The organism is Rhodospira trueperi, assembly GCF_900101965.1.
GTDB lineage: Bacteria > Pseudomonadota > Alphaproteobacteria > Rhodospirillales > Rhodospirillaceae > Rhodospira > Rhodospira trueperi.
Genome location: NZ_FNAP01000002.1, coordinates 171,524 through 286,866, shown reverse-complemented (window position 1 = coordinate 286,866; position 115,343 = coordinate 171,524). Strand labels below are relative to the sequence as shown.

Genomic DNA, 115,343 nt, shown 5'->3' with positions numbered 1-115,343 from the left:
GTCGGCCATGCGATCGGCGCCGGCCCACAGGCCGCGATGGGGCGCCCGGCCGAAGCCGCGTTGATCCGGCGCCCAGACGATCAGGCCGCGATTGGCGAGGAATGGCCCGACCTCGCGGAACGCCCCGGCGTGGTCGTTGAAGCCGTGCAGGGCGATCAGGACGGCCGCCGGGTCGTCGGTGCGTCGCCAGCGGGTCAGCGGCAGCCGCGCGCCGTCGGAGGCGACGACCCCGTCGTCTCCGTCCAGGCGCGGCCCCACCACCCCGCCCGGCCCCGCCGGCGCCAGCGTCGGCGCGCAGCCGGTCATGGCCACGGCACCGACCGCGCCCAGCCCCAGGGTGAGGGTGTGGCGGCGGGTGAGGGAAAACCCGTTCTGCTGCATGCGCGCCATGCCGTCCTCAATGCGCCTCGGCCCAGGTGCCGGCCGTCCCCGTGTCCACCACCAGCGGCACGGACAGGGACGCCGCGCCCTCCATGACCTTGCGCACCAGCGCGGCGGTTTGGTCGGCCTCGGCCTCCGGCACCTCCAGGATCAGTTCGTCGTGGACCTGGAGCAGCAGGCGCGCGCCCAGCCCCGCCTCGGTCAGGGCGTCCGGCAGCTTCACCATGGCGCGCTTGATGATGTCGGCCGCCCCGCCCTGGATCGGCGCGTTGATGGCCGCGCGTTCGGCCAGGCCGCGCGCGTTGGGGTTCTTGTCGTTGATGCCGGGCGCCCAGCATTTGCGGCCGAACAGGGTGCGGACGAAGCCGTGTTTGCGCGCCTCGTCCTTGGTGCGCTCCATGTAGTCCAGGATTTCCGGGAACTCCTGGAAGTAGGCGTCGATGAACCGCTGTGCCTCGCCGCGCGGGATGGACAGCTGCCGCGATAGCCCGAAAGCGGAAATGCCGTAGATGATGCCGAAGTTGATGGCCTTGGCGCGGCGGCGCAGCATCGGGTCCATGCCCTCGACGGGTTCCCCGAACATGCGGCTGGCGGTGATGGCGTGAATGTCGGCGCCGTGGTGGAAGGCTTCCTTCAGCGCCTTGATGTCGGCGACATGGGCCACCAGCCGCAACTCGATCTGCGAGTAGTCCGCCGACAGCAGCACATGCCCGGGCTCGGCGACGAACGCCTCGCGGATGCGCCGGCCCTCTTCGGTGCGGATGGGGATGTTCTGCAGGTTGGGGTCGTTGGACGACAGCCGCCCGGTGGACGTGCCGGTCAGCCCGAACGTGGTGTGGACCCGGCCGGTGTCCGGGTTGATGTCCTCGACCAGGGCGTCGGTGTAGGTGCTCTTGAGCTTGGAGAACTGGCGCCAGTCCAGCACCCGCGCCGGCAGGTCGTGGCCCTGCGCGGCCAGGTCCTCCAGCACGTCGGCGCCGGTGGATTTCGCGCCCGTCTTGCTGCTCTTGCGGCCGGATTGCAGGCTCATCTCGTCGAACAGCACCTCGCCCAGTTGCTTGGGCGAGCCGATGTTGAACGGATGGCCGGCGAGGCGGTGGACCTCGTCCTCCAGGTCGCCGATGCGGGCGGCGAAGGTTTTCGACAGGTCTTTCAGCACCGCCGGGTCCACCTTGATCCCGGCGCGTTCCATGGTGGCCAGCAGCGGCACCATGGGCCGGTCCAGGGTCTCGTAAACCGTCACCATACGCTCCTCGATCAGCCGGGGCTTGAGCAGCCGGTGCAGGCGGAGGGTGTAGTCGGCGTCCTCGGCGGCGTACTCGACGGCCTTGTCCAGCGGCACCCGATCGAACGTGATTTGCGTCTTGCCGGAGCCGCAGACGTCCTTGAAGGCGATCATGGCATGGCCGAAATGGCGCTCGGCGAGGTCGTCGAGGCCGTGCGTGCCCTGCCCCAGCCGCGTGCCGTCCAGCACGTACGACAGCACCATGGTGTCATCGACGGGGGCGACCTCCAGGCCGACGCGAGCCAGCACGTGCAGGTCGTACTTGATGTTGTGGCCAACCTTGAGCACACCGGGGTTGAGCAGCAGGTCCTTGAGTTCGGCCACGCAGGCGTCCAGCGGGATCTGGCGTGGGGCTTCCGTACCACCGCCCCCCAGGTCGAGTTGCCCCTCCCCGCCCCCCTTGTGGGCCAACGGGATGTAGCAGGCCCGCCCCGGGGCCGTGGCCATGGAAATCCCCACCAGCCCGCCGCGCATGGCCGAGAGCGCATCGGTCTCGGTGTCGATGGCCACCACGTCGGCGTCGCGGGCCTCGGCCACCCAGCGGCGCAGGGCCTCGATGTCCTGGACCAACGCATAGGCCGCTGCGGCCGACGTCGCCTCGGCCACGGGGTCGGCCGCCGCGCCGCCGCCGTCACCCGGCTTGGGGATCAGGTCGCCCTCCACCTTGGCCAGCACCGACTTGAAGCCGTTCTCCACCAGAAAGGCGCGTAGGGCGTCCGGATCGGGCTGGCGGACGTCGAAGCCCTCCAGGGGCTCCGGCACGTCCACGTCGTCGCGCAACAGCACGAGGTCGCGCGACATGCGGGCCTGATCGGCGAATTCGGTCAGGTTCTGGCGCCGCTTGGGTTGCTTGATCTCTCCGGCGCGGGCGAGCAGGGACTCCAGGTCGCCATACTCCTCGATCAACTGCGCCGCCGTCTTGACGCCGATGCCCGGCACCCCCGGCACGTTGTCGGAGGAATCGCCGGCCAGCGCCTGCACATCGACCACCCGGTCGGGACCGACGCCGAACTTCTCGCGCACCTGATCGGGGCCGATGGGGCGGTTCTTCATCGGATCGAACAGCGCCACCCCGTCGCGCACCAGCTGCATCAGGTCCTTGTCCGACGACACGACGGTGACGTCGATGCCCCTGGCGCGCGCCTGTTTGGCATAGGTGGCGATCAGGTCGTCGGCCTCGAAGCCCTCCATCTCGACGCAGGCAACGTTGAAGGCGCGCACGGCGTCGCGAATGATGGGGAACTGCGGCACCAGATCCTCGGGCGCGTCCGGGCGGTGGCCCTTGTAGTCCGGGTGGATCTCGTTGCGGAAGGTCTTGCGACCCTTGTCGAAAATCACGGCCACCCGTTCGGCGTCCATGTCGGCGAGCAGCTTCATCAGCATGGTGGTGAAGCCGTAGACGGCATTCACCGGCGTGCCGTCCGGCCGCGTCATGGGCGGCAGGCTGTGATAGGCGCGGAAGATATAGCCCGAGCCGTCCACCAGAAACAGGCGGTCGGGGGCGGTGGCGGCGGCGGTGCTGTCGGGTTCGGTCATGGAGCCTCCAGAGGTGGACGCGGGCGGAAGCATGATGGTCGCGGCGGCGCCCGCCGGGATCAAGCGCCGTGTTGCCGATGATCGACCCTCTGGGTAGTCTGCCCCTCGACCGGGCCAACGGCCTGTTCGCTGAGCGCATCCTGTTCCGGCGAGGGCTGGGACGACTTGACGGCGCCTTGACCGCCTGGATCGCGCGCGCTGGCTGCGGAACGGCCGAGCGCCGCACTACTATAGGGGGAGTGCGATGCGACGGGATTTCGCGACGACGCGGCGGGTGCTGGTCACGGGCGGCGCCGGCTTTCTCGGCTCACATCTGTGCGACGCGCTGCTGGATGCGGGGCACGACGTTCTGTGCGCCGACAACTTTTTCACCGGCACACGCGACAACATCGTGCACCTGAAGGACCACCCCCGGTTCGAGTTCATGCGCCACGACGTGACGTTCCCCCTATATGTCGAGGTTGACGAGATCTACAACCTCGCCTGCCCGGCGTCGCCGATCCACTATCAGCATGATCCGGTGCAGACGACCAAGACATCGGTTCACGGAGCCATCAACGTGCTCGGGCTGGCGAAGCGCCTGCGGGCGCGCATCTTCCAGGCCTCCACGTCGGAGGTGTACGGCGATCCGACCGTGCATCCGCAGCCCGAATCGTACTGGGGCAACGTCAATCCGATCGGTCAGCGGGCCTGTTACGACGAGGGCAAGCGCTGCGCGGAAACGCTGTTCTTCGACTACCACCGGCAGCACGGACTGGAGATCAAGGTCGCGCGCATCTTCAACACCTACGGGCCGCGCATGCACCCGAAGGACGGCCGGGTGATCTCCAACTTCATCGTCCGGGCGCTGTGCGGCGAGCCGTTGCCGATCCATGGGGATGGCTCGCAGACCCGCTCCTTCTGCTATGTGGACGACCTGATCCCCGCCTTCCTGCGGTTCATGGAGACACCGGCGGAGGAGCCCGGGCCGCTCAATCTCGGCAATCCGGTGGAATACACGATCCTTGACCTGGCCGAGACCGTGGTGCGCCTGACCGGATCGTCGTCGCGCATCGAGCACAGGCCCCGCCCCGCCGATGACCCCGCCCAGCGGCGCCCCGAGATCGGCAAAGCCCGCGCCCTCATCGGGTTCGAGCCATCGGTTCCGCTGGAGGAAGGACTGGCGCGAACCGTGCACGATCTCCGGGCGCGGCTCAGGATGTGATGGGCCGGAGACGCCTCCGCGCTGGAGCGCCTTAAGGGCTATCCCCTCAACAGGCCCGCGCCGATCTCCGGTGATCCCGCCCACCCGAAAGCGGTGCATCGTCGCCACCTGCCGGGATCATGTCCCCGGCCGTGGCGAGACGAGAGCGGAAACGGCCTGTCCCCCGCCAAGGCCTACGCCGGTGGCGCGGCCGGGTGATGAGCGCTCTGTGTCCTCCGTGCCTCTGTGATGGTTCTGCCCGGACGATGGGGGGAGCATTTTCACCACAGAGACACAAAGAGCACAGAGCGGCTTGCGTCCAGCCGACGCACATAACCCGGCCAAACGGCCGGTTATTTGCGGTGCCCTTTAGTCCAGGGGCGTCAGTCGTCTCAGCCATTCGCTCGCGTCGACGTCGATGCCGGGCGCAGACCCTTCCTTCCCCTTTTCGGCGAACGGATCGCCGCGCAGCAGCGAGACGAGCCCCGGCGTCGCCAGAAGTGTCGCAAGCGCGGCGTGGCTGGCTTTGTCGTCCTCGGAGGCATCGTCGGGAAGCGCGGGCGGGACAATGTCGTCCCCTGGCTTGGATCCTTTGATCTCGTTCAGAAGACGGGTCGTCAGGTCCGGATCGGTCACGAGCGTTTTCCAGACCTGTGGATATTCCGACATGATCACGACCCAGATCACCAGTTGCTTCCATTGGTCCGACCCCAACGCGACCCCTTCCGTCGCCTGGGCGCTGGCCTGATAGGCGCTCACCATATTGACGATCCGCTTGATTCGGCGCGGATTGGCGGGAAGAAAATCCTTCAACGGCCGGAGACCATGCTGGCGGACGACCGTTTCCGTTGACCGCGCGGTGGCCGCCCTCAGCATCCGCTCGCGGTCGAGGATGCGGTTCGCCGCCTTTTCAAAAGCGGCGCGAGTCTCGGGCGTCGCCTGTGCGCTGGCCTCGTCGATCAGGTCTTCGGTCCTCTGCGCCGCCGCGTCCTGGTCTTCCGTCCGGTCGGTTCCGGCCAAGTCCGCGCGCGCTTGCTCTTCGACCTTCTGCAACGCCTCTTTGGTTTCCTCGTCCTCAGGCGTCGCGTTCTGGTCTGTGGCCAGAATGTCGGTCAGGTAGGCACCCCGGGCGTCCGGATCGGGTGCGGGCAGCAGGAACGAAAGCTGGATCGCCTTTTCGGCGAACCGCCCGCCGAAGGTGATCTGGGAGCCGGTGTGGACGTCGGCCATCTCCTTGTGGACCTTGGCGAAGGCGGTCTCGATCCAGTCCTTGTCGCCAAGCAGCATGAACACCACCCGTGGTGAGCGAAAGATGGTCAGCAGGCCCCGCACCAGTTCGACCACGTATTTCGCCGAGCATCGGTCCAGGTCATCCACGATCACCAGAACAGGCTGGTGGAGCTGGCCGACGAACCAGGAAAAATGCCGGCGGAATCGGTCAACCGGATCCGCTTCACCGAGCTTGGAGGCGTCCACCGACGACGAGATACTGTTGACGAAACGATTGAGCCCCTGACGGATACTGCCAAATATGAAAACGGCGATGCCGCCGGACGCAAACGTTGCGAGAATAGATGTGAGTTCGACACCCTCGATATCGAGGTCATGAAGCCACTGAAGCAGGCCAATTTTGTAGACGACGAACGTCGTCACGATGAGAAGGACTGTGGTCACGAGCGCACGCCGGGTCGCGGGCGTGACCAATCGCCAGATCGCTTCGCGCATCCAAAACCAAAACCAAGTTCCTACGGCCTTCGACCAGTGCTTGGACCTCGGGGCTCCAAAGCGCCCCGGCTCCCACAGGATCGCGCGCAGGCACCGACGGCGGATCGTCTCGTAGAAATTCCACCAGGGCGGGCTGACATGCTCGTTCTGCCAGGCATTGAACTCGACCACGAACCAGCGTCGCGTCGAAAACTCCCGGGGCCAGTAGCTGGACTCGTTCAGGGGCAGATCCCCCAGCAGCGTGCCCTTGAGCGTCTTCGCGTCGCTCGTGTCGTAGCCATGGGCGGCGGGGTTCAGGATCCGCGCGATGAAATTGGCGAAGGTGGTCTTGCCGCCGCCCCACGGCGCATCAAGGTGCAGGATGAAGGCCGCCTCGTCCGGCTCTCGCGTCCGCCGGGTGAGCCGTTCGCAATGCAGCCCATCGAGTGTCTTCCGGCCCCAGTCCTTCGTTTCGTCGGCGGCCGTCTGGGCGGTCCAGATTTTGTTGATGTTGTGCGCCAGCGCGAAGGCGAGCGAGGCCCGATCCAGCAGATCCCGGTCGGCTTCCGGTCGGTCGGACACGTAGTCCGTCTCGTGGGTTTCGACAGCCCGACGGGGTGGCTCCACCCCTGCTTCGCTTGGATCGTCCGTGTTTTCTTCACCAGGATTGGACGGACCTTCGGCGTCTGAACCGGGGGCTTCGGGGGCTTCCTCAGACAGGGGCGATGATGGTGCGGATGGTTCGACTTTGCTCTTCGGATATTTCCTCCGATAGCGCGTCATCTGGGCCCGGACGGCTTTCGGGCCGTCTTTTTCATGACGGTCGATCAACGTCCGGATTGCCGGGTTGATCACTTTGGCCCCTTTTTCCCACATCGGCTCGGGCAGGGTGACGCGGGCCACCGCCAGTGCCTCCGGCTCCGGCGGCGCGCCGGTCAGCCGGGCGTCGTACCAGTCGGTCCAGACGTCCCAGTGTTCGTTTCGGGAGAGAAGGGTGGTCTTGAGGCTGCCCCAGGCGTCGGCGAGGGGCTCCGGAACGTCCCCATCAGGCCACACGGGCATGCGGGCCAGATCTTCGACGGCCCCTCCTTTGTCAATCTGGCGCCGGTCAGAGACAAGGGCGGCGTTGGCGGCGGCGTCGGCGGCGGCGAAGGCGGCGAAGGCGGCGCGGGCGGCGGCGTCGGCGGCGGCGTCGGCGGCGAAGGCGGCGTTGGCGGCGGCGTTGGCGGCGGCGTCGGCGGCGGCGAAGGCGGCGCGGGCGGCGGCGTCGGCGGCGGCGGCGGCGAAGGCGGCGAAGGCGGCGGCGTCGGCGGCGGCGGCGGCGGCGGCGGCGGCGGCGGCGGCGGCGGCGGCGGCGTTGCCTAGACTTTCTCTGGCGTTTTCTGAAACACCTAATATAGAAAACGCCAGAGAATTCGCACGAAATGTTGGCAAAATGATGGCCGTCGGCGTGCCATCGTCGAAGGGAGCGGCGTCAAGCAGGGGCAAGACCCGCAGCGCGCAGCGCGCGGCGATCGCCACCGAAACCTCTTTCGGCTGCGTCCGCAGCCAGGCCTCGAGCTCTTTTCTGTCGAAGTGTTCCGGCTTCGATGCCACGCCCCTGCCTCCCCACTCTCTTCGTATGCGGGAGACCCTGTCCCGTCAATATGCTCGGGTGCATCGGCCGGGACCATCGGCCGGGACCATCGGGTGAATGGGCTTCAATCTCCATCGTCATGACTCGGCGCGCGGCGACGACGCGATCCAGGGCGAAAACCGGGGCCCTCGGGCCCCGCGCATCAAGGATATGAAGCTGCAGGGACGACATGCCAGACCCCTCGTCGAATGCCGGACCCACGGAAATCCCAGGAGCGGGTGAGGATGGGCGTCTCCCCCCTCAGCCGCCCGCCAGCCGCGCGGCTTCGGCCACGGCGCGGTCGAATTGGGGGTCGGCGCCGGCCGCGAACGCCGGGTCGAAGGGCACCGCGATGTCCGGCGCGACACCGACGCCTTCCAGCCGCACGCCGTCCACCCGAACGTCCACCACGGCGACATAGAGCAGGCTGCCGTCCGACAGCACGTTGAGCCGCCCGCCGACGACCGCCCCGGCCGTGGTCTCGCCGACGATGGGGCCGAGGCCGAGCGCGCGGAAACCGTGGGCCATCAGTTCCTTGCCCGAGCGCGTGCCCTCGTCGACCAGGAGCACCACCGGCTTCGTCCAGCCCGAGGCGAAGGTGAAGGCGGTCCCGTCGCGGCCGATGCTGGTCATCGTGATGGCCTTGTCGGTGAACAAGGTCAAATACTCGGGGCTGGCGCCGCCCCAGCCGCCGCGCAGGTCGAGCACCAGGGCGTCGGCGTCCTTGAGGGATCCGTACAGCACCTCACCGGCCAGGATGTCCTGGTATTTGCGGCCGGCATAGGACCAGGGGCGGATGGACCCGACGCGCGCGCCATTGTGCTCGATCACACGGGCGCTGGCCCGCATGGCATCCTCGAACATCGTCACGCCGTCGAGCATCACGGGAGTCACCGTCAGGTCGCGGCGGTCGCCGGGGGACCGTTCGACGGTGAGCGTGGTGTCCGTGCCGGCCCGTCCGGCGAAGGAGCGGATCGGGTGGTACGGGTCCCCGTTCACGGCGTCCAGCCGGTCGCCGACCCGCACACCCGCCGCCTCGGCCGGGAAGCCCGGGAGCACGCCCGTGACGAAGAAACCGTCGTCCCGCGCGTCAACCATCGCGCCGATCCCGGCATACCGGGGGGCGCCGTCCGTGAGGAAGGGCGCGAGCGCGGCGGCGATCTCGTCGCTGCCGTGCAGGAAGACGCCCGCGAGCTGATACCAGGCGGGATCGTCCCGGGTGTAGAGCCGGGTGTGGGAGGTCCCCAGGCGCGCGAGCAGCGCGTTGACCTCCGCCGCGACCGCCTCGCGGTCCATCTCCGGCATGATGCGGGCGCGGTGCGCGGCCACCGCCGCGTCCCAGTCGACCCCAGCCATGCCGGGATCGTAGAACTGCTCGGCGGTGACCTTGGTCGCCTCGTCGAACACGGCCAGCCGGTCGGCGGCGACGGCCGCGCTGGCCTGGACGAGCATGAGAACACCGGTGAGCACGGCACGCATGGGTCGGTTTCCTCCTGCCCGGCCGCCGTGGCCGGAAGATGTCCCGGTGGCTCGTGCCAGTCCCGTCAGGAAAGCCATGCCGGGACGCGCCGCTCACCCTGCGGACTGAACCGGACGACACGCGACGACAGCACGCGTCGCGTGCCTCGACACTGGTCTGGAGCCGACTGCTCGGGAGGGCCGTCCGTCCGAAGCCAACGGCCCCCTACTCCGCCGCGACCCAATCGGCGCCGGGGGCGGTGTGGAAGAAGCCGTTGGAGACCTCGCGGTCTTCCAGCAGGTCGAGCAGGCGGTCCTCGGCCTCCTCGACGCCGACACGGCCGTTGATCAGGTCGTCATAGACGCGGCCGACGGCCCCCATGTCCAGGTCCAGCGGCGAGACGCGGACCTGGGTCACCCCGGCCTCGATCATCTCCGGGATCTCGCGCACCAGCAGGGTGACGGTGTGGGCCTGGGTCTGCAGGCCGTTGACCACCATGAACGGATCGCCGTCGATGGTCTCCACCTCCATGCCCTCGGGGTCCTGGTCGCAGATCAGGCGGCAGGTGGCCTTGGTCAGGCCGTGGGCGCGGGCGTGGTAGCAGCGCGCCGAGATGGCCAGCGGGGCGCGGCCGAACACGGTCACGCCGCATTCGATGCCGAGATCGCGGGCGGTCTTGGCCAGAGTCAGCACGTTCTCGCGCGGCAGTTCCCACGGCAGGGTGACGCAGGTGGCGCCGCGCTCGGCCAGGGCGGTCAGCGTGGCCGGGTTGTAGACGTTGACCATGGGGCCGATGTGGTGCGGCTGATGCGACAGCAGCGCCAGCGCGCCGACGTCGTTGGCCTCGATCAGGGCGCCGGCGTTGGCGGTGCGGGCCACGGCCTCCAGCGCCTCCACCTCCTCCTGGGCCACAGCCAAGCCGATGGTCGGGTGGATCACCTGCCGTCCGGCGGCCTTCAGCATCACCTCGGCCTCGGCCATGGCCTCGATCACCGGGGCGGTCTCGCGCTTGGAGCAGATGGTCTCGCCCAGCACCACCACCTGATAGGGGCTGTCCTCGGCGATGCTTTTGTAGAAGGCGCGGCGCCGCTCCGGCGTCCAGTGGTACAGCAGCGGGCCAAGGGTCAGGCGAACGGAGGGTTGGGTCATGGTCGATCAATCACTTCATCTGATCCGTCATTGCGAGGAGCGTAGCGACGAAGCAATCCAGGGCGAAACGTTGCGCTCCCTGCCCTGGATTGCTTCACGTCCATCTGGCGATGGACGCTCGCAATGACGGTGGGTCCCGTTGATGCGGATGCGGTTTCTGCCCTCAATGCCACGATCCGGCGTACACGCCCGTGGTACCGGCGGCCCCCTCCATGAACGGGCGCGAGGCCGCCGCGTCGGTGGCTTCTCCGGCGATGGCGGCTTTCAGATTTTTCACCACCTGGGCGACGTAGGCCTTGCCGCGCTGGCGGCCCTCGACCTTCAGCGCGGTCACCCCGGCCTTGGCGAACTCGGGCAGCAGCGGGGTCGCGTCCAGGCTGCACGGGTCCTCGAACAGGTGCATCTCGCGGCCCATCACCCGGTAGCGGCCCTTGCACGGCGTGGGGTAGCCGGCCTGCTCGCCGGCACCGAAGCGGTTCAGGGTGAAATTCCCCAGGCGAGAGGTCATGATCTCGCCGTGCTCTTCATAGCGCACATGGCTGGCGGGCGAGCACGCGCCGTCCTTGTTGGGCGAAATGCCGGTGGCATAGCCGGACATGGAACAGCGCCCCTCGGCCATCACGCACAGGCCGCCGAAGACGAAGACCTCGGTCTCCATGCCCGGCACGGCGGCGATCAGGGCGGCGATCTGCTCCACGGTCAGCACGCGCGGCAATACGACACGGCGGATGTTGAAGGCGTCGCGGTAGAACTTCACCGACGGCGCGTTGGACGCCGACGCCTGCACCGACAGATGCAGCCGCAGGTCCGGGTGACGCTTGGCGGCATAGCCGGCCAGACCCATGTCGCACAGGATCACCGCGCCCGCGCCGGCCTCGGCGCAGATGTCGACGTTGCGCCGCCACAGCGAGTCGTCGCCGGCATCCGGGTAGGTGTTGATGGCGATCATCGGCCGCGCACCCTTGGCCTTGCAGGTCTGGATGCCCTCGGCCAGTTCCTTGGGCGAGAAATTCAGGCCCGGGAAGTTGCGCGCGTTGGTGCGGTCGCGGAAGCCGAAGTAAACGGCATCGGCGCCGGCGTCGATGGCGGCGGCCAAGGCGGCCGGCGTGCCGGCGGGACAGACCAGTTCCATGGGAACAGCATTCATCGCGGGACCTCTCCGACTCCGAACTCAAGTGCGCTGGGTTGCCGTGGACTCACCCAGACCTATGGACTCACCCGGCGCGCGGCCCATTTCCATTCGCGGCAAATCGTCGTCGCGACCCGTTCCGGATCGCCCGGGATTCGCCCTAACTGGCCCGGCGGCGCTGGGTGCGCTGCATCTGGCTTTCCATGCGCGACATGCGGGCCTCCTGCCGCGCCAACTCGGTGCGCACCGGGGCGAGGATGGCGTCCTGCACCGTGGCCAGATCGCGGCTGGCGGCGGCGTGGACGCGCTGGCCAAGGTGCATCACGCGCGGCAGGGCGGGGCCGATCGGCCAGGGGAAGGCGCGGGCGACGTCGTCGACACCGGCGCCGGCGTCCTCCAGCGCATAGCGCAGGGCCATCACCAGACTGGTGTCGCCCTCGATGGTCAGGGCGCGGGTGAAGAACGAGGCATCGCCGTCCATGCCCTCGGTGTCCAGCATGGCCGTCAGGGTTTCCAGCGGCGCGCGCACGGCGGCGACCGCGCCCATGGCCTCGCGCGTGTCGGCCTCGATCAGGTCCATGGTGACGGCGCCGTTCTCGATATCCAGCGCCACGGCCACGGGGTGCCCGGTCGGCACGATGGCCAGACGGCCGCTCAGCTCCGACAGCCGGTCCTCCAGGCGCGGCCCCATGTCGCGGACCAGACCGTCCAGCACCGGACGGGCCAGGGCGCGCATCACCGACAGCGGGATGGGGCGGAGCAGAATGCCGACCAGAAGGCCGGGCGAGAACGTGCGGACGGATGAGGACATGACACACCTGGATCACCGGGAACGGGCACGCACGCGGCGCCACCCTTCCCGGCGCCACGCGGCTCCCGAATATCTTATATACGTCGGGTCTTGAAAATGACTTTTTTGACCGGCTGGGGTACGACACGGAAACCGTACCCTGAACCGGAGCCCCTCATGTCCCTCGATTCCCTCATTGCGTTTGTTGTGTTGTCCGCCGCCAGCTTCGGCGCCGCGTCCACCGGCGCCATCTTCCGTCCCGGCGAGTGGTACGCCGCCCTGCGCAAACCGTCCTGGGTCCCGCCCAACTGGCTGTTCGCCCCGGCCTGGACCGTCATGTATGTGCTGATGGCGGTGGCCGCCTTCCTGGTCTGGACGTTCGGTGAGGGGCCGGCCGTCCTGTCGGCGCTGGCGGTGTACGCCGTCCAGCTTGTGCTCAACGCCCTGTGGTCGCCGGTGTTCTTCGGTCGGCGCAGCCTTGGCGGCGGAGTCGTGGTCGTTCTGGCGCTATGGCTGGCGGTGCTGTCCACCACGCTGCTGTTTCTGCAGGTCAACGACTGGGCCGGGCTGCTGTTCCTGCCCTATCTGGCCTGGGTGACCTTCGCCAGCGCCCTGACGGTGACGGTATGGCGCCTGAATCGAACCGGGGACTGACCGGCGCCGTCCGGACTCTTTCCATTGTTGCGGTTGAGAATTGTTATGTCGCCCCGCGGTGCGACGCGCTAGACCCGCGATCTCTCGTTGGTATCGTAAGGGCCCTCATCATGCGCATCGGCTTCACCAGTCTGAATTTCAAGACCATCACCGGCCACGCTGGCCGCACCAACCGGTTTTTGGTGTTCGATCTGGCCGAGGACGGCACGGCGACCGAATTGGACCGCCTCGATTTGCCGCCCGAGATGTCCATGCACGAGTTCCACCAGGCGGGACCGCACCCTCTGGACGCCCTGGACGTGCTGGTGACCAAGGAGTGCGGCGCCGAGTTCATCACCCGCATGGCCGGGCGCGGCGTGCGTGTGGTCATGAGCCCCGAGGACACCGACCCGGCCAGCGTGCTCAAGGGCATCGCCGAGGGCCGGGTGAACGTCTCCGGCGCCGGGGCGCACGACTGCGCGTGCGGACACGACCATCATGACCACGATCACGACCATCATCATGGCCACGAGCACGGTCATGGCGGATGCTGCGGTCAACATGGGCACGGGCACGGGCACGGCCGTCGGCACGGGTCTCCGGCGGCCGGCGCGGGGGGGGCCTGACGGCCGGGAAAGCCGCCCGGTCGAGCCGTTTCAAACCGCCAGAAGCCGTTGCCGGGAGCCCGTGTTCGGGATGACGGAACCGTCCTGTTTTGACATTGAGCCGTGTTCAAAAACACATGGAGACGTCATCCCGAACCGACCCAAGGCCGGGAGGGCTCGGCTGCCTCGGTAGTCCGCCGTCACGGCTGCATGGGTCAGGTCAAATGCCGGACAACCCTCACATATTCCGCGGCAGGATCAGCGCCACGTCGGGCCACCACACCAAGCCGACGATGGCCAGGCACATGATCAGGAACATCGGCACGCTGGCCTTGGAGATGAAGCCCATGTCGTGCCCGGTCATACCCTGCAGGACGAACAGATTGAACCCGATGGGCGGCGTGATCTGCGCCATCTCCACCACGACCATCAAATAGACGCCGAACCACACCATGTCAAAGCCGGCCTGTCGCACCAAGGGCTCGATGACCGCCATGGTCAGCACGATGGACGAAATGCCGTCCAGGAACATGCCCAGGATGATGTAGAACACCGTCAGCATGGCGATGAGCTGCAACGGCGTCAGGTCCAGCCCGCCGATTCCCTCGGCCAGGGCACGGGGAATGCCGGTGAAGCCCATGGCCAGCGACAGGAAGGTCGAGCCGGCCAGGATGAAGGCGATCATCGACGAGGTGCGCACCGCCCCGAACAATGACTCGCGGAACGTCGTCCAGGTCAGGCTGCCCTGGAGCGCCGACAGCCCCAGCGAGCCGACCACGCCCAGCACGGCGGCCTCGGTGGCGGTGGCGACGCCGGTGTAGATCGAGCCGATCACGCCCAGGATCAGGATCATCACCGGCGCCAGATCGCGCAGGCCGCGCAGCCGCTGGCGCAGCGAATAGACCACCATTTCAGCGCTTTGGTGCTTCGACAGAATCCCCCACAGCGCCACGTAGGTCATGAACATCACCGCCAGACAGATGCCGGGCAGAATGCCGGCGATGAACAGCTTGGCGATGCTCTCGTTGACCGAGACCCCGTAGATGATGAGCGAGATCGACGGCGGGATCAGCAGGCCCAGGGTGCCCGCCCCGGCCAGGGTGCCGACGATCATGCGCTCCGGATACTGGCGTTGGCGCAGTTCGGGGATGGACATCTTGCCCACCGTGGCCACGGTGGCGGCCGACGATCCCGAAATGGCGGCGAAGATGGCGCAGCCGGCCACGTTGGTATGCAACAGCCCCCCGGGCAATCGGGCCAGCCACGGCGTCAAGCCCTGGAACAGCACCTCCGACAGGCGCGAGCGGAACAGGATCTCGCCCATCCAGATGAACATCGGCAGCGCGGTCAGCGTCCACGACGATTGCGCGCTCCACAGGATCATGGCCATGGAATCGCCGGTCGGCCGGTTGGTGAACAATTCCATGCCGATCCAGGCGCACACCAGAAGGCTGGCGCCCACCCACACGCCCGAGCCGAGCAGCAGGAACAGCGACAGCACGAAAATGACGATCAGGACCCCCTCGCCCATCACTCGCGCCCTCCCTCGGCCTCGGGCGCGGTCAGGCTGTACTCGCCCTCGACAATCGCGCGGAGGAACGAATCCAGGGTGGAGACGGCGAAGCAGACTGCGCCGGCCGCCATCGGCACCTGTGGGATCCACAGCGGAATGGCGTCACCGCCCTCGCTGACGTCGCCGAAGATGTAGGAATAATAGACAAGGCGGCAGAGGTAGAAGGCCAGATACCCGGTGGCGGCGGCGATCACGCCGCGCGCCCACAGTTCGAACGCCCAGCGCGCCCGGCCCGACAGGTTGGAGATCAACAGGCTGACCCGGATGTGCCCGCCGGAGCGGAAGGCGTACGGCATGCCGAAGAACGCCCCGGCAGCCATGGCGTAGCCGGCGAACTCCGTCACCCCGCCTAGATAAACCCCGGCGATGCGCGAGACGATGCTGGCCAGGATCAACAGCGTCAGCGTCACCAGAAGAGCGGCGGAGATCAGGCCGCAGACCTGATAGAAGCGATCCAGCGCCCGGGCCAGGGCGGTGAAGACTGGGACCATGCGGGGGGGGTCCTCGCGGCGGGTCCGCGACAGCCGGACGCGGTCGTGGCCGGGCGGATGAACAACGGCTGAGCGATCCTAGCATCAGGACGGCGCCCATCCGCAAGAGGCCAGCGGACACCGCCGTGGGCGGTCGGCGCTCCTTGCATCACCCAGCGTCTCCTCCCGAATCGCAAGACCGGGCGGGAGTGGCCCTCCCGCCCGGTCCTGACGTTCGTTTCTTGCGGCCCTGGATCCGGCCCGCCCCGCCGTCCGATCAGTGGACGCCGACGGCCTCCGGCGCGGACTCCCCGATCGTCCGGCGCTTCGTGCCTTTCGAGGAGGACGCGGCGGCCTTTCCGCGCGTGCCATCGCCCTTTCCAGTGGCTGCCTTTCCATTGACCGCCGTCGCGGCGGCCGGGGCCACCTCCATCTGACCCAGGCCACGGGCCTCCGCGAGGGTCGTGATCTCGGAGCCGAACACCTGGGACCGTGCCTTGGGACCGAAGCCACGCTGGGCGCGCTGGGCCCGGATGAACGTGGCGACCCGCGGCAGGATCATCTCGCGCCAACGCCGGCCGTTGAAGATGCCGTAGTGGCCGACGCCCGGGCAGACCATGTGCTCGCGATGCTTGGCCGACAGGCCGGTCAGCATGCCGTGCGCGGCCTCCGTCTGACCCAGGCCGGTGATGTCGTCCTTCTCGCCCTCGACGGTCATCAGGCCGACGTCGGTGATGGCCTCCGGCTTCACCAGACGGTCGCCGATCATCATGCGGCCCTCGGGCAGGTGGTGTTCCTTGAACACCCTTTCGATGGTCTCCAGGTAGAACGCCGCCGGCATGTCCATGACGGACAGGTACTCATCATAGAACTTGCGGTGCGCCGCCGCCGAATCGCCGTCACCCTCGACCAGATGATTGAAGTAGTCGCGGTGGGCATCCATGTGCCGCTCGACGTTCATGGCCATGAAGCCGCCAAGCTGCAGGAACCCCGGATAGACCGAGCGGCCCGCGCCCATGTACGGCGCCGGCACGGTTTGGATGAAGCGTCGGCGGAACCAGGACATGTCCTTGCTCTCGGCGAACAGGTTCACGGCGGTCTTGCCCATGCGGGTGTCGATGGGGCTGCCCATCAGCACCATGGCATTGGGCCGGTTGGGGTTGTCGTCCTCGGACATCAGCGCGTTGGCGCACAACACCGGCACGCCGGGCTGGCACACCGCCAGCATGCTGGTGTCCGGACCAAGCACTTCCATGAACTCGATCAGGTAGTTGACGTAGGACGCCATGTCGAACTCGCCGTGCCACAGCGCCACGTCGCGGGCGTTGAGCCAGTCGGTGATGTAGACCTCGTGCTCCGGCAGCAGCGCCTGGACGGTGCCGCGCATCAGCGTGGCATAGTGCCCGGACAGCGCGGCGACCACCAGAACGGCGGGGTCATCGCGCTCCTCGGGCAGGTCACGCTCGAAATGGATCAGGTTGCAGAACGGCTTGTGCTCCACGATCCGCTCGCGAACGCCCACCAATTGGCCATCCACCACCGTTTCGGCGAGGCCGAAGTCCGGCTTCGGATACTTGCGGGTGATGCGCTCGAACACGTCGGTGCCGGCGGCCACGGTGCGCCCCAGCCCGGTATGGCTGGTCGGCAGCAGCGGGTTCGTCGCCAGCATGTTGACGGCCTGGGCCATCATCCGCATGGGCGTCATCGCATGATGATTGAATTCGTGGATATGGTAGAGCACGGCGCGCGTCCTCCCTCATAATTGGCCCTGGGGCCAGGGGGCGTATCCCGGCGGGACATCCCGGTGCATGTGGTCCCGAGACGGCCCCGGCGCACTCTCACCGAACGCGTTGACCGAGCGGCGGCGACGGCTTTGCGACAGGATCATGTGCCCCAAGCAGGTCTGTTGGGTAATTTCGTAACTGAATGGACTGCTGTTCCGCAACAAAAATTTCCGCGCATGCGAACCATGCATGCCCAACATGCGAAGGATTCATGACGATTCTGCATCGATGGGCGCAGGCCGACCCCTCCGAAAGAAGGAGATCGAGCGGAGTCCCGCACAGTCTGTAAACCCTTCCCGGGAGGTCGGGGATCCCGCGCGCCGACAGCCGCCTGTCGATCACACGGCTTCCGTCGGAGGAGCGATTGCCGTAGGGTCGGGGCCGCTGTTTCTCATCCTCTGATCCGTTCACCCGCGCCCCGCCGAGACCGCCCATGATCCGCGCCTTTGTCCAGGCCATCGAACAGCTTGGAGACCCTCGCATCCGGGACTCCATCCTGCTCAGCCTCGCCCTGACCATTGCAACCTACGTCGGTCTTGTGGCGGCGCTGTGGTATGGTCTGGGCGCCATCGAGGTGGTCGACCCGCCCTGGCTCGACACGGTGATCGATGTGGCCGGCGGCATGGCGGCGCTGGTGGTGGCGCTGATCTTTTTCCCGGCCGTGGTCACCATCTTCGTCGGCCTGTTCCTGGAACGCATCGCCGACGCCGTGGAACGGCGGCACTACCCCGCCCTGCCGGCCGCGCGGGAGATCCCGGTCGGCGAAAGCATCGTCGGCGCGATTTCCTTCGCGGCGGTGTCGGTGGGACTGAACCTTCTGGCGCTGCCTCTCTATATCTTCCTGCCGGCGCTCAACCTCGGGATCTATCTGGCCCTGAACGGCTATCTGCTGGGGCGGGAGTATCACGAACTGGTCGCGGCACGGCGCCTGGACCGGAGCCGGTTGCGGCGCGAACGCCGGGGACACCGCACCCGCCTGATGCTGGCCGGCGTGGCGATCGCGGGGCTAATGCTGGTGCCGGTCGCCAACCTGCTCGCACCGGTCGTCGCCACCGCCTTCATGGTGCATGTCGTCCAGGCGTTGCGGGGTGACCCTGGAACCGCTTAATCTGGCCGAGGCGGCGGCCCGCGCCCGACCCATGCGCCCGCCTGTTTCGTCTCGGCCGAGCCCGCTCGGCACACCTAGGATGAAGGACTTCCCGCATGGCAATTTTCGGCAACTCCCCGCACGGCCGTCATTCGGACGGCGGCCCGAGCGACACGGACCGGATTGAGGCCGGCGACGGCAGAGGCGGCAAGGCCGGACCGGGCGGCAAGTCCGACGCCTTCCAGCCGCAGGAGGTAACTCAGGTCACGTCCCCGAAATTTCAACCGGGCATGCCCGTGAAGCCGCAGACCGGCGCGTTCCGTCCGGAGCCGCCCGATCATCTGGGGCGGGAGGCGGTGAAGGCCCCGATGGCGGCGGAGCCGGTGGAACCCCCCGCGCCGCTCGGTCCGCCGACCACGCGCGGCGCCGGGCTGTCGGCCAGAGGCGGCGACACCAAGAACCTGATCGTCGGCCCGGGTATTCAACTCAATGGCCACATCAGCGCCTGCGACCGCCTGGTGGTCGAGGGCACGGTCGAGGCCGACCTGAACGACGCCGAGGCCATCGAGGTGGCGGCGGGCGGCCTGTTCAAGGGGGCGGCATCCATCGAGGAGGCCGACATCTCCGGCCGCTTCGAGGGGACGCTGACCGTCAAGCGGCGCCTGATCGTGCGCAACGGCGGTCGCATTGAGGGAACGGTGTGCTATGCCGCGATCATCATAGAGGACGGCGGACAGATCAGCGGCCAGATGGACGTGTACGGCGAGCAGAAGGGCTGAGCCCTCCGCCATCGCGCCCCGTTTCATCCCCGGGGGGGGGCGCGACGCGGGTAAGCGGTGTTGCCTGCCGTCTTCGGCCATGATGATGTCCGCCGTGTCGGCGGTGACCGCAGGCCCTCAATTTGGACTCATACGGTACCGGGATGTTTGGTTCGGCGTGTCGGCGATCAAGGGGAGGGCGGGTGACCGAAGGGCACCCGCCGCCCATCGACATCCCGGCCGGCTGACCTTCGGCCAGCCGCCCCACGGATGCGAACGTTTGAACCGGAAACCGTATCAGCAAAGGATATTGCCCCGTGTTCGGACTGGAAATCGGCCTGTTCGGCCTCATTCATTTGATTCTCGTGCTTTGGGCCGGCCTGCATGTCATCGGCAGTTCGACCGATCCCCTGCCCAAGGCGATATGGTTGGTGGTCCTGGTGTTCCTGCCCATCCTCGGCCTGATCGCCTGGTTCTTTCTGGGGCCGCGCGCACCGCGCAAACGCTAGGCCGGCCGACGGAACGCCCGCCCGAAGCGGGGCGTTTGGCTGGCCAAGCCCGCAGACCGCGCCTATAGTTATGTTTGTTCTCTGTCAGAGTGCGTTCAGTTTGCCCCACGCGCCGCCGGCCTTGCCGCCGAGCGCGGACGGACGGGAGACGGTACCGTGACCCACGTCGAGCCGAAACAGGCGCCCCTCGCGCTGGCGGATCAGGAGGACATCGAACTGGCCGCTGGACAGACCCTGTTCCGCGAGGGCGAGCTAGGGGACCGCGCCTACGTCATCCGCTCCGGACGGCTGGAGATTTCCCGGCGCATCGGGTCCGCCGAGGTGGTGATCGCCGTCGAGGGGCCGGGCACGATCCTGGGCGAGATGGCGCTGATCGACGACCAGCCCCGCAGTGCCACGGTGCGGGCGATGGAGCCGTCGCGCCTGACGGTCGTGCCGAAGGAGGTGTTTCAGCGACACCTGACCCGCACCGATCCGGTCATCCGCATGGTTTTGGAACGCTTCACGTCGATCATCCGCTCGATCAGCGCCGAAAACGTCCGCCTGATCCTGGGGATCCGGTGAGGCCGCCGTGGCCCGCCTGACCGCTGGCCTGCGCGCCCGCGCCATCCTCCGACTGATCGAGACCGGCGGCGGATTTGCCGCCGTTGTCCGCCGGGGGGACGAGACCGCCGGCGATCTGCTGCTGCGGGTGCGCGATTCGTCCGGCACGGTGGACCTGTACGCACCGGCCACCGGGCTCGACGGCAGCGCCGGCTGGATGCGCCTGGGGCGTCCCGGATTCGCCGACGCGGCCGCCGCCGATGCGGCCGTCGCCCGGGCCGTGACGCGCGATCCCGATCTGTGGGTGCTGGATCTGGAACCGGCGCGGCCCGGTTTTCCGCTCGACGAGCCGGTGCTGGACACGACGCCTGAACCCGACCCGACCCGTGCGTCAGCGGAAGCCCTGTTCCGCCCAAAGCGTCCTTGATCCGGCCTTCCGGCTCGGGCATCGTCCGGCGCAATCGGGATCGCGGCCCCGGATCGTGCCGCCGGTGAGGTGTTCGCCGTGTCCCTGACTCGCATCCGGGAGTCCCTGTCTTCGGTCTCGTCCCTGGACGGCCCCCCCCTTCGTTTCCTGGTGGTCGAGGGCAACCCGGCGGATCAGCGCCGCTCCATCGAGGCGGCCGGCGGCACGGTGGGATGCGCGCTCTATGCCGAGGTCCTGCGGGCCTTGGCGCCGCCTGGCTCGCGCTGCGAGACCGTCTACCCCGCCGACCCGGGGGGCGAGTCTTTGCCCCGGGGCCTGGACTGGAGCCAGATCGACGCCGTCGCCTGGACCGGTTCGGCGCTCAACGTCTACGACATGACGCCGGGGGTGACGCGGCAGCTTGACCTATCCCGCGCGGTGTTCGCGGCCGGCCCGCCGTATTTCGGCAGTTGCTGGGCCTTGCAGATTGCCGCCGTGGCGGCCGGCGGCACGGTAGAGGCCAATCCGCGCGGCCGCGAGATCGGCCTTGCCCGCAAGATCACCCTCACAGAGGCCGGCCGCGACCATCCGCTGTATCGCGGGCGCCCCGCCGCCTTCGACGCCGTGGCGATTCACACCGACATCGTGACCCGGCCGCCGCCGGGCTGCCGCGTGCTAGCCGAAAACGCCGTGACCCCCATCCAGGCTGCGGAGATCCGCCATGACAACGGCGTGTTCTGGGGCATCCAGTATCATCCCGAGTTCGACCTGTTCGAGGTCGCCCGCCTGATCGCCCGCGACGCCGGGGCGCTGGTCGCCGAGGGCCTGTTTGCCGACGAGGCCGCCGTGGCCCGCGTCACGACGGAGGCGGAGGCCCTGACCGCCGATCCGGCGCGGTGCGATCTGGCGTGGCGCCTTGGCGTGGACGGCGATGTGCTGGATCCGGTGACGCGCCTGATCGAGGTGCGCAACTGGATCGACCATCAGGTGCGGCCCTTCGTGACCGGCCGCCGTTCCTGATCCCCCCTTGGAGCTTCGCCGCCATGTGGCTCACGGTTCGTTCCATTGCCTCGCTGTTGGTCGGGGTGTCCATCATGTTCCTGGGGCAGGGTCTGCTGGGCACCCTGCTGGGCGTCAATCTGGCGGGGACCGATCTGCCTTCGACCGTGAGCGGTCTGGTCATGTCCGGCTATTTCCTGGGACTGGTGCTGGGCTCGCTGTTCGCCATTCACATTATCCGTGGCGTTGGGCACATCCGGGCGTTTTCGGCGCTGGCCTCCATCTTCTCGGCGGCGGCACTCACCCATGCCTATTTCAACGATCCGATCCTATGGGGTGTGCTGCGCGTCATCGCCGGGTTCTGCATGGCCGGCCTGTTGATGTGCACCGAGAGCTGGCTGAACGAGAAGGCGACACGCGAGACCCGGGGGACCGTTCTGTCACTTTACATGATCGCCACCTACCTGCCGCAGGGTCTGGCGCAGTTCCTGTTGCAGGTGGGGGAGACCACCAGTTTCGTGCTCTACGCCCTGGTCTCCATCCTGATGTCGATGGCGCTGGTGCCGGTGGCGCTGACCCGGATGCCGGGACCGGCGCTGCCGACGCCGCGCCGGTTCGGGATCGTCCGCCTGTTCCAGATCTCGCCCACCGGGGTCATGGGTTGCCTGGGCTCAGGGCTGGCCCTGGGCGCGTTCTACGGCGTGGGGCCGCTGTTCGCCCGAAACATGGGGCTGGACCTGTCGAGCACGGCGGCGTTCATGTCGGCGGTCATCCTGGGCGGGCTGGTGCTGCAATGGCCGCTGGGCTGGATCTCCGACCGTTTCGACCGCCGCCCGGTCATCATCGTCGTCAGTCTGGCCATGGCCGCGACCAGTGCCGGACTCGTGGCGCTGGCGATGGGCGACCTGCTAGACATGAGCGACTGGGCCTCGGTGCTCGGCCTGCTGGGGCTGGCGGCCCTGTTCGGTGCCTTGGCCAGCACCCTGTATCCGCTGGCCATCGCCCTGGCCAACGACTGGATCGACCCGCAGGACCTGGTGCCGGCGAGCGGCGGCCTGCTGCTGGCCTACAGCGTCGGCGCGGTGGCCGGACCGATCATCGCCTCGGTGCTGATGGACCTGATGGGGCCGTCCGGGTTGTTCGTTCTGGTGGTCGGCGTCGGCGTCGTTGTGGCGGCCTTCACCTGGATGCGCCTGATGGTCCGGGAATCGGTGCCGATGGAGGAGCAGGCGCCGGTGCAGATGGTGCCGCGCATGACCGCCGTGGCCTATACCATGCTGCCGGACGACGAGGAGGACGGCCAACTGTGCTTCGACTTCGACGCCCCGCCGGACCCGGCGAACGACGCGCCGACCGACGAGGCCGTTCAGGCGGCGTGAGGAAGAGCCGGCCATGACCCGCCGTTCCCGCGCCCCCGCGCCGCCGCCGCCGACCCGGCCGGAGACGCACGCCCGGCTGGCCTCGCACGCGCCGCGGACGTGGCAGCGCATGCTGTCGGGCCGGCGGCTGAACCTGCTCGACCCGTCGCCAATGGACATCGAGATCGGCGACATCGCCCTCGGGCTGGCCCGCAACACGCGCTGGAACGGCCAGACCTCCGGCGCTCACGCCTGGTCGGTGGCACAGCATTCCGTGTTGGTGGTGGACCTCGTCCGCCGTCTGATCGCGCCCCGGCGCGACACCGAACTGGAACTGGCCGCGTTGCTCCACGATGCCTCGGAGTACGTCACCCACGACCTCATCACGCCGCTGAAGGCGGTGGTCGGCGATGTCTTCAAGGAGGTCGAGGACCGCCTGATGGTCGCCGTGCATGTGCGCTTCGGCCTGCCCAGCCGCCTGGACGTGGAGCGCAAGGCCCTGATCAAGCGCGCCGACCTGATCGCGGGGGCGACGGAGGCGGTGCAACTGGCCGGATTTCAGCCCGGGGAGGTGCGCGGCCTTCTGGGAATCAAGGAGAAACCCTGGCCAGACCTGACCCTGACCCCGCTGCCGTCGCGCGACGCCGAACGCCTCTACCTGGAGACGTTCGAGGCCATCGGTGCTAGACTCGCGCTGGAGCGGCGGTAGGGGGTACTTTGGGGAAGTCGGGCACTGTTCTTGGCCTTGTTATGATTTGGAAATGCATAGAGAGGATGTTATGGGTATCGTACAGATTCGCCAAATCCGCGCGCACTTAGAAAAAAACTATATTCCGCATGTCGATATATCAGATGTACTTTCTAAGGGCAAAGAAGAAAAAGAAAAAGCCTCGATTTCACGCGCACTTGCAGCGCTTTCTATTGCGGCAGAGGCGGACGTAGAGCCAGTAGCAGCCTGCAAATCTGTTGTAGATGGGTACGACGATAATGGAATTGATGCGCTCTATTACTCCTCCGGTGACAAGGTGCTCTATATTTGCCAAGCCAAATGGTCTGCTAACGAAGATAAAACCCTGGAAGTCGGTGAGGTTCAGAAGTTTGTTCAAGGGGTCAAAGATCTCTTGAATGCTCATTTTGGTAGATTCAATAAAAAGGTCAAAGACCGAAGAAGGTCAATAGACTTAGCGATAAACGAGGCCCGGAAGATTGCATTAGTAGTAGCGTGCAGCAGTAAGAGTGACCTGAGTAAACACTCTCGCAGAATTATCGATGACGCCGTCAATGAAGTGAATGACACGGGAGAAATAATGTCATTTACATTATTTAAACAGGACAATTTATACTCAATAGTATCCCAAGGAGGAAGGGGTAGCCCAATAAATGTTGATGTAACAATATTTGAGTGGGGCTGTATCACCGAGCCGTTTCAAGCATACTACGGACAGGTCGCCGCTTCTGACGTTGCGAGCTGGGGAGCAAAGCACGGAAACAAGATATTCTCCAAGAACATAAGATCTTTCCTGGGCGGAAACACAAACGTCAATTCAAGCATTGCTCAATCACTACAGAATGGTCCGCAATATTTTTGGTACTTGAATAATGGAATTACCGCCTTAAGCTCAACCGTTATAAAAAAACCTGCAGGCGGCTCGTCGCGGACGTCAAAAACTTTTGAGTGCATTGATTTTCAAATTGTAAATGGCGCTCAGACTTTGGGTGTCCTGAAGGAAATATCTGCTACTGACAGCTCCTCCCTTGATCACGCAAGGGTTCCAATCAAAATCATTTCTCTCGAAAACTGCCCTGACAATTTTGCGATGGATGTTACAAGAGCAACCAATACGCAGAATCGGGTAGACGCACGGAATTTCGTTGCCCTAGACCCAACTCATGAAAGACTCAGAAATGAGTTGCTTATTGATGAGATAGAGTATGAATTCCGGCAAGGAGAAGGAGAGCCAAGGGGTAAGAATCAATTTGGATTAGTAGAGGCGACTGTAGCGCTTGTCTGTTTCCAACACGATGTTACCCTGTGTGTACAAGCAAAAAGGGAGATTGGGAAGATATGGGAAGATCTAGATTCACCAGCATACGTTTCTTTGTTTAATGACGGGCTAACTGGGTCAAAAATGTGGAATGTTGTGAAGCTGCTCCGAATTATCGAAGATATAATCAGAACTAAGAAAGCCGACGACATTGATCATAAAACAAAGCAAATATTGACGCACGGAAATAGGTTTATACCACACATTGTTATGCAGAAGTTGGAAACTAGCGGCGTCGATGACCCGTCTTTTTCCGAGAAAGTCGATTCTTGTAGCATCAGCGCTCTAACGGAACGCGTTATCGATCAAACAGAAACCACAATTAATGCAGATTTTCCCGGCGCCTATATACAAACTCTTTTTAAGAACAACAAAAAGTGTCAAGACATAAAACGCTCTATATTGCGCGGCAAGGACTGAGTCGACACCTGAATTGTTGCGAGCTAGGTCAACCATTGCAACACATTTCCGCTGGAATCATCTACATTCGGTTCGTCGGGACACATGCCGAGTATGACCGCATCGACGCGGAGACCATCTGATGCCGCCCGTGACCGTCCATCCGATCCGCACCGACGCCGACCACCGGGCCGCCCTGGCGCGGATCGAGCATCTGATGGCGGCGGACACCCCGGCCGACGACGATGAACTCACCGTGCTTGCGGCCCTGGTCGAGGACTGGGAGGATCGGCATATCCCCATGGCCCCGCCCGAGCCCCTGGCCGCGATCCGCTTCCGCATGGAGCAGCAGGGGTTGACCCTGGACGATCTGGCGCCTCTGTTGGGCGGACAGGCCCGGGCCGAGGACGTGTTGGCCGGCCGGCGGGACCTGACCGTACCCATGATCCGCGCCCTGCGCGACCACCTGGGGATCCCGGCGGATGTCTTGATCGGCCATGGCCCCGCGTCGGCGGCCTGATCACCCGAACACGCTGACCATCAAGGGGGCTTCATGCCCATCACCCTGCGCCCCCTGACCGGAGCCGACCTGGAGGCCGCGCTGCCTGATCTGGCGCGACTGCGCATGTCGGTGTTCCGCGACTTTCCGTACCTCTACGACGGCGAAGAAGAGTACGAGAAAGGCTACCTGCGCACCTACGCCAAGACGCCGGGCGGGCTGTTGGTGGCCGCGCTGGACGGCGAGCGGATCGTCGGCGCGGCGACCGGGGTTCCTCTGTCGGGCGAGCCCGAGGACATCCGCGCCGCCGTGACCGAGGCGGGCATCGACGTGGCGACCACGTTCTATCTGGGCGAATCGGTGCTGGAGCCGGCCTATCGCGGGCAGGGCATCGGTTTGCGCTTCTTCGAACACCGCGAGGCTCATGCCCGCGCGCTCGGCCACACGCTGGCGGTGTTCTGCGCCGTGGTGCGGCCGCTGGATCATCCGCGCCGGCCGGAGGACTACGCGCCGCTCGACGGGTTCTGGCGTCGACGCGGATACGCGCCGCTGCCGCGCGTGCGCGCCACCTTCACGTGGCGCGACCTGGACGAAGCGGAGGAGAGCCCGAAGCCGATGATGTTCTGGGGCCGGCCGCTGCGGTGATTGGCGCCGACGGTCAGGGGAAATGGGGCGAGTAGTCGGATTTGAACCGACGACCTCTTGGACCACAACCAAGCGCTCTAACCAACTGAGCTATACCCGCCATCACCTTCGGGCCGAAGGGGACGCGCCGGGCGCGCCGGTTCCGGCCAGCGAGGGAACGCGGTGGATAGCTCAAACGCCCGCCGCCGTCAAGATCGCCGAACGGCCCTCTTACGCCACCGTCAGGTTGACCGCGCTTTCCTTCAACTCGGCGCCCAGGCAGCGCTGGTAGTACTCGGCGATCAGCGGCCGTTCGGTCTCGTCGCACTTGTTGAGGAACGTCACCCGGAAGGCAAAGGCGACATCGCCGAAGATGGTGGCGTTCTCGGCCCAGGTCAGCACCGTGCGCGGGCTCATGACGGTGGAGATGTCGCCGCTGATGAAGCCGTTCCGGGTCAGGTCGGCGACCGCCACCATCTGGCCGAGCAGCTTGCGGCCCTCCGCATTGTCGTACTCCGGGCGCTTGGCGGCGGAGATCTCGACCTCGGCGTCGTGCTCCAGGTAGTTCAGGGTGGCGACGATGTTCCAGCGGTCCATCTGGCCCTGGTTGATCTGCTGGGTGCCGTGATAGAGGCCGGTGGTGTCGCCCAGGCCCACCGTGTTGGCGGTGGAGAACAGGCGGAACGACGGGTGCGGCCGGATCACCTTGTTCTGGTCCAGCAGGGTCAGGCGGCCCTCGACCTCCAGCACGCGCTGGATCACGAACATCACGTCGGGGCGGCCGGCGTCGTACTCGTCGAATACCAGGGCGCAGGCGTGCTGCAACGCCCACGGCAGAATGCCCTCGCGGAACTCGGTCACCTGCAGGCCGTCGCGCAGCACGATGGCGTCCTTGCCGACCAGGTCGATGCGGCTGACGTGGCTGTCCAGGTTCACCCGGATGCACGGCCAGTTGAGACGAGCGGCCACCTGCTCGATGTGGGTGGACTTGCCGGTGCCGTGGTAGCCCTGGATCATGACCCGCCGGTTGTGGGCGAATCCGGCCAGAATCGCCAGCGTCGTGTCGCGGTCGAAGCGGTAGTTGGTGTCCAGGTCGGGGACATGCTCGCTCTTGCGCGAGAACGCGGGCACCTGCATGTCCGCATTGATGCCGAAGGCCTCGCGCACCGAGACCGTGGTGTCGGGCGTCGCAAGGGGGGGCTCGGCGGGGATATCCATCAGGGGTCCTCGTGTGTCAGGTGTCTCGAAGGTCGGGCGGAGACTACTGCAAACAGCGCGGCCGTGAAAACGGCTTTCGCGGGTCGGGCGGTCAAGAGACCCGCGCGCGCCTCGGTCCTGGAGCCAAGGTCACCCGTCCAGCGCCGCCAGAAGCACCCGATAAGCCTCACTGACCTTCTTGAAGCGCTCCTCGGCCTGCTTGTCGCCGTTGTTGGCGTCCGGGTGGTGGCGCTTGACCAGGGTCAGATAGCGGGCGCGCAGCTCCTCGCGGCTGACCGGCCAGTCCAGGTCCAGCACGCGCAACGCCCGCGCCTCCTGGCTATCGCGGGTGAAGGGCGAGGCCGCCTCGCGCGCCCGCCGGTCCTCGGCCTGACGGGCGGCCTCGAACACGCCCAGCGGATCGTCCAGCGCCGCCGGATCGATGCGGCGTGGCCCGCCGCCGCCCATGCGCCACGTCGGGCGGTCCCAGATGGTCGAGGTGCGCACCTGGGCCTCGATCTCCTCCGGGCTCATGTCCGCGTAATAATTCCAGGCCTTATTGTAAGCCCGCACATGCTCCAGGCAGAAGTGATAGTAGCTGCCCAGGCTGCGGTCCTTGGGCGCGCGGTACTCGCCCGGCTTGGTGCAGCCGGGCATGTCGCACACGGGGGTTGCGGGCGCCGTCGCGGCCCCCTCGCCCAGTCCCAGTCCGGCGAAGTCATCCGGATCGAACCGCGGGTCGGGCCGGCGGCGGCGGGCGGTGGTGGCGCTCCGAGCGCCGGTCTTCCGTCCGTGTGCGACCATCCCCCCACTATGGTGCCCGACCGGAGGCGTGGCAAGCGTGGGCGGCGCAGGCGATCCTATGTCCGCACGGGTTTTGAGGTAAATCAATGCATTTGGTTTAGAACTATTATAATTACAGAACTGAAGGGGCGGCAGGCCAGCTTCGGGGCCGGCCCGCTTCACCGGTACCAGGACTCTGGAAAGGAATCACCGATGAGGACCTTGATAGCGGCGCTTGCCCTGGCGTCTGTTCCCGTGATCATGACGGCTGGCGTTCAGGCGCAGGGCGTCGACGACACCACTCTGATGGAGGACGCCAACGCTCTGTTCGACCCCATTCCACATGTGGTCCCGGCGGTCGACGACAATGCGGTGACCAAGGAGAAGATCGAACTGGGGCGGATGCTGTTCTTCGATCCGCGCCTGTCGTCCAGTCATCTGTTGTCCTGCAACACCTGCCACAACCTGGCCATGGGTGGGGACGACAACCTTGAGACGTCGATCGGCCATGGCTGGCAGGCCGGACCGCGCAACTCACCGACGGTCTACAACGCGGTGCTCAACATCGCCCAGTTCTGGGACGGCCGCGCCGCCGACCTGAGGGAACAGGCCAAGGGGCCGATCCAGGCCGGCGTGGAAATGAACAGCAAGCCCGATCTGGTGGTCCAGACGCTGCAGTCGATGCCCGAATATGTGGATCACTTCCAGCGCGCCTTCCCGAACGTGGTCGATCCGGTCACCTTCGACAATCTCGCGCGCGCCATCGAGGCGTTCGAGGCCACGCTGATCACCCCCGCGTCTCCCTTCGACCAGTACCTGGAAGGCAACCCGAACGCCCTGACCGCCCAAGAAAAGCGCGGCCTCGTGACGTTCATCGACACCGGCTGTGCCTCCTGCCATGCGGGTGTGAACATCGGCGGTCAGGCGTACTACCCCTTCGGCGTCATTGAGCAGCCGGGGGCCGACATCCTGCCGCTGGAGGACAAGGGCCGCTTCGCCGTGACCGAGACGGCCACCGACGAGTACGTGTTCCGTGCGCCCACCCTGCGCAACGTCGCCCTGACCGAACCCTACTTCCATGCCGGCCGGGTGTGGGACCTACGTCAGGCGGTCGCCGTCATGGGGGTTTCCCAGCTCGGCGAGGAGTTGAATGATCAGCAGATCGACGACATCGTCGCCTTCCTGAAGACCCTGACCGGCGAAATGCCCGACGTGGAGGTGCCGCAGTTGCCTCCCAGCACCGCCAATACACCGCGTCCGACACCGATGACCGACCAATAGACCGGCGTTCCGGACCCGTTCGATACCGAAACCGGGAGCACACCGGGGCGGAGATCTGTGGGGCGGGGACTTTTCCCCGCCCCATCTTCGTTCCGCGCAGCCCGTCGCGACGCGGGAGGGGTCAGGGATCGGACGGGGATTGCGTCGGGCGCGGTCTTGTCCGATATGCTGGGGGCCGATGGTCTCCACAGACGCGAGAGGAGCGGTCCCGGTGATGGCGGCGACGCATGGTATTCCACGGGGCATTCCACGGGCAGCGGAACGGCTGCTGGTGTGGGGGATGGTTCTGGTGGGTCTGGTCATGGCGGCGACGGCGGCCGCCCCGGCGCGGGCGCAGTTGCCCGACTGGACGGCGCCGGGCACCGGCGCCTGGGTCGAAACCCCGGAAGGCCGCGTCCGACTGATCGCCGCGCGCCGCGCCATCAATGACGACTCGGCGGTGCGCCTTGGCCTCGATTTCGACCTCGCCGACGGCTGGAAGGTGTACTGGCGCTCCCCCGGCGATGCCGGTTATCCGCCCTCCATCGACTGGACCGGCAGCGAGAACCTTGAGGACGCCCACCTGCTGTGGCCGGCGCCCCAGCGGTTTTCCGTGTTGGGGATCGAGACCGTCGGCTACGACGGCAGCGTCCTGTATCCCATCGCGGCCACGGTTTCCGACCCGGGCCAAGGCCTGCGCCTGCGGGCCAGCGTGGACTATCTGACCTGCAAGGACATCTGCGTGCCGCGCGCGGTGGCGCTGTCGCTGGATCTGGCGGCGGGTCCCGGCGGGCCGTCGGGCCATGCCCAGGTGCTCAATCGGGCCGAGTCGGCGGTGCCGGGCGACGGCGCCGCCCAGGGCCTGAGCCTGGAGGAGGCGGTGGTCGAGGAGGACGGGTCCGTGCTGCGCGTGGCGGTGCGGGCCGACCCGCCGCTGGCCGATCCGGACCTGTTCGTCGAGGGACCGGAGGGCGCGTGGTTCGGCGCCCCGACCGTGGCCGACGACGGCGCGGACCTGACAGTGTTGTGGACCCGGGCGGGCGGCGTGGACGATCTGCGCGGAGTGTCGCTGACGCTGACCGTGGTGGACGGCGCGCGCGGCCTGGAAGCCAACGTGACGCCCGACCGGGCCACCGGGCCGGCGCCGCTGGCCCCACCCGCCCAGACCGGCGCAGGCCTCACCTTCGCCACCCTGGCCACCATGCTGGGGCTGGCTTTGGGGGGTGGGCTGATCCTCAATCTGATGCCCTGCGTGCTCCCGGTGCTGTCGCTGAAGGTGCTGGGCGTGATGGGCCACGGTGGCGCCAGCCGGTCCCACGCCCGCGCCAGTTTCCTGATGAGCGCGGCCGGAATCATCGCCTCGTTCGTGGCGCTGGGCGGCGCGGCCGTGGCGGTCAAGGCCGCCGGCATGGCGGTGGGCTGGGGCATCCAGTTCCAGCAGCCCTGGTTCCTGGTGGCCATGGTGGTGCTGCTGTCGCTGTTCGCGGCGAACCTGTGGGGCCTGTTCGAGATCGGCCTGCCCGGATGGCTGGCCGATGCCGGCGGCGGCAGCGGGCGTGAGCATGGGTCGCTGTGGGGCGCGTTCGGCACCGGGGCCTTCGCCACCCTGTTGGCCACGCCCTGTTCCGCCCCGTTCCTGGGCACGGCGGTGGGCTTCGCGCTGTCGCGGGGCTGGGTCGAGATCCTGCTGATCTTCCTGACCCTGGGCGTGGGCATGGCGCTGCCGTATCTGCTGGTCGCCGCGCGACCCGGCTGGGCGACCCGGCTGCCCCGGCCCGGACGCTGGATGCTGTGGTTGAAGGGCGTTCTGGGCGTGGCCCTGGCCGGCACGGCGGTCTGGCTGCTGACGGTTCTGGCGGCGCAGGTGCCGCCGCTGGCCGCCGCGTTGGTCGGTGCCTTGATGGTGCTGATGGTGCTGGTGGTGGCGGTGCCCGCCCGGCGCCTGCCGGGACGGCCCGTGCTGGCCGGACTGGCCGCGCTGGCGGCGCTGGCGTTGCCGGCCTGGGCCGACCGGCTGCCCGGCGTGGACGCGCGGCACGCGGCGGGCGAGACGGCATCGGTCGGCGACTGGCGCCCGCTGGATCCGGCCGCCATTCCCGATCTGGTGGCCGGGGGACAGACCGTGTTCGTGGACGTCACCGCCGATTGGTGTGTGACCTGTCAGGTCAATAAACGCATGGTGTTGGATCGATCCCCCATTGCCGAACGGCTGGCGGCTTCCAACATCATTCTGATGCGCGGTGATTGGACCCGACCCGACGACGCCATCACCGCCTATCTCGCCGGCTTCGGCCGCTACGGTATTCCCTTCAACGCGGTGTACGGGCCGTCGGCGCCGAGCGGCGTTCCCCTGCCCGAACTGCTGACCAACGCCGCCGTGCTCAAAGGGATCGAGACCGCCACCGCCGCACCCGGATCGGAATGATCGTCCCCGGGGCCCGTTCCCGACCCCTCGCGGTCATGACCAGGAGACAGACCCATGCCCACCATCCAGGCCGGTGACCGCATGCCCGAGGTCACGCTGTATATGCTGAGCGAGGCCGGCGTCCGTCCCGTCACCACGACGGAACTGTTCGCCGGCAAGACCGTGGTGCTGTTCTCGGTGCCGGGACCGTTCACCCCGACCTGCTCCGAGCAGCACCTGCCCGGCTACATCGCGCACATTGACCAGTTCGCCGCCAAGGATGTGGACGCCGTGGCCTGCGTCGCGGTCGCCGATCCCTTCGTCATGGACGCCTGGGGCAAGGCCAGCGGCGCCGACGGCAAGGTGCTGATGGTTTCCGACGGCAACGGCGCCCTGGCGGAGGCCACCGGCACCGCGTTCGACGGCTCGGCCATGGGCCTGGGGATGCGCTCGCAACGCTATGCGATGGTCGTCCGCAACGGCCTGATCGAGCACCTGTTCCTGGAGGGCGGGCCGCAACTGGCCGTCTCGGGCGCGGATAACGTCCTGGCGCACCTGTAATCCGAAACCTGGATGAACCGTTCTCCTGACACCGCGTTCGGATGTCTGGGCGGCGTTGCGTGATCCCCTGAAACACGCAGTGCGCTAAAGCATTTGATGATGAGGCAAATCGTCGTGGCGATCCGTTCCGGATCGTGCGGGATTTGCTCAGCCCCCAAACGCCCAGCCCCCGCGCCGGGGGCCGACGCGGGGGCTGAGAACGGGCCGGATTGAACCGCTCCGTCGTGCGGTGCGGTTAGGCTGCCTGCTGGTTGATCCCCAGCGTGCTCCAAACGTCGAGCAGGGCGGCCACGAGGTGGTCCATCAGCTCGTCGTCGTGCAGCGGCGTCGGCGTGATGCGCAGACGCTCCGTGCCGCGCGGCACGGTCGGATAGTTGATCGGCTGCACATAGATATGATGACGGGTCAGCAGCAGGTCGGAGGCCTGCTTGCACAGCCCGGCGTCGCCCACCAGGACCGGCACGATGTGACTGACGGAATCCATCACCGGCAGGTTCATCTCGCGCAGGCGGCGTTTCAGGGTGGCGGCGCGTTCCTGATGACGGATGCGCAGTTCGTTGTGTTCGCTCAGGTGCTTGATGCTGGCGCAGGCCCCGGCGGCGATGCCCGGCGGCAGTGACGTGGTGAAGATGAACCCGGCGCCGAAGCTGCGCACGAAGTCCACCAAGTCCTTGTCGCCGGCGATGTAGCCGCCGATGCAGCCGATGGCCTTGCCCATGGTGGCCTGGACGATATCGATGCGGTCGGCCACGCCGTCGCGCTCGGCCACGCCGGACCCGCGCTCACCGTACATGCCGACGGCGTGGACCTCGTCCAGGAAGGTCAGGGCGCCGTGTTTCTCGGCCACATCGCAGATGTCGGCGATGGGCGCGATGTCGCCGTCCATGGAGTACACCGACTCGAAGGCCACCAGTTTCGGGGTGGCTTTCGGGTACTCGGACAGCAGCCGATCCAGGTCCGCCGGATCATTGTGGCGGAAGATCTTCTTCGGGGCGCGGGAATGGCGCACGCCCTCGATCATGCTGTTGTGGTTCAGGGCGTCGGAGAAGATGACCAGATCCGGAATCTGTTGGCCCAGGGTCATCAGCGTGGTCAGGTTGGCCACGTAACCGCTGGTGAAGACCAGGGCCGACTCCTTCTGGTGCCAGTCGGCCAGCACCTCTTCCAGCATGACGTGATGGTGCGTGGTGCCGGAGATGTTGCGCGTGCCGCCGGCCCCGGCACCGCACTGGCTGACGGCGTCGGCGATGGCGCCGACGACCTCAGGGTGCATCCCCATGCCCATGTAGTCGTTGGAACACCAGATGGTGACCTCGTGGGTCTCCCCGTCGCGGTGATTGATGGCTTTCGGGAACTTGCCGGTGCGGCGTTCCAGGTCACAGAACACGCGGTACCGCCCCTCCTCGCGCAGATCACGCAAACGGTCCGCGAAATAGCTCTTGTAATCCATCGGTGACGTCCTCTCGGTCAGACGGGGTCCCGATCCACGTTGCGACCAAATCCCTCGGCGCGGAAAGTAACTCTTCAGCGTTGGTCATGGCAACGACAGCCGGGGAGTATTGCAAAAGTTTTAGGGAGATTAGCGTCTTCACCGACCCGGGTTCCGGCCGGTGCCCCGAACGCGCGGCTCTTCCTAGGCCGGCAGCAGCCCCTCGGCCCGACACCAGGCCAATGTGTCGTCCAGGGCGAGCGCGACTCGATCCACCATGGTGTCGATCTCCTCCTCGGTGATGACGAGCGGCGGCGAGAACGCCACCGTGTCGCCGATGACGCGGGTGATGATTCCGCGCGCATGCAGGTGCAGCCCCATCGCCGGCCCCACCCCCTGGGCGGGATCGAACGGCCGGCGGGCGGCCTTATCGCGGCTGAGTTCCACCCCACCGATGAGGCCGACGCCGCGCGTCTCGCCCACCAGGGGATGGTCGGCCAACCCGCGCAGGCGCTGTTGCAGGCGCGGGCCGACGGCGGCGGCGTGGGCGAACACGTCGCGTTCCTTGTAGATGGCCAGCACCTCCAGCGCCACGGCACAGGACACCGGATGGCCGCCATAGGTAAAGCCATGGCCGAACATGCCGATGCGCCCGGCGTTGTCGCGGATCGGGGCATACACCCGCTCGTTCAGCATCAAGGCGGCGATGGGCAGATAGCCGGACGACATCTGCTTGGCACAGGCGATCATGTCCGGCTGAAGCCCGAACGTCTGGCAGCCCCACGCGTTGCCGGTGCGGCCGAAGCCGCAGATCACTTCGTCGACCACGAACAGGATGTCGTGACGCTTCAGCACGGCCTGGATTTTCTCGAAGTACGTCGGTGGCGGCACGATCACGCCGCCCGCGCCCATCACCGGCTCGGCGAAGAAGGCGGCGATGGTCTCCGGTCCCTCGGCCTGGATCAGCGCCTCCAGGTCCTCGGCGCAGCGGGTGGCGAAGTCCTCCGGGCTCTCGCCCTCGGCGCCGAAGTGGTAGGGGTGCGGACAGGTGGTGTGCAGCACGCCGTCCATCGGCAGATCGAAATCGCGGTGATTGAACGGCAGCCCGGTCAGGCTGGCGCTCGCCACCGTGACGCCGTGATAGGCCTTGGTGCGGCTGATGATCTTCTTCTTTTCCGGTCGCCCCAACGCGTTGTTGTAGAAGCGGATCAGCTTGATCGCGGTGTCGTTGGCCTCGGAGCCGGAGTTGCAGAACAGCACCTTGGACATCGGCACCGGCGCCATGGCGATCAGGGCCTCGGCCAGGTCGATGCCGGGCGTGTGCGCCTTGCCCCCGAACGGATGATAGAAGCCAAGCCGGCGAAGCTGGTCATAGGCCACGCGGGCCACCCGCTCCTCCGCCGCGAAGCCCAGGGACGTGCACCAAAGGCCGGCCAGCCCCTCAATGTAGTCCTTGCCGTCCTCGTCGAAGACGCGCACGCCCTCGCCCCGGTCCACGATCATCGGACCGTTGGCCTCGTGGGCCACGGGGTTGGTGTAGGGGTGCATCTGGTGGCGAACATCGCGCGCGGCGGCCGAATTGGGACGCTGAAACGGGGTCATCGCGGACTCTGTCTCTCCGGATGGCGGCACGCGCCCGCGCCGGGGCGTGCCGGTTTTGGGGGTCGATCTGATCCGACCACCTGAGGGGGGACGCGATGGGGAGTCAAGTAAAATTGACACAGAGAGGCCGCGTTTGTCACGGGCACGCCCCGGGACGCGGCAACACGAACGCGCCCCCGCACGTCGAAATAGAAAACCCCCCGGCCGATGAGGCGACCGGGGGGGTGAGATCCTGAAAGAAGGAGAAGACCGCGCGAAAAGCGCCCGCCTACCGTTTGATTCGGATCAGTTCCTCCAGCATGTCGTCCGACGTGGTGATGATCTTCGCCGCCGCCGAATAGGCGCGCTGGGTGGTGATCATGGTGGTGAATTCCTCGCCCAGATCGACGGTCGAGGCTTCCAGAGTCGCCTGCGCGACCGACGCGGCCCCGGCGGAGCCGGCCTCGCGCACCACCGGCAGGCCGGAGGTGTCGGTCTGCTGGAACACGTTGCCGGTCAGCGCGTTCATGCCGTTCGGGTTCACGAAGGTGGCCACCGGGATCATGAAGATCGGGGCCTGCACGCCGTTGTCGAACAGGGCGGTGACGATGCCGTTATCGGACACCGAGATGCCCGCATAGTTGCCGAACCGGTTGCCGTTCTGGGTGACGTAGTTGAGCTGATAATCACCGGCAAGCTGCTGCATGCCGTCGGTGGCGTTGTAGTTGCCCCAGAACTGGGTGATGGCGGGCCCACCCGGAGGCGCGGACGACCCGTCCATGTCGAGGGCACCGTTGGCCCAGTTGATGTTCATGGTGGTGCGCGGGTCGTTCTCGATCGTCTCGTCGTAGCCGAAGATCGTATCCACGGTACCGTCGCCGTTGAAGGTGATGCCACTGGCGTTGGCGTTGATCCAGGAGCCCTGCCACGTGCCGCTCGCAGCTGTCAGCGCCGGGATACCATACGATTCATCCTGAATCACCGCCGGGTCGGCACCGCTGTTGATGGTCAACGAGGAGGCATTCACGGTGATGGTGTCGGCCTCGCTATACTGCCGGATCAGGATGCTGTTCTCGCCGGCGATGCGTTCGGCCCAGTTACTCGGCGAACTCTTGCCGGTGGAATCGGCGACACTGCCGGTGGCGCCGCCATGCTCGGCCAGGGCGAGGACCTGAAGGTCCTCCTCGATCAGGCTGGACAAATCGTCCAGCATCTCGGACAGCGTGGTGAAGGTGTAAGGCCCGCTACTGGCACCATTGCTGCTGGAAACCTCATCCACAATTCCGTCACCGCCAGTGGAGTCAGTGAACGTGTATGTATAGGTGGTGGTGCCATCATCGATGGTCATCGTCGTCGAACCACCGGCAGCGACTTGCGGGATGTCCGTGAAATCGAGACGCCCGGCACTGTAATAGGTGCTGCCATCCTGGGCCGTCATGTTGATGTACTCGCTGCCCGCCGGCGGCATGGCATCAACGTCCCACGTGTTCTGGTCGCGCTTGGTCCAGGAATAGAGCAGGTTGTGCGAACTGCCGAGGCTGTCGAAGATCAGCGCGGCGGTCTTTTCGGTCCTGCCGATGGGGGCGTCCTTCGGCAGGTTGGCGCCGAGGGAGAGGGTGGAGGTCCCACGGGCCGTGCCGCCGATGGTGTTCAGGTTCAGCGGCTGCATGTTGACGCTGTCGACGGCGTTGTCGTTGATGTAGAAGAGGTCGCCGTTGTCGTTGCGATACGCCTTCATGTACGTATCGTTGTTGTAGGTCACCGTCGAGGCGGACGTCGTGCCGTCCCACGTCTGCAACGGCCAGCCCTGGAGGTAGTAGCCGGAGACGTTGCGCAGGTAGCCGTCCTTGTCGACCTTGAACGATCCGGCGCGGCTGTAGGCATAACCTGAGGGTTCGATCGCCTGGTCGGAGACGACGAAGAAGCCCTGCCCCGACAGGCCGAAGTCCGTCGACGACGTGGTGGCCTGCAACAGCCCCTGGATGTCCACGTTCATGCGCGGCGCGGACTGCACGCCGCCCGGCGAATACTGGGTCAGCGATACCTGGGCCGTCACCAGGGTCTGGAAGTTGACCTTCGTACCCTTGTAGCCAACGGTGTTGACGTTCGCGACGTTGTCCGAGATCGCGCCCATGGCGCTGGACTGCGACTGCAATCCCGACACGCCCGAGAACAAGGCTCCGTAAAGCGACATCGGTCTTCTCCTTGATGTTCCCATTCAGGGGCGCCCCGGACGGGTCATCCCTGGGGCGGGGTCCGGGCACGTGTCCGGCCCGGTTCGTTGGCGGTGGCCGGCGCGCCGGCCTGCAGGCATCAGGTCGTGGTGGTGTCGTCCCCGGTATCGTCGCCGGTGTCGTCGCCGGTGTCGTCCCCGGTATCGTCGCCGGTGTCGTCCCCGGTATCATCGCCGGAGATGTCATCGCCGCTGTCCACATCGTCCAGCGGCAGCGACTCGAACACGCCCAGCACCTTGTCCATGTCGACGGACAGATCGCCGATGGCCAGGAATGTGGAGGTGCCGTCCGCAGCCATGCCGGTGACCTTGCCGAGGGACGTCGTCCACGTCTCCAGGGTTTCGTCGTCGGCGGCGTCCTCGCTCTGGACTGTGGAGACCTCCAGGACATAGACCCCGTCCTCGACCGGGTTGCCAGTCTCGTCGGTGCCGTCCCAGGTGATCTTGTGCAGACCGGCCAAGGGGTCGCCGGAGAAGGTCCGCACGATGTCGCCGGACGTGTCCTTGACGTTGATCGTGACCTTCTCGGCGTCGCCGGACAGGCCGTAGGTGAACACGGCCATGCCGTCGTCCAGCATGACCTTGTCCGTCTCCACCTCGATGTAGCTGCCGAGGTAGCTCACGGCCATGGCCTGCTGGGTCTTGACGTTGGAGGCCAGCAGCGCCTCCAGATTCTCGTTCTGGTAGATCTGCTGCTCGACCTGGGCGAACTGCACGAGCTGGTTGGTGAATTCGGTGGAGTCCATCGGGGACAGCGGGTCCTGCGCCTGCAGCTGGGCGGTCAGCAGCGTCAGGAAGCTGTCCAGGTCGTTGGCCAGCTTCTGCTTGCTCTGCGCGGACTTGCCCTGCACCAGACCGGCGGCGGCAACCGAGTCAACCATGGGATCCTCCCTCTAGGCGAGCACGCTGTGGCCGCCCCGCGCCTTGGCGGCGGCCTGAATGATGGATTCCACGTCCGGCGGGGCATCGTCGGCCATCCCCTCGCCGCCCGCGCCGTGGCCCTGCGACCCGGGGCGGCCGGCGGCGGCGCGACCACGGTCGCCCTGGGCCGCCGTGCCGTCACCGCGCAGTCCGAACTGGATGCCGCCGTTCTCGGTTCGCAGCCCGGCGTCGTTCAGGGCGCGTTCAAGACCGCGCACGTCCCGCTGCAACAGGTCCAGGGTCTCGGACTTGTCCACGGTGACCTGGGCCGAGACCCGTCCGTCGGAGCCGAAGTCCAGCTTCACTTCGACCCGGCCCAACGTCTCCGGATGCAGCTTGATGGTGATCCGGTCCATGCCGCGATTGGCGGCCTTGGAGATGTTGACGCGCAGTTGCTCGACCACCCGGCGGGCCTGGGGATCGGGGCGCGCCTGCTCGGCCGCCTGTCCCTGCTGTCCCTGTCCGGCGCGGCCGACCTGATCGGCGAAGCTGCCGGAGCCCGACGCGCTGTCGCCCCCCCCGGAGGTGGTCGCGGCCGTCGGCGCGGCGCTGCCCCGCGCGCTGCCCTGGGACTGCGCGTTCATTTGGCCCTGGCTCTGGTTCTGAGCGGAGGCGCGGCCGATGTCGATCTTGAGCGCCGCATCGGCGGCGCGCCCCCCGGTGACGACCCCGGCCGGTTCACCGGTGCGCGCGTCGGTACCCGCCTGACCGAGACCGGCGGCCGCCCCCTGAGCGGCGGTGCAGGCCTGGGCGGCGGCCTGAGCCTGCGCGGTCTGCGCCTTGGCCTCGGCGGCGGCGGCGTTCTGCTCGGCGATGCTGGGGGTCGACGCCCCCTTGCCGGTGGCGTTGCTGACGAAGCCCTCGCCCTGTGCCTTGGCGAGCCCATCCATGACCTGCTGACGCAGCGCCGCCGCGCCGGTCAGGTCGCCGGACGGGCGGTTGGCCTGATTGGCCGTGGTCTGAGTCGCGGCGGCGGTCTGGTCGGCACCGGTTGGCCGGGCCGTCTCCCTCACCGTCACCTTCACCTGCATCGGGGTGTCGGACTTGACCTTGTCGGCCAGGGCGTCGGCCTGGGCGCGGGCAGCATCACCGCCGGTGGTGGTGGCGGCTGTCTGCGCCGTTGCGGCATCGGCCCCGGTGGCGCCGGTCTGAGCGGTCTGCGCCGTGGCTGCGCGCGCGGCGGCGGTATTGGCGCCCGTCTGCTGGCCCGTGCCGCCGTTGAGGCCGGTGCCCGACGATCCGCTGGCGCCCGGCTGCGCGGTCTCGCCGACCTTGTGGGCGGCGGTGCGCGCGGCGGAGGCTGCGGCGGCGGCGGCGGTCTGGGTCTTGGCCTGTGCGGTGGCGTTCGCGGCCGTGCCGGCGACGGAGTCGGACTGACCCTCGCCAGTCGCAACGAGGACGGCGGCGGCGTCCGCCGCCACCGTTGCCTCGGCCGCCGGCGTGCCGGACGCGGCCGCCTGCGCTTCGGCCGGTTGCGTTTCATCCCCATCGGCGGCGGCCTGATCCGATTCCCGGTCGGTCTCGGCGGCATCGGCCTCCCGGGCCTTGCGGTCAGACGGCGCATCGCCCTCGACATCGTCGGCCTCGGCATCGGCATCCCGCGCCGCGTTCGTCTCGTCGCGGGGTCGATCTTCCCGCTCCCGCGCCGGCGGCGCGACCGGACGCGCCTCATCGGCGTCCGTGTCGAACAAGGCTTCGGAGAGGGGGGCGGCCGACACGAATGCCGTTGTATCGGGTGCGATCACGCTTCCCATCACCGCAGCGAACAGCGCCTCGGCGGAAGGGTCCGACGCCTTGCGGCTCGCGCCGCCGGAGGCCGACGAGGCGGTGTTGGCGGTTGCGCTGTAACCGGCGGCAACGCTAGCGATCTCCATGGCGGCCATCCCGTGGGCTGCTGGGACGGTCCGGCCGGCCCCGGCGGATCACAACGGATCCACGCACGCCGGACGAACCACATCGCCCTCTTGGCTCGCAAACGCCGGGCCAGATTGCCCGGATGATCGCACCACTCTGATATGTAAGGAAAAAAAGAGCCGCCACGGATCGTGGCCGCGGGGCGAGGGCACGGTCACGCCGTGGCGAGACGTGCCCGGGGCAGGACTTGCAGCGCGCCCCCGGCAACTTCTGCCGGGCTCCGCCGACCGGCGGGCCTCAGGTTGCGGCGCGGATGCGGTCCATGTTGGCGCCCAGGTAGCCGTCCACCGTCTTGCCAAGAACGTCCAGATGTTCCGAGAAGAAGTGGTTGGCCCCGGGGATGACGGTATGATCCACCGTGATGGTCTTCTGCGCCGACAGCTTGGCCGCCAGCTTGGCCACGGACGCCTCCGGCACGATGTCGTCGCTGTCGCCATGCACGATCAGGCCGGAGGAGGGACACGGCGCAAGGAACGTGAAATCCTGCCGGTTGGCCGGCGGGGCCACGGAAATGAACCCGCTGATCTCCGGCCGGCGCATCAAGAGCTGCATACCGATCCAGGCCCCGAAGGAGAACCCGGCCACCCAGCAGTGCCCGGCATCCGGATTGACGGCCTGAAGCCAGTCCAGCGCGGCGGCGGCGTCGGAGAGCTCGCCCTGGCCGTTGTCGAACGTGCCCTGGGAGCGACCGACGCCCCGGAAATTGAACCGCATGACCGAAAAGCCCCGGCGGGAAAACACATGATACAGGGTGTAGACCACCTTGTTGTTCATGGTCCCACCCTGTTGCGGATGCGGGTGCAGGACAATCGCGACCGGGCCGCCGGGCGCCCTGTTGTGGTGATAGCGGCCTTCCAGGCGACCTTCGGGGCCGTTGAAAATGACGTCGGGCATGGGGAGCGGCGCAATCCGTGTTCAAGAGGAAACCGAGGCAAGGGCTTTCAAGGCGGGTCGGTTCAGGGATGACCGTTCGTCGTCCTACGCCAGTGGCATCGATAATGTAAGGGAGTCGGGTATCGTTCCGCGTGTGAAAACATCGCGGAGTCGGGATGCGGGCCCGGGCACGGGATCGGACGACCGTCGATCCGGCCCCGCGCGTTCCAGCCCGGTGTCGGGAGGACAGGAAACGACGCGGGCCGTTTCTTGACCGGGTTGCTCGGATACCATACTATCCTCCGAACGTGCCGGCCATCGTCGGCCGGGCTGGACGAAACGAAACCGGTCACTTGGCGTTTCCCGTCCCGGGGCAGGCCGGCGGGGCCTTCGGGGGATGGCTCGGACGGGCGGGCCCCCAGGGACCGGACTCTCGAAAGCCGGGACGCCGAACCGGGACGCCGACAGTGTGCGGAAACCGGCAAGGGTGCCGATGTCGGGCGCGTTCCGGCGGCACTCTAGCACACGTCACCGCAAGGATTTCAAGCATCATGCCGTTCGCCAGACTGCGGGAAGACATCAGAACCATCCTGGAGAAGGACCCGGCCGCGCGGTCCGGGATGGAGGTTCTGTTCTGTTATCCCGGCCTGCACGCGGTGATGTTCCACCGGATGTCCCATCCGCTGTGGCGGCGGGGCTGGCGGTTCCTGCCCCGGCTGATCTCCCATCTGGGCAAGATGCTGACCGGCGTGGAGATCCACCCCGGCGCCACGCTCGGGCGGCGGTTGTTCATCGACCACGCCACCGGTGTGGTGATCGGCGAAACCGCCGAGGTGGGCGACGACGTCACGCTGTACCACGGGGTCACCCTGGGCGGCACGTCGCTGCACAAGGGCAAGCGGCACCCGACTCTGGAAAACGGCGTCATCGTCGGCTCCGGCGGACAGGTGCTCGGTCCCATCACCGTCGGCGCCGAGGCCCGCGTCGGGGCCAACGCGGTGGTGTTGTCCGACGTGCCGTCCGGCGCCACCGTGGTGGGCATTCCCGCCCGCATGGTCCGCCGCGACCATGTGGATGCCGAGCATCATTGCGAATTCCAGGCCTACGGAACGCCCGTGGGCGGCGTGCCCGACCCCGTGGCCCGGGCCATCACCGGCCTGACCGAACGCGTCGGACGCCTGAAGGCCCGGGTGGACGAACTGGAAGATCAACTCGCGAAAACCGGGGTCAGCAGCGGAACCGCCGTGTCCGACACGGCGGATCGGGACGCTCAGCCGCCCATCCCGTTGCGGCCGGAAGGCCCTGACGGCAGCACCGAACGGCCGTCCGAACGCCGGGCCGTTGGCGGATGAGGGACGCCGCGGTCTCGGGTCGGACCAGGGAATCAGGATCGGGGCGGTCGTCGCCCTTGACTGAAAAGGAGGGTAAGGGGTGAGGCTCAGCACCAAGGGGCGTTATGCGGTGATGGCGATGGCCGATCTGGCCGTCCACTCACAGAACAAGCCGGTGGCGCTGGCGGATATCGCGGAGCGTCAGGAAATCTCGCTGTCCTACCTGGAACAGCTGTTCGGACGGCTGCGCAAGGGCGGCTTGGTCAAGAGCGTGCGCGGCCCCGGGGGCGGCTACATGCTCTCGCGGCCGGGCGCGGATATCCGTGTATCCGACATCATCCTGTCGGTGGACGAACCGATTCAGACCACCCGCTGTTCGCCGGGCACCCCGGCGGGGTGTCACAACAACAAGGGGCGCTGCCTGACTCACGACCTTTGGGAAGAGCTGGCCAACCAGATCTACCTTTACCTCAGTTCGGTTTCGCTGGAGGACGTCACGGAGCGCCGCGTCCTGGGCACCAGCGGGCTGATCCAGGGGTTCGAGTCCACCGCCGCGCAGTGACCTCGTCCCCCGCCGTCTACCTGGACCACAACGCCTCGACCCCGCTGCGGCCGGAGGCTGCGGCTGCCATGCGCGAGGCCCTGACGGTCACCGGCAATCCGTCCTCCGTGCATGCTCACGGCCGCCGGGCACGCGCCCTGATCGAGGACGCCCGCGAGGCGGTGGCCGCCCTGGTGGGCGTGACACCGGGGCGCGTCGTGTTGACCAGTGGCGGCTCCGAGTCCAACGCCCTGGCCCTGACGACCCTTGGCGCGGATACGGCGCCCCGCCTGTGCTCGGCCGTCGAGCACGACTCGGTCCTGGCCTGGGTGCCCGAGTCGAACCGCGTCGCTGTGACCGCCGACGGCGTCCTGGACCTGGAGGGGCTGGACCGGGCGCTGTCCGCCGCGCCCGCGCCGGGCCTGTTGTCGGTCATGCTGGCCAACAACGAGACCGGAGCCGTGCAACCGGTGGCGGAGGCGGCGCGGCTGGCCCGCGCGCGCGGCTGGCGGGTCCACTGCGACGCCGTCCAGGCGCCGGGGCGGATGCCCGGTGTGTCTCCCGATGATCTCGGCGTCGACCTGACGACCCTGTCGGCGCACAAACTGGGCGGCCCGGCCGGCGTTGGAGCGCTGATCGTGGCGGACGGCCTGACGCTGGCACCCCTGGTGCGCGGCGGCGGACAGGAACGCGGCCGGCGGGCCGGCACCGAGCCCCTGGTGTCCATCGCCGGCTTCGGCGCCGCCGCCCGTGCCGCGACGGAGTCGCGGACCACGGAGCCGGCCCGTTTGGCGGCGTTGCGCGACCGACTGGAGGCGGGCCTGCGCGCCGCCACGCCCGGACTCGTCATCCACGGCGCCGGCGCCGCCCGCCTGCCCAACACCACCTGCGTCGGCCATCCCCGCATCGCCGCGCCCACCCTGCTGATGCGGCTGGACCTGTCCGGCGTATCGGTCAGCGCCGGGGCGGCGTGTTCATCCGGCAAGGTCACGCCGTCCCATGTGCTGCGCGCCATGGGCGTGGACGAGGCCGCCGCCAGCCGGGCCGTGCGCATCAGCCTGGGATGGTCCACGACCGAGACCGACGTGACCCGCTGCCTGGAGGCGTGGACCCTGGCGGCGTGATCGCGGCCGACGACGCAGGTGTGCGTTGGGTCGCCCCGGTCACTCCACCAGCACCGGATCGCCGGCCAGCCATCCCGCGATCAGGCGCCGGGCGATGGAACCTCCGCGCGGCAGGCGCCAGCCGTCGCCGGTTTGCAAAGCGGCGCTGTCGGCCATGGCCGCCACCTCCGCCCGGCTGAACCAGGCGGCGTGTTCCAGTTCGCGCGGGTCCAGAATGATGTCCGTGGTCTCGGCCTCGGCGTGGAATCCGATCATCAGCGAGGCGGGAAACGGCCACGGCTGCGACGCGCCGTAGGCCATTCGGCCGACCCGCACGCCGCACTCCTCGTGGACCTCGCGGCGCACCGCCTCCTCCAGGCTCTCGCCCGGCTCGACGAACCCCGCCAAGGTCGAGACCATGCCGGGCGGCAGATGCCGGCCGCGCCCCAGCAGGCAGCGCGCGGCCTCGCCTTGGCCGTGATGAACCAGCATGATGACCGCCGGGTCGGTGCGCGGGAAATGGCCGGCGCCGCATGCCTCGTCCACGCAGCGACGGCGCCAGCCGCCGTCCGCCGCCGCCGTGAGCGCGCCGCAGGCCGCACAGAAGCGGTGTCGGCGATGCCACGCCAGCACCCCCACCGCCTGGGCCAGAATGGCCGCCTCGTCCGGTGGCAGTGCCGGGCCCACCGTGCGCAGGGGCACGAAACGCCCCGCAACCCCGATGTCCGGGCCACGTTCCTCGTCCTCCACGGCCACGCCGGGCGGAAGCTGCACGCCGAACCACGCCGCGCCGCCCGCGTCCAGGCCCAGGAACACCGCCTCCTCCGGCGCCAACGCGGAATCGGACGGCCGCCAGTCCCCCGCCACGGACAGCAGGCGCGGTCCCACCGCCGGGTCGGCGTCGTCCACGACCACGCGATCGCGCCACACCGGCACCACCCGGCTGGCCGGTTCCGCCCGGCGCCGATCCAGGGCTTCCGCGTCCCCGCGCAGGGGCTCGGCCCGATCCAGCGGCGCGCCGGTGTAGGTCAACCCCTCCAGCGCCGCCCGCGCCGCCGCGCTCAGGGTCGCCATGGCTTGGTCCGCGCCGCTGCGGCATCGGTGTACAGATAGAGCGTGAAATCGTTGGGATCGTAATCCTCACGCAGGTCCGCGCGCGGCACCTGTTCCCGCGCCCACGCGATCGTAGCGTCGGGATCGGCGTGAAAAAGCTGCCATTGCCGGTTCTGCGGCGCCGTCAGGCTCAACGAGTTGACGGCCACGCCCTTCCCCGCCAACGGCAGCATGGCGGCGATCATGTCGCGCATGTGGGCGTCGGGGTGGTCGCGCCGATGGGCGAAGATGCCGCTGGCAAGCACCCAGTCGAAGCGGTCCTTCGGCAGGTCCACCCCATCCAGCAGGCAGCCCTGGACGAACGGGCGCTCCGGAAACCGCGCGCGGGCGTGCTCGACCATCATCGGGGTCAGGTCCATCCCCGCGTAGTCCACCGTCAGGCCGCGCCGCTCCATCCAAGCCAGCAGGTCGCCCGTGCCGCAGCCGACGTCGAGCACGCTGTCCCCCGCCTGAATGCCGATCTCCACCAGCACGCCGAAGCGGCGTTCCTGGCTCTCCCGACTGTTCCATTCCAACGACGCGTGCGAACGGCCATGGCGGCTGAGAAGGCGGCTGAAGTGGGTGATGGTGTGGCGGTCGTCGTCGTGCCGGTGGCGGTCGAGGGCGGCCCGGGTCTCCGGGTCCGGCGGCTCTGATCCGGCGGGCGGTTCGGGGCGTACCCTTTTGGAGGCGCCACGAGAAAACGGGAACAGAGGCATGGCGGGCGGATCCCGGGCGAAACGCGGTGCGGCCGGCCTCAGGCGGGCCTCGACCCGCGCATGGTGGCAAACCCAATGCCGTTCGCCAAGAACCAAGCTGTTGATGATGACATCGGAGGACGTATGAGAGGACCGATCTGGATCACCGGGGCCGGGCGCGGCATCGGCCGGGCGCTGGCCCTGCGGCTGGCGCGCGAGGGCCTGACCGTGATCGCCAGCGCCCGCACCGCCGGCGATCTCCAGGCCCTGGTCAGGGACGCCGAGAGCCTGCCCGGGCGCATCCTGCCCGAGCCCCTGGACGTCACCGACCGCGAGGCCTGCGCCGGGGTGCTGGCGCGGCTCGAGGCCGCCGAGGGTCTGCCGGAAATCGTGGTCCTCAACGCCGGCAGTCACCAGCCGATGCCCGCCGCGCGCTTCGACGCCACCGTCTTCGACCGCCTGTACGCCATCAATGTGGGCGGCGTGGTCAACGGCCTGGCCGCCGTGGTGCCGCGTTTCGTGGCGCGCCGACGCGGCCGCATCGCCGTGGTGGCCTCCGTCGCCGGCTATGTCGGCCTGCCCACGGCGGCGGCCTATTCCGGCACCAAGGCCGGGCTGATCGCCGTGTGCGAGTCGCTGCGGCCGGACCTAGCCCAATTTGGGGTGACCGTGCAGGTCATCAGTCCGGGGTTCGTGAAGACTCCGCTGACCGACCGCAACGAGTTCCCCATGCCGTTCCTGATGGAGGCCGACGCCGCCGCCGACCGCATCGCCAAGGGGCTGGAGTCGGACCGGTTCGAGATCACCTTCCCGCGCCGGCTGTCATGGCTGCTGAAGGTCTTGCGGGTGCTGCCCCATCCGCTGAAGTTCATGCTGACGAAGGGCGCCATTCCCGATGACGCCAAGCCGGCCGCGTTGAAGGAGTCCGGATCATGACCGAGGCCGACCGCTTCGCCGAGCCGCCGCCGCCCTCCGCCGAAGTGCTGGCCGGCGCGGCGCGCTACGCCCGCCTGTTCGAGACCCTGACGCCGGAGTCGCTGGGCGATCTGGACGCGGCGGTGACGGACGACATCCACTTCGTCGATCCGTTCAACGATGTGACCGGCCGGGCCGCGTTGCGGCGGGTGTTTCAGGCCATGTACCGCGACCTGGAGGCGCCCCGCTTCACCGTCACCCACCGCGCCTTCGACGGCGACGTGGGCTTTCTGCGCTGGACGCTCACCGCCCGGGTGAAGGCGCTGCGGGCGGACTGGCACATCGTCGGCATGACCGAACTGCGCTTCGCCCCGGACGGCCGCGTGCGCGAGCACATCGACCACTGGGACGCCGCCGGTCAGCTCTACGAGCGGCTGCCGGTGCTGGGCTGGGTGCCGCGCCTGCTACGCCGCAAGTTGGGGCATGGGTGAAGGCCTGGAGCGGTTCGCGCCGCAGGCGCAACCCGCCGCGTCGCAGCCATCCGGCGGATTGCCCCGCTGCGCGGGGCGAATCCGCCCTACCTTACGAAAAGAGGGTGGGGGTTTGCGCTTTACGACCACACACCCTTTCACGCGATTGCCCTGGCTGCACCCGCCGTCCGTCCATGAGGAGTTGTGTGAAACGGATCGTATCCACGGGAGGGCGTCCGGGCGTCGCAGACCGAGCGAATCGCGTGTTCCGGACTCCGTCTTCGACCTACAACAGAATGATTTCCACGCGGCGGTTCTGCGCCTCGGACACGCCGTCCCCGGTGGGAATCAGCGGCTCGTCCTCGCCCTTGGCGAACACGGCGATGGCGTCGCGGGGAACGCCCTGGGCGACCAGACGGGTCATGACCGCCTCGGCGCGGCGCTGCGACAGGATCATGTTGTAGGATTCGGGGCCGGCGCGGTCGGTGTGGCCGGTGACCTCAATGCGCGTCGGGCCGACCTGCAAGGCATTGTTGGCAGCGGTATCGACGACGCCGGTCGCTTCGGGCGTCAAGGCGTGGCTGTCGAAGGCGAAGAACACGAGATAGCTGTTGGGCACGACCGGCGGCGGTTCCGGAGCCTCGACCGCCGCGCTTGACTCGGCCGCCTGAACGGTCTCGGTCTGCGCGGGAACACCGAAGGCGTACCGCAGACCCAGCACAAAGCTGTGGTTCAGGTAGGAATCGCCCGGATCGCCGCCACCGCCACCGGAAAACTGGTGTTCCAGATCCACGGCGTGCAGGAACCGGTAGTCGGCGGTCACGGCCAGGTTGTCCATGATGTCGTAACCCATGCCGATGATCGCCTGATAGGCGAAGCTGACGTCCGTGTCGTCCATTCTGACGCCGGCGGCGGTATTCTTGGCATCGATGCTGACGACAGCGGTGCCGATGCCGGCCCCGATGTAAGGGCTCAGGCGGTTGCCGGTGGGGAAGTCATACAGCGCGTTGACCATGGCGTGCCAGGCGCTGAGATGCCCCGAAACGCTGGTCCCGCCCCAGTCTTCCACCGTGTTGCGGCGATGGCCGCCTTCGATTTCGGCGCGCAGCCCGTTGCCGAACGCGTACCCGAAACTCCCCAGCCCGACGAACCCCAGGTCGGTATCCAGGTCGCGGCGAACCCCGTTGTTCTTGATATCGCCGCCGCCGTTCAGATTCAGGCCGCCCCCGACGCCGAAATAGGGGCCTTCCGGCAGTTGGTCCGCCAGAACCGGGAACGATGCCGCCATACCGATAACGATCGCTGCGATGCCCGCGATCCGTCCCTTTCGATGCGCCAGCATCCTTCCTCTCCCGATCCGGCTGTCGGACTGAACGATATTCTTAAAACTCTGAACGAATCCCCTGATATGGCAAGATGATTCTTCAATGGACGCGGCAGCGGCACGGAGTCGGAGCACAATTGAGTTCGGGCTGATACCCGGGCATCCCAAGATGTGGGCGAGTCAAAGCAAGCCACCACGACATCACGGCCGGATGGTTAACAAAGCATTGACGCGCCACGACTCTCCGGAAGCCAAAAAGAGGCCCGGCTTGACTCTGAAGACAAGCGGTGGGACGTCCGGCATGTGATGACTCGGCTGTCAGGGCGACAGACTCGGGCTCAGGCCGGATGGGCGGCCGTGGCCCGGTGCGGGGCCTCCGCGATGGCCTGGATCAGCGCCATGAGGCGGCTGCCGGCGATCTCCACCGAGGCGCTGTTGTCCACGCGGGCCAACCGGGGGTGTTCGACCGGCAACATCTCCGTTCGACGCAGACGCGCCTCGATCTCGTCGGGCGTCTCCCGCCCCCGCGCCTGCAAGCGTTGGCGCAGCACCTCGGCCGGCGCGGTAATCAGAACCGGCCGGATGTCCGGATAGCGCTGGCTGGCCGCAGCCAGATGCTCGCGCGAGCCGTTGACGACCACGGTCAGGCCGGCCGCGCGCCAAAGGTCGATCTCAACGCCGATGCCGTACAGCGTTCCGACGCTGGCCCAGGCCATGGCGAACAGGCCGGCCGCGCGACGGGTCTCGAACGCGTCGAGGGTGAGCGGAACATGCGCCTCGCCCACACTGCTCCCACGGCGGGTGATGTAGCGGTGGGCGAAAGCGACCGGCAGATCGGGCCGCAGGGCGGCGAGGCGCTCGCGGGCCCAGTCGATCAGCGTATCCTTGCCGGCCCCGGAGGCCCCGATGATATAAACAAGCCCGCCGTGTCCGACAGGGGCCGGAGCGATCACCGTCATGGCCCGCCTACTCCGCCGCGGCGGGATCGGCCGCGCGGCGATCCATCAGCGCGGCAAGCGCGCGGGCGCGGGCAAGGCTGTCGGCCAGGGTGTCGGTATTCGCGTACCAGGGCATGATCTCCAGGGTCAGGGTGACCGCCTCCGGCAGGGGCAGGTCGGTGAGAAGGTGCTCCCACGGCAGGCTCCCCCAGCCCAGCGGCAGATGCAGATCCCCCATGCCGTAGGCCAGATCCTCGCCCAGACCCGGACGCGGCAGGGTCGGCACGCGGCCGAACGAATCGTGCAGGTGAAGGTGGCGGGTCACGGGCGCCAGCGCCCGAATCTGCCCGCGCGCGTCCACACCCAGATGAGCACTGGAGATGCAGGCGTGGCTGACGTCGATGGTGGCGGCAAGGTTCGGATGCCCAACGGCCTCGACCTGATCGCGCACGCTGACGCAGTCGATGCCGTGATTGAGGAGGTCACCCGTCAGAGCTTCGGCGATGACCGGCATGTTCTCCAGCGCCAGAGTAACACCGACCTCCGCCGCCCGCTCCGCCAGGGCGTGCAGTTCCGCCCGTTCCAGCGCCATGAGCCGGTCGCGCTCGACCAGCAGGCGGCGCCCGTCGATCCAGCCGGGATGCACCACCATGCAGCGGGCCCCCAGCGCGGCGCAGACCTCCAGGCTGGCCGCCCCGACCGCCCGGTGCAGATCGATCAGCGTCTCGTCCATCAGGTTCAGCGACAGGGGCGCGTGAACGGTCACCCCCAGGCGGCGTCCGGCCAGCGAGTCCTGAAGGTGCCGCAGCGGCTCGGGGCGAACGCGGCCGTCGGCGATCAGACCGGCGAGCGCCGGATTGATCTCGACATGATCGGCCCCGATCACGTCCAGGAGATCCAGCGCCTCGGCCATGCCCTTGGGATCATGACCGGTCAACATGACGCCGACGCTTGTGATGGTGCTCAAAACAGTCCTCTCCTTGTCAGCCGGTCTCCCGAAGGCGCCGCCGCATCCTAAAGGGCCCGCCGTCGTTCGCCCAATGCCGCGACGAAGAATGTTTTGTTGCGCCTATCATGGACCGCCCGGGCGCGGGGCGGCCGCACGGGCCAAGCGGTCATTCAGCGCGACGCCGAGACCATGCGCGGGGATGGGCGCCACGGCAATCGCTCCGAACGGGGGGCTGTCCAGCGCCCGAAGCATGGCGAACAGGTTGCGGGCCGCCTCATCCAGATCGCCCGATGGGCTGAGGTCCAGATCCGCGCCGGGCGTGCCGCCGAATCCGAGCAGGGCCTCGCCGGGCGCGGCCGACGTTGCGTTCAGCCGGACCGGCCGCGCCGGGGCATAGTGACTGGAGAGCAGGCCCGGCGACGGGGCCGGATCGTCGGTCCCGGTGTTCATAACGACGGCGGCGTCCCGGCTGTCCAGCGGCATGCCCAAGGCCTGCTCGATGGCCTCGCGCGTCACCCCGCCGGGGCGCAGCAGACGGGGCCGGTCTCGGCTCAAGTCCAGCACCGTGGACTCCACCCCCACGCGGCAGGCGCCACCGTCCAGGATGATCGCCGGGCAAGGGCCGTTCCCGCGCGCGAATTCGGCCCGGACGTGCTCCGCCGTGGTGGGACTGATCGCGCCAGAGCGGTTGGCGCTGGGCGCGGCAATGGGGATTTCGGCGCTGCGCAGAAGGGCCTGGGCGATCGGGTGGGCCGGCGCGCGCACGGCCACCGTGGCGGCGCCGGCGGACACCCGGGGCGCCAGTGGACCGTCGGGTCGGCGCCGCAGAACCAGGGTCAGCGGGCCGGGCCAGAACCGGTCCGCCAGCCGCGCCGCCGTGGGCGACAGGTCCACGAACGGGACCACCGCCGCCATGTCCGGGACATGCACGATGCACGGATTGTGCGCGGGGCGGCCCTTGGCGGCATAGATCGCCGCCACGGCGGCTTCGCTGCGGGCGTCGGCGCCCAGACCATAGACCGTTTCCGTCGGGAAGACGACGAGGCGACCGCTCCGCAGGGCCTCGGCGGCGCGGCGGATGGCCTCTTGTGTCGCGGGCTCCGGGGCGACGCAGGCGTCATCACCGTCCCCGGCCGACGGACGTGGAGAAGAACGATCCGGCATGACGGCGATCTGGTGCTTTCGGTGCAAACGAGGGAAGGGTTGGGATGGTCCAGGGATACCCGTAGGGCGGATTCGCCCCGCGCAGCGGGGCAACCCGCCGGGCTCGGTGACGCGGTGCATTGTGCGCCGCGTCGCGGCGGTCGCGGGCGCCCACCGTCGTTGTGTCTTTCCGGGACCGCTTGATCCGGCGCGGGCGGCAGGATACAGCCCGTCCCGGCCAAAGGGAAACCCCGGCCACGACGGGCCGGGGTTGGGATCAGTTTCGCGGGCGATCCAGCGGGACCACCCCGATTGCGGTGCCGGGCTTGTTATCAGCCCTTGGTCTTGGCTTCCGCGCGTTCGGCGCGCGCGACGGCGGATTGGAGTTCACGGCGGCAGGTGTTGAGGTCGCGGCGGTATTGACGCGCTTCCCGACGGGCGCCACCGCCCGTCATCGACGTCAGGAACACACCGATGATGAAACCGGCCAGCAGAGCTCCCTCGACGGCCCAGTAGAGCGGCACTTCAAGGTCGTACTCGGTCGGCCACAGGTCCAGCATGACCGGAGCCTGATTGGAGATCGCGAAAAACACGCAGATGATGATGACCGGCAGGCCGATCAGCCAAGCGAAGAATTTGAACACGGGTCGCGTCCTGTTCTTGAGTGTTGCCAGCCCCCACGCACGACGGAACGGATCGCGTCATCGTGCCTCGGCGCCCCTCATACGGTGACCGTGCCATGCGGCTCGGCCTTCCCTCCGGACATGCAATCGTCATCCCGCGAGAGCCCAGATCCGGACCATCCCGATCCCGACCCCGCGCCAGACGCACCGCACTTCTCCCTCGGGTCGGCCCACAGTCTAAGAGACTGTTTCGCCGCCGTTCAACAATTCCCTTAGCTGCTTTCCGGTCTTGAAGTAGGGCGCCGCCTTGGCGTCAACCTTAACGGTCTCACCCGTGCGCGGGTTACGCCCTATGCGTGCGTCGCGATGTTTGACCGAAAAGGCGCCGAACCCGCGCAATTCCACCCGATCACCGCGCGCCAGGGCGTCTGCGATCTCTTCGAAGATTGTGGAGACGATCCGCTCAACGTCACGTTGATAAAGATGCGGGTTTTGCTCCGCAATGCGCGCGATCAACTCGGACTTCGTCATTCTACGAACCCCATGGGCCATCCATCCGGTGTGACGACTCCGACTCGACGCGAATCGGACGCCCTCTGCCAGAGAACCTAAAACCTGCCAAAGGGGTGTGGACAGGTCAAGATAAGGCGTTCCATGGTAACGTTTTTTTCGTCGTCCGAGGACGATTTGCGATCACCCGCTGCAAAATGGCAACGGCGCTCCCCCCGGGGAAGGAGCGCCGCGCCATCACAGAACCGCACCCGAAAAGGGTGGATCGATCCCGCGTCCTATTCGTCGTCGCCCTTCTTTTCCTGCTGGGCCTGTTTCAGGGCCGCACCCAGGATATCGCCCAGCGAGGCGCCCGAGTCGGTCGAGCCGTAGTCCGCCATGGCCTGCTTTTCCTCGTCCATCTCGCGGGCCTTGATGGACAGGCCGATGCGGCGGTTGGCCTTGTCGATATTGGTGATCTTGGCGTCCACCTTCTCACCGACCGCGAACCGCTCGGGGCGCTGGTCACTCCGCTCGCGGGCGAGATCGCCCTTGCGGATGAAGCCAATGGCGCCGTCGACTTCCACCTCAATGCCGTTGTCCTGCACCTGGGTCACCACGCCGGTAACGATCTGGCCCTTGCGCAGGTCGGCCGTGGCGGCCGAGTACGGGTCATCGCCCAGCTGCTTGATGCCCAGACTGATGCGCTCCTTGTCGACATCAACGTCGAGCACCTTGGCCTTGACCACATCGCCCTTTGCGTAGTCCTTGACCGCCTCGTCGCCGGAGCGGCTCCAGTCCAGGTCGGACAGGTGAACCATGCCGTCGATCTCGCCGGAGAGGCCGATGAACAAGCCGAACTCGGTGATGTTCTTGATCTCGCCCTCGACCTCGGTGCCGACCGGGAACTTCTCCAGGAAGTCGGACCAGGGGTTGCCCAAGGTCTGCTTCAGGCCCAGCGAGATGCGGCGCTTGTCCGGGTCCACGTCCAGGATCATGACGTTCACTTCCTGGCTGGTGGAGACGATCTTGCCCGGATGGACGTTCTTCTTGGTCCAGCTCATCTCGGAGACGTGCACCAAGCCCTCGACGCCCGCCTCCAGCTCGACGAACGCGCCGTAGTCGGTGATGTTGGTCACGCGGCCCGCGAACACGGTGCCGACCGGGTACTTGGCGGCGACGCCCTCCCACGGGTCGGCCTCAAGCTGCTTCATGCCCAGGCTGATGCGCTGGGTGTCGGGATTGAAGCGGATCACCTGCACGCGCACGGTCTGGCCGATGCTCAGGGCCTCGGTCGGGTGGTTGATGCGCTTCCAGGAAATGTCGGTGACGTGCAGCAGGCCGTCCACGCCGCCCAGGTCCACGAAGGCGCCGTAGTCGGTGATGTTCTTGACCACGCCGTCCAGGATCTCGCCTTCCTTCAGGCGTTCCAGCAGCTTCGAGCGTTCCTCGGCGCGGGTCTCCTCCAGCACCGAGCGACGCGAGACCACGATGTTGCCGCGCGCGCGATCCATCTTCAGGATCTGGAACTCGAACGGCTGGCCCATCAGCGGGGTGACGTCGCGCACCGGGCGGATGTCCACCTGGCTGCCCGGCAGGAAGGCCATGGCGCCCGACAGATCGACGGTGAAGCCGCCCTTGACGCGGCCGAAGATCTGGCCCTTGACGCGCTGCGAGTCGTTGTAGGCCTTCTCCAGTTCGTTCCAGGCTTCCTCGCGCCGCGCCTTGTCGCGCGACAGGATGATGTTGCCGTCCCGGTCCTCGTAGCGCTCGACATAGACATCAATCGGATCGCCCGGCTTCAGCTCGGGATCCTCGCCCGCCTTGGTGAATTCCTTCAGGGGCACGCGTCCCTCTGACTTCAGGCCGACATCGACGACGATGTGGTCGTTGCGCACGGCGATCACCGTGCCCTTGATGACGGTGCCTTCCAGAGAGGCATTTTCGCCCAGGGTCTCGTTGAGAAGCGCCTCGAAGTCTTCGAATCCTTCGTCGGCGGTCATGGTGGCGGCTTCGGCCATGGAGTCGCTGTCCTTTCGGGTCGTTACGGTCATTGTCCGGCCGGCCGGTTGGATCCGGCGGTCTTTGCTGGAACGGTTCTGGGGTCGGCTGAGTCCTCATATCCGCTCGCGGCGTCGCGATTCAAACGCGGGCACGCCGCGACCAACGCCAGCGATGCGGCCAGCGCCCCGTCCCTGTCGAGATCGGAGGTGTCCAGCACGACGGCGTCATCCGCGGCAACAAGCGGTGCAATGCCGCGAGACGAATCCCGGGCGTCACGTTCCTTCATATCCTGAAGAACGCGCGACTCTATAACGTCTTGGCCGCGCTCCCGCAACTCCATAAAGCGCCGCCGGGCTCGCGTTTCCGGGCTCGCCGTGACGAACAGCTTCACGTCGGCGTCGGGGCAGACCACGGTGCCGATGTCGCGTCCGTCGAGGACCGCGCCGGGCGCGCCGTCCGGCGGCGCGTGCGCAAAGCTCCGCTGAAAGTCGAGCAGCGCGGCGCGCACCGGTTCCATGGAGGCGACGCGGGAGGCGGCGTCGCCGGCCGCCTCGCCGCGCAGATCGGGCGCCGCCAGATCCGAGGGCCGCAAGGCGCGCGCGGCCTGTTCGGCGGCCGCCGGATCGTCCGGGTCACCGCCGGCCCGCCGCACCGCCATGCCGGTAGCCCGGTACAGCAGGCCGGTGTCCAGATAAGCCAGTCCCAGCCGCTCCGCCATTCCCCGCGCCAGCGTGCCCTTGCCCGCCGCCGCCGGCCCGTCGATGGCCAGGACCACGGGCGCTTCGCCCGCGCGCCGGGCCGCCATCCACGCCGGCACGGTCGGCCAGTCCGGCGGCAGGACGGCCGGAGTCGTCTCCGCCTCGCCGGTGACGGTCAGACGGATCAACGCCCCCGCCGGCGCCGCCTCGCACGGCACCGCGAACGCCCGCAGCAGATCGGCCACCACCGCCGCGAGGACGGGCGGCAGGCACGCCGTCGTCGTTCCGGCGGCCGCGAGGCCGGCACTTACGCGCGCCAGGGCCAGCGTCCAGGGCTCCTGGGCCGGGTCGTCAGGCGCCGGAATCGCCGTCAGCCCCGCCCGCCCGCGCACCGTGACCGGCGCCCGGGTGCCGTCCCCAGCCGCCAGGACAGTGGCGCTGGCGTCCGCGAGCAGGGCGCCGAGTCCGTCCGGCGGGGCCGCGCCGTCGATCACGGCGGTCAGCGAGTGCCCTGCCAGCAGCCCGCACAGCACCGCCAGCGCCGCCCCATCCGTCACCGCAAGGGGCGCGTCCGGCTCCGTCAGGCCGCCGAGCCCGCGTCCGGTCATGACGGTTCCTCCCGCGCCGTCATCCGCGACCCGGGCGCCGACGGCCGTCGCCAGGGCGGTCGCTTCGGCACCGGCCAGTCCGGCGGGCAGGCGGGTGGCGCCCACCGTGGCGGTCGCCAAGCCCAGCGCCAGCGTCGAGACGGCGGCGGCCTCGCCGTTCGCCAGAATGGTTCCGCAGGGGGCGCGCAACGCGGTCATGCTGGGTTCTCCCGATGATCGTGAACACTCGACGCGGCCCTTTAGCATGCCGCCGCACGGGACGACAGGGGGCGGCGCGAAGGTCGTTGACTCGCCTTGACGATGATGGCAAACGCGCTTTTCTTGCTGCCGGGGGCCCGGTCGCGGGACGGACGGTCCCGCCGAGGCGCCCGGCGCGATCCGGTCAAGATTTTAGAGATCGGTCATGTGGATTGACCGTCGGTATTGGGGAGAACCAGGGTGGCCAAGCCGGAATGGGGAACCAAGAGGACCTGCGGCTCTTGTGGAGCCCGGTTCTATGACATGCGGCGACAGCCTATCGTCTGCCCGAAATGCGGGGCCGCGTACGTGGAAGAGGCCGCCGTCCGGTCGCGCCGCGTCAAGCCGGCGCCAGTGCCCGAAAAGAAGCCCAAGGCGGCTCCGGTGGTGGCGGACGAGACCGACCTCGACGAGGCCGACCCGCTGGAAGATGAAGGTCTGGACAACACCGACCTCGACGATGACGACGAGAACAAGTCCGACGACATGATCGAGGACGCCTCCGACCTGGGCGAGGATGACGAAGACATGGCCGAGGTCATCGAGCACCTGGACAGCGACAAGACCGACGAATGATCCCGGTCACGGCGGACGCCCGCAGCGGGACGGTGATCGGCGCCGGCCCGTGGCGCGCCCGTGGTTCGAACCGGGGGGTTCGCTTTCTCCGCCAAAGGGATTAGGGTACGGGACCAAGGCATGGCTTCGTTCCGCGCCGCCGCCACGCTGACGCGGCGCCGGGTCGATGTCGACTGCTCGGAGGTTCCGTTTGAGCACGCTTTCGCCCCCGTTCATTTCCCGCGCCGGCCAGAACGGATCGCGCTTCCGCGTCTGGCCCGGATCACCCTACAACCTGGGCGCCACCTGGGACGGGTCGGGCACCAACTTTGCGCTGTTCTCCGCCCACGCCGAAGCCGTCGAACTCTGCCTATTCGACGATTCGGGCCGCAAGGAGATCGCCCGCATTCCCCTTCCCGAGCACACGCACGAGGTCTGGCACGGCTATCTGCCCGACGTGCGTATCGGTCAGTTGTACGGATTCCGGGTCAAGGGGCCTTACGACCCGCAGCAAGGCCACCGCTTCAATCATCACAAGCTGCTGCTCGACCCCTACGCCAAGGCCCTGGTGGGACAGGTCAACTGGAACGACGCCCTGTTCGGCTACGAACTGGGACACGAGGACGGCGACCTGTCGTTCTCGACCGTGGACAGTGCGCCCTATATGCCAAAGTGCCAGGTGGTGGACACCGCCTACACCTGGGGGGCAGAGCCGTTCGCGCCGAACCAATGGCACGACACCATCCTCTACGAGATGCATGTGCGCGGGTTCACCATGCGCCATCCCGAGGTGCCGGTGCCCCTGCGCGGCACCTTCGCCGCGCTGGCCGAAGCGCCAGTGGTCGAGTACCTGCGCGAGCTTGGCGTGACGGCGGTGGAACTGCTGCCGGTGCATGCCTTCCTGCACGACCGCCACCTGATCGAACGCGGCGTCCGCAACTACTGGGGCTACAACACCATCGGCTTTTTCGCGCCGCATCCCGAGTACTTGGGCAAGGGCGGCCTGAACGAGTTCAAGATCTTCGTGCAGGTCATGCACGACGCCGGGATCGAGGTCATCCTGGACGTGGTCTACAACCACACGGCCGAAGGCAACCACCTGGGGCCGACGCTATCGTTCCGAGGCATCGACAACGCCAGTTACTACCACCTGATGGGAGACGATCCCCGGTACTACAACGACTTCACCGGCACCGGGAACGCCTTGGAACTGCGCCATCGCAACGTGCTGCGCATGGTCACCGACTCGCTGCGCTACTGGGCCGACGAAATGCGGGTGGACGGCTTCCGCTTCGATCTGGCCACTACGCTGGCGCGGGTGAACGGGGAGTACGACCAGCACGCCGGTTTCCTCGACGCCGTGGCCCAGGATCCGGTGCTGTCGCGCAAGAAGCTGATCGCCGAACCGTGGGATACGGGCATGGGCGGTTATCAGGTCGGCGGCTTCCCGCCGGGCTGGGCGGAGTGGAACGACAAGTACCGCGACACCGTGCGTCGCTTCTGGAAGGGCGACAACGGCCAGATGCCGGAGTTCACCTCGCGCGTCTCCGGGTCCGCCGATGTGTTCAACCACCGCGGCCGCAAACCGTGGGCCAGCATCAATTTCATCACCGCCCATGACGGGTTCACGTTGAACGACCTCGTCAGTTACAATGAGAAGCACAACGAGGACAACGGCGAGAACAACCGCGACGGCCATTCGCACAATTTCTCCTGGAACCACGGCGTCGAGGGGCCGACGGACGACCCCGCCATTCTGGCCCTGCGGCGGCGCCAGCGGCGCAACTTCCTGCTGACCCTGATGGTCTCCCAAGGCGTGCCGATGCTGGTGGCCGGCGACGAGTTCGGCCGCTCCCAGAACGGCAACAACAACGCCTATTGTCAGGACAACCCGCTGAGCTGGATCGACTGGGCCGGCATCGACGAGTCGGGCCACGACCTGCTCGCCTTCACCCGGGCGCTGATCCAGTTGCGCCGCCAGCATATGGTCTTCCACCGCTCCCGCTTTTTCCAGGGGGACGTGATCCCGGGCACCAAGGTCAAGGACGTCACCTGGCTGCGCCCGGACGGCCGCGAGATGACCGACGAGGACTGGCACGATCCGGCCGCCAAGACCCTGGGCATGCTGCTGTCCGGCGAGGCCGGCCTGACCCACCTGACCGAAACCGGAGAGCCGGAGCCGGACCAGACGTTCCTGGTGTGGCTGAACGCCTCCCACCTCGACATGACCTGCCGGAATCCCTCGTTGCCCACAGGCAGCCGTTGGCATGTCGAGGCAGACACCCTGGCCAGCGGGCCGCGCCACAACGCGGCGGGGGCGCGCACGGTGGGTCACAAGAACGCGGCGGCCTCCAAGAAGGGGCGGGTCTTCGTCGCTGCCCGTTCGGCGCTGATCCTGGTGCGACAGGACATCGCCGGCAAGGACGGGGTGCCCGGAAGCACGGATCTGGCGAGCCGCCTGTCCCGCCCGGGATTGTGACGTCCCCGCTTTCTTCTTAAAGTCGGGGATCGGTTCCCGATCACGGAGGGTTTCCCATGTCTGCCCCCGCTTTCCGGCACGACATGCCGTTCGGCGCCAACCTGCTTGAGAACGGTGGCACGCGGTTCGCGCTGTGGGCGCCGGACGTGGGCGCGCTCACCCTGGAACTGGTGGACGGCGACGCCGCCCACGGCCTGGCGGTGACGCACGCGGCCCCCATGACCGCCGTCGGCGACGGCTGGTGGACGGCCGAGGTGTCGCACGCAGGACCCGGAACCCTGTATCGCTATCGGCTGCCGGATGGCCTCGCGGTCCCGGACCCAGCCTCACGCCTGCAGCCGTATGACGTGCATGGGCCGAGCCGGGTGATCGATCCGGCCGCGTTCCCCTGGCAGACGGAGGGGTGGCGCGGTCGGCCCTGGCACGAAGCGGTGATCTACGAACTCCACCCCGGCACGTTTTCGCCGGAGGGGACCTTCGCCGGGATCGAGGCCCACCTGGACCATCTGGCGGCGCTGGGGATCACGGCCGTCGAGCTGATGCCGGTGGCGGACTTCCCGGGGCGCTGGAACTGGGGATATGACGGGGTCGCGCTGTTCGCGCCCGACAGCCGCTACGGCACGCCGGACGACCTGAAACGCCTGATCGACGCCGCCCATGCACGCGGGCTGATGGTGTTCCTGGATGTGGTCTATAACCACTTCGGGCCGGAGGGGAACTATCTGCACTGCTACGCCAAATCGTTCTTCGACGAGGCGCAGCATACCCCTTGGGGCGCGGCCATCGACTTCTCCCGCCCCCAGGTGCGCGAGTTCTACGTTCACAACACGCTGTACTGGCTGGAGGAATACCGCTTCGACGGGCTGCGCTTCGATGCCGTCCACGCCATCGCGGACCATCAGTCGGAACACATCCTCGACGAGATCGCCCGGCGCGTGCGCGCCCACTTCGCGGGCAGCGACCGCCATGTCCATCTGGTGCTGGAGAACGACGACAACGCCGTTCGCTTTCTCGACCGGCCCGGCACGCGCTTCGACGCGCAGTGGAACGACGACTATCACCACATTCTGCACCACCTGCTGACCGGCGAGGCGCACGGCTACTACGCCGATCACGCCACCGACCCCATGGACCGGCTGGCGCGGGTGCTGACCCGGGGCTTCGACTATCAGGGCGACGTGTCGCCGTTCCGGGACGGCCGGACCCGGGGCGAGTCCAGCGCCCATCTGCCGCCGACCGCGTTCGTGGACTTCATCCAGAACCACGATCAGGTGGGCAACCGGGCGCTGGGCGAGCGACTGACCGCGCTGGCACCCAAACCGGCCGTCGAGGCGGCGCTTGTGCTGTTGCTGCTGGCGCCCCGCCCGCCGCTGCTGTTCATGGGCGAGGAGTGGGGCTGCGAGCGCCCGTTCCTGTTCCACGTCGATTTCGGCGAAGACCTGCGGGAACCGGTGCGCGAGGGTCGGCGCGGCGAGTTCGCCAGCTTTCCGGGCTTTTCCGATCCGGCGGCGCGCGCGCGCATCCCCGACCCGTTCGCCATGGAAACGTTCACCGCCAGCCGCCTGGACTGGAGCAGTCTGGAGGCCGGCCCGCACGCCGCGCATCTGCGCTGGATCAAGGGCCTTCTGGCCACCCGGCACGCCGCGATTACCCCCCTCATTCCCACGCTGCGCCCGGCCTCCGCCGAGCGATTCGGCGCCCGGGGCCTGCGGGTGACGTGGCAGGATCAGGCCGGGTCCGGCCTGGTTGTGGTGATGAATCTCGGCCCCGATCCGGTCGAGGCCCCAGTGCCCGACCGCCCCACCGGTCCGGCCCTGGCCGCCACGCCGGCGGACGCGCGCGCGGCCCTGCGGGACGCCGCCACGCTGCCGCCGTGGACCGTGATCTGGGCGCGCGGCGATTAGGGCCGCCTTGACCGAGCACGCGGGACGGCCTACGTTACATGTAACGGGGCGTTCCCAGCGCGACCACGCTGGCGCGGCGACGTCGCCGAGGCCAAACCGGGCCCCGTACAGGTGTTGGCCGATCAGAGAAAGTGAACCGGAGGCGATCATGGCCCAGTCCGCCGCCGAACGCGTGCGCAAGCGCCGCGCCGCCCTGCGCGCCCAGGGCCTGCGACCGGTCCAGATCTGGGTACCCGACACCCGCCACCCCGGCTTCGCCGAGGAAATCCGACGGCAGTGTCTGGCCTTGGCCGAAGCCGACCGGGCGGATCCGGACTTGCTGGACGCGCTGGACGCCGGCTTGCAGGATCTTGACGACGAGTCCGAGGCGTGAGGCGCGGAGACCTTGTCACCGTCGCCGTTCCCGGTGATTTCGGCAAACCGCGCCCCGCCCTCGTAATTCAGGCCGACGGATATCCCGCGACCGCCACCGTCACGGTGCTGCTGCTGTCGGGGACACGGATCGACGCCCCCATGATTCGGCTGGATGTCGACCCGGGGCCGGACAACGGGCTGCGCAAACCGTCGCAGGTGATGGTGGACAAGGCCATGACCGTCCGGCGGGAAAGAATGAGCGACCCGTTCGGCCGCCTCGACGAGGACACCCTGCTCGCCGTCACCCGATCACTGGCCCTGTTCCTGGGGATCGCCTGAGGCGGAGAGGGCCGGAGGTGTCGGTCACCCGCCCGGCCCACAGCGTTGCCTACTCCCCACCGCCCAGCGAGTGGACGTACACGGCGAGCTGCTTGATTTCCTCGTCCGACAGGCGGTTCTCCCACGGCGGCATGACGCCGTGCGTCGGCTTGAAGACCTGCGAGGCGATGTCCTCCTGGGTGCCGCCGTACAGGAAAATGCGGTTGTTCAAGGGCGGGCCGCCCAGCATCTGGTTGCCTTCGCCGTCGGCGGTGCCGGGGACGGCGCTATGGCAGGCGGAGCACTGCTGCACGAAGATGTCGTACCCCTCGCCCTCCTCCGGCGCCTCGCCATTGGACAGCGCGAAGACGAACGAGGCCACGGCCTCGATCTGCTCCGGCGTCAGCAGTTCCCATTCCCCGAACGCGGTCATCTCGCTGAAGCGGGTCTCGTCGTTGTCCTGATCGCGGATGCCGTAGCGGATGGTGGTCAGAATGGCGTCGGGCGTTCCGCCCCACAGCCACTCGTCGTCGGCCAGGGTGGGATAGCCGCGGGCGCCGGCGCCGCCGGTCTGGTGGCAGGGCGCGCAGTTCTCCTTGAACAGGACCTCGCCGCCGCGCATGGCATAGCGGCGCAGGGTGTCGTCCTCCAGCACCTCGGACACGTCCTTGGCCGCGATCTGGGTGAGCCATTCGGAGCGGGCCTCGCGCGCCGCGTCCAGGTCGGCGGCCAGATCGGAGCGAGCATTCCAGCCGGCAACGCCGCCGAAGAACCCGGCCATGGCCGGCCAGGACGGATAGACCACCGAATAGACCACCGACCAGGCGATGCAGACATAGAAGACCCACACCCACCACTTGGGCAGCGGGGTGTTCAGTTCCTTGATGCCGTCCCACTCGTGCCCGGTGGTATAGCGGCCGGTGATCTCGTCGCGTTCAGGATGATCGGCCATCGTTTCTCTCCTCGCCCGCCTCGTCGTCCCTGAACGGGATCATGGCGTCGTCCCGGAACCGGTCCTTGTTGCCGGGCTTGTAGGCCCACCAGACGACGCCCAGGAACAGCACCATCAGCCACAGCCCCCAGAACTGCCGCAGGAAATCCGAGAGCGCGTCCAGGGCTTCCATCTCATGCCTCTCTTCGGCCGAGGGCCGCGCTCAGCGGATCCACTCGGCCTTGCGGGTGTCGTCAACGGCGGTGAAGTCCACCATGGTGCCCAGCACCTGAAGGTAGGCGACCATGGCGTCCATCTCGGTGATGACGTCGGGATTGCCGTCCAGGTCGCCCAGGGCCATGGTCGTCGCCTCGTCCTCGGCGCGATCATCGCCATAAGCGAAGTCGGAGTAGCGGGCCACCAGGGCCGACGTGTCGGCGTCCGGCGTGGCCTGGGCCTCCAGGTCGGCGACCGCGTTCTCGATGGCGCCATCGACGGGCGTGTACATCTCGCCGCGTCCGACCACGTCCAGCGTCTTCATGTGCGCGGCGATGGTGTCGTAGTCCAGCGGTCGCGCCGCCAGATGCGCATATCCCGGCATGATGGATTCCGGCACCACCGACCGCGGGTCGATCAGGTGGCGGACGTGCCATTCGTTGGAGTACTTGCCGCCCACTCGGGCCAGATCGGGGCCGGTGCGCTTCGAGCCCCACTGGAACGGATGGTCGAACTTGCTCTCGGCGGCCAGGGAGTAGTGCCCGTAGCGCTCGATCTCGTCGCGGAACGGGCGGATCATCTGGCTGTGGCAGTTGTAACAGCCCTCGCGGACGTAGATGTCGCGGCCGGCCAGTTCCAGCGGCGTGTACGGGCGCACTCCGCGCACATTCTCGATCGTCGAGCCGATGGAGAACAGGGGCACGATCTCCACCAGCCCGCCGACGGCCACCGTGATGAAAATGCCCAGGATCAACAGGAAGACGTTGGTCTCCAGGAACTTGTGCTGCTTGATGAGGCTCACGGTCCGCCCCCCTATCGCTGGGCGCCGACGGCGGCGCCGGCCGGCACGCTGTCCCGCGCGCCCTCGGCCACGTCGCCCTTGATGGTGCGGTACAGGTTGTAGGCCATGATGACGGCCCCGGCGATGAACAGCAGGCCACCGGTGGCGCGGATGATGTAATACGGCTTCATGGCCTCCACCGACTCGATAAACGAGTACTGGAGGAACCCGAGCTCGTCATAGGCGCGCCACATCAGGCCCTGCATGATGCCCGACACCCACATGGCGGTGATGTACAGCACGATGCCCAGGGTCGCGATCCAGAAGTGCAGCGACACCAGCTTCAGCGAGTACAGCGAGCGCCGCTTCCACAGCGCCGGCACCATGAAGTAGATGGCGCCGAAGGAGATGAAGGCCACCCAGCCCAGCGCGCCGGAATGGACGTGACCCACCGTCCAGTCGGTGTAGTGCGACAGCGAGTTGACGGCCTTCAGCGACATCATCGGCCCCTCGAAGGTGCTCATGCCGTAGAACCCGACGGAGACCACCAGGAAGCGCAGAACGGGGTCGGTGCGCAGCTTGTCCCAGGCACCGGACAGCGTCATCAGGCCGTTGATCATGCCGCCCCACGACGGCATCCACAGCATGACCGAGAACACCATGCCCAGCGTCTGCGCCCAGTCGGGCAGCGCGGTGTAGTGCAGGTGGTGCGGCCCGGCCCAGATGTAGAGGAAGATCAGTGCCCAGAAGTGCACGATCGACAGCCGGTAGGAATAGACCGGTCGATTGGCCTGCTTGGGCACGAAGTAGTACATGATGGCCAGGAAGCCGGCGGTCAGGAAGAAACCGACGGCGTTGTGTCCGTACCACCACTGGGTCATGGCGTCCTGCACGCCGGAGAACAGGCTGTAGGACTTCCACCACGTATCGCCGCCCAGCAGCGCCACCGGCACCGCCATGTTGTTGCCCAGGTGGAGCAGAGCGATGGTGACGATAAACGCCAGATAGAACCAGTTGGCGACGTAGATATGGGGCTCGCGCCGCTTCAGGATGGTGCCGACGAAGGCCGCCAGATACAGAACCCAGACCACCGTCAGGTACAGGTCGGTGTACCATTCCGGCTCGGCGTACTCGCGGCCCTGGGTGATGCCCAACACGTAGCCCACGGCGGCCAGGACGATGAAGATCTGATAGCCCCAGAACAGGATGTGGCCCATGGCGTCGCCGCCGTACAGCCGCGCCCGGCACGTTCGCTGCACCACGTACAGCGATGTGCCCAATAGCACGTTGCCGCCGAAGGCGAAGATCACCGCCGAGGTGTGCAACGGCCGCAGCCGGCCGAACGAGGTCCACTCCAGATCGAGGTTCAGGGCCGGTATAGCCAGTTGCCAGGCGATGAAGTCGCCGGCCACGAAGCCGATGATGCCCCAGAACACCGCGGCCAGCACGAACAGCTTGACCGGCCCCTCCACATAGGCCGTGCCGTCCGCGCGCGCGCCGTGCGCCATGGTTGCCTGCGTCAAAGCTGCCTCCCGTTCCACCTGGTCCCGGCGGTGTCGCCGGTGCATGGCATGTCCGCGCGGCGCCGTCGTGATCTGAACGGGCGGAGCCTGTGGGCCCGTCGTTGGCAGCGGGGGCGATCCGCGCCCGGTTCCCGAGAGCCCTCCGACCGGACCCTGTGCCTGGAACCGAACTCCTATCACACGGACCCCCGTGACCGGCCCGTTCGGGATCAAAACTATCGTCATCCGGCCCGCGCTGGCCATTGATCTGAATCAAAACGGCGACGAATTCGGGGCTTTTCGGGATCGGAGTTGCATTTTTGGGCTAGCGCTCCCTTTCGCGGGCATTGCCTCGTGGAGTCGCGAGCGACCGGGCACGTCTGTCGGCCGTGGCGTCAGGAACCGCTCAGACCCCCACACATTCGCGGCACTTCGTTAACAGCCGGCGCGATTCCTGGTATTTTTTCGGGGATTTTGTGCCTCGGCTCTGGGCTGACGGCGCGTGACGGACGAGGGGGTGCGTGATGACCAAGACCGCAGCCGAGATGTCAAATGTCCTTATAAAATACACGCATCATGTGACATCCGAAGTGAGACTCAGGAGGTCCATGTCTTTTGCGAAAGGGAGCGCGCCGGTTACGAGACTGACGTTCTACTATGTCATTGGAGACACATCAAAAACGAACGCGTGCTTTATATTTGCTCACGGAACAGGAAAAAGCGACTATTACTTCCGGGATAACAAATCATTCAGAGTCCCGAACGGAATGAGCGTCAATTTTTTTCAAAAGGCTGGGTATGGCCTGACATATCGTATGAGTCACCTGCTCCAGAATGGAGCGCCCTGGTCACAGGGCAGCCACGAGGAAAGATACTACGGCGCGGGATCGGACTGTCCCAACTACATCCTGTCCAAGGCTGCCGGCCGACATTCCGGCATGGACTCGCAGACCATCACGACGGCGATGACGGATTACGAGGGGCTTCAAAAGATCGCGGCGAACCTTGGAATCGTCATGGTGACCGTCCGCAATCGCTTTTTTCACTCGGGCGTCACTCTTGAAAACACGATCAAGGTCGTGAACACGAAATTCAAGAACATGCGGTATTTCTATTGCATTTGCTGCCGCGTGAACGATCAATCCGAGGACATGGGCAATCCTCTCTGGGACGCGGTTGACGGAAAAGTGACTTAGCCGCGTCATAACGCAGGTTTTCCTTCACGGCAAACGCGGTGCCGGCCCTATTGTCCCGCCCGGTTCGCCCAAGGCGGACTCGCCTGGGGTGGCCGGGGTAAACGTCGGGCGGCGGGGATCGCGGGATGGAACCGCTCTCATCCGCAGGGGCGTCAGGATGCCTCCTGTCGGCGCGCGCGTGCGCTCTGCATCCACCAGATCAGACCGAGCAGCCCCAGCGCCGGAATGAAGAACAGCTGATCCGGCGGGCGGTTCTCGTTGGGCACCATGACCTGGGTGATCTCCCAATCGAAATCGAAGCCCAGCCGCTCGGCGGCGCTGGCGAAGACGATGTTGTCCACCAGCATGCGGCCGTCCTCGTCGCGCAATTCCAGGCCGGCGTTGAGCAGGCGCTCTTCGCCCGTTCCGGGCGCGCCCAGCGGCAGCATCACCGCCTTGCTGACCTCGTCGCCCTCCAGGGTCATGCCCTCCACGCGAACCCGCAGGCGGCCGTTGGGGGGCATCTGTTCGGCCATGGCCTCGATTTTGGTGGCGTCCATGACGCTCAGTTCCGGCTCGACCATATCCATCCAGAACCCGGGCCGGAACAGGGTGAAGGCCACCAGCAGCAGGCCGATGGTCTCGTACCAGCGCGAGCGCGCGACGAAATAGCCCTGCGTCGCGGCGGCAAAGGTCAGCATGGCCACCAGGGCGAAGGCGAACACGAACGCCGCGTGCGCCCACGACTCCACGCCGATCAGCAGCAGTTCGGTGTTGAAGATGAACAGGAACGGCAGAATCGCCGTGCGGATGTCATAGATGAAGCCCTGGATGCCGGTCTTGATCGGGTCGGCGCCCGAGATGGCGGAGGCGGCGAACGCGGCCAGTCCCACCGGCGGGGTATCGTCGGCCAGGATGCCGAAGTAGAACACGAACATGTGGGCGGCGATCAGGGGCACGATCAGACCGTTCTCGGCCCCCAGGGTGACGATGACCGGGGCCATCAGGGTGGAGACGACGATGTAGTTCGCCGTCGTCGGCAAGCCCATGCCCAGGAGAAGACTGGTCACGGCGGTCAGCAGCAGCATGATCATCAGCGAGCCGCCGGACAGGTACTCGATGAACTCGGTCAGCACCTGCCCGATGCCGGTCAGGGTAACGGTCCCGACGATGATGCCGGCCGCCGCGGTGGCCACCCCGATGCCGATCATGTTGCGGCTGCCCATGATCATGCCATTGTAGACGTCGGCGAACCCCTGACGCGCGCCGGCCGCGATCCGCTCCGGCCCTTGGCCCCGGAAGAAGGCGGCCAGCGGGCGTTGCGTGGCGGCGTTGAAGATCATCATCACGGCCGCCCAGAAGGCCGACAGGCCCGGCGACAGACGCTCGATCATCAGGCACCAGACCAGCACCACCACGGGCAGCAGGAAGTGCAAACCAGAGCGCACGGTCTCGCGGGGTTCCGGCAGTTCGTCGATGTCGGCGGTCTCCGGCAGCGGCGGAACCGTGGTGATGAACCGCACCAGGGCCACATGAGCGATCAGCAGTGCGGCCGCCGCGATCCAGGGCGTGGCGTCGCCGGCCACCGGCTTCAGCCAGCCGAAGCCGAAATAGACCGCCGCCGCCAGGCCGGCGAACACCAGGAACCCGCCCAGGAAGCCGACGGCGGCCTGATGCCAGGGGCGCACATGGGCCCGTGGCAGGCCTTTCATGCCGGCCTTGCAGGCCTCGAGATGCACGATGTAGACGAGCGCGATGTAGCTGATGAGCGCCGGAACGATGGCGTGCTTCATCACCTCGATGTAGCTGATGCCCACATATTCGACCATCAGGAAGGCCGCCGCGCCCATGATCGGCGGGGTCAACTGTCCGTTGGTGGAGGAGGCGACCTCGACCGCGCCGGCTTTCGTGGCGGGGAAGCCGACTTTCTTCATCAAGGGAATGGTGAAGGTGCCCGTGGTGACCACGTTGGCGATGGACGAGCCGGAAATCAGCCCGGTCATGGCCGACGAGACCACGGCCGCCTTGGCGGGGCCGCCGCGCAGGTGGCCCATGAAGGCGAAGGCGACGCGGATGAAATACATGCCGGCCCCGGCGCGTTCCAGGAACGAGCCGAACAGCACGAACAGGAATACCATGGTGGTGGACACGCCCAGGGCGACACCGAACACGCCCTCCGTCGTGATCCAGTAGTGCGACATCGCCTTTTCGATGGACGCGCCCTTGTGCGCGATCACATCGGGCATGTACGGGCCGCCGAAGGTGTAGCCCAGGAACACCAGCGCCACGATCAGCAGCGGTGGACCGAGCGCTCGTCGCGTGGCCTCCAGCAGCAGCAGCAGCCCGACGACGCCGACGCCGATGTCCATCGTGGTGGGCGCGCCCGGCCGGTCGGCCAGGGCATCGTTGAACAGCACCAGATAGGCCGCGCAGAAGGCGCCGACGAAGGCGAAGATCCAATCGGTGATCGGGATGTGGTGGCGCGGCGACCACTTGAACGCCGGATAGGCGGTATAGGCCAGGAACAGCGCGAAGGCGAGGTGGATGGAGCGCGCCTCCGTGCCGTTGAAGATACCGAATCCGAGCACGAACGGCAGCGGCGAGGCGAACCAGAGCTGGAACAGTGCCCACGCCAGACAGACGGCGATGATAACGCGGCCGGCGAAGCCGTCCGGCTTACGGGCCCCGGATTCGACCTGGGCGACGATGTCCTCGGCGGCTCCGGCTTTGGCGGGGCCGTCCCCCCGGTTGCTGTGATCCTGACTCATGGGCTGTCTGGTCTCCCGGATGGGGCGCGCTACACCGGCATCGCCGTTCCTTGTCGAAAGGCGCGGATCCTGATCGATCCAAGGGGGAATACAACAGCAGTTCTCATTCTGGGTCTATCCCGGTCACGCGGCGTTCCGTGGGTGTCTGGCAGATGCCCCAGGGCGCAAACCAAACTCCCTCCCCTGGACAGGGGAGGGCTGGGGTGGGGTTGATATGGACCGCGCACAGGGTTGGCGCGGAAAGCGGCCCCGACGCGCAAACCAACTCGCCCCCCTCCCAACCTCCCCCCGTCGGGGGGAGGAGTCCAAGCAGCGCTGTCCGGTCCATTGTCGTCCAGCCATCATGAGAAATGCTGGGAATACATGAGGGGTCCGCGCGGAGCGGGCTCCGAGCGCCCACCCCGCGAGGTTTCACCGACGGCGCGGTCCTACTCGATCAGGCCGACCTCACGGTAGTACTTCTCGGCGCCCGGATGCAGCGGCGCGGACAGCGACGCGGTGGCCATCTCTTCCTTGGTCAGGACGGAGAACGCCGGATGCAGTTTCTTGAAGTCCTCGAAGTTCTCGAACACCGCCTTGACCAGTTCGTAGACGACGTCTTCCGACACGGCGGTGGACGTCACGATCGTGGCGCGCACGCCGAACGTGGTGGTGTCCTCGTCGGTCCCCCGGTACATCCCGCCCGGAATCGTCGCATAGGAGTAGTAGGGATTCTCGCTGACCAGCTTGTCGGTGGCCTCGTTGTGCACGTTCACCAAGTTGGCGTCGCAGGCCGTCGTGGCTTCCTGGATGGAGCCGTTCGGATGGCCGACGGTGTAGACGAAGGCGTCGATGTTGTTGTCGCACAGCGCCTGGGACTGCTCGGCGGCCTTCAACTCGGTGGCCAGGGAGAAGTTGTCGAACGACCAGCCCATCTCGTTCAGCAGCACCTCGATGGTGCCGCGCTGGCCGGAGCCGGGGTTGCCGACGTTCATGCGCTTGCCTTCAAGCTCGTCGAAGTCGCGGACGTTGGCATCGGCGCGGGCAACCACGGTGAACGGCTCGGGGTGCACGGAGAACACGGCCCGCAGGTCCTCGAACGGCCCGGCCTCCTCGAACTTCGAGGTCCCGTTGTAGGAGTGGTACTGCCAGTCGGACTGCACCACGCCGAAATCAAGCTCGCCGGCGCGGATGGTGTTGAGGTTGTAGACCGAGCCGCCGGTGCTCTCGACCGAGCAGCGGATGCCATGCTCCGAGCGGTTCTTGTTCACCAGACGGCAGATGGCGCCGCCGGTGGGGTAGTACACACCCGTGACACCGCCGGTGCCGATGGTGATGAACTGCTGATCGGCGGCGGACGCGGGGCCGGCGGTCATCAGACCGGCGGCGAACAGGGCGCCGACGGATGCGGCGGTCAGACTCTTCATGGCTTGAACCTCCAGGTTCCAATTGTCTCATTGCCCGAAGACGGCGGTCGGCAGACCCGATCACCGCTCCGGATGGCGCGCCGGTCCGGACGGATCGGCACGTTTCACACAGAACCGACGCCGTGGCGCGGCTCCGATCAGGAACGGGGCCTTGGCCCCGGTGCCTTTCCGACCAAAGGCACAGTCAGGCGCTCAGTGTTTCGTGCCCGGATGCAATTGGCAAGAGCGGGAAACACCATGCGGTCTCGGGATATGCTCCTGATAGGGGTCAGGGCCGTGCGGCGGCCGGCGTGGACTCCAGGGCGGCGGCCAGCGCCTGCCCCAGTTTTTCAACGATTTCGGACACATGCTCGGGGCCGATGATGAACGGCGGCGCCAGCATGACGTGATCGCCGCGCCGGCCGTCAATCGTGCCGCCCATGGGGTAGCACATCAGGCCCCGCGCCATGGCTTCCCGCTTGACTCGGGCATTGAGGCGCACGGCCGCGTCGAACGGGGCCTTTGTGGCGCGGTCGGCGACCAGTTCCAGGCCCAGCAGCAGGCCGCGTCCGCGAATGTCGCCCACATGCGGATGCTGCCCGAAGGCGGCCTCCAGCGCCGCGCGCAGGGCCGATCCCTGGACCCCGACGTTATCCAACAGACCGTCATCGTGCAGGCGACGCTGCACGGCCAGCGCGGCGGCGCAGGCGGTCGCGTGCCCCATGTAGGTATGACCGTGCTGGAAAAAACCGCTGCCGCCGGCGATGGCGTCGTGAATCCGGGCCGAGCACAGCATGGCCCCGATGGGCTGATAGCCCGCACCCAGGCCCTTGGCCGACAGGAGAATATCGGGCGACACGCCGTCCTCGGCGCAGGCGAACAGGTGGCCCGTGCGCCCCATGCCGCACATCACCTCGTCCAGGATCAGAAGCACGCCGTGGCGGTCGCAGATATCCCGGATTCGCGTCAGGTATCCGGGCACCGCCGGCACCGCGCCGGCGGTGGCGCCGACCACCGGCTCGGCGATGAAGGCGGCGACGGTCTCCGACCCGAGATCGAGAATCGCGGCCTCAAGCTCGTCGGCGGCGCGCCGGCCGTAAGCCTCCTCGCTCTCGCCCTCGGCGCGGTCACGATAGGCGTAACAGGGCGCGATATGGGTGGCCGGCATCAGCATCGGCTCGAACGGCTCCCGCCGCCACTGGTTGCCGCCGACCGAGAGCGCGCCCAATGTGTTGCCGTGGTAGCTCTGCCGCCGCGCGATGACGCGGTGGCGGGTCGGCTGGCCGATCTCCAGAAAGTACTGGCGCGCCAGCTTCAGGGCCGCCTCGGCCGCCTCCGACCCGCCGGAGACGAAATAGACCTTGTCCAGCCGGTTGTCGGGGATCTCCGCCTCGGCCCGGGCGATCAGGTGATTCGCCAGATTCTCGGCCGCGCGGGTGGTGAAGAAGGCCGAGTGGGCATAGGCCAGCGACTCGGCCTGCTCCCGGATGGCCTCGCGCACGGTGGCGTCACTGTGCCCCAGGCAGCATACCGCCGCGCCACCGCAGGCATCCAGATAACGCCGCCCCTGGTCGTCGATCAGCCAGGGGCCGTCGCCCGCCACGGCCACCGGATAGGCCGCGTTGGACTGGCGGTGAAAGACATGGCTCATGCGTGCCTCCTGCGCCGCTTGGGTTCCTGCCAATAGGCGGCGCAAGCATCGAGTTCGTGCTCGGTGCGGGTGATGGAGTCCAGCGCCGCGTCGCCGCCATCGACCACCAGCAGGGCCAGCAGGGCCTGGATCTGGGTCAGGGCCGGCACCAGCGACTGGAAATAGCTGGGCGAGGCGGTCTCGACGATCAGGGTCTCCCGCGCCTCCTCGGCCAGCGGCGAGACTAGGCTGTCGGTCACGGCGACGATCCGCGCCCCCTTGTCTCGGGCGAAGCGGGTCGCGCGCACGGTGTCGTCCGTATACGGGCGGAACCCGATGGCCAGAACGACGTCATGCTCGTCGGCGCGCATCAGGGTGTCCAGCACCGTGCCGGCGTGGCCGTCCACCAGCACCGCGTTCCCGGCCACGAACGAATACGCATAGCGGAAGAAGTAGGCCAGCGCGAAGCACGACCGCATGCCGACAACATACAGGGTTCCGGCCGAGCGGATCAGGTCGCGCGCGCGTTCCAGGGCGGCGGCGTTGGGGCCGCCCAGAGCTTCGTGCAGGGCCACGGTGTCGGCCTGGGCAAGCTCCTCAAGCAGCGGCGCGCACGACCCCCGGGTCGCCGGCGCGCGCGCCTGGAGCGTGCGGGCGCGGGCCACGAACGCGCCCTCGCCACCACGCAGCCACTGCCGATAGGGCTCGCGGAACGACTCGTAGCCGTCGAACTCCAGCGCCCGCGCCAGCCGCACCATGGTCGAGGGCTTAACGCCCGCGTGTTCGGCCAGCCGGCGCATGGAGGTCAGCGCCACATCCTCCGGGTGGGCCAGAACGTAGCGGGCCGCCTGCCGAAGCTGCGGGCTCAGGGACCGGTGCGCCTCCTTGATGCGGGCATGGATGTCCGCCAAAGGGCCGCTTTCCGGCAGATCGGGCATGCCGTCCGCAGGCGGACGCGGTGCGGTCTCGCCCGGTTCGGTGGGTTTGGTCATCGGGATGATATCCCCCATCCGCTTTTCGACGCCCCGCGAGGGCGCCCGGCCCCGAACTCTACGAAGGGGATCCGACTCTGCCAACACAAATGTTTCATTGATGCGGATCGGTCAATCGACCGTTTCTCCGCCGTCGGGTCCGCGGCATCGGCGCGGCGCGGCACCCGATGCTTTCCTTGGGCGCCGGGTGCCCTTAGGATGGCGCTGGATTTTCAGGAGGGGCTCTATCCATGGATCTCAAGGACCACATCCGTTCAATTCCCGATTTCCCCAAGCCGGGCATCCTGTTCTATGACATCTCGACCCTGCTGGCGCATGCCGACGCGTGGCAGGTGACCATGGGGCGGATGGCCAAGGCGGCCCGCGCCCATCAGCCGGACGTGATCGCCGGCATCGAATCCCGTGGGTTTCTGGTGGCCGCGCCGCTGGCGCTGAAGCTGGGCTGCGGCTTCATCATGGTGCGCAAAAAGGGCAAGCTGCCGGGCGCGACGATCAAGCACACCTACGATCTGGAGTACGGATCGGACACGGTTGAGATCCAGGAGGGCGCGGTCGAGCCGGGGCAGCGCGTGATCCTGGTGGACGACCTGCTGGCCACCGGCGGGACCTTTGCCGCCTCCATCGAACTGTTGCGCAAGGTCGGCGCCGAGGTGTGCGCGGCCGCCTGCCTGATCGAACTGGCGTTCCTGAAGGGCCGCGAGCGCGTCGACGTACCCTTGCACTCCCTCGTCAGCTACGACGAGTAGCCCCAAGGCGGAACGCGGCGCGTGTCACGGCCCGTGGATCGTCTCGCCACGCGCCCGCTCCACGGCATCGGCCGTGGACGGCGCGTAGGTGACGAGCGGTTTGCGCACCCCGTGCGTCAACAGGTCCCTCCGCACGCCCGGTGAGGCCCCGGCGATATAGACCGAGACACCGTGCCGGTGTGCCTTGCGCGCCAGCCCGTGCAGCATGTTGGCCGCCGATGAATCGATGAACGGCACGTTGGCGAAGTCCAGCACCAGGGCCTTGTGCGCGGCGGCGATGCGGTCCAGCACGGCGCCGACTGTCGAGGCGGCGCCAAAGAAAAACGCGCCGCTGATGCGGTAGACCACGACGCTCGGGTCGGTCGCCTCCTCCGGATGATACGGCGTGCGGTCGGCCGGCGACCCATCCGGCCGGTCCTCGCCCACGAGCGGGACGTGGGCCTCGATCGAGACGGCCCGCGACATGCGGTGGATGAACAACAGCGCGCCCAGAGCGAAGCCGACGATGATGGCCTCGGTCAGGTCACGGAACACGGTCAGCAGGAACGTGACCAGCAGCACCGCCGCGTCGCCCCGGCTGGCCCGCAGCAGGGTCACGAAGGCGTCCCGCTCCACCATGTTCCAGGCGATGATGGTCAGCAGCCCGGCCAGCGCGGCCAGAGGAATGTAAGCCGCCAGCGGAGCGGCGATCAGCACGAAGGCCAGCAGGAACAGCGCGTGCAGCATGCCAGCGACGGGACCGTGCGCGCCGGCGCGGATGTTGGTCGCGGTGCGCGCGATGGCGCCGGTCACCACCATGCCGCCGAACAGGGCGGCGCCGATGTTGGCCGTGCCCTGCGCCAGCAGTTCGCAGTTGGAGCGGTGCCGGCGCCCGGTCATGCCGTCGGCCACCACCGCCGACAGCAGCGATTCGATGGACCCCAGCAGGGCGAAGGCCACCGCGTTGGGCAGCACGGCCTCGATATGCGCCCAGTCCAGCGGCGGCAACGACGGCATGGGCAGGCGTTGCGGGATGCCGCCGAAGTGGCTGCCGATGGTCGCCACCGGCAGGCCGGCCAGGGCGGTCACGGCGGCGGCGCCGGTCACGGCGATCAGCAGGCTCGGCCACGCCGGGCGCCAGCGCTTCAGCGCCAGGATGGCGGCGATGGTGCCCAGGGCCACCGCCACGGCGGACGGGGTCACGGTGGGCAGGCTGTGCCACAGCACCGGCACCTTCTCGAACAGCGGCCCGGGTTGCGGCGCGTGCAGGCTGAGACCCAGCAGGTCCTTGATCTGGCTGGCGAAAATGATAACCGCGATGCCGGCCGTAAAGCCGACCGTCACCGGGTACGGGATGAACTGCACGTAGCCGCCCAGCCGGAACGCGCCCATCACCAGCAGGATGACTCCGGCCAACAGGGTGGCCAGCAGCATGCCGTCCACGCCGTGCTGTTGCACCGTGCTGGCGACCAGAACGATGAAGGCGCCCGCCGGGCCGCCGATCTGGAACCGGCTGCCCCCGATCATGGAGACGATGAAACCGCCGACGATGGCGGCGTACAGGCCCCGGTCGGGCGAGACGCCGGAGGCGATGGCGATGGCCATGGAGAGCGGCAGGGCGACCACGGCCACGGTCAGCCCGGCAATTGCGTCGGCGCGCAGTTCACGGGCGCCGTAGCCCTCTCGCAGGACCGTGACCAGCTTGGGCGTGAAGAGAACGCCAAGACTGCGGTCGGGTCTGGTCGATGGCGGTGTCTGTGTCGTCAATGACAAATCGATTCCAGATGAGGCCCCCACGACGGATTGCCTGAAGGCCAGTGGTATACCAGTGTTGCCGGTCAGACGACGCATCGCACGCGCTGCCGGCAAGCCAATCCGTCATTGCGAACCCTCGTCGCAAGACGAGGGTGAAGCAATCCAGGGCGGAGTGCGCACGTATTCGCCCTGGATTGCTTCGTCGCGACGCTCCTCGCAATGACGATGGGAAAACACCTTGTGTGAAACAGATAGCCGACGGGGGAAGGAGTCAGAGCGGCACGTTTTCATACAGTGTCGGCCACCCGCAACGGGAACCGCGGCTCCGTCTTTACGGCGCATCCACCTCCGCCGCGAACGTGTTCATGCTGCTCAGGTAGGTGTTGATGAGGATGCGCAGCGCCTCGCGACCGATGCCGCCGGTGGCGTTGATGTCGAGTTCGAAAACCGGATCGTTGTCGTCATCCAGGAACGCGCGGCCCCAACGCAGTTCCTTGTTGAACTGATTGATCACCCCCAGGCCGACATTGCTGCGCGAGCGGTAGTAGCTGTACATGCGGATGTCCTCGCACCCGGTCGGGCCGCAGTCATAGAAGAACACGGCCATGCGCTCGCCGACCAGGGACGCCGTGCCGTCCGCCAGGATCAGCGGATCGCCGACGTCGTCCGTCGTCACCTCGTACCGGATGCCGGCATCGTTGAGGATGGCGGTCACATCGGGGACGGCGATCTTTGTCATCATCTGGCCGGACGATCCCGCACCGGTGGTGGCCTTTCCGGTCGTTCCCTGTGCCAGGGCCGGAGACGCCGCGCCGCCGAGGGTCACGGCCAGGACAAGGGTGGCCGCGACGGCGACCGGACGAAGGGATTGGCGCATCGAGAAACCTCCTGGTCTAGCTTATGGGTCATGGCGAAGCGGCGCCCAGCACGCGGCGGCTCGGCCATGCCCATGTTAGCCGACACACTGCCCGCGCGGCCAGCCTGCATTCCGCCGTGACGCCGTGAACCGGTCACGATGCCAGCCGGGCCGCGCCGCCGCGCCTGGGATCGCCGACAGCCTCGAACGTGCCGTCGGCATAACGCGCCGTGATATGAACACCGCCGAAAAACATGGAGCGGTCGGGCCAGAGCCGGTGATTCGGAAAGGCGGCGGTCAGCTTAGCCACGGTCGGTTCATCCCAACCGGCCTCGATCTCCAGGTGGCCACGCTCCACATGCAGGCGCGGCGCGGCCACGGCGGCGTCCGGCGTGCGGCCGTCCGCGATCAGGCCGGTCAGCACCTGCAACAGCGCGGTGCGGATGCGGTTGGAGCCGCCGGAGCCCAGCGCCATCACCGTCCCGTCCGGCCCCTCCGCCAGGGTCGGCGCCATCATCGAGGACACCCGCGTATCCGGCTGCCATTGGAAGAAGCCTGCCGGGTTCAGGTCCTCCTCGCCGAGCATGTTGTTGAGCATGAAGCCCATCCCCGGGACCATGTGGCCGCACCCCTCACCATTGGAGACGGTGCAGGCGGCCGCGTTGCCCAACCCGTCCAGGATCGAGACATGGGTCGTTCCACCGGCCTTGCGGGCGCGGCCGTCCAGCGCGGCGCGCCATCGCGCCAGCGCGCCGTCCTCCAGCAAACGGGCCGCCCGGGCGTCGTCCACCCCCAAGGCCAGCCCCGCATCGTCGCGGGCCTCGGCGGTCAGGTGCATGATGGCCGCCATGCGCACCGGATCGGGGGGCGCCTCGCGCGCATCGGCCAGCGCCAGCCCGAAGGACATCAGCGCGCCACCGGAGGACGGCGGCGGGTTGGTCAGAATCCGCGTGCCCCGAAAGCGACGCTCCAGCGGTCGGTGCCGCAACACCCTGTAGGCCCGGATGTCCTCCAAAGTCAGCAGGCCCCCGTCCGCGCACAGGTCGGCCGTGGCCTGCCCCGCCGGGCCGTCCCGGAACAGCCGCTCGCCCTCGCGGCCGAGGGCTTCCAGGGTGTCGGCCAGGGCCGGCATGGGCAAAGGCGTGCCCGCCGCGATGGAGCGCGACGGGTCCCCGGGCGCGGCGAAGACCGCCCGTGCGTCGTCGGTATGCAGCAGGATGGGCGCGATCACGCCGACGATGTGGGCCTGCAACGGCGCCACCGGCGGGCCGGCGCGGGCGAGGCGGATTGCCGGCTCCAGAAGGCGGGGCAGGGGCAACCGGCAGAACTCGCGCTGGATGGCGCACAGGCCCGGGATCATACCCGGCACCGCGACGGCGGCGCGGCCGACGTGAAACTCTTGGGTGGCGGCGCCGAAATCGGCGTTCACCGGCAGGAAATCGAGCGCCCGATGATCATCGGGCGCCGCGCGGCCGGGGGTCTGGGCGAAAAAATCCAGCACCACCGGATCACCGCCCGCCGGATGGGCCAGCAGGAATCCGCCGCCGCCGGGCGAACTCAGCGCCGGTTCGACCACGAACGAGGCGGCCAGGGCCGCCACCATGGCGTCGAAGGCGGTGCCGCCGTCCTCCAGAATCTCGGCCGCCGCCGCCGCCGTCTCGTCATGGCCCGCCGCCACCGCGCCCCTGCGCCCGGTGGCGCGGGGTATTCCCACCGTCATGATCCGCGCCGCTCCCCTGCCGTCGCCGAACGGTCACCATCGCCCGGGCGGTGGCGCCATGGCAAGGGCGAGTCGGCTCGCACGCGCTCCGCGCGCCCCGGATAGACACACATCAATGCACGGTCGGCGGATTTCGGAGAAGATCGCGCATTCCCGACCGAAAGGGTCACCCAAGGACACGAACACGGAGACCGGCCATGCCTGTCATGGACACCAAGGAGCGCTTCGGCGCCGTTTCCATCTTCAATCACTGGACGCTTGTGGCGCTGGTGCTTGGCCTTCTGGTCACCGGGCTGGTGATCGCCGAGTTGCTGCCGGAGTCCGCCCGGGGCTACCTGATCCCGCTGCACAAGCAGGTGGGCATCGTGGCCGCCGTGGCCGTCCTCTGGATGGGGCTGTGGCGCATCGGCCAGAAGTCCCGCCCCGGTCCCGTCGCCGGCACCACGCCGCCGGAGGCCTTGGCGCGGTCCGGCATGCACGTCGCGCTGCTGGTCGCAACCGCGTTGCTGGCGCTGTCCGGGGTGATGATGTCCATCCTCAGCGGCCATGACGTCAGCGTGCTGGGCCTGTTCACCATTCCGGCCATCAGCGGCGCCGAAGCCCAGGCCGCGGTCCCGCACTTGGTCCACAAGTATGTTGGCTGGGCGATGGTGGTGGCCGTCATTCTGCACGCCGCCGTCGGCGTCAAGCATCATGTGCTGAACAAGGACGAGACCCTGACCCGCATGCTGGGCCGCAACGCCTGACCGTGTGACCCGGAAACCGCGTGGGTCCGTCCCCGGCGCACCGGGTGCGATCCGTAGGTTGGGGTGAGGCGCTGCGCGCCGCCCCCCAACTTCGCGGTCGATGTTGGGGGGCGCTGAGTTCACCCCAACCTACACGTTTTGCGAACGGATCATCCATCCCGGTCGCAGGCGGGGCCTATTCGCTCCGCGCCGCCTCGATCAGGTCGGTCAGCCGCTCCCGCGACAGCGCGCCGGGCACGAGTTCAGGGCCGATCACGAAGGCCGGCGTGCCCGAAATGCCAAGTGCCTGCGCCAGCGAGATATTCCGGCTGAACGTCTCGTCGAGGTCCGGATCGGCCATGTCCATGCGCAGGGCGTCCACGTCGAGCCCCGCCTCGGCCGCCACCTGCATGACGGCGGCCTCGGAGACGCCGCCCTTCAAGGACATCAGGGCCTTGTGAAACTCCGGATACAGGCCCTGCTCGCGCGAGGCGACGGCGGCGCGGGCGGCCAGCACCGACTCCGGCCCCAGAATCGGCAACTCCCGAATCACAAGACGCACGTTGCCGTCGGACTCGATAACGCTGAGCAGTTCCGGAAACACCCGCTTGCAGTATCCGCACTGATAGTCGGAAAACTCGACGATGGTCACGTCGCCGTCCGGATTGCCGAGCACATCGTCGGCATCGGCCTCGATCAGCGTGTCATGGTGCTCGGCGATGGCCGCGCGGGACCGGGCGGCCTGCTCGGCGGCCTGACGCTCCTGATACACTTCCAGCGCCTCGGCGATGATTTCGGGATTGTCCAGCAGGGTGTCCCGGACAAGGGCGCGCACGGCGGCCTTCTGGTCCTCGCTCAGGGCTTCGGCGGCCAGGGCGGTGGACGGGGACGACCCCCAGACGAGCGGAACGAGAAGGCTGGCCGTAACGGCGCCGGCCAGGATCGGACGCATCCTCATGAGATCGGTTCTCCTTGCGGCGGCCCGGGAATGCCGGGCGTGGGGTCGGGTTGCTCAGGGTGAGGGATACCGGGAACAGCGCCGGAGCGCCACAGGGAACCGACGCGCAGACCGCCGTGGGTGGGGCGTCCCATGTCATCCCATGCGGGGGCCGGCCAACCCCAAAAAGAACATAAGACGAACATTGGTCATGCCGGAGTCGTTGCAATAGAGCGATTCCCGCCAAAATACCAATGTGTTGCCGCAAGTCTTTCAATTTCTCTCTCAATATCTAGTCAGGCGAGGCCCGCACTAGACCATCCCATGTGTTTGATACGCCAAGGCATTGACTACCAATCCATCCCACGATATACCATGAAATCCCATAGTGGATCGGTTCTCGTGGTGTCTCCGAAACAGGGAGAGCGGCGGCGGGACAGGGCATCGGACGAAACACGGATATGAAAGGCGGACGGCCATGGGGCTGTTCCTGTCCACAACCATCAACAAGGTGGACAGCAAGGGTCGGGTTTCCGTCCCGGCCAACTTCCGTGCGGCGTTGAAGCAGGAGGAGTTTCAGGGGGTCATTCTGTTTCCCGGCAACACCGACCAGCATGAATTTCTGGAGGGGTGCGGCATGGAGTTCCTGGAGCGTCTGAGTGCCGGCCTGGAAACCCTGCCGACGTTTTCCGAGGAACAGGAGACGATCAACCACTTCGTCTTCGCGGCCGCCGCCCAGCTTCCCTATGACCAGACCGGACGGATCATGCTGCCGCGCGAGATGATGGACGCGACCGGCATCACCACCCAGGCCACGTTCGTCGGGCTCGGCAAGACCTTTCAGGTCTGGGAGCCGGAGGCCTACAAGCAGCACGTCGCGCAATTGCGCCAGCGCAGCCCGGGCCGGCGGCCCTCCGCCCCGGCCCTCGCCGATGTGCCACGTCCGCCGCCGAGGGGGTCGTCATGAGTGACGCGCGGGCTCCCCATATCCCGGTGATGGCGCCCCAGGTCGTGGCGGCGCTGGCGGTGCGCGAGGGTGGTGTCTATGTGGACGGCACCTTCGGCGCCGGCGGCTACAGCCGCGCCATTCTGGCCGCCGCGCCGGGCTGCACGGTCTGGGCCATCGACCGCGACCCGTCCGCCGCCCGCTTCGCGGACGCCCTGGCGGCCGAGCATCCGGGCCGCTTTGCCCTGATCCAGGGCCGCTTCGGCACCATGGATCACCTGGTTTCCGCGCGCGGGGTGGCGTCGGTGGACGGCGTCGCGCTCGATCTCGGTGTCTCCTCCCTCCAGATCGACGATCCCGCGCGCGGCTTTTCCTTCCAGCACGACGGGCCGCTCGACATGCGCATGGGATCGCATGGGACGACGGCGGCTGACGTGGTGAACACCCTGGACGAGGCCGCGCTGGCCGACCTGATCCATGCCCTGGGCGAGGAGCGCCACGCCCGCCGCGTCGCCCGCGCCATCGTCGCCGCCCGCGCCGAGGCCCCCCTGACCCGCACCGGGCGGCTGGCCGAGGTGGTGCGCGCCGCCATCCCCGGCGCGGCGCGGCAGCAGGCGCGCGAGGGCATCGACCCGGCGACGCGGACGTTCCAGGCGCTGCGCCTGCATGTGAACGACGAGGCCGCCGAACTGGCCGACGGGCTGGCCGCCGCCGAGCGCCTGTTGGCGCCCGGTGGGCGCCTGGTGGTGGTCAGCTTCCACTCGCTGGAGGACCGCGCGGTCAAGGCGTTCATGCGGACACGCTCCGGCGATCTGCCCAATCCGTCGCGCCACCTGCCGGCGGCGGCCAACGACAGCGGCGCGCCGACGCCCTCGTTCCGGGCCATCGGCCGGCGGGCCGTGCGTCCAGATGCTGACGAGGTGGCGACCAACCCGCGTGCCCGCTCCGCGCGGCTGCGGGTGGCCGAACGCACGGCGGCGCCGCCCCTTCCCCACGCCAACGGGGGAGGCGCGTCATGATGGCTCTTCTGACACGCGGCGGCGGCGCGGTGTTGTGGGCGGTTCTGGCCCTTGCGGTGGCGACGGGGCTGTTCCTGCTGAAGTACGAGGTGCAGGCGCTGGAGACCGAACTGGCGGAGATCCAGCGGACCAACGAGCGCCACCGGGAAGCCATTCACGTCCTGCGGGCGGACTGGAGCTACATGAACCAGCCGGGCCGGCTTGAGGGTCTGGTGACGCGCCATCTGGACCTCGTGCCGGTCGTGCCCGGGCGTGTGGCGACCCTCGACGCGCTGCCGTACAGGCGGGACGAGACGGCGAAGACGAGAGACGGCGCCCCATCGGCGCAGCCGCCGCGGGTGATGAATCCAGGGGACGCCGACGCGTTTCCCGTGCCGGGGCGCAAGCCGACGGTGATGGCCGAAATGGGGGTGCGGTGATGTTCAGACTGTTTCGAACCGGCCGCCGTCACGGCGCGTTTCTGTATCCCGGGGCCGAGATCGGCGCGCCGGCCGGCGGCCGTCACGGCGCCTCCGAACGGGTCAGCATCGAGGGACAGGCCAAGGCGGCCGTCGAGGTCGGGCGGCAACGATTGGCGGTGACCGCCGGGGTGTTCGCGCTCGCCTTCTGCGTCATCGGCGCCCGCCTGGTGGACCTGATGGCCCTGAACGGCGGGGCCGAGGCCGCCCGTTTCGCGGCCGGCCGCGACGCCGTGGCCGCCCCCGTGGTGCAGCGCGCCGACATCGTGGACCGCAACGGCGTCATCCTCGCCACCAACCTGCCGACGACGAACCTGTATGCCAACGCCACGCGGGTGATCGACCCGGCCGAGACGGCGCGGCGGCTGATCGAGGTTCTGCCCGGCCTGTCGTTCGAGGAGACGCTGCGCAAGCTGTCGTCCGGCAAGACCTTCGTCTACCTGCACCGCAACCTGACGCCGTACGAGAAGAATCTGGTGAACCGCCTGGGCCTGCCCGGGCTGGAGTTCCAGGCGGCGGAGCGCCGGGTCTATCCGCACGGGCGGCTGGCCTCGCATGTGCTGGGCGCCACCAACATCGACAACGCCGGCATTGCCGGCATCGAGCGCACGTTCGACAGCCGACTGGACAGCGGCACCGCGCCGGTTCGCCTGTCCCTGGACATCCGGGTGCAGCACGCGGTTCACGCCGTGCTGTCGCAAGCCATCGCCCGCTTCCGGGCCATCGCCGGGGTTGGCGTGGTCGCCGACGCGCGCACCGGCGAGATCCTGGCCATGGTCAGTCTGCCGGACTATGAGCCCCGTGCCTACGGTCGTGCCGAAGCCGACGCCCGCTTCAACCGGGCCACGCTGGGCGTCTACGAGATGGGCTCGACCTTCAAGCTGATGAACACGGCCATGGGCCTGGAGGTCGGCGGCTATCGCCTGAGCGACGGGTTTGACGCCTCACAGCCCTTGCACATGGCCGGGTTCACCATCCGCGACTACCACGCCCAGAACCGGTGGCTGTCGATCCCGGAAATCCTGGTGCATTCCTCCAACATCGGCTCGGCGCGGCTGGCCCTGTCGGTGGGCGGAGAGGCGCAGAAGGCGTTCCTGAGTCGGCTTGGCCTGCTGTCGCCCCTGGCCATCGAACTGCCGGAGGTCGGCGATCCGCTCTATCCCAATCCATGGCGGCCCATCAACACCGTGACCATTTCCTACGGCCACGGCATCGCGGTCACGCCAGTGCATCTGGTCAAGGCCGTCTCGGCGCTGGTCAACGGCGGGATTGTTCGCCCGGCCACGCTGCTGCGCCGCGAGCCGGACGATGTGCCGGCCGGACGGCCGGCGGTGTCGGCGGCGACCTCCGCCGCCATGCGCGATCTGATGCGACTGGTGGTCACGGACGGGACCGGCCGTCAGGCCGACGTCCCGGGCTACCGCGTCGGGGGCAAGACGGGCACCGCCGAGAAAGTGGTCGGACGCGGCTACGGCAACACCGTCCTGATGCCGTCGTTCGTCGCCGCCTTCCCGATCGACGATCCGCGCTACGTGGTCCTGGTCACGCTGGATGAACCCAAAGGCATTCCCGAGACCCACAATTTCGCCACCGCCGGATGGAACGCCGCGCCGACCGCCGGCGCCATCATCGAGCGGGTGGCGCCGCTGTTGGGGGTAATGCCGACGCGGGACGTCATTCTGACCCGAGACCGAGTGCGGCTCGCTGCGGCGGAGGGAGCCGCCCGTGCGACTGAATGACCTGCTCAACAGGGCTGAGGGAAAGCCGGACCACACCACAAGGGACGACGACATGGGCCACATGCCGCCGACAGGCTGGAGCGAACAGGGGGACAGCGCCGTGGAGATCACGGGGCTGACCGCCGATTCGCGCAAGGTGGCCCCGGGGTACCTGTTCGCCGCGCTGCCGGGCGCGCGGGCCGATGGCCGGTCCTTCATCGGTGATGCCGTGGCGCGCGGCGCCGTCGCCGTGCTGGCACCTCAGGACACACGCCTGGATCCCGGCCTGCCGGCGGTCAAACTGATCCTGGAGGCCAATCCGCGTCAGGCGTTCGCGCGCATGGCGGCGCGCTTCCACGGCCGCCAGCCGAAGACCGTGGTGGCGGTGACCGGCACCAACGGCAAAACCTCCACCGCGCTGTTCACCCGCCAGATCTGGGCGGCGCTGGGCCGTTCGGCCGGCAGCCTTGGCACGCTCGGCGCCAGCGCGCCCGGTTATGATCGCGGTGGCACCCTGACCACGCCGGACCCGGTGGTGCTGCACCGAATTCTAGCCGAAATCGCCGATGCCGGCTGCGACCACCTTGCCATGGAGGCATCCAGTCACGGCCTCGACCAGTACCGCCTGGACGGGGTGAGAGTCGCCGCCGCCGCCTTCACCAATCTGACGCACGACCACCTGGACTACCACGGCTCCATGAGTGACTACATGCGGGCCAAGGCCCGGCTGTTCAGCGAGATCCTGTCGCCCGGCGGCGAGGCCGTGCTGAACGTCGATGATCCGCGCGGCGAGGCGCTGGACGACCTGTGCCGGGTGCGCGGTCTGCGCGTGTTCCGGTATGGCCGCGCCGGCAGCGACCTGCGCCTTGAGGCGGCGACGCCGACCCCCACCGGCCAGGAATTGGCGCTGTCGGTGCTGGGTCGTCCGTTCCGCGTTCATCTGCCGCTGGCCGGTGCATTCCAGGCCATGAACGCGCTCGCCGCGCTGGGCCTGGTGCTGGCCACCGGCGCCCATGTCGGCCGGGCCGTCGCGGCGTTGGAAACCCTGACCGGCGTGCCGGGCCGCATGCAGACGGTGGCGACGCTGCCCAGCGGCGCCGTGGCCCTGGTCGATTACGCCCACACGCCGGACTCGCTGCAGACCGTGCTTGAGGCGCTGCGGCCCCACGCCACCGGCCGGCTGGTGTGCGTGTTCGGGTGCGGCGGCGACCGCGACCGGACCAAGCGCCCGCTGATGGGCGAAATCGCCGCCCGCCTGTCCGACACCGCCATCGTCACCGACGACAACCCGCGCACCGAGGACGCCGCCACCATCCGCGCCGCCATCCTGGAGGCCTGCCCGGGCGGGATCGAGATCGGTGACCGCGCCGAGGCCATCCGCGCCGGCGTGGCCGCGCTACGGGGTCCCGGGGACGTGCTGCTGGTCGCCGGCAAGGGCCACGAGCGGGGCCAGACCGTGGGCGGTCGCGTCCTGCCGTTCGACGACGCCACGCATGTCCGCGACGCCGTCGCCGACTGCCACCGCAACGGGGAGGATTCGGCATGACGGATCGTCTCCCGCTCTGGACTCCTGACGAGGCCGCGCGCGCCACCGGCGGCCGCGCCGACGGGTGCTGGTCGGCGTCCGGTGTCTCCATCGACAGCCGCACCGTGCAACCCGGCGATCTGTTCGTGGCGCTGCGCGGCCCCAACCACGACGGCCACGATCACGTTTCGGCCGCGTTGGACGCCGGGGCCGCCGCCGCCGTGGTGGAGCGGGCGCCGGACGGCGCCGATCCGGCCCGCCTGGTGGTGGTGGACGACACCTTCGAGGCTCTCAAGGCCCTGGGTCGGTTCGCCCGCGACCGCGCGGCGGACGCGCGCGTCATCGGCGTGACCGGCAGCGTCGGCAAGACCGGCACCAAGGAAATGCTGGCGCTGGCCCTGGGCGCGCTGGGACCGACTCACGCCACACAGGGCAACCTCAACAATCACTGGGGCGTGCCGCTGACGCTCGCCCGCATGCCGGCCGACACCCGCTTCGCCGTCATCGAGATGGGCATGAACCACGCCGGCGAGATCGCGCCCTTGACCCGTCTGGCGCGGCCGCATGTGGCCTTCATCACGGCGATCGCCCCGGCGCACATCGAGTACTTCGGCACGGAAGACGCCATCGCCGACGCCAAGGCCGAGATTCTGGACGGGTTGGACCCCGACGGGGTCGCCATTCTGCCCCGCGATAGCCGCCACTTCCACCGTCTGCGCCGGGCGGCGGCGGCGGTCGGCGTCAGTCGGATCGTCGGCTTCGGCGCTCACGCCGAGGCCGAGGCCCGGCTGCTTGATCTCGCGCTCGATCCCGGCGCCACGCACGTCTTCATAATCGCCGACGGCGCCCCCCTGGGCTACCGGCTGGGCGTCGAGGGGCGTCACTGGGCGCTCAACAGCCTCGCCGTGATCGCCGCCGTTCAGGCCGTGGGCGGCGAGCCCACGCGCACGCTGGCCGCGCTCGGCCGCATCGCCGCGCCGAAGGGACGCGGGCAACGGGGAGACATCGCCATGTCCGGCGGGCGCCTGCACCTGATCGACGAGAGCTACAACGCCAGCCCGGCGTCCGTGAAAGCCGCCATCGCCACCTTGGCGCTGGCCCGGCCGGACGGGGACGGGCGGCGGGTGGCGGTGCTCGGCGACATGCTGGAGCTGGGCGCGCATGCGTCCGCCCTGCACGCCGATCTGGCGACGACGCTGATGGAACACGGCATCGACCGGGTGTTCACGGCCGGCCCGCTCATGGCGCATCTGCACGACGGCCTGCCGGCCCGGCTGCGCGGTGATCACGCCGACACGGCGGAGGCGCTGGCGGGGATGGTGGTCGACGCGGCGCGGCCGGGCGATGTGGTGATGGTCAAGGGATCGCTGGGCAGCCGCATGAACACGGTGGTGCGGGCGTTGCTGGCGCTGAAGGACCAGGACGTGGAAGGCACGGCGGCCTGAGTCGGTCTTGCCGGCCGCCAGAGGGAAAGTGAACGGTCATGTTGTACTACCTGTCCCAGTTTTCGGACCAGTTCGGAGCGTTGAACGTCTTTCGTTATCTGACGTTCCGCACCGGCGGAGCCGTCATGACCGCGCTGCTGTTCGCCTTCGTGTTCGGGCCGGCCATCATCCGCTCGCTACGGAGCCGTCAGAGCAACGGCCAGCCGATCCGCGACGACGGCCCAGAGGGTCACCTGCTGACCAAGAAAGGCACGCCGACCATGGGCGGCGTGATGATTCTGCTGGGCGTGGTCATTGCCACCGTGCTGTGGGCGGACCTGTCCAACGGCTACGTCTGGGCGGTGCTGTTCGTCACGCTGGGCTACGGCGGCCTTGGGTTCGCCGACGACTATCTCAAGGTCACGCGGCGCCATCACGGCGGTCTGCCGGGCCGCTCCAAGCTGATCGGGCAGGGCCTCATCGCCGTCGGGGCGGCGGTCTGGATCACCGCGCTCGGGGACCCGACCGACAGCACCGGCCTCGCCTTTCCCTTCCTCAAGGACGTGCTGTTCGATCTGGGCTGGTTCTACATCGCTTTCGCCACCGTGGTCATGGTCGGCGCGTCCAACGCCGTCAACCTGACGGACGGCCTGGATGGGCTGGCCATTGTGCCGGTCATTATCGCCACCGCCGTCTTCACCCTGATCGCTTATCTGGTCGGCAACGCGGTGTTCTCTGAATACTTGCAGATCCACCATGTCTCCGGCACCGGCGAACTGGCCGTTTTCTGCGGCGCGCTGATCGGGGCCGGCATCGGCTTCCTGTGGTTCAACGCGCCGCCCGCCATGGTGTTCATGGGCGACACCGGCTCGCTGGCCATGGGCGGAGCGCTGGGCGCCATCAGCGTGGTCACCAAGCACGAGATCGTGCTGGCCATCGTCGGCGGGCTGTTCGTGTTGGAGACGGTCTCGGTGATCGTCCAGGTGGCCAGCTTCAAGCTGACCGGCAAGCGCATCTTCCGGATGGCGCCGCTGCACCATCACTTCGAGAAGAAGGGCTGGGCCGAGCACACCATCGTCATCCGTTTCTGGATCATCGCCATGATTCTGGCGCTGATCGGCCTGTCCACCCTGAAGCTGCGATAGAACCCGGAGGCTGACGCCGTGATTCCCGTTTACGCCTACGCCATGGAACCCGTTGCCGTCATGGGGCTTGGCCGCTCCGGACTGGCGGCGGCGCGCGCGCTGATGGCCGGCGGCGCGCGGGTCATGGCGTGGGACGACGCCCCCGAGCGGCGCGCGGCGGCCGAGGCCGAGACCATTCCCGTCGTCGATCTGACCACCGCCGACCTGACGGGCGTGCGGGCCATGGTCTGGAGCCCGGGCATTCCCCACACCTTCCCGGTGCCGCACCCCGTGGCCGAGCGCGCCCGCGCCGCCGGTACCGCCCTGGTGTGCGACATCGAGCTTCTGCTGGGTGCCCAGCCCGCCGCGTTCGTGGTCGGCGTGACCGGCACCAACGGCAAGTCCACCACCACAAGCCTGATCGGCCACATTCTGGCCCACGCCGGTCACGCCCCGCAGGTGGGCGGCAACCTGGGCACGTCCGCGCTGGCGCTGGAGCCGGCGGGGCCGTTCGGCACCTATGTTCTGGAACTGTCGAGCTATCAGCTTGACCTGACGCCCTCGCTTGTGTGCGACGTCGCCGTTCTGCTGAACGTCTCGCCCGATCACCTGGAGCGGCACGGCGGCCTGGAGGGTTACATCGCCGCCAAGCGCCGGGTGTTCCAGGAGAGCCTGCCGCCGCGCAAGGTCTGCATCGGCCTGGACGACACCATCGGCCGCAACATGCACACCGAACTGGTGCGGCAGGACAGCCGCGACCTGATCCCGTTCGCGGCGACACGGGAGGTGCCGCGCGGCGTTTCGGCCAAGGACGGGGTTCTGGTCGACGACATCGACGGCAAGGCGCAGCGCGTGCTGAACCTGTCCGACCTGACGGCCCTGACCGGCGAGCACAACGCGCAGAACGTGGCCGCCGCCTACGCCGCGTGCCGCGCGCGTGGCGTCGCGGCGCACCAGATCGCCGAGGCCATCCGCACCTTCCCCGGCCTCGCGCACCGCCACGAGACCGTCGCCACCGTGGACGGCGTCCTGTTCGTCAACGACAGCAAGGCCACCAACGCCGAGGCCGCCGAGAAGGCCATCCTGTGCCACGACGACATCTACTGGATCGCTGGCGGCAAGCCCAAGGAAGGCGGCATCGACCGGATCGAACCGCACCTGGACCGGATCGTCCACGCCTACCTGATCGGCGAGGCAGCGGACGCCTTCGCCACCTTCCTCGACCGCAACGAGGTGCCGTACTCGATCTGCGGCACCCTTGAGAAGGCCGTGCCGCTCGCCTTCCAGCACGCCGTCGAGGACGAGGAAGAGGCCCCCGTGGTGCTGCTGTCGCCGGCCTGCGCCTCGTTCGACCAGTTCACCGACTTTGAGGCGCGCGGTGATGCCTTCAAGGCCTTGGTGGCCGAACTGGCCGCCGAGACCGAAGGAGACGACGCGCTCGAAGATGACGCTCTTGAAGACGACGACGGGGAGGGCTCATGAGCGCGCGCCGCCGCACAGCACTGTCCCCGACGCCGGCCACCGCGTCGTCCGGGCCGGGCGTGGCGCCGCCGCCGACGCCGGCGGCGGGCATGGGCGGCCATGCCCATCGGGTCCGGCTCCGTCCCGCCGACGGCAGCGTCATCGGCCGCTGGTGGTCGTCCGTCGATCACCTGATCCTGGCCACCGTGATCCTGCTGGCGGTCATCGGCATGGTGCTGATCCTGGCCGCCGGCCCCCCGGCCGCCGGCCGCATCAACGCCGACACCTTCCATTTCGTGCAGCGGCAGATGCTGTTCCTGCCGCTCGGGCTGACGGTCTTGTTTGCCGTCTCCCTGCTGTCGCCGCGCGGCGTGCGCCGGCTGGCCGTGGCGGGGTTCGGCGCGACCCTGGTCCTGCTGGCGCTCACGCTGGTGATCGGTCCCGTGACCAACGGCGCGACGCGCTGGCTGGCATTGCCCGGGTTCACGGTGCAGCCGTCCGAGATGCTCAAGCCGTTCTTCGCCGTCGTGGTGGCCTGGATGCTGTCCGCCAAGGCCCAGTCGGAAGACGTTCCCGGCACCGTCATCTCCATCATGCTGCTGGTGATCGTCTGCGGCATCCTGCTGTCGCAGCCCGATGTGGGCATGACGCTGGTGGTCGCCGCGATCTGGTGCGCGCAGATGTTCATGGCCGGCCTGTCCTTGGCCTGGGTGGCGCTGATCGGCGCGCTCGGGCTGGGTGGCGCGGTGGGCGCCTATTTCATGTTCCCGCATGTGGCCTATCGGGTCGACCGCTTCCTCGATCCCGACAGCGGCGACAGCTATCAGGTGCTCCAGTCCATGAAGGCGTTCGCCGACGGCGGCCTGTTCGGGCGCGGTCCAGGCGAGGGCCGCGTCAAGGAAGACCTGCCCGACGCCCACACCGACTTCATCTTCGCCGTGGCCGGCGAGGAGTTCGGACTGTGGCTGTGTCTGCTGGTGGTGGCGCTGTTCGCGGTGCTGATCCTGCGCGCGCTGACCCGGGCCATGGAGGCGCGCGACCTGTTCGTCATGCTGGCGGTGGGCGGCCTGTCGGTGCAACTGGCCATGCAGACGGTCATCAACATGGCCTCTAGCCTGAACATGATGCCGACCAAGGGCATGACGCTGCCGTTCCTCAGCTACGGCGGCTCGTCGATGATCGGGGTAGCGCTGGCCACCGGGATGATTCTGGCGCTGACCCGGCGCCGCGCGCGATGGGAGGAGCGGCCATGACCGACTCCCCCTTCATTCTGCTGGCGGCCGGCGGCACCGGCGGCCACGTCTTCCCGGCGGAGGCGCTGGCCGGTGTGCTGGAGGCGCGCGGCTGTCGTCTCGGCCTGATGACCGATGTGCGCGGCCAGGAGTACGGCGGTACGCTCGGCCGGCTGGAAACGTGGCGGGTCGAGGCCGGCGGCATCGCCGGGCGCGGCCTGGGCGGACGCCTGTCCGGCATGCTGAAGCTGTCCAAGGGCGTGTTCCAGGCGTGGCCGCTGCTCACCCAACTGAAGCCCGACGTGGTGGTCGGCTTCGGCGGCTATGCCTCGTTCCCGGCCGTGGTGGCGGCCAGCGGCCTGAAGCGCCCGAGCGTGATCCACGAACAGAACGCCGTGCTCGGCCGCGCCAACCGCATGCTGGCCAAGCGCGCGAGCGCGGTGGCGACCGCCCTGCCCGCCGTGCGCTTCCTGCCGCCGGGCAAGGGGCGCCATGTCGGCAATCCGGTGCGCGCCGGCATCCTCACGGCGCGCGAGACGCCCTATGCGTCGCCGGGCGAGGCCGGGCCGATCCGGCTGTTGGTGACCGGGGGCAGCCAGGGCGCGCGCGCCCTGACCGATCTGGTGCCGGCGGCGCTGGCGGCGCTGCCCAATGAGCTGCGCGGCCGGCTGGCGGTGGCCCAGCAATGCCGCCCGGAAGACCTGGAACGCGGCCGCGCCGCCTATGCCGAGGCCGGCATCACGGCGGAGACGGAGACCTTCTTCGAGGACATGCCGCAGCGGTTGGCGGCGGCGCATCTGGTGATCTGCCGCGCCGGGGCCTCGACGGTGGCGGAACTGACCTGTGTCGGCCGGCCGGCGCTGCTGATCCCGTTTCCGTTCGCCACCGACGACCACCAGACCGCCAACGCCCGCGCGCTGGACGCGGCCGGCGCCGCGTGGCTGGCCCCCCAGGACAGCCTCGACGTCGCCACCCTGTCGGCCCGCCTCGCCGCGCTGCTGAGCGACGGCGCGGCCCTCGCCGCCGCCGCCGCGAACGCCCGCGATCTCGGCCGCCCGGACGCCGCCGAGCGCCTCGCCGACCTCGTCCTGTCCCTCACACCGACCCGGGAGACCGCCGCGTGAGAGCCCTGCCCCTTGATATCGGCCCCATCCACTTCGTGGGCATCGGCGGCATCGGCATGAGCGGCATCGCCGAGGTGCTGCACAACCTGGGCTATGCGGTCCAGGGCAGCGACCTGTCCGAGAACGCCAACGTCAAGCGCCTGCGGGATCTGGGCGTGCGGATCACCGTCGGCCATGACGCCGCCAATCTGGGCGAAGCCCAGGTGGTGGTGATCTCGTCGGCGGTGAAGGGCGGCAATCCGGAGGTGGACGCCGCCCGCGCCCGCCTCGTGCCGGTGGTGCGCCGCGCCGAGATGCTGGGCGAGTTGATGCGCCTGAAGTGGGCCATCGCCATCGGCGGCACTCACGGCAAGACCACCACCACGTCGATGGTCGCCGCGCTGCTGGAAGCGGCCGGCTTCGACCCCACCGTCATCAACGGCGGCATCCTCAACGCGCGCGGCACCAACGCCTATCTGGGTCACGGCGACTGGATGGTGGTGGAGGCCGACGAGAGCGACGGCACCTTCACCAAGCTACCGGCGACCATCGGCGTCGTCACCAACATGGACGCGGAGCACCTGGACTTCTACGGCAGCTTCGAGCGCATGCGCGAGGCCTACAAGACCTTCGTCCAGAACCTGCCCTTCTACGGGTTCGCCACGCTGTGCATCGACCATCCGGAGGTGCAGTCGCTGATCCCGGAGGTGCTCGACCGCAAGATCGTCACCTACGGCTTCAGCCCCCAGGCCGACGTGCGCGCCGTGAACCTGCGGCGCGGCGCCGAGGGCGCGCGCTTCGAAGCGGTGCTGACCGACCGCGCGACCGGCACCAGCGCGACCATGCCGGATCTGTTCCTGCCCATGTTCGGACGCCACAACGTCCAGAACGCGCTGGCCGCCGTGGCCATCGGTCACGAAATGGGCATCCCCGCCGAGACCATCCGGGCCGGACTGGCCGGCTTCAAGGGGGTGCGGCGCCGCTTCACCCGGACCGGAACCTGGAACGGCGTGACCATCGTTGACGACTACGGTCACCACCCTGTGGAAATCGCCGCCGTGCTGGGCGGCGCCCGCGAGGTGGCCGGCGAGCATCGGGTGATCGCGGTGGTGCAGCCGCACCGCTACACCCGGCTTCAGGCGCTGTTCGAGGACTTCTGCACCTGCTTCAACGATGCCGACGAGGTTCTGGTGGCCGACGTCTACCCGGCCGGAGAGGCGCCCATCCCCGGCATCGACCGCGACGCCCTGGTGGACGGCCTGCGCACCCACGGGCACCGCAACGTCACCGCGCTGGCGGGACCGGACAGCCTACCGGAGACCGTCGCCGGCATGGCCAGGCCCGGTGATCTGGTGATGTGCCTGGGCGCCGGCACCATCTCGGGCTGGGCCAACGCCCTGCCCGGTCAGTTGCAGGCCCTTGGCGACACGGCAGGCCGCCGCCCCACCGGGACGGGAGGACGCCTATGATGCCCGCGTATCATCTGGAAGCTCCGGCGCACCTGATCGAACGCCTGCCGCCCGTGCGCGGCCGGCTGCGCGCGGATGCGCCGCTGGCCTCCTACACCTGGTTCCGGGTCGGCGGCCCGGCCGAGGTGCTGTTCCGTCCCGCCGACGCCGAGGATCTGGCGGCGCTGCTGGCGGCCCTGCCCGACGACGTGCCGGCCACCGTGATCGGCGTGGGCTCCAACCTTTTGGTGCGGGACGGCGGCGTGCGTGGGCTCGTGGTGCGGCTGGCCGGCCCGTTCGCCGACGTGCACGTCGAGGGCACCCACGTCATTGCCGGGGCGGGCGCGCTGGACGCCACGGTGGCCAAGGTCGCGCTCGCCGCCGGTCTGTCGGGGCTCGAGTTCTTCTCCGGCATTCCCGGCACCATCGGCGGCGGCCTGCGGATGAACGCGGGCGCGTACGATCACGACGTCAAGGGGTGCCTCGTCTCGGCCCGCGTGGCGGACCGGCGGGGCACCCTGTTCGAGGTGTCCGGCGACGAGCTTCATTTGTCCTACCGCCATTGCGGCGCGCCGGAAGACTGGATCTTCCTGTCGGCGGTTTTCAAGCTCAAGCCCGGCAACCCGGTGGAGATCGCCGGCCGCATGGAGGCCATCGGAGCCTCGCGCGCGGCAAGCCAGCCGACCCGGGGCCGCACCGGCGGTTCGACCTTCGCCAACCCGTCCTGCTGCAAGGCTTGGGAACTGATCGACCGCGCCGGCTGTCGCGGCCTGAGGCGCGGCGGCGCCCAGGTCTCCGAGAAGCACTGCAACTTCCTCATCAACACCGGTGAGGCCACCGCCGCCGACCTGGAGGGACTGGGCGAGGAGGTGCGGCGCCGCGTGCGCGAGGCCAGCGGCACCGACCTGCGCTGGGAAATCCGCCGCATCGGCGATCCGCTGCCGGGTTTCGGTCCGGGAGGTGTGTCATGAGCCGGCGCGTCACGGTCCTGATGGGCGGCTTCTCCGCAGAGCGCGAGGTCTCGCTGAACAGCGGCGCGGCCGCCATCGCCGCGCTGGAGCAGGCCGGCTACACGGTCACCGGGTACGACGTCACCCGCGACACGGACGCGTTGCTGCGCGTGTTGCGCGACAGTCGCCCGGACGTGGTCTTCAACGCCCTGCATGGCCGCTACGGCGAGGACGGGCGCATCCAGGGCCTGCTGGACATCCTGGGTCTGCCCTACACGCACTCCGGGGCGCTGGCCAGCGCCATGGCCATGGACAAGCCCACGGCCAAGGCGGCGTTCGCCGCCGCCGGCCTTCCGGTGGCCGATCACGTGGTCGTCGGGTGCGACGCCTTCGCCGACCCGGCGGTCGAGCCGATGGCGCGGCCCTACGTCGTCAAGCCGCTGAACGAGGGCTCCAGCGTCGACGTCTACGTGATCCAGGAGGGCAGCAACGTCCTGGAACGCCTGCGCGCGGACTGGCCGTTCGGCCGCCGCGCCATGGTCGAGCGCTTCATCCCCGGCCGTGAACTGACCGTCGCCGTGATGGGCGAGGGCGAGAGCGCCAAGCCGATGGCGGTCACCGAGATCACCACAGCGCGCGGGTTTTACGACTACGACGCCAAGTACGTGGCCGGCGGCTCGCGGCACGTGCTGCCGGCGGACCTGCCACCCGACGTCACCGAGGCCTGCCTGGACATGGCCGCGCGCGCGCACCGGTCGCTGGGCTGCCGGGGCGTGAGCCGCGCCGATCTGCGCTACGACGGCGAGACCCTTTATGTGCTTGAGGTCAATACGCAACCGGGCATGACGGCGACGTCCCTGGTGCCGGAACAGGCGGCGCTCATCGGGATTTCGTTTCCCGATCTCTGCGTCTGGATGGTGGAGGCAGCGACATGCGATGGCTGAGCTTCGGCGGAGCACGTAACGCCAAGGGCCGCGCGGGACGCGGACGACAAAACACCGGACGCGGCAAGAAGACACGGCGCACCGCGACCCGGCGTCGTCTGCCGACGTGGTCGGCGATGGTGCAGGCCATGCGGCTGACCGCCGGCCTGCTGGTTCTGCTCGCGGTCACCGGCGCCGGCGTCTGGGTCTGGCAGTCCGGGGTCGTCGGCCGCCAGATCGACGTCGCCGGCGCGGCGCTGGAACGCGTGGCCGTGCGCGGCGGTCTGGTGGTGCGCTCCGTCACCGTCGAGGGCCGCATCCGCACCGAACCGGCCCGGCTGCTGGGCGCCTTGGGAACGGCGCGCGGCGAGCCCATCCTGAGCTTCGATCCGCACGCCGCCCGCGCCCGGGTCGAGGCCCTGCCCTGGGTGGCCCAGGCGCGCGTCGAACGGCGCCTGCCGGATACCATCCATGTCGTGCTGACCGAACGCAATCCGCTGGCGCTGTGGCAGCGTTCATCCGAGGGCGACTACGCGCTGATCGACAGCACCGGCACATGGCTGGAGGTGGACACCCGGCCGTTCGCCGACCTGCCGCTGATCGTCGGCGAGGACGCGCCGAGGGTGGCGCCTTCGTTGATGGACCTGCTGGCCACCGAGCCGCGGCTGGCCCAGCGGGTGCGGGCCGCGACCTGGGTGGACCGGCGGCGCTGGACGGTGCGCCTGGACGGGATCGAGAGCGGAATCGACGTACGCCTGCCGGAAACCAACCCGGGCGCCGCGTGGCGCCGGCTGGCGGCGCTGGACCGGGACACCAACCTGCTGGCGCGCGACATCGACCGGGTCGATCTGCGCCTGCCCGACCGGCTGGTGGTGCGCCCGCGCTCACCCGGCCGCGTCGGCGGAGACGGCGAGACGGCGCCGGGCGCGCCGGCCAACGCGCCCCGCGTTCTGGTGTCCACGTCGGGACAGGAGACCTGACCGCCATGCTGATGCTGACCCGAACCGACCGAGACCGGCATTCAGACGCGCCCCCGCCCGCATGGCGGCGCCGGGGCGGGCTGATCGCGGCGCTTGATGTCGGCACCACCAAGGTGGCGTGCTTCATCGCCCGGGCCGACGAGTCCGGCGGCGGGCTGCGCGTGCTCGGCGTCGGGCACCATCAATCGCGCGGGGTCCGCTCGGGACGCGTCGCCAATCTGGACGAGGTCGCCACGGCCATCCGCAAGGCCGTCGCCCGCGCCGAGGACATGGCGGGCGAGCACATCGACGGCGTGGTGGTGGCCGTCTCCGGCGGCGATCCGGAAAGCCGGCGCATCGACGTGGAAATGGCGGTGGCCGGACATCAGATCCGCGACGCCGACGTGCGCCGCATCCTCGCCTGCGGCGGCCAGCAACCGAGCGATCCCGACCGCGAGCTGCTGCACTGCATCCCGGTCGGCTACACCATCGACGGCACCGACGGCGTGCTTGATCCGCGCGGCATGTACGGAGAGCGCCTGGGCGCGCGCATGCATCTGGTCTCGGCCGCCGCCGGGCCACTGCGCAACCTGTCCACCGTGATCGAGCGCTGCGAGTTGGACGTGGACAGCCGCGTGGCCGCGCCTTACGCCGCCGGGCTGGCCTCGCTGGTGGAGGACGAGCGCGACCTGGGGGCCACGGTCATCGACATGGGCGGGGGAACGACGTCCGTCGGCGTCTTCCTGGGCGGCCACGTCATTCACGTCGGCGTCATCGGCGTCGGCGGCGGCCACGTCACCAACGACATCGCCCAGGGCCTGTCCACCCCGCTGGCCATGGCCGAACGGCTCAAGACCATGTACGGCGCGACCCTGACCTCGCCCGCCGACGCCCGCGAAATCCTGCGCGTACCCCTGGTCGGCGAGGACGAGGATCAGCCGGCCCTGGAGATCCCGCGCTCCTATCTGGTGCAGGTCATCCGCCCCCGCGTCGAGGAAACCCTGGAACTGGTGCGCGCCCACCTCGCCGCCGCCGGCGTGGACCGCATCGCCGGGCGCCGCGCCGTGCTGACCGGCGGCGCCAGCCAGCTTCCCGGGGTGCGGGAGTTGGCCGAGCATATTCTGGACAAGCAGGTCCGGCCGGGTCGGCCGCTGCGTCTGCACAATCTGGCCGACAGCGCTGCGGGCCCCGCGTTCGCGACCTGTGCCGGCCTGCTGAGTCACGCCGTTCAGGACCATGTCGAACGGCCGATCCTGGACGAACCACCCCGCTCCGGCGGGCTGTTCGCGCCGGTTCACCGCATCGGCCGCTGGCTGAGGGAGAATTTCTGATGACCCATCCCGGTGACGACCTTTTCGAACTGGCCGGCGCCGCGTCCGCCCCGGCCCCCGAGGCCATGGACGGACCCGAGCGGTTTCCGACCGCCGGCACCGGGCAGGACCCTTCGGACTTCGCCGCCACGGCGGAGCCCACCGACACGAACACGACCGGACCCGGGCTCGCGACAGAAGGCGCGGTCCTCCCTACCCCCCCGGTCCCCACACCCGCGGCACGGCCGACGGACCAAGAATCGGACAACCGATCATCCATCAACCCAGCAGACGGGAGAAGCGGTCATGACGCACCGCGCCCGACACAGCCTGAGACACACACGGAGGCAAACATGACCATCAGTCTTGGCGTGCCTGACGACATTGAGCCCCAAATGAAGCCCCGTATCACCGTGATCGGTGTGGGTGGCGCCGGAGGCAATGCCGTCAACAACATGATCGAGGCCCGGCTTGAGGGCGTCGAGTTCGTCGTCGCCAACACCGACGCCCAAGCGCTGGCCCAGGCGCGCACCGACCGGCGCATCCAGTTGGGCGGCGAGACCACGCACGGTCTGGGCTCCGGCGCCCGGCCGGACATCGGCCGCGCCGCCGCCGAGGAAAGCTATGAGGCCATCGCCAGCGAGTTGAAGGGCAGCCACATGTGCTTCATCACCGCCGGCATGGGCGGCGGCACCGGCACCGGCGCGGCGCCGGTCGCGGCGCGCTGCGCCCGCGACATGGGGATCCTGACCGTCGGCGTGGTCACCAAGCCGTTCCAGTTCGAGGGCTCGCACCGCATGCGCCTCGCCGAGGGGGGCATCGAGGAACTGTCGCAGTACGTCGATACCCTGATCATCATCCCCAACCAGAACCTGTTCCGGGTCGCCAACGAGAAAACCACCTTCGCCGATGCCTTCAAGATGGCCGACAACGTGCTCTATGCCGGCGTGCGTTCGGTCACCGACCTGATGATTATGCCGGGCCTGATTAACCTGGACTTCGCCGACGTACGCACGGTGATGATGGACATGGGCCGGGCCATGATGGGCACCGGCGAGGCCAGCGGCGACAACCGCGCCATCGAGGCCGCCGAGGCCGCCATCGCCAACCCGCTGCTGGAGGAAACCTCCATGCGCGGCGCGCGCGGCGTGCTGATCAACATCACCGGCGGCAACGACCTGACGCTGTACGAACTGGACGAGGCGGCCAACCGCATCCGCGAGGAAATCAAGTGCGAGGACGCCAACGTCATTTTCGGCTCCTGCCTGGACTCCTCGCTGGACGGCACCATGCGGGTTTCCGTGGTGGCCAGCGGCATCGACGCCGTCTCCCAGGCCCGCCCGAGCGACAGCGGCGACGCTGCCGGCAGCGGCTTCGGTCTCGGACTGGCGGCGGCCAGCAAGGTCGCGGCAGCCACCGGCGGAGCCGACCGGGCGGCCCGGGCGCCGGCATCTGCTCCCAAGACCGAACCGGCGACGCCGGAACGGCCGGCGGCGGTGGCCCGGCAGGGCGACGACCTGATTGATCCGTCCATGGTGCTGGGCAGCGACTCCGACGGTGAGGTCCGGCCGGCTGCCCGGGAGACGCACGAGGACCGCGCGGCCCCTGCCGCCACCGCTCCCGCGTCCCGTCCGGCCCAGGGCGCCCCGCGTCCGGCGCCGCGAGAGGTCACCCGTCCGCCGTTCCGCGCCCAGCCGGGATCCGCACCCACGCCCGCCAACGCGCCCGCGTCGGCGACCGGCCATCGCGCCTTCATTCCGCAGCCCCCCACCCATTCGAACCCGGCCCAGGCGCCGGCGTCCGCCCCGGCGGCGCGCCTCACCCCGGGCGCGGCCCCGTCTCCCGGACAGGCGTTCGGCGGTGGTGGCCAGGGCAACGCGGAGGTGGTCGGTCAGATCGATCTGTCCCGTCAGGTGCACGGCCAGACCGCCCTTGATCCGCGCTACGCCGAGCGCCACGCCGCCCACTCCCATGCCCCGGCGCCGCGCCAGGGTCAGGACCCGCAGCGCGCGGCGATGCAGCCCGGACTGCGCGCCGCGCCGTCGGCTCGGTCCGGTGATCGCGACAATCACCCGGACCACGGCCGCGGCCCCGAGCACGGCGAGACCCGCCGCGAGCGTCCCAGCCTGTTCCAGCGCATGACCGGGTTCGGCCGCGCCCGCGCCGACGAGGAAGAGCGCGACCACGGTCACGGTCATCACCTGGGCGAGGCGCGGCATGGTCACCACGGCCAGTCCGCCGCGCCCGGACCCATGCGGATCGATCCGGAGGACCGACCCGTGACCTCGCACCAGGAGGATCAGCTTGAAATCCCGGCGTTCCTGCGCCGGCAGGCCAACTGATCCGATCCGAACCAGCGCACACAGACAGGCCAATGGCGGATGAGTCCCCTCATCCGCCATTCGGCTGTCTGGAGGACTGCCCCGTGCCCTCAGGAATCCCCTCATTTCTTAAATATGCAATTAAATCAACAGGGTATCGCGCAGGCCGATGTCGTGAAACCCATTGGTATTGCGGCCCTTTTCCGAAATGAGGGGTTCGCAATGACGAGTCACAGTGTCGCGCGAGCGAAGAGCCGCCGCTTCGGCGGGAAGAAGAGTGAATATGAGAGCCGAAGGGGGAAGGAGAACAGGCCGGCACCGGCCGCAACCGGTGTTCTGCCCTCATCCTGAGACTTGCTGGCCCCGCGCTGGATTCGTTGATGTCGGCTGATGAATTCTCTACCCTGATCCAAGCTCTTGACCGAGCCATGAGCCGCCGTCACACGGTGGCGCATGGAGCGTGTCTCGCAGCATCGGGGCATGGATCAGTGCACGAGAAACACTGTCTTGTGCCGCGACGTTCCGCGGTCGGATCGGGGGCTGACGGCATCCGCCGCGGGTGGAGAGGGAAAGACAGAGCCGATCCGGCAACGGCCCCGTGGGGCGCGACGCGGGTCCAGGAGCGCGCGGAAGCGGGTGACCGTCGCCGAGTCGGCCATGGCCGGGCGGAGGCGCGCCATGATCGTTGACGCCATTCTGAAGCGGATCCTGAAAGACGGGTCCCTGACCATCATCAACCATGCCGGACTGCGGCGCGTCTATGGCGAGGCGCCGATCCCGGACCACGGCACCGGGCCGGTTCCCGGTCCGGCAACGATCCGGATCACCGATCCACGTTTCACCAGGAAGTTCGTCTCCGGCCCGGAACTGGCCTTCGGCGAGGCCTACATGGACGGCACTCTCGTGGTCGAGGAGGGCAGCCTCTACGATGTGCTGGGCATGATGATCCACAACCTGCACCGCTACAGCCGAGCGTCCCGGTTCTTCAAGGCCCACTGGGCGCTGAACCGGGGGCTGCGGTGGATCTACCAACACAATCCCGTGCATCGGGCCGAGCGCAACGTCGCCCACCACTACGACCTGTCGGGCGAGTTGTACCGGCAGTTCCTCGACGCCGATCAGCAATACTCGTGCGCCTACTGGCCGCCCGGTGTCGCCGACCTGGAGGCGGCCCAAGAAGCCAAGAAGCGGCATATCGCCGCCAAGCTGCTGCTGCGCGAGGGCCAGACCGTGCTGGACATCGGCTGCGGCTGGGGCGGTCTGGCGCTGCTCATGGCGCGGGAACACGGCGTGCGGGTCACCGGCATCACGCTATCGAAAGAGCAACTGGGCGTCGCGCAGCAACGCGCCCGGGATCAGGGTCTGGAGGACCTGGTCGAATTCCGCCTACAGGACTATCGGCGCGTCACGGAAACCTTCGACCGCATCGTCTCCGTCGGCATGTTCGAGCATGTCGGCGTCAATCACTACGCCGCGTTTTTCGACAGGACCCGGGCGCTCCTGAAGCCGGACGGCGTGTTCCTGTTGCACACCATCGGCCGCGCGGAACAGCCCGGCGGCACCAATGCCTGGCTGCGCAAGTACATCTTCCCCGGCGGGTATACGCCCGCGCTGTCCGAACTGGCCGGGGCCGTGGAGCGCTCCGACTGGATCCTGAGCGACCTGGAGGTGCTACGGGTCCACTACGCGGAGACCATCCGGCACTGGCGTGAACGGTTCGCCGCGCACCGCGATCACGTCGTCAACACCCTGTACGACGAGCGGTTCTACCGCATGTGGGACTTCTACCTGACCGGCTGCGAGGTGGTGTTCCGGTTTGATCGGCAGGTGGTGTTCCAGGCGCAGTTGACGCGCGAACTGGGCGCGGTGCCCATCACTCGTGACTACATCACCGACGACCAGCGCACGGCCGAGGCCACCGCCCGGCGGGGCGGGCCGCACTGGGGTACGCCCGTCATGCGCGAGACGGGGTAGGGGGTGGGAGGGCAACTCCCCCCCGACGAAGGGGAGGGTTCAGAGGGTGCCGCCCCCCGCGAACCCGAGCTCCCGTTCCAGCACCGCCAGCGACTCCTCCAGCGGTCCCATGATTTCCTCGATCTCCGGTTCTGTCAGGATCAGCGGCGGGCAGACCATGACGTGGTCGCCGACATAACCGCCCCGGGTGCGGCGCCAGTAGATGATGAGCCCCCGGTCATAGGCGAGGTCCACCAGCCGCGCCGCCGCCATGTTCTCCGGCGGCAGTGGGTCCATGGTGTCGCGGTCGGCCACCAGTTCCACCGCCAGCAGCAGGCCTTTGCCCCGCACGTCGCCGATGAAGGCGAAGCGCTCCTTCAGCCCTTCCAACCGGGCCTTCAACAGATCCCCGATGTGGGCCGCGTTGCCGGGCAGGTCGCGGCGCACCGTCTCGCGCAGCACCGCCAGACCGGCGGCGCAGGCCAGCGGGTTGCCGGCATAGGTGTAGCCGTGGATGAAGCCGCCGTGTTCCATCACCGCCTCGACCATTTTATCGGAGGCCACCATGGCGCCCAGCGGCGCGTAGCCGGCGGCGAAGCCCTTGGACAGCGCCATCAGATCCGGCTTCAGGTCCCAGTGCTCGCTGGCCAGAAACCGCCCGGTGCGCCCGGCCCCGGTCATCACCTCGTCGTGGATCAGCAGCACGCCGTAGTAATCGCAAATCTCGCGGATGCGCGGATAGTAGCTGTCGGGCGCCACCAGCGCTCCGGTCGAGGCCCCGCCGACCGGCTCCATAATGAAGGCCAGCACGGTCTCCGGTCCCTGTCGCAGGATTTCGGCCTCCAGCATGTCGGCGTAGCGGCGCCCGCGCTCCTCCATCGTCAGGCCGTCGCGGTCCAGGTAGCAGGTGGGCGCCGGAATCTTCGGCATCTCGTGCATCATGGGCGCGAACGGCGCCGTCATGGTGGTGTAGCCGGTCAGGGCCAGCGCGCCCAGCGTGGCGCCGTGGTAGCTGGGATAGCGCGAGATCACCTTGAACCGCGTCGCCTCGCCGATGGCCAGGGCGTACTGGCGCGCCAGCTTCAGGCAGCTTTCCACCGCCTCCGACCCGCCGGAGACGAAGAACACGCGGTCCATGCCCTCCGGGCTCAACTCGGCCACCAACCGGGCGAGGTGTTCGGCCGGCGCGTTCTCGAAATGCAGCCGGTAGCCGAAGGTGGACTTTTCCATCTGCGCCCGCATGGCCTCCAGCACCACCGGATCGGAATGGCCGATGTTGCTGACCATGGCGCCGGAGGAGCCGTCCAGATACCGTTTGCCGGCGACGTCCCACATGTGGACGCCCTTGGCGCGGTCGAGCAGGGGCCGGCGGTGGCGCGACTGATAGAACAGGTGCGAACGGGCCGGGCCGGCGTCCATGTCGGGCACGGCGGGGGCGTAGTCCGGCGGAGCTTCCGGCACCGGAGATGGCGCGGTCGAAACGTGTTCCATGGCGGAACCTCACAGGTTGGGGCGGGACGGGGCGGTGCGCCGTCAGCGTCGCGACGGCCGGCCGGGCCGCCCCCATGGAGGCCACTGCGTCTCCTCACTCACGGCCCGCGTGAGCCGCTGCGTCATGGTCTCGTGCATCCCCGTCCGCCTCATGCGTCCGAATCCCCGTCCAGCAGCACGCAGTCGTCGCCGCGCACGCGGATCCAGACCTCGGCGCCCTCCGGGAACGGTGCGCGGTCGATGGGGTTGATGGCCTGGAGATCGACGCCCGCGCCCGGATCGCCGTCGTCGCCGATGGTGGTCAGGAAGTAGCGGGCGCTCTGGCCCAGGTAGTCCACGGTGCGCACGCGGGCGCGCATCAGGCTGTGGCCGGGCGCCGGATCATGCGACTCGCCCAGCAGCAGCCGCTCGGCGCGCAGCACCAGCCGCACCCGCTCGCCCTCCGGCCGGCCGGCGCGGTCGCGGGTGTGGCACAGGATGGTGGCCCCGGCGTCCGTGATGACCTTGACGAAACCGCCCTCCTCGCCGGCCACGCGGCCCGGCAGAATGTTCGAATGCCCCAGAAAATCGGCGACGAACTGGCTGGCCGGCTCGTTATAGACAAGGTCCGGCGGGCCAATCTGCTCGATCCAGCCCTGGTTCATGACCACCAGGGAATCCGACATCGCCAGCGCCTCGGACTGGTCGTGGGTGACGAACACGGTGGCGATGCCCAGTTCGCGCTGAATGCGTTTCAGTTCGACCCGCATTTCCTCGCGGAGGTTGGCGTCCAGGGCCGACAGGGGTTCATCGAGCAACAACACATCCGGCTGGATGACGATGGCCCGGGCCAGCGCGATGCGCTGTTGCTGGCCACCCGAAAGCTGGATCGGCCGCCGGTCCTCGACGTGCGGCAACTGCACCAGGGCCAGCGCCTCGCGCACCCGCTTGGTGACCTCGGCCTTGGGCACGTCGCGATACTTCAGGCCGAAGGCGACGTTGTCGAACACGCTCTTATGCGGGAACAGGGCGTAGTTCTGGAACACGAGGCCCAGGTTGCGTTTGTGAATGGGGACCGACGTGACCGAGCGGCCCTTGACGCGGATGTCGCCCTCGGTGGGGTCGAGCAGGCCGGCGATCATGCGCAGGGTCGTGGTCTTGCCGCAGCCGGACGGGCCGAGCAGGGTGACGAATGAGCCCTCGGGCACGGCCAGATCGGTCTTCTGCACGGCCACGAAGGCGCCGAAGCGCTTCTCGACGGCCTCAAGCTCGACGGCGTTCGCGGTGGTGCTGGCATCGGTCATGGGCGAGGGTCCGTTGGTCGCTTGTTCTTGCGTTGGACGGCGGGTGTCCTTCGGCCACCCGCCCTAAGGAATAGGGCTAGGGCGGCTGGCCGCAGGACAGCCGCCGCCCCGAACAACCGGTCTGGCACCGTCAACACCGGACGGGGGTTCACCCAGGGCAATCGGGTGAATGCACGATTGACGAAATGCGAAGCCCGTAGGGCGGGTTCGCGCCGCAGGCGCAACCCGCCGTCGGCGGATTGGCCCGCTTTCGCGGGCCGAATCCGCCCTACGCGGACTCCACCGACCTGCATACGCAGCCGATGCGTTCTTGCAACGTGATGCTGCCGGATCATCATCCGTCCCACCTGGTGCCGGGGTATTGGGTTCGCGCCGCAGGCGCACCCCGCCTTGCGTTGGACGGCGGCTGGCCGCAGGACAGCCGCCGCCCCGCCCTGGAAATCGGACTTAGCGCCCCTTCTGCACGCGGCCGAAGGTCTTGGACCACTCCTGCTCGTTGGTGTTCCAGTACGTCGGATCGAAGAAGTTCAGCGACTCCAGCGTGCCCGTCGGGTCGAACGCCGGCAGGGTCGGAACCACCTCGCCCAGGTCCACCTTGGTCGGGTCGAGCGCCGGCGGGTAGTTCTGGCCCTCGGCGACGGCGATGGACACCGCCGGCTCCAGCATGAAGTTCAGCAGTTCCTCGCAGGCCTCCATCGGGCTGCCCTTGATGACGAACAGGCATTCCTGCCACGCCAGACCGCCCGGCGGATCCAGATAGCCGATGTCGTGGCCCTGCTCCTGCAGCGCCTTGACGCGGCCGGACCACGCCTCTGTGACGTAGATTTCTTCCTCGGCCAGCAGGCTCATCAGCTCGGCGCCGGAGCCCCAGTATTTCAGCAGCAGGTCGCGGTGTTCGCGCAGCTTGTCCCAGACGGCGTCCATGTCTTCGATCCCGTTGGGGTTCTGGCCGGTCTGCAATGCGGCGTACCAGATGCGGGTCTTCCACTCGCCCCAGCCGCCGATCTTGCCTTTGAAGTCCGGGTTGACCAGCAGCGCCGCGCCCTGGGCCTTGGCCTCGTCGTCGCTGACGTGCTTGCGGTTATAGGCAATGCCGGTGGTGCCGTAATCGTAGGGCACGGCCGACAGCGCCCCGCCGGTGATCGGGCGGAAGGCATTCATCAGGGCCTCGATCACCAGCTTCAGGTTGGGAATGTTGTCCTCGTTCAGGGTCGTGGACAGCTCCAGGCCGTGATAGCGCGCGTAGTCGAACACGCCCGACAGGTGGGCGATGTTGAACTCGCCGGGCTGGCTGGCCTTGACGCGGGCGAGGTATTCGTCGGCGCCGCCGAAGGTGCCGTCCACCACCGGGATGCCGGTCTTTTCGGTGTAGGGCTCGAAGGCGTGCTCACGGAAGGCCTCGGAGACGACGCCGCCCCAGCCGTCGAACCGCACCTGGTCCGGATCGGCGGCGCGGGCCTGCCGCGCCAGCAGGGTCATGGGACCACCGGCGAGACCGGCGCCCAACCCGGCCGCGCCCAGCAGGCCGAGAAAGCTCCGGCGGTCGATGTCGCCGTTGCGGTAGCGCTCCAGAAGGCGTTCGAGGCGTTTGGTCTGATCCATGGGTCAACTCTCCCTGTTGTGAAACCTGTGTCCCGACGATGGACCGGCGTGGCGTCACCGCCCTGTCGTCATGCGCGCCGACACCCGCCGCGCCAGCGCCGCCCCCAACAGCGGCAGGGCCACCGTGAACACCACCATCACCGTGCCGAGCGCGTTGATCTCCGGACTGATCGAGTTGCGCAGCATGGCGAAGATCTGGGTCGGCACCGTCTCCACCCCGCCGGGCTTCCAGAACAGCGTGCCGGTGATGTCGTCGAACGAAATCGTGAACGAGAACAGCATGCCGGCCAGCACCGCCGGCAGCATCAGGGGCAGCGTAATCTCGCGGAAGGTCTGAAAGGCATTGGCGCCCAGGCTGAGCGCGGCCTCCTCATAGTCGCGGCGGATGCCCACCAGCCGCGCCTGCACCACCAGCACGACAAACGGCAAGGTGAAGATGACGTGGCCCATCAGCAGCAGGAAAAAGCTTCGCGGCACGTCCAACGCCCGCAGGAACAGCAGCAGGGCCACGGCCAGCACCACTTCCGGCACCAGAATCGGCGCGATCAGGGCGGTCGAGATCAGCCGCTTGCCCGGGAAGTCGTAGCGCACCATGGCCAGCGCGGCGAGCACCCCCATGGTGGTCGAGATCACACTGGTCAGCGCCCCCAGCACCAGCGAGGTCTGGAAGGCGCGCACGATGGCGTCGTTCTCGATCAGCGCCACGAACCAACGCAGCGACAGCCCCTCCATGGGGAAGCTGCCGAACTGGTTGGCGTTGAACGACAGCAGCATCACCACCGCGACCGGCGCGAACATGAACAGGTAGACCAGCAGGGTTCCGAAGCGGATGGCGGTCCAGGCGAGGCTCATGACGTCTCCTCCCCGTCCCTAGCGGAAGCTCTTGGCGATCTGGTCGATGCCCAGAAACCGGCTGTAGACCAGGACCAGGGCGCTCAACAGCGCCAGCAGCAGCAGCGACAGCGCCGAGCCCAGCGGCCAGTCGAGTTGGGTGACGATGGCCTCGAACACCAGATTGGCGAACATGGCGTCACCCGGCCCGCCCAGCACCATCGGCGTGATGTAGGTGCCGGCCCCCAGCACGAAGCACAGCAGCGAGCCGGCGGCCAGCCCCGGCACCGACAGCGGCAGGGTGACCTCGCGGAACGCCTGCCAGCCGGTGCAGCCCAGCGAGCGCGCGGCGTCGGTCAGGCTGCGGTCGATGCCATCCAGGCTGACGTAGATGTTCAGGATCATGAACGGCAGCAGGAAATGCACCAGGCCGAGGACCACCGTGACCTCGTTGTAGAGCATCTGGATCGGCTCATCGATGATCCCGGCCCACAACATCACGCCGTTCACCGCGCCGGACACCCCCAGGATGTTGATCCATGACATGGTGCGGATGATGTAACTGACCCAGAACGGCAGCATCAGCAGCACCAGCAGCAGCGTTTTGTGCCGCGTCGGGGCGTAGGCGATGTAGTAGGCGGGGATGTATCCGACCAGCGCGCAGGTGATGGTGGAGATGGCGGCGATGCGCAGGGTCTGGATCAGGATGTCCCGGTAGAAGGGATCGGTCAGGACCTCCCGCCAATTGTCCAGCGAGAACGTGACCTGATCGGCGCCGGTGGCCGTGCGCAGCCAGAACGAATAGACGACGATGAACATCGCCGGTACGACCAGCAGCAGGGCCACCGACACCAGCGCCGGTGACAGCAACAGCCAGGGCCGCCGGTCGAAGCCGGTGGCCAGGGAGCCGGACGCGGACATCGCTGCGCCTCCCGCCTGTGGTGAACCCCCCATCCGCCCGTGTTGGGTCACGACGCGGAGCCCGGCCGGCGAATGTCCGACCGGAACGTTCGGTCCATCACGCCCCGGGAATGGACATAGCGCAAATAGATTGCAATAATGAATGGTATAGTCCGTTGCTATGGTGTCCGGAGGGAGGGGGCGATGATCGACGCGAACGACGGCGGAGGTCTTCCGGGCACCGTGCCGGATGCAGGCCGGGATGACGTCGCGCCGGATGCCGCCGTGCCGGCACTGGCCCGGCGGGACTTCGATTGGAACCTGCTGCACACCTTCATGGTGATCGTCGAGGAAGGCTCCATCACCCGGGCCGCCAACCGCCTTCTGCTGCGCCAGCCCAGCGTCAGCAACGCGCTGAAGCGGCTGGAGGATCGGCTCGGACAACGGCTCATCGACCGCGCCCCGGGCCGCTTCGAACTGACCGACCAGGGCCGGGTGCTGTTCGACGAGTGCCGCGACATCTGCGGCGCCATCGGCCGGCTGGGTCACCTGATGACGGACGCCGAGGCGGACCTGAGCGGGCACATCCGCCTCGCCATGGCCAGCCATGTGACCTTCCCGCCGCTCGACGAGGCGCTGGCGGACTATCACCAGCGCCACCCCCTGGTGACCCTGGAGATCGACATCGCCCGCTCCAGCGCCGTGGTGCAGACCGTGCTGTCGCGGCAGGCCAGCGCGGGTATCTGCCTCGTCGCCCGGCCGCATCCGCAACTGAGCTATCGAATTCTGTTCCGGGAGCACTTCGGAGTCTTCTGCGGCCCCCGGCACCGCCTGTTCGGCCGCCGCGACCTGACCATGGCCGATCTGGCCGAAGAAACCTTCGTGTCCTTCGTCACCGACAGTCCCCAGGATGCCCTGCGGGCCGTCAGCCTGTTGCGGGTTCACCACGGACTGACCGGGCGCATCGTCGGCACCGCCGCCAACCTGGAAGAGGTGCGCCGCATGATCGTCGCCGGGCTGGGCATCGGGGCGCTGCCGATCCACGCCGTGGCGCGAGACGTGGCCGACGGCCTGCTGTGGCGGCTGCCGCCGGAGGATGACGCGCCGCCACCCGGCGGGCCGCCAGCGGTGGACATCTTCCTGGTCACCAACCCGCGCACCACGCTGTCCCAGGCGGAGCGGACCTTCGTCGATCTGTTGGTGGCGCGGGTGGAGGAAGCAGGGGACGACCCGTTCGTGTATCCGGAGGGAATGGAGGGGTCGGCCTGACGCCGCGCCGGAGGGGCGTCGCCGGTCCTGCGGTTTTCCTGTGCCGTGCCACCGTGGCGCTTTCAAAACCCGCCCGGACCGGGCACAAGAGACCGGCATGCGATCGCCTGAAAAGGGGACGCTTCGGGCGGGGTGATGCGGCCGTCGCGTTCCCCACCGACACGGAAACCAAGGAAGCCCCTCCCATGAGCCCCGAATTCCTCGTCACCTCGATGGTCGTCATCCTGCTGCCGGGCACCGGCGTGCTGTACACCCTCGCCTATGGGCTGGGCCGGGGCTGGCGCGCCAGCGTCTGGGCGGCGCTCGGCTGCACATTCGGAATCCTGCCGCACATCGCCGCCAGCATCGCCGGGCTGGCCGCCCTGCTGCACACCAGCGCGCTGGCCTTTCTGGTGATCAAGTATCTCGGCGTCTGCTACCTGCTGTACATGGCGTGGAGCGTGCTGAGGGACGGCGGCGCGCTGGAGGTCAAGGGCGAGCACGCCCCGGCCCCGCCCGGCCGCATCGTGCTCAACGGGTTCCTGCTGAACATCCTGAACCCGAAGCTGTCGCTGTTCTTTCTGGCCTTCCTGCCGCAGTTCGTGCCGGCGGAAACCGCCGCGCCCACCCTGATGATGCTCGGGCTGGCGGCGGTGTTCATGCTGCTGACGTTCATCGTCTTCGTCGGCTACGGCGCGTTCGCCTCGGCCACGCGCCGGCACGTCATCTCCCGCCCCTCCGTGATGCGCTGGATGCGGCGCGGCTTCGCCGGGGCGTTCGGGCTGCTGGGGCTGCGGCTGGCGCTGGCGGACCGGTAGGGCTCACGCACACTGGAACGCGGGGACGGGGGAACGCCGTGACGACCGAACACGTGCTCATCTTTGTGCCTGCGGCCCTTTTACTCGGCGCGTCACCCGGTGCGAATAACCTGCTCGCTTTTGTGTCGGCAACCAAAGCCGGATGGCGGCCGACCGCGAAGGGAGTCATGGGACGGCTTGCCGCATGGGCGGTATTGGTCGTGCTGGCCTCGCTGGGGCTGGATGTCGTGCTGCGGACGTCAGAGATGGCCTTCGTCGCCCTGAAATGGATGGGCGTCGGCTATCTGGTGTTTCTGGCGTGGCGTTTCTGGAGAGCCGATACCGCTTCCGACGTCGCAGCACCGGATGCCTCGATGTTGATGCGGCGCGAGTTTTTTACCCTTTTGGGAAATCCGAAGGCGTATCTCTTGCTGACGGCGTTCCTGCCCCAGTTTGTCAATGAAGCCGAAACAATCTTGCCGCAGCTTTTCATTCTCGGGGGTCTATATATTGTAGCGGAGGGATTTGCAGCACTCATTTGGGTGACTGCCGGGTCGCTAGTGGGTGGGTATGCCCTGACACCTTTCAGGCGACGGATGATCAACCGGACCGCAGCGGGTGTTATGGGTAGCGCGGCCGTTCTCCTCGCTCGATCGGAAAGGGCCGCATGACCGAGGCCGTCGGCATCGCGACCGCGAGTCTAGGCGGTGCACGACGGCCGCTTCGGCCACCACGGACCAGGCGCTTTCTTCAAGGGGATCGGGATGCCGGGTCCCTCCCACCGTTGCAAAACGGGTCCGGCCTGAATATGACGGAGGCGGCATCATGGGCCGGGCCGGTCCCCGGTGCCTGTCTCCCGTCCCCTGGCACCCGAAGGACCCCATGGCCGCCTTGCAACCCGTGCGCGGGACCCACGACCTTCTGCCCGATGCCGCCCGCGCCCACCGCGCGGTGGAGCAGCGCGCGTTCGACGTCGCGCGCCGCTTCGGCTTCGGCGAGATCGTCACGCCCATCTTCGAGTTCACCGAGGTGTTCAAGCGCACGCTCGGCGACACCTCCGACATCGTCACCAAGGAGATGTACACCTTCGAGGACCGGGGCGGCGAAAGCCTGACCCTGCGGCCCGAGGGCACGGCGGCCATCGTGCGCGCCTTCATCTCCGGCGGGCTGGCCCAGCAGGTGCCGGTCAAGGCGTTCTATCGCGGCCCCATGTTCCGCTACGAGCGCCCGCAGAAGGGCCGCCAGCGGCAGTTCCATCAGGTCGGCATCGAGATCCTGGGGGTCGAGGGACCGGCCGCCGACGTCGAGGTCATCACCTGCGGCTATCATATCCTGGAGGCGCTGGGCCTGGGCGGCACCGTCACCGTCGAGGTGAACACCCTGGGCGACCTGGAGAGCCGCGCCGTCTACCGCGAGGCGCTGGTGGCCTACCTGAAGGGCCGTCAGGGCGAACTGTCCGAGGACAGCCTCGCCCGGCTGGAGCGCAACCCCATGCGCATCCTCGATTCCAAGGACGAGGGCGACCGCGCCGTGGTGGCCGACGCGCCGATTCTCGCCGATCACCTGAACGACACCTCGCGGGACTTCTTCGCCCGCGTGCGCGACGGGCTTTCGGCGCTGAACATTCCGGTCGAGATCAGCCCCCGGTTGGTGCGGGGCCTCGATTACTACACCCACACCGCGTTCGAATTCACCACCACCGCGCTGGGCGCCCAGGGGACCGTCTTGGCCGGCGGGCGCTATGACGGGCTGGTCAAGCAGATGGGCGGGCCGCCCACGCCCGGCGTCGGCTGGGCCGCCGGGGTCGAGCGCCTGTCCATGCTGATGACCGATCCGCCGCCGGCGCCGCGCCCCATCGCCATGGTGCCGGCCGGCGCCGAGGCGGACGCGCTGGCCCTGCCCCTGACCGACCGCCTGCGCCGCGCCGGCTTCGCGGTCGATCTCGGCTACTCCGGCAACATGGGCAAGCGCATGAAACGGGCCAACAAGGTGAACGCCCGCGCCGCCGTGATCCTGGGCGACGAGGAACTGGCGGCCGGCGAGGCCACGGTGCGCGACCTGGACAGCGGCGAGCAGACGCGGGTTCGCCTTAACGCGGTGGAGAGGGCGCTGGACCGGTTCCGGTGACGACACCCGGCGGCGACAGCCCCGACGGCCCCGGGGACGATGGCAGGGAGGACGCCCCGGACACCCTGGGCGCACTGATCATCGTGGGCGCCAACCACCATTCCAGTTCGATGGGCCTGCGCGACCGGGTGACACTGGAGGACGAGGCCGTGCCCGCCTTCCTGGAGCGCCTGCGATCCGCCGGTCTGACCCAGGCGGTGGTCTTGTCCACCTGCGACCGGGTGGAGGTGATCGCCCAGGCCCCGGAGGTCGACGTCGCCGAGGCCACGGCCGAAGTCGCCCTGGTCGCGCTGGCCGAACAGGGCGACGTCACGCCGTCGGTGTTGCGCGGCCAGGGCTACGTGCTGCGCGGCGCCGACGCCGCCCGGCACTGTTTCGCGGTCGCCGCCTCGCTCGACAGTCAGGTGATCGGCGAGCCGCATGTCCTGCGGCAGGTCAAGGCCGGCTATTCCACCGCGCGGGCCGCCGGCATGGTGGGCGCCGAACTGGAACGCCTGCTGCAATCGGCCTTCGCCTGCGCCAAGCGGGTGCGCTCGGAGACCCACATCGCCGAGGGGCCGGTGTCGGTGGCATCGGCGGCGGTGCAGGTGGCGCGCGATCTGCACGGCGATCTGAACGGCCGCACCGGGTTGTTGCTGGGCACCGGCGAGATGGGCGAGCTTCTGGCCGAGTCGTTCCAGACTCACGGGCTGGAGCACCTGATCGTGCGCGCCCGTCGGCGCAGCCGTGCCGAGGCCGTGGCCCGGCGCCTCAACGCCCACGTCAGCAGCAACGAGGCGCTGATCGACGATCTGGTGGCGGCCGACATCGTCATCTCGTGCTTCGGCGGGCGCGAGCACATCCTGGGCGAGGACGCGGCGCGCCAGTCCTCCAAGCGGCGGCGGCGCCGCCCGGTGTTCATCGCCGACGTGGCCGTGCCGGGCGACGTGGAACCGGCCGTCAACAAAGTGGACAACGCCTTCCTGTACGATCTGGATGATCTGGAGGGCATCGCCATGGAAGGCCGCGCCCACCGCGAGGCCGAGGCCGAGGCGGCGTGGCGCATCGTGCGCGAGGAGGTAGGGCGCTTCCGCACCGGCCGCGTGGAACGCGCGGCGGCGCCCGTCATCACCCAGTTGCACGCCCGCTTCGAGGAGGAGCGCAACCGCGTGCTGGCCGAGGCCGGCGACGATGCCGGCAAGGCGACTCGGCTGCTCATTGGCCGTTTGCTGCACACCCCATCGGAGGAACTGCGGCGCCTGACCGCCGGCCCGCCGGAGAACCTGCGCCACGCCGAGAACGTCACCCGCCGCCTGTTCCGCCTCACCGGCGCCGAGGCGCCCGGAGCGACGCGAACGGCGTCGGACCCTCAGGATCAAGACAAAAAAGACGAACCATCATGAGCCTGGACGAGAAACTGAGCCGCGTGGTCTCGCGGCATGAGGAACTGGGGGCGCTGCTGTCGGGCTCCGACCTGGACGCCCAGGACATCCCGCGCCTGTCCAAGGAACTGTCCGACCTGACCCCGGTGGTGGAGGCCATCGGCGCCTTGCGCCAGGCCCGCGCCGATCTGGCGGACGCCGAGGCGATGCTCGACGATCCCGAGATGCGCGGTCTGGCCGAGGAGGAGGTCGGGCGACTGCGCGAGGAGGTGCCGGAGCGCGAACGCGCGGTCCAACTGATGCTATTGCCCAGGGACGAGGCCGACGCGCGCAACGCCATCCTGGAGGTGCGCGCCGGCACCGGCGGCGACGAGGCGGCGCTGTTCGCGGGTGAACTGTTCCGCATGTACGAACGCTACGCCGCGTCGCAGGGCTGGCGGTTCGAGGTGATGGACGCCACCGACACCCCCATCGGCGGCCTCAAGGAGGCCATCGCCACCGTCTCCGGCCGCAACGTCTTCGCCCGCCTGAAGTACGAAAGCGGCGTCCACCGGGTGCAGCGCGTGCCGGTGACCGAGGCCGGCGGGCGCATTCATACCTCCGCCGCCACCGTCGCCGTGCTGCCGGAGGCCCAGGCGGTGGACGTCCACGTCGAGGACAAGGATCTGCGCATCGACACCTACCGCTCCCAGGGGGCCGGCGGCCAGCACGTCAACACCACCGACTCGGCGGTGCGCATCACCCACATTCCCACCGGCATCGTCGCCGCCTGCCAGGAAGAGAAAAGCCAGCACAAGAACCGCGACAAGGCGATGAAGATGCTGCTGGCCAAGATGTACGACGAACAGCGCCGCGCCGCCGACCAGGAACGCGCCGACGCGCGCAAGAGCCAAGTGGGCTCCGGCGACCGTTCGGAGCGCATCCGCACCTATAATTTTCCGCAAGGCCGGGTGACCGATCACCGCATCAACCTGACGCTCTACACCCTGGACAAGGTCATCACCGGCGAGGCGCTGGACGACGTCATCGACCCCCTCATCGCCGAGGACCAGGCGGCCAAGCTGGCGGAGATGGGGTAAAGGGGAACAACCGGCAACAAAGTCACTAAAATGGCACCGGAACGCTTGAACCCGGCCGCCATTGGCCCACATTATATACAGGCTTCGTACATTCTTGGCTGTCATCAGAAGACAGGTGGTTCAGGGTCGCACGGCCGTAGGCGTACAAAACAGTGCTTTTCCGTGTTCCGTACAATATTGCCCGCGACTCAGCGGCATTC

Annotated in this window: 98 protein-coding genes, 1 tRNA gene and 1 pseudogene (1 of these 100 cut by a window edge); 54 read left to right on the top strand and 46 right to left on the bottom strand. The window is 68.2% G+C overall.

From position 1 onward, the window contains the following. Both BLS85_RS04610 and polA read right to left on the bottom strand, forming a co-directional pair. Positions 1-390 carry the 5' portion of an alpha/beta hydrolase gene (locus tag BLS85_RS04610; protein ID WP_245699077.1) on the bottom strand. Its footprint begins 696 nt before the window's first position, so only the first 390 of its 1,086 coding nucleotides appear in the window; it begins with the start codon at positions 388-390; its stop codon lies beyond the left edge, outside the window. Between the two features lie 7 nt (positions 391-397). After that, on the bottom strand, positions 398-3,202 hold the full coding sequence (gene polA / locus BLS85_RS04605; RefSeq protein WP_092782806.1) for a DNA polymerase I: 2,805 nt from the start codon (positions 3,200-3,202) through the stop codon (positions 398-400). Positions 3,203-3,446: 244 nt separating this feature from the next. Between polA and BLS85_RS04600 the strand changes: the two genes are divergently transcribed. Beyond that, positions 3,447-4,406, top strand: a complete 960-nt coding sequence (locus BLS85_RS04600) for a UDP-glucuronic acid decarboxylase family protein (RefSeq protein WP_092782803.1) — start codon at positions 3,447-3,449, stop codon at positions 4,404-4,406. A gap of 348 nt (positions 4,407-4,754) precedes the next feature. Here the strand turns inward: BLS85_RS04600 and BLS85_RS04595 are convergent, their stop codons facing one another. Then, on the bottom strand, positions 4,755-6,992 hold the full coding sequence (locus BLS85_RS04595) for a P-loop NTPase fold protein (protein ID WP_092782801.1): 2,238 nt from the start codon (positions 6,990-6,992) through the stop codon (positions 4,755-4,757). Positions 6,993-7,061: 69 nt separating this feature from the next. Between BLS85_RS04595 and BLS85_RS19020 the strand changes: the two genes are divergently transcribed. Beyond that, entirely contained in the window at positions 7,062-7,454 is a 393-nt protein-coding gene (locus BLS85_RS19020; protein ID WP_176793372.1) for a hypothetical protein, read from the top strand. Between the two features lie 511 nt (positions 7,455-7,965). Here BLS85_RS19020 and BLS85_RS04585 read toward each other — a convergent pair. From BLS85_RS04585 to BLS85_RS04570, 4 genes are all read right to left on the bottom strand, one after another. Next, positions 7,966-9,183 (bottom strand): S41 family peptidase, encoded by a 1,218-nt coding sequence (locus tag BLS85_RS04585; protein ID WP_176793369.1) that lies wholly within the window; start codon positions 9,181-9,183, stop codon positions 7,966-7,968. A gap of 205 nt (positions 9,184-9,388) precedes the next feature. After that, positions 9,389-10,312, bottom strand: coding sequence for a ubiquinone anaerobic biosynthesis protein UbiV (gene ubiV, locus BLS85_RS04580; protein ID WP_092782795.1), 924 nt, complete (start codon positions 10,310-10,312; stop codon positions 9,389-9,391). 163 nt (positions 10,313-10,475) lie between these two features. Then, positions 10,476-11,459 carry a ubiquinone anaerobic biosynthesis protein UbiU gene (ubiU, locus tag BLS85_RS04575; RefSeq protein ID WP_245699076.1) on the bottom strand — a complete coding sequence of 328 codons (984 nt, stop codon included), beginning with the start codon at positions 11,457-11,459 and terminating at the stop codon, positions 10,476-10,478. Positions 11,460-11,601: 142 nt separating this feature from the next. After that, positions 11,602-12,252: an SCP2 sterol-binding domain-containing protein gene (locus BLS85_RS04570; RefSeq protein ID WP_092782789.1), complete on the bottom strand. Its 651-nt coding sequence runs from the start codon at positions 12,250-12,252 to the stop codon at positions 11,602-11,604. A 156-nt stretch (positions 12,253-12,408) separates the two neighbouring features. Between BLS85_RS04570 and BLS85_RS04565 the strand changes: the two genes are divergently transcribed. Continuing rightward, positions 12,409-12,885 (top strand): TspO/MBR family protein, encoded by a 477-nt coding sequence (locus tag BLS85_RS04565; protein WP_092782786.1) that lies wholly within the window; start codon positions 12,409-12,411, stop codon positions 12,883-12,885. Positions 12,886-12,995: 110 nt separating this feature from the next. Next, entirely contained in the window at positions 12,996-13,490 is a 495-nt protein-coding gene (locus BLS85_RS04560; RefSeq protein WP_143027090.1) for a NifB/NifX family molybdenum-iron cluster-binding protein, read from the top strand. 217 nt (positions 13,491-13,707) lie between these two features. Here BLS85_RS04560 and BLS85_RS04555 read toward each other — a convergent pair whose 3' ends face one another. The 3 genes from BLS85_RS04555 to BLS85_RS04545 all read right to left on the bottom strand — a co-directional run bounded on the left by BLS85_RS04555 (position 13,708) and on the right by BLS85_RS04545 (position 17,253). After that, positions 13,708-15,000, bottom strand: a complete 1,293-nt coding sequence (locus BLS85_RS04555) for a TRAP transporter large permease (RefSeq protein ID WP_092782783.1) — start codon at positions 14,998-15,000, stop codon at positions 13,708-13,710. Then, a complete protein-coding gene (locus tag BLS85_RS04550) occupies positions 15,000-15,533 on the bottom strand; it encodes a TRAP transporter small permease (protein WP_092782780.1) in 534 nt (177 codons plus the stop codon). The genes BLS85_RS04555 and BLS85_RS04550 overlap by 1 nt, the downstream gene beginning before the upstream one ends. A 256-nt stretch (positions 15,534-15,789) precedes the next feature. After that, the gene (locus tag BLS85_RS04545) at positions 15,790-17,253 is read right to left on the bottom strand and encodes a polyhydroxyalkanoate depolymerase (RefSeq protein WP_092782777.1); all 1,464 of its coding nucleotides are present in this window, start codon (positions 17,251-17,253) and stop codon (positions 15,790-15,792) included. A gap of 476 nt (positions 17,254-17,729) precedes the next feature. On the opposite strand from BLS85_RS04545, the gene BLS85_RS04540 reads away from it, so the two are divergent. From BLS85_RS04540 to BLS85_RS04490, 11 genes are all read left to right on the top strand, one after another. Then, entirely contained in the window at positions 17,730-18,404 is a 675-nt protein-coding gene (locus BLS85_RS04540) for an EI24 domain-containing protein (protein ID WP_092782774.1), read from the top strand. 95 nt (positions 18,405-18,499) lie between these two features. Next, positions 18,500-19,162, top strand: a complete 663-nt coding sequence (locus tag BLS85_RS04535) for a bactofilin family protein (protein WP_092782771.1) — start codon at positions 18,500-18,502, stop codon at positions 19,160-19,162. 296 nt (positions 19,163-19,458) lie between these two features. Further along, positions 19,459-19,650: a PLDc N-terminal domain-containing protein gene (locus tag BLS85_RS04530; RefSeq protein WP_092782768.1), complete on the top strand. Its 192-nt coding sequence runs from the start codon at positions 19,459-19,461 to the stop codon at positions 19,648-19,650. Positions 19,651-19,806: 156 nt separating this feature from the next. Then, complete coding sequence (locus tag BLS85_RS04525) at positions 19,807-20,214, top strand: cyclic nucleotide-binding domain-containing protein (protein WP_176793367.1); 408 nt, start codon at positions 19,807-19,809, stop codon at positions 20,212-20,214. Positions 20,215-20,221: 7 nt separating this feature from the next. Beyond that, positions 20,222-20,620 carry a DUF1491 family protein gene (locus BLS85_RS04520; RefSeq protein WP_092782762.1) on the top strand — a complete coding sequence of 133 codons (399 nt, stop codon included), beginning with the start codon at positions 20,222-20,224 and terminating at the stop codon, positions 20,618-20,620. Between the two features lie 78 nt (positions 20,621-20,698). After that, entirely contained in the window at positions 20,699-21,619 is a 921-nt protein-coding gene (locus BLS85_RS04515) for a type 1 glutamine amidotransferase (RefSeq protein WP_245699075.1), read from the top strand. 23 nt (positions 21,620-21,642) lie between these two features. Further along, the gene (locus tag BLS85_RS04510; protein ID WP_092782759.1) at positions 21,643-22,977 is read left to right on the top strand and encodes an MFS transporter; all 1,335 of its coding nucleotides are present in this window, start codon (positions 21,643-21,645) and stop codon (positions 22,975-22,977) included. Between the two features lie 13 nt (positions 22,978-22,990). Beyond that, a complete protein-coding gene (locus BLS85_RS04505) occupies positions 22,991-23,665 on the top strand; it encodes an HD domain-containing protein (protein WP_092782757.1) in 675 nt (224 codons plus the stop codon). A 70-nt stretch (positions 23,666-23,735) separates the two neighbouring features. Continuing rightward, positions 23,736-25,421: an AIPR family protein gene (locus BLS85_RS04500; RefSeq protein WP_176793365.1), complete on the top strand. Its 1,686-nt coding sequence runs from the start codon at positions 23,736-23,738 to the stop codon at positions 25,419-25,421. 121 nt (positions 25,422-25,542) lie between these two features. Beyond that, positions 25,543-25,920, top strand: coding sequence for a helix-turn-helix domain-containing protein (locus BLS85_RS04495; protein WP_092782751.1), 378 nt, complete (start codon positions 25,543-25,545; stop codon positions 25,918-25,920). A gap of 33 nt (positions 25,921-25,953) precedes the next feature. Beyond that, positions 25,954-26,544 (top strand): GNAT family N-acetyltransferase, encoded by a 591-nt coding sequence (locus BLS85_RS04490; protein ID WP_092782748.1) that lies wholly within the window; start codon positions 25,954-25,956, stop codon positions 26,542-26,544. Between the two features lie 23 nt (positions 26,545-26,567). Here the strand turns inward: BLS85_RS04490 and BLS85_RS04485 are convergent. The 3 genes from BLS85_RS04485 to BLS85_RS04475 form a co-directional block, all read right to left on the bottom strand. Next, positions 26,568-26,644 (bottom strand) — tRNA-His (locus BLS85_RS04485). 110 nt (positions 26,645-26,754) lie between these two features. Continuing rightward, complete coding sequence (cobS, locus tag BLS85_RS04480; RefSeq protein ID WP_092782745.1) at positions 26,755-27,741, bottom strand: cobaltochelatase subunit CobS; 987 nt, start codon at positions 27,739-27,741, stop codon at positions 26,755-26,757. A 129-nt stretch (positions 27,742-27,870) separates the two neighbouring features. Then, the gene (locus BLS85_RS04475; RefSeq protein ID WP_092782742.1) at positions 27,871-28,524 is read right to left on the bottom strand and encodes a J domain-containing protein; all 654 of its coding nucleotides are present in this window, start codon (positions 28,522-28,524) and stop codon (positions 27,871-27,873) included. Between the two features lie 192 nt (positions 28,525-28,716). On the opposite strand from BLS85_RS04475, the gene BLS85_RS04470 reads away from it, so the two are divergent. The 3 genes from BLS85_RS04470 to BLS85_RS04460 all read left to right on the top strand — a co-directional run bounded on the left by BLS85_RS04470 (position 28,717) and on the right by BLS85_RS04460 (position 32,728). Then, a complete protein-coding gene (locus tag BLS85_RS04470; RefSeq protein WP_092782739.1) occupies positions 28,717-29,784 on the top strand; it encodes a cytochrome-c peroxidase in 1,068 nt (355 codons plus the stop codon). A gap of 214 nt (positions 29,785-29,998) precedes the next feature. Next, positions 29,999-32,188 (top strand): protein-disulfide reductase DsbD family protein, encoded by a 2,190-nt coding sequence (locus BLS85_RS04465; protein ID WP_245699074.1) that lies wholly within the window; start codon positions 29,999-30,001, stop codon positions 32,186-32,188. Positions 32,189-32,242: 54 nt separating this feature from the next. Continuing rightward, entirely contained in the window at positions 32,243-32,728 is a 486-nt protein-coding gene (locus tag BLS85_RS04460; protein WP_092782736.1) for a peroxiredoxin, read from the top strand. 235 nt (positions 32,729-32,963) lie between these two features. Here the strand turns inward: BLS85_RS04460 and hemA (BLS85_RS04455) are convergent, their stop codons facing one another. From hemA (BLS85_RS04455) to BLS85_RS04430, 6 genes are all read right to left on the bottom strand, one after another. After that, positions 32,964-34,178, bottom strand: a complete 1,215-nt coding sequence (hemA, locus tag BLS85_RS04455) for a 5-aminolevulinate synthase (RefSeq protein ID WP_092782733.1) — start codon at positions 34,176-34,178, stop codon at positions 32,964-32,966. Between the two features lie 183 nt (positions 34,179-34,361). Continuing rightward, a complete protein-coding gene (locus tag BLS85_RS04450; RefSeq protein ID WP_092782730.1) occupies positions 34,362-35,759 on the bottom strand; it encodes an aspartate aminotransferase family protein in 1,398 nt (465 codons plus the stop codon). A 268-nt stretch (positions 35,760-36,027) separates the two neighbouring features. Continuing rightward, positions 36,028-37,914 (bottom strand): flagellar hook protein FlgE, encoded by a 1,887-nt coding sequence (locus BLS85_RS04445; protein ID WP_245699073.1) that lies wholly within the window; start codon positions 37,912-37,914, stop codon positions 36,028-36,030. 137 nt (positions 37,915-38,051) lie between these two features. Next, on the bottom strand, positions 38,052-38,852 hold the full coding sequence (locus BLS85_RS04440) for a flagellar hook assembly protein FlgD (protein WP_092782724.1): 801 nt from the start codon (positions 38,850-38,852) through the stop codon (positions 38,052-38,054). Positions 38,853-38,864: 12 nt separating this feature from the next. Next, positions 38,865-40,766 carry a flagellar hook-length control protein FliK gene (locus BLS85_RS04435; RefSeq protein WP_143027088.1) on the bottom strand — a complete coding sequence of 634 codons (1,902 nt, stop codon included), beginning with the start codon at positions 40,764-40,766 and terminating at the stop codon, positions 38,865-38,867. Positions 40,767-41,043: 277 nt separating this feature from the next. Next, complete coding sequence (locus tag BLS85_RS04430) at positions 41,044-41,700, bottom strand: alpha/beta hydrolase (protein ID WP_092782718.1); 657 nt, start codon at positions 41,698-41,700, stop codon at positions 41,044-41,046. A gap of 530 nt (positions 41,701-42,230) precedes the next feature. On the opposite strand from BLS85_RS04430, the gene cysE reads away from it, so the two are divergent. From cysE to BLS85_RS04415, 3 genes are all read left to right on the top strand, one after another. After that, a complete protein-coding gene (gene cysE, locus BLS85_RS04425) occupies positions 42,231-43,031 on the top strand; it encodes a serine O-acetyltransferase (protein ID WP_092782715.1) in 801 nt (266 codons plus the stop codon). 79 nt (positions 43,032-43,110) lie between these two features. Next, on the top strand, positions 43,111-43,572 hold the full coding sequence (locus BLS85_RS04420) for an Rrf2 family transcriptional regulator (RefSeq protein WP_092782712.1): 462 nt from the start codon (positions 43,111-43,113) through the stop codon (positions 43,570-43,572). Beyond that, a complete protein-coding gene (locus tag BLS85_RS04415; protein ID WP_092782709.1) occupies positions 43,569-44,675 on the top strand; it encodes a cysteine desulfurase family protein in 1,107 nt (368 codons plus the stop codon). The genes BLS85_RS04420 and BLS85_RS04415 overlap by 4 nt, the downstream gene beginning before the upstream one ends. 39 nt (positions 44,676-44,714) lie before the next feature. Here BLS85_RS04415 and nudC read toward each other — a convergent pair whose 3' ends face one another. Then, positions 44,715-45,728: an NAD(+) diphosphatase gene (gene nudC, locus BLS85_RS04410; protein ID WP_092782706.1), complete on the bottom strand. Its 1,014-nt coding sequence runs from the start codon at positions 45,726-45,728 to the stop codon at positions 44,715-44,717. Further along, positions 45,716-46,465 (bottom strand): class I SAM-dependent methyltransferase, encoded by a 750-nt coding sequence (locus BLS85_RS04405; RefSeq protein ID WP_092782702.1) that lies wholly within the window; start codon positions 46,463-46,465, stop codon positions 45,716-45,718. Before BLS85_RS04405 ends, nudC begins: the two co-directional genes overlap by 13 nt. Before the next feature lie 123 nt (positions 46,466-46,588). Here BLS85_RS04405 and BLS85_RS04400 point away from each other — a divergent pair, with 123 nt between their 5' ends. Together BLS85_RS04400 and BLS85_RS04395 are read left to right on the top strand one after the other, a co-directional pair. Further along, the gene (locus tag BLS85_RS04400) at positions 46,589-47,380 is read left to right on the top strand and encodes an SDR family NAD(P)-dependent oxidoreductase (protein ID WP_092783225.1); all 792 of its coding nucleotides are present in this window, start codon (positions 46,589-46,591) and stop codon (positions 47,378-47,380) included. Then, positions 47,377-47,850 (top strand): nuclear transport factor 2 family protein, encoded by a 474-nt coding sequence (locus BLS85_RS04395; protein WP_092782699.1) that lies wholly within the window; start codon positions 47,377-47,379, stop codon positions 47,848-47,850. Before BLS85_RS04400 ends, BLS85_RS04395 begins: the two co-directional genes overlap by 4 nt. Positions 47,851-48,115: 265 nt before the next feature. On the opposite strand, the gene BLS85_RS04390 is transcribed toward BLS85_RS04395, so the two are convergent. The 8 genes and pseudogenes from BLS85_RS04390 to cmk all read right to left on the bottom strand — a co-directional run. Beyond that, the gene (locus BLS85_RS04390) at positions 48,116-49,171 is read right to left on the bottom strand and encodes an OmpA family protein (protein ID WP_092782696.1); all 1,056 of its coding nucleotides are present in this window, start codon (positions 49,169-49,171) and stop codon (positions 48,116-48,118) included. Between the two features lie 320 nt (positions 49,172-49,491). Next, a complete protein-coding gene (phnN, locus tag BLS85_RS04385) occupies positions 49,492-50,112 on the bottom strand; it encodes a phosphonate metabolism protein/1,5-bisphosphokinase (PRPP-forming) PhnN (protein WP_092782693.1) in 621 nt (206 codons plus the stop codon). Positions 50,113-50,119: 7 nt separating this feature from the next. Then, the gene (locus BLS85_RS04380; protein WP_092782690.1) at positions 50,120-51,058 is read right to left on the bottom strand and encodes a sugar phosphate isomerase/epimerase family protein; all 939 of its coding nucleotides are present in this window, start codon (positions 51,056-51,058) and stop codon (positions 50,120-50,122) included. A gap of 105 nt (positions 51,059-51,163) precedes the next feature. Then, positions 51,164-52,204 (bottom strand): L-threonylcarbamoyladenylate synthase, encoded by a 1,041-nt coding sequence (locus BLS85_RS04375; protein WP_092782687.1) that lies wholly within the window; start codon positions 52,202-52,204, stop codon positions 51,164-51,166. A gap of 311 nt (positions 52,205-52,515) precedes the next feature. Then, entirely contained in the window at positions 52,516-52,827 is a 312-nt protein-coding gene (locus BLS85_RS04370; RefSeq protein WP_092782684.1) for a lipopolysaccharide assembly protein LapA domain-containing protein, read from the bottom strand. Between the two features lie 216 nt (positions 52,828-53,043). Then, positions 53,044-53,337, bottom strand: coding sequence for an integration host factor subunit beta (ihfB, locus tag BLS85_RS04365; protein ID WP_092782682.1), 294 nt, complete (start codon positions 53,335-53,337; stop codon positions 53,044-53,046). A gap of 257 nt (positions 53,338-53,594) precedes the next feature. Beyond that, the gene (rpsA, locus tag BLS85_RS04360) at positions 53,595-55,349 is read right to left on the bottom strand and encodes a 30S ribosomal protein S1 (protein WP_092782679.1); all 1,755 of its coding nucleotides are present in this window, start codon (positions 55,347-55,349) and stop codon (positions 53,595-53,597) included. A gap of 104 nt (positions 55,350-55,453) precedes the next feature. Further along, positions 55,454-56,074: pseudogene (gene cmk, locus BLS85_RS04355) on the bottom strand ((d)CMP kinase); the annotation flags it as partial. Positions 56,075-57,043: 969 nt separating this feature from the next. On the opposite strand from cmk, the gene BLS85_RS04350 reads away from it, so the two are divergent. The 5 genes from BLS85_RS04350 to BLS85_RS04330 all read left to right on the top strand — a co-directional run bounded on the left by BLS85_RS04350 (position 57,044) and on the right by BLS85_RS04330 (position 62,473). Next, positions 57,044-57,418, top strand: a complete 375-nt coding sequence (locus BLS85_RS04350; RefSeq protein WP_092782676.1) for a TIGR02300 family protein — start codon at positions 57,044-57,046, stop codon at positions 57,416-57,418. Between the two features lie 190 nt (positions 57,419-57,608). After that, positions 57,609-59,876, top strand: coding sequence for a glycogen debranching protein GlgX (gene glgX / locus BLS85_RS04345; RefSeq protein ID WP_245699071.1), 2,268 nt, complete (start codon positions 57,609-57,611; stop codon positions 59,874-59,876). Positions 59,877-59,932: 56 nt separating this feature from the next. After that, positions 59,933-61,780, top strand: coding sequence for a malto-oligosyltrehalose trehalohydrolase (treZ, locus tag BLS85_RS04340; protein ID WP_245699070.1), 1,848 nt, complete (start codon positions 59,933-59,935; stop codon positions 61,778-61,780). Between the two features lie 148 nt (positions 61,781-61,928). Further along, positions 61,929-62,153 carry an antitoxin MazE family protein gene (locus tag BLS85_RS04335; RefSeq protein WP_092782670.1) on the top strand — a complete coding sequence of 75 codons (225 nt, stop codon included), beginning with the start codon at positions 61,929-61,931 and terminating at the stop codon, positions 62,151-62,153. Further along, the gene (locus BLS85_RS04330) at positions 62,150-62,473 is read left to right on the top strand and encodes a type II toxin-antitoxin system PemK/MazF family toxin (RefSeq protein ID WP_092782667.1); all 324 of its coding nucleotides are present in this window, start codon (positions 62,150-62,152) and stop codon (positions 62,471-62,473) included. Before BLS85_RS04335 ends, BLS85_RS04330 begins: the two co-directional genes overlap by 4 nt. A 49-nt stretch (positions 62,474-62,522) precedes the next feature. On the opposite strand, the gene ccoP is transcribed toward BLS85_RS04330, so the two are convergent. From ccoP to ccoN, 4 genes are read right to left on the bottom strand one after another with little or no spacing between them, the layout of a single operon-like run. Continuing rightward, the gene (ccoP, locus tag BLS85_RS04325) at positions 62,523-63,404 is read right to left on the bottom strand and encodes a cytochrome-c oxidase, cbb3-type subunit III (RefSeq protein ID WP_092782664.1); all 882 of its coding nucleotides are present in this window, start codon (positions 63,402-63,404) and stop codon (positions 62,523-62,525) included. Continuing rightward, positions 63,388-63,576, bottom strand: a complete 189-nt coding sequence (locus BLS85_RS04320; RefSeq protein ID WP_092782661.1) for a cbb3-type cytochrome oxidase subunit 3 — start codon at positions 63,574-63,576, stop codon at positions 63,388-63,390. The genes ccoP and BLS85_RS04320 overlap by 17 nt, the downstream gene beginning before the upstream one ends. Positions 63,577-63,606: 30 nt before the next feature. Then, positions 63,607-64,401, bottom strand: coding sequence for a cytochrome-c oxidase, cbb3-type subunit II (ccoO, locus tag BLS85_RS04315; RefSeq protein ID WP_092782658.1), 795 nt, complete (start codon positions 64,399-64,401; stop codon positions 63,607-63,609). An 11-nt stretch (positions 64,402-64,412) separates the two neighbouring features. After that, complete coding sequence (gene ccoN / locus BLS85_RS04310; RefSeq protein WP_092782655.1) at positions 64,413-65,903, bottom strand: cytochrome-c oxidase, cbb3-type subunit I; 1,491 nt, start codon at positions 65,901-65,903, stop codon at positions 64,413-64,415. Between the two features lie 503 nt (positions 65,904-66,406). Between ccoN and BLS85_RS18620 the strand changes: the two genes are divergently transcribed. Next, the gene (locus tag BLS85_RS18620; protein WP_143027087.1) at positions 66,407-67,078 is read left to right on the top strand and encodes a putative adhesin; all 672 of its coding nucleotides are present in this window, start codon (positions 66,407-66,409) and stop codon (positions 67,076-67,078) included. A 152-nt stretch (positions 67,079-67,230) separates the two neighbouring features. On the opposite strand, the gene BLS85_RS04300 is transcribed toward BLS85_RS18620, so the two are convergent. The 4 genes from BLS85_RS04300 to BLS85_RS04285 all read right to left on the bottom strand — a co-directional run bounded on the left by BLS85_RS04300 (position 67,231) and on the right by BLS85_RS04285 (position 73,832). Further along, entirely contained in the window at positions 67,231-69,825 is a 2,595-nt protein-coding gene (locus tag BLS85_RS04300) for a TRAP transporter permease (RefSeq protein WP_092782649.1), read from the bottom strand. Between the two features lie 428 nt (positions 69,826-70,253). Then, positions 70,254-71,231, bottom strand: a complete 978-nt coding sequence (locus BLS85_RS04295; RefSeq protein ID WP_092782646.1) for a TAXI family TRAP transporter solute-binding subunit — start codon at positions 71,229-71,231, stop codon at positions 70,254-70,256. 268 nt (positions 71,232-71,499) lie between these two features. Further along, a complete protein-coding gene (locus BLS85_RS04290) occupies positions 71,500-72,861 on the bottom strand; it encodes an aspartate aminotransferase family protein (RefSeq protein ID WP_092782644.1) in 1,362 nt (453 codons plus the stop codon). After that, positions 72,858-73,832: a MurR/RpiR family transcriptional regulator gene (locus BLS85_RS04285; RefSeq protein ID WP_176793363.1), complete on the bottom strand. Its 975-nt coding sequence runs from the start codon at positions 73,830-73,832 to the stop codon at positions 72,858-72,860. Before BLS85_RS04285 ends, BLS85_RS04290 begins: the two co-directional genes overlap by 4 nt. 230 nt (positions 73,833-74,062) lie before the next feature. Between BLS85_RS04285 and BLS85_RS04280 the strand changes: the two genes are divergently transcribed. Continuing rightward, positions 74,063-74,578, top strand: coding sequence for an adenine phosphoribosyltransferase (locus BLS85_RS04280; protein WP_092782638.1), 516 nt, complete (start codon positions 74,063-74,065; stop codon positions 74,576-74,578). 24 nt (positions 74,579-74,602) lie between these two features. Here BLS85_RS04280 and BLS85_RS04275 read toward each other — a convergent pair whose 3' ends face one another. The 3 genes from BLS85_RS04275 to BLS85_RS04265 form a co-directional block, all read right to left on the bottom strand. Beyond that, a complete protein-coding gene (locus tag BLS85_RS04275) occupies positions 74,603-76,324 on the bottom strand; it encodes a SulP family inorganic anion transporter (protein WP_245699069.1) in 1,722 nt (573 codons plus the stop codon). A 319-nt stretch (positions 76,325-76,643) separates the two neighbouring features. Further along, on the bottom strand, positions 76,644-77,189 hold the full coding sequence (locus BLS85_RS04270; protein ID WP_092782632.1) for a YbjN domain-containing protein: 546 nt from the start codon (positions 77,187-77,189) through the stop codon (positions 76,644-76,646). 133 nt (positions 77,190-77,322) lie between these two features. Further along, positions 77,323-78,888: a gamma-glutamyltransferase family protein gene (locus BLS85_RS04265; protein WP_092782629.1), complete on the bottom strand. Its 1,566-nt coding sequence runs from the start codon at positions 78,886-78,888 to the stop codon at positions 77,323-77,325. Between the two features lie 197 nt (positions 78,889-79,085). On the opposite strand from BLS85_RS04265, the gene BLS85_RS04260 reads away from it, so the two are divergent. Further along, entirely contained in the window at positions 79,086-79,634 is a 549-nt protein-coding gene (locus BLS85_RS04260) for a cytochrome b (RefSeq protein WP_092782626.1), read from the top strand. 175 nt (positions 79,635-79,809) lie between these two features. On the opposite strand, the gene BLS85_RS04255 is transcribed toward BLS85_RS04260, so the two are convergent. Beyond that, entirely contained in the window at positions 79,810-80,571 is a 762-nt protein-coding gene (locus tag BLS85_RS04255; protein ID WP_218128289.1) for a DsbA family protein, read from the bottom strand. 457 nt (positions 80,572-81,028) lie between these two features. Between BLS85_RS04255 and BLS85_RS04250 the strand changes: the two genes are divergently transcribed. The 17 genes from BLS85_RS04250 (at position 81,029) to BLS85_RS04170 (ending at position 102,445) form a co-directional block, all read left to right on the top strand. After that, a complete protein-coding gene (locus BLS85_RS04250; RefSeq protein ID WP_143027086.1) occupies positions 81,029-81,517 on the top strand; it encodes a division/cell wall cluster transcriptional repressor MraZ in 489 nt (162 codons plus the stop codon). Further along, positions 81,514-82,515: a 16S rRNA (cytosine(1402)-N(4))-methyltransferase RsmH gene (gene rsmH / locus BLS85_RS04245; RefSeq protein WP_092782623.1), complete on the top strand. Its 1,002-nt coding sequence runs from the start codon at positions 81,514-81,516 to the stop codon at positions 82,513-82,515. Before BLS85_RS04250 ends, rsmH begins: the two co-directional genes overlap by 4 nt. Beyond that, positions 82,512-82,934 carry a cell division protein FtsL gene (gene ftsL, locus BLS85_RS04240; RefSeq protein ID WP_092782619.1) on the top strand — a complete coding sequence of 141 codons (423 nt, stop codon included), beginning with the start codon at positions 82,512-82,514 and terminating at the stop codon, positions 82,932-82,934. Before rsmH ends, ftsL begins: the two co-directional genes overlap by 4 nt. Next, positions 82,934-84,712, top strand: coding sequence for a peptidoglycan D,D-transpeptidase FtsI family protein (locus BLS85_RS04235; protein WP_092782616.1), 1,779 nt, complete (start codon positions 82,934-82,936; stop codon positions 84,710-84,712). The genes ftsL and BLS85_RS04235 overlap by 1 nt, the downstream gene beginning before the upstream one ends. A gap of 52 nt (positions 84,713-84,764) precedes the next feature. Further along, positions 84,765-86,237 carry a UDP-N-acetylmuramoyl-L-alanyl-D-glutamate--2,6-diaminopimelate ligase gene (locus BLS85_RS04230; RefSeq protein WP_092782613.1) on the top strand — a complete coding sequence of 491 codons (1,473 nt, stop codon included), beginning with the start codon at positions 84,765-84,767 and terminating at the stop codon, positions 86,235-86,237. Continuing rightward, positions 86,234-87,661, top strand: a complete 1,428-nt coding sequence (locus BLS85_RS04225; protein ID WP_092782610.1) for a UDP-N-acetylmuramoylalanyl-D-glutamyl-2,6-diaminopimelate--D-alanyl-D-alanine ligase — start codon at positions 86,234-86,236, stop codon at positions 87,659-87,661. Before BLS85_RS04230 ends, BLS85_RS04225 begins: the two co-directional genes overlap by 4 nt. 38 nt (positions 87,662-87,699) lie before the next feature. Beyond that, a complete protein-coding gene (gene mraY / locus BLS85_RS04220) occupies positions 87,700-88,785 on the top strand; it encodes a phospho-N-acetylmuramoyl-pentapeptide-transferase (RefSeq protein ID WP_092782607.1) in 1,086 nt (361 codons plus the stop codon). 18 nt (positions 88,786-88,803) lie between these two features. Continuing rightward, positions 88,804-90,246, top strand: a complete 1,443-nt coding sequence (murD, locus tag BLS85_RS04215) for a UDP-N-acetylmuramoyl-L-alanine--D-glutamate ligase (RefSeq protein WP_176793360.1) — start codon at positions 88,804-88,806, stop codon at positions 90,244-90,246. Continuing rightward, the gene (gene ftsW / locus BLS85_RS04210) at positions 90,243-91,478 is read left to right on the top strand and encodes a putative lipid II flippase FtsW (protein ID WP_342729044.1); all 1,236 of its coding nucleotides are present in this window, start codon (positions 90,243-90,245) and stop codon (positions 91,476-91,478) included. The genes murD and ftsW overlap by 4 nt, the downstream gene beginning before the upstream one ends. Then, on the top strand, positions 91,460-92,581 hold the full coding sequence (gene murG, locus BLS85_RS04205) for an undecaprenyldiphospho-muramoylpentapeptide beta-N-acetylglucosaminyltransferase (RefSeq protein ID WP_092782604.1): 1,122 nt from the start codon (positions 91,460-91,462) through the stop codon (positions 92,579-92,581). Before ftsW ends, murG begins: the two co-directional genes overlap by 19 nt. Continuing rightward, on the top strand, positions 92,578-94,029 hold the full coding sequence (gene murC, locus BLS85_RS04200) for a UDP-N-acetylmuramate--L-alanine ligase (RefSeq protein ID WP_092782601.1): 1,452 nt from the start codon (positions 92,578-92,580) through the stop codon (positions 94,027-94,029). Before murG ends, murC begins: the two co-directional genes overlap by 4 nt. After that, positions 94,026-94,979 carry a UDP-N-acetylmuramate dehydrogenase gene (gene murB, locus BLS85_RS04195; protein ID WP_092782598.1) on the top strand — a complete coding sequence of 318 codons (954 nt, stop codon included), beginning with the start codon at positions 94,026-94,028 and terminating at the stop codon, positions 94,977-94,979. The genes murC and murB overlap by 4 nt, the downstream gene beginning before the upstream one ends. After that, positions 94,976-95,902 (top strand): D-alanine--D-alanine ligase, encoded by a 927-nt coding sequence (locus BLS85_RS04190; RefSeq protein WP_092782595.1) that lies wholly within the window; start codon positions 94,976-94,978, stop codon positions 95,900-95,902. The genes murB and BLS85_RS04190 overlap by 4 nt, the downstream gene beginning before the upstream one ends. Then, positions 95,890-96,861: a cell division protein FtsQ/DivIB gene (locus tag BLS85_RS04185; RefSeq protein WP_092782592.1), complete on the top strand. Its 972-nt coding sequence runs from the start codon at positions 95,890-95,892 to the stop codon at positions 96,859-96,861. The genes BLS85_RS04190 and BLS85_RS04185 overlap by 13 nt, the downstream gene beginning before the upstream one ends. 5 nt (positions 96,862-96,866) lie before the next feature. Continuing rightward, entirely contained in the window at positions 96,867-98,171 is a 1,305-nt protein-coding gene (ftsA, locus tag BLS85_RS04180; protein ID WP_092782589.1) for a cell division protein FtsA, read from the top strand. A 332-nt stretch (positions 98,172-98,503) separates the two neighbouring features. Continuing rightward, a complete protein-coding gene (ftsZ, locus tag BLS85_RS04175) occupies positions 98,504-100,492 on the top strand; it encodes a cell division protein FtsZ (protein WP_092783205.1) in 1,989 nt (662 codons plus the stop codon). Between the two features lie 657 nt (positions 100,493-101,149). Next, the gene (locus BLS85_RS04170; protein WP_092783202.1) at positions 101,150-102,445 is read left to right on the top strand and encodes an SAM-dependent methyltransferase; all 1,296 of its coding nucleotides are present in this window, start codon (positions 101,150-101,152) and stop codon (positions 102,443-102,445) included. Between the two features lie 39 nt (positions 102,446-102,484). Here BLS85_RS04170 and BLS85_RS04165 read toward each other — a convergent pair whose 3' ends face one another. The 5 genes from BLS85_RS04165 to BLS85_RS04145 all read right to left on the bottom strand — a co-directional run bounded on the left by BLS85_RS04165 (position 102,485) and on the right by BLS85_RS04145 (position 108,552). Then, entirely contained in the window at positions 102,485-103,915 is a 1,431-nt protein-coding gene (locus BLS85_RS04165) for an aminotransferase family protein (protein ID WP_245699068.1), read from the bottom strand. Positions 103,916-104,064: 149 nt separating this feature from the next. After that, a complete protein-coding gene (locus BLS85_RS04160; protein WP_092782586.1) occupies positions 104,065-105,198 on the bottom strand; it encodes an ABC transporter ATP-binding protein in 1,134 nt (377 codons plus the stop codon). 447 nt (positions 105,199-105,645) lie between these two features. Then, complete coding sequence (locus BLS85_RS04155) at positions 105,646-106,800, bottom strand: extracellular solute-binding protein (protein ID WP_092782583.1); 1,155 nt, start codon at positions 106,798-106,800, stop codon at positions 105,646-105,648. 54 nt (positions 106,801-106,854) lie between these two features. After that, positions 106,855-107,652 carry an ABC transporter permease gene (locus BLS85_RS04150; protein ID WP_092782580.1) on the bottom strand — a complete coding sequence of 266 codons (798 nt, stop codon included), beginning with the start codon at positions 107,650-107,652 and terminating at the stop codon, positions 106,855-106,857. Between the two features lie 18 nt (positions 107,653-107,670). Then, positions 107,671-108,552: an ABC transporter permease gene (locus BLS85_RS04145; protein ID WP_092782577.1), complete on the bottom strand. Its 882-nt coding sequence runs from the start codon at positions 108,550-108,552 to the stop codon at positions 107,671-107,673. A gap of 183 nt (positions 108,553-108,735) precedes the next feature. On the opposite strand from BLS85_RS04145, the gene BLS85_RS04140 reads away from it, so the two are divergent. The 6 genes from BLS85_RS04140 to prfA all read left to right on the top strand — a co-directional run bounded on the left by BLS85_RS04140 (position 108,736) and on the right by prfA (position 115,143). Beyond that, positions 108,736-109,800: a LysR family transcriptional regulator gene (locus tag BLS85_RS04140; RefSeq protein ID WP_092782574.1), complete on the top strand. Its 1,065-nt coding sequence runs from the start codon at positions 108,736-108,738 to the stop codon at positions 109,798-109,800. Between the two features lie 185 nt (positions 109,801-109,985). Further along, positions 109,986-110,597, top strand: a complete 612-nt coding sequence (locus BLS85_RS04135) for a LysE family translocator (protein ID WP_092782571.1) — start codon at positions 109,986-109,988, stop codon at positions 110,595-110,597. A 38-nt stretch (positions 110,598-110,635) separates the two neighbouring features. Further along, positions 110,636-111,247, top strand: coding sequence for a LysE family translocator (locus BLS85_RS04130; protein WP_176793357.1), 612 nt, complete (start codon positions 110,636-110,638; stop codon positions 111,245-111,247). Positions 111,248-111,458: 211 nt separating this feature from the next. After that, the gene (gene hisS, locus BLS85_RS04125) at positions 111,459-112,703 is read left to right on the top strand and encodes a histidine--tRNA ligase (protein ID WP_092782568.1); all 1,245 of its coding nucleotides are present in this window, start codon (positions 111,459-111,461) and stop codon (positions 112,701-112,703) included. Then, a complete protein-coding gene (gene hemA / locus BLS85_RS04120; RefSeq protein WP_245699067.1) occupies positions 112,700-114,085 on the top strand; it encodes a glutamyl-tRNA reductase in 1,386 nt (461 codons plus the stop codon). The genes hisS and hemA (BLS85_RS04120) overlap by 4 nt, the downstream gene beginning before the upstream one ends. Then, positions 114,082-115,143, top strand: a complete 1,062-nt coding sequence (gene prfA / locus BLS85_RS04115; protein WP_092782565.1) for a peptide chain release factor 1 — start codon at positions 114,082-114,084, stop codon at positions 115,141-115,143. The genes hemA (BLS85_RS04120) and prfA overlap by 4 nt, the downstream gene beginning before the upstream one ends. Positions 115,144-115,343 lie beyond the last annotated feature (200 nt).

What these genes read in the sequence shown, in the direction of transcription:
- BLS85_RS04460 (WP_092782736.1), top strand. Translation starts at nt 32,243, where the DNA reads ATGCCCACCATCCAGGCCGGTGACCGCATGCCCGAGGTCACGCTGTAT.
- polA (WP_092782806.1), bottom strand. Translation starts at nt 3,202, where the DNA reads ATGACCGAACCCGACAGCACCGCCGCCGCCACCGCCCCCGACCGCCTG.
- BLS85_RS04190 (WP_092782595.1), top strand. Translation starts at nt 94,976, where the DNA reads ATGAGCCGGCGCGTCACGGTCCTGATGGGCGGCTTCTCCGCAGAGCGC.
- rsmH (WP_092782623.1), top strand. Translation starts at nt 81,514, where the DNA reads ATGAGTGACGCGCGGGCTCCCCATATCCCGGTGATGGCGCCCCAGGTC.
- mraY (WP_092782607.1), top strand. Translation starts at nt 87,700, where the DNA reads ATGTTGTACTACCTGTCCCAGTTTTCGGACCAGTTCGGAGCGTTGAAC.
- BLS85_RS04145 (WP_092782577.1), bottom strand. Translation starts at nt 108,552, where the DNA reads ATGTCCGCGTCCGGCTCCCTGGCCACCGGCTTCGACCGGCGGCCCTGG.
- ubiU (WP_245699076.1), bottom strand. Translation starts at nt 11,459, where the DNA reads ATGAATGCTGTTCCCATGGAACTGGTCTGTCCCGCCGGCACGCCGGCC.
- treZ (WP_245699070.1), top strand. Translation starts at nt 59,933, where the DNA reads ATGTCTGCCCCCGCTTTCCGGCACGACATGCCGTTCGGCGCCAACCTG.
- ihfB (WP_092782682.1), bottom strand. Translation starts at nt 53,337, where the DNA reads ATGACGAAGTCCGAGTTGATCGCGCGCATTGCGGAGCAAAACCCGCAT.
- BLS85_RS04550 (WP_092782780.1), bottom strand. Translation starts at nt 15,533, where the DNA reads ATGGTCCCAGTCTTCACCGCCCTGGCCCGGGCGCTGGATCGCTTCTAT.
- cobS (WP_092782745.1), bottom strand. Translation starts at nt 27,741, where the DNA reads ATGGATATCCCCGCCGAGCCCCCCCTTGCGACGCCCGACACCACGGTC.
- BLS85_RS04565 (WP_092782786.1), top strand. Translation starts at nt 12,409, where the DNA reads ATGTCCCTCGATTCCCTCATTGCGTTTGTTGTGTTGTCCGCCGCCAGC.
- BLS85_RS04560 (WP_143027090.1), top strand. Translation starts at nt 12,996, where the DNA reads ATGCGCATCGGCTTCACCAGTCTGAATTTCAAGACCATCACCGGCCAC.
- BLS85_RS04165 (WP_245699068.1), bottom strand. Translation starts at nt 103,915, where the DNA reads ATGGAACACGTTTCGACCGCGCCATCTCCGGTGCCGGAAGCTCCGCCG.
- hemA (WP_092782733.1), bottom strand. Translation starts at nt 34,178, where the DNA reads ATGGATTACAAGAGCTATTTCGCGGACCGTTTGCGTGATCTGCGCGAG.
- BLS85_RS04285 (WP_176793363.1), bottom strand. Translation starts at nt 73,832, where the DNA reads ATGACCAAACCCACCGAACCGGGCGAGACCGCACCGCGTCCGCCTGCG.
- BLS85_RS04535 (WP_092782771.1), top strand. Translation starts at nt 18,500, where the DNA reads ATGGCAATTTTCGGCAACTCCCCGCACGGCCGTCATTCGGACGGCGGC.
- BLS85_RS04280 (WP_092782638.1), top strand. Translation starts at nt 74,063, where the DNA reads ATGGATCTCAAGGACCACATCCGTTCAATTCCCGATTTCCCCAAGCCG.
- BLS85_RS04335 (WP_092782670.1), top strand. Translation starts at nt 61,929, where the DNA reads ATGGCCCAGTCCGCCGCCGAACGCGTGCGCAAGCGCCGCGCCGCCCTG.
- BLS85_RS04135 (WP_092782571.1), top strand. Translation starts at nt 109,986, where the DNA reads ATGAGCCCCGAATTCCTCGTCACCTCGATGGTCGTCATCCTGCTGCCG.
- BLS85_RS04295 (WP_092782646.1), bottom strand. Translation starts at nt 71,231, where the DNA reads ATGAAGAGTCTGACCGCCGCATCCGTCGGCGCCCTGTTCGCCGCCGGT.
- murG (WP_092782604.1), top strand. Translation starts at nt 91,460, where the DNA reads ATGGGAGGAGCGGCCATGACCGACTCCCCCTTCATTCTGCTGGCGGCC.
- BLS85_RS04140 (WP_092782574.1), top strand. Translation starts at nt 108,736, where the DNA reads ATGATCGACGCGAACGACGGCGGAGGTCTTCCGGGCACCGTGCCGGAT.
- rpsA (WP_092782679.1), bottom strand. Translation starts at nt 55,349, where the DNA reads ATGACCGTAACGACCCGAAAGGACAGCGACTCCATGGCCGAAGCCGCC.
- cysE (WP_092782715.1), top strand. Translation starts at nt 42,231, where the DNA reads ATGCCGTTCGCCAGACTGCGGGAAGACATCAGAACCATCCTGGAGAAG.
- BLS85_RS04260 (WP_092782626.1), top strand. Translation starts at nt 79,086, where the DNA reads ATGCCTGTCATGGACACCAAGGAGCGCTTCGGCGCCGTTTCCATCTTC.
- ftsW (WP_342729044.1), top strand. Translation starts at nt 90,243, where the DNA reads ATGAGCGCGCGCCGCCGCACAGCACTGTCCCCGACGCCGGCCACCGCG.
- BLS85_RS04470 (WP_092782739.1), top strand. Translation starts at nt 28,717, where the DNA reads ATGAGGACCTTGATAGCGGCGCTTGCCCTGGCGTCTGTTCCCGTGATC.
- BLS85_RS04475 (WP_092782742.1), bottom strand. Translation starts at nt 28,524, where the DNA reads ATGGTCGCACACGGACGGAAGACCGGCGCTCGGAGCGCCACCACCGCC.
- BLS85_RS04290 (WP_092782644.1), bottom strand. Translation starts at nt 72,861, where the DNA reads ATGAGCCATGTCTTTCACCGCCAGTCCAACGCGGCCTATCCGGTGGCC.
- BLS85_RS04235 (WP_092782616.1), top strand. Translation starts at nt 82,934, where the DNA reads ATGTTCAGACTGTTTCGAACCGGCCGCCGTCACGGCGCGTTTCTGTAT.
- BLS85_RS04250 (WP_143027086.1), top strand. Translation starts at nt 81,029, where the DNA reads ATGGGGCTGTTCCTGTCCACAACCATCAACAAGGTGGACAGCAAGGGT.
- phnN (WP_092782693.1), bottom strand. Translation starts at nt 50,112, where the DNA reads ATGACGGTGATCGCTCCGGCCCCTGTCGGACACGGCGGGCTTGTTTAT.
- BLS85_RS04500 (WP_176793365.1), top strand. Translation starts at nt 23,736, where the DNA reads ATGGGTATCGTACAGATTCGCCAAATCCGCGCGCACTTAGAAAAAAAC.
- BLS85_RS04270 (WP_092782632.1), bottom strand. Translation starts at nt 77,189, where the DNA reads ATGCGCCAATCCCTTCGTCCGGTCGCCGTCGCGGCCACCCTTGTCCTG.
- BLS85_RS04430 (WP_092782718.1), bottom strand. Translation starts at nt 41,700, where the DNA reads ATGCCCGACGTCATTTTCAACGGCCCCGAAGGTCGCCTGGAAGGCCGC.
- nudC (WP_092782706.1), bottom strand. Translation starts at nt 45,728, where the DNA reads ATGGCGACCCTGAGCGCGGCGGCGCGGGCGGCGCTGGAGGGGTTGACC.
- BLS85_RS04185 (WP_092782592.1), top strand. Translation starts at nt 95,890, where the DNA reads ATGCGATGGCTGAGCTTCGGCGGAGCACGTAACGCCAAGGGCCGCGCG.
- BLS85_RS04490 (WP_092782748.1), top strand. Translation starts at nt 25,954, where the DNA reads ATGCCCATCACCCTGCGCCCCCTGACCGGAGCCGACCTGGAGGCCGCG.
- BLS85_RS04390 (WP_092782696.1), bottom strand. Translation starts at nt 49,171, where the DNA reads ATGCTGGCGCATCGAAAGGGACGGATCGCGGGCATCGCAGCGATCGTT.
- BLS85_RS04585 (WP_176793369.1), bottom strand. Translation starts at nt 9,183, where the DNA reads ATGCGTGCCGTGCTCACCGGTGTTCTCATGCTCGTCCAGGCCAGCGCG.
- BLS85_RS04395 (WP_092782699.1), top strand. Translation starts at nt 47,377, where the DNA reads ATGACCGAGGCCGACCGCTTCGCCGAGCCGCCGCCGCCCTCCGCCGAA.
- ftsL (WP_092782619.1), top strand. Translation starts at nt 82,512, where the DNA reads ATGATGGCTCTTCTGACACGCGGCGGCGGCGCGGTGTTGTGGGCGGTT.
- hisS (WP_092782568.1), top strand. Translation starts at nt 111,459, where the DNA reads ATGGCCGCCTTGCAACCCGTGCGCGGGACCCACGACCTTCTGCCCGAT.
- ftsA (WP_092782589.1), top strand. Translation starts at nt 96,867, where the DNA reads ATGCTGATGCTGACCCGAACCGACCGAGACCGGCATTCAGACGCGCCC.
- BLS85_RS04150 (WP_092782580.1), bottom strand. Translation starts at nt 107,652, where the DNA reads ATGAGCCTCGCCTGGACCGCCATCCGCTTCGGAACCCTGCTGGTCTAC.
- BLS85_RS04375 (WP_092782687.1), bottom strand. Translation starts at nt 52,204, where the DNA reads ATGCCGGATCGTTCTTCTCCACGTCCGTCGGCCGGGGACGGTGATGAC.
- BLS85_RS04510 (WP_092782759.1), top strand. Translation starts at nt 21,643, where the DNA reads ATGTGGCTCACGGTTCGTTCCATTGCCTCGCTGTTGGTCGGGGTGTCC.
- BLS85_RS04400 (WP_092783225.1), top strand. Translation starts at nt 46,589, where the DNA reads ATGAGAGGACCGATCTGGATCACCGGGGCCGGGCGCGGCATCGGCCGG.
- ubiV (WP_092782795.1), bottom strand. Translation starts at nt 10,312, where the DNA reads ATGACCCAACCCTCCGTTCGCCTGACCCTTGGCCCGCTGCTGTACCAC.
- BLS85_RS04405 (WP_092782702.1), bottom strand. Translation starts at nt 46,465, where the DNA reads ATGCCTCTGTTCCCGTTTTCTCGTGGCGCCTCCAAAAGGGTACGCCCC.
- BLS85_RS04495 (WP_092782751.1), top strand. Translation starts at nt 25,543, where the DNA reads ATGCCGCCCGTGACCGTCCATCCGATCCGCACCGACGCCGACCACCGG.
- BLS85_RS04265 (WP_092782629.1), bottom strand. Translation starts at nt 78,888, where the DNA reads ATGACGGTGGGAATACCCCGCGCCACCGGGCGCAGGGGCGCGGTGGCG.
- BLS85_RS04320 (WP_092782661.1), bottom strand. Translation starts at nt 63,576, where the DNA reads ATGGAAGCCCTGGACGCGCTCTCGGATTTCCTGCGGCAGTTCTGGGGG.
- BLS85_RS04555 (WP_092782783.1), bottom strand. Translation starts at nt 15,000, where the DNA reads ATGGGCGAGGGGGTCCTGATCGTCATTTTCGTGCTGTCGCTGTTCCTG.
- BLS85_RS04300 (WP_092782649.1), bottom strand. Translation starts at nt 69,825, where the DNA reads ATGAGTCAGGATCACAGCAACCGGGGGGACGGCCCCGCCAAAGCCGGA.
- ftsZ (WP_092783205.1), top strand. Translation starts at nt 98,504, where the DNA reads ATGACCATCAGTCTTGGCGTGCCTGACGACATTGAGCCCCAAATGAAG.
- BLS85_RS04230 (WP_092782613.1), top strand. Translation starts at nt 84,765, where the DNA reads ATGGGCCACATGCCGCCGACAGGCTGGAGCGAACAGGGGGACAGCGCC.
- BLS85_RS04505 (WP_092782757.1), top strand. Translation starts at nt 22,991, where the DNA reads ATGACCCGCCGTTCCCGCGCCCCCGCGCCGCCGCCGCCGACCCGGCCG.
- murB (WP_092782598.1), top strand. Translation starts at nt 94,026, where the DNA reads ATGATGCCCGCGTATCATCTGGAAGCTCCGGCGCACCTGATCGAACGC.
- BLS85_RS04435 (WP_143027088.1), bottom strand. Translation starts at nt 40,766, where the DNA reads ATGGAGATCGCTAGCGTTGCCGCCGGTTACAGCGCAACCGCCAACACC.
- BLS85_RS04540 (WP_092782774.1), top strand. Translation starts at nt 17,730, where the DNA reads ATGATCCGCGCCTTTGTCCAGGCCATCGAACAGCTTGGAGACCCTCGC.
- BLS85_RS04155 (WP_092782583.1), bottom strand. Translation starts at nt 106,800, where the DNA reads ATGGATCAGACCAAACGCCTCGAACGCCTTCTGGAGCGCTACCGCAAC.
- BLS85_RS04600 (WP_092782803.1), top strand. Translation starts at nt 3,447, where the DNA reads ATGCGACGGGATTTCGCGACGACGCGGCGGGTGCTGGTCACGGGCGGC.
- ccoP (WP_092782664.1), bottom strand. Translation starts at nt 63,404, where the DNA reads ATGGCCGATCATCCTGAACGCGACGAGATCACCGGCCGCTATACCACC.
- BLS85_RS04170 (WP_092783202.1), top strand. Translation starts at nt 101,150, where the DNA reads ATGATCGTTGACGCCATTCTGAAGCGGATCCTGAAAGACGGGTCCCTG.
- BLS85_RS04450 (WP_092782730.1), bottom strand. Translation starts at nt 35,759, where the DNA reads ATGACCCCGTTTCAGCGTCCCAATTCGGCCGCCGCGCGCGATGTTCGC.
- prfA (WP_092782565.1), top strand. Translation starts at nt 114,082, where the DNA reads ATGAGCCTGGACGAGAAACTGAGCCGCGTGGTCTCGCGGCATGAGGAA.
- BLS85_RS04570 (WP_092782789.1), bottom strand. Translation starts at nt 12,252, where the DNA reads ATGTCCTCATCCGTCCGCACGTTCTCGCCCGGCCTTCTGGTCGGCATT.
- BLS85_RS04225 (WP_092782610.1), top strand. Translation starts at nt 86,234, where the DNA reads ATGACGGATCGTCTCCCGCTCTGGACTCCTGACGAGGCCGCGCGCGCC.
- BLS85_RS04160 (WP_092782586.1), bottom strand. Translation starts at nt 105,198, where the DNA reads ATGACCGATGCCAGCACCACCGCGAACGCCGTCGAGCTTGAGGCCGTC.
- BLS85_RS18620 (WP_143027087.1), top strand. Translation starts at nt 66,407, where the DNA reads ATGACCAAGACCGCAGCCGAGATGTCAAATGTCCTTATAAAATACACG.
- BLS85_RS04465 (WP_245699074.1), top strand. Translation starts at nt 29,999, where the DNA reads ATGGCGGCGACGCATGGTATTCCACGGGGCATTCCACGGGCAGCGGAA.
- BLS85_RS04255 (WP_218128289.1), bottom strand. Translation starts at nt 80,571, where the DNA reads ATGAGGATGCGTCCGATCCTGGCCGGCGCCGTTACGGCCAGCCTTCTC.
- BLS85_RS04440 (WP_092782724.1), bottom strand. Translation starts at nt 38,852, where the DNA reads ATGGTTGACTCGGTTGCCGCCGCCGGTCTGGTGCAGGGCAAGTCCGCG.